The sequence below is a fragment of the Pseudomonas sp. FA-1 genome, assembly GCF_056856075.1.
Window position 1 is genome coordinate 74,262 of the sequence record NZ_JBWXTH010000005.1, and the last position, 115,343, is coordinate 189,604.

Annotated in this window: 103 protein-coding genes and 1 pseudogene (1 of these 104 only partly in view); 90 read left to right on the top strand and 14 right to left on the bottom strand. The window is 63.4% G+C overall.

Annotated elements, in window-relative coordinates; all coding sequences use genetic code 11:
* From AC1MHZ_RS11045 to AC1MHZ_RS11105, 13 genes and pseudogenes are all read left to right on the top strand, one after another.
* The coding region (locus AC1MHZ_RS11045) for an Ig-like domain-containing protein (RefSeq protein ID WP_482966346.1) at positions 1-7,807 on the top strand (7,807 nt) is incomplete at its 5' end.
* Positions 7,807-9,075, top strand: a pseudogene (locus AC1MHZ_RS11050) (TolC family protein); the annotation flags it as partial. The gene AC1MHZ_RS11045 and the pseudogene AC1MHZ_RS11050, both read left to right, overlap by 1 nt.
* Positions 9,071-11,239 (top strand): type I secretion system permease/ATPase, encoded by a 2,169-nt coding sequence (locus AC1MHZ_RS11055; protein WP_482966347.1) that lies wholly within the window; start codon positions 9,071-9,073, stop codon positions 11,237-11,239. The pseudogene AC1MHZ_RS11050 and the gene AC1MHZ_RS11055, both read left to right, overlap by 5 nt.
* A complete protein-coding gene (locus AC1MHZ_RS11060) occupies positions 11,229-12,416 on the top strand; it encodes a beta-barrel domain-containing protein (protein WP_084858277.1) in 1,188 nt (395 codons plus the stop codon). Before AC1MHZ_RS11055 ends, AC1MHZ_RS11060 begins: the two co-directional genes overlap by 11 nt.
* 120 nt (positions 12,417-12,536) lie before the next feature.
* Positions 12,537-13,559: a LacI family DNA-binding transcriptional regulator gene (locus tag AC1MHZ_RS11065; protein ID WP_482966348.1), complete on the top strand. Its 1,023-nt coding sequence runs from the start codon at positions 12,537-12,539 to the stop codon at positions 13,557-13,559.
* 81 nt (positions 13,560-13,640) lie between these two features.
* Entirely contained in the window at positions 13,641-14,411 is a 771-nt protein-coding gene (locus AC1MHZ_RS11070; RefSeq protein WP_465001298.1) for a sugar phosphate isomerase/epimerase family protein, read from the top strand.
* Entirely contained in the window at positions 14,404-15,357 is a 954-nt protein-coding gene (locus AC1MHZ_RS11075) for a sugar kinase (protein ID WP_084858274.1), read from the top strand. Before AC1MHZ_RS11070 ends, AC1MHZ_RS11075 begins: the two co-directional genes overlap by 8 nt.
* Before the next feature lie 64 nt (positions 15,358-15,421).
* Positions 15,422-16,699 carry an MFS transporter gene (locus AC1MHZ_RS11080; protein WP_084858273.1) on the top strand — a complete coding sequence of 426 codons (1,278 nt, stop codon included), beginning with the start codon at positions 15,422-15,424 and terminating at the stop codon, positions 16,697-16,699.
* A gap of 9 nt (positions 16,700-16,708) precedes the next feature.
* Positions 16,709-17,695 (top strand): 2-hydroxyacid dehydrogenase, encoded by a 987-nt coding sequence (locus AC1MHZ_RS11085; RefSeq protein ID WP_084858272.1) that lies wholly within the window; start codon positions 16,709-16,711, stop codon positions 17,693-17,695.
* Between the two features lie 190 nt (positions 17,696-17,885).
* Complete coding sequence (locus AC1MHZ_RS11090; protein WP_084858271.1) at positions 17,886-18,638, top strand: gluconate 2-dehydrogenase subunit 3 family protein; 753 nt, start codon at positions 17,886-17,888, stop codon at positions 18,636-18,638.
* A 3-nt stretch (positions 18,639-18,641) separates the two neighbouring features.
* Positions 18,642-20,429 carry a GMC family oxidoreductase gene (locus AC1MHZ_RS11095; protein WP_084858270.1) on the top strand — a complete coding sequence of 596 codons (1,788 nt, stop codon included), beginning with the start codon at positions 18,642-18,644 and terminating at the stop codon, positions 20,427-20,429.
* Between the two features lie 10 nt (positions 20,430-20,439).
* Positions 20,440-21,753 (top strand): cytochrome c, encoded by a 1,314-nt coding sequence (locus AC1MHZ_RS11100; RefSeq protein ID WP_465001296.1) that lies wholly within the window; start codon positions 20,440-20,442, stop codon positions 21,751-21,753.
* Positions 21,754-21,954: 201 nt separating this feature from the next.
* On the top strand, positions 21,955-22,953 hold the full coding sequence (locus tag AC1MHZ_RS11105) for a sensor domain-containing diguanylate cyclase (protein ID WP_084858268.1): 999 nt from the start codon (positions 21,955-21,957) through the stop codon (positions 22,951-22,953).
* Positions 22,954-23,083: 130 nt separating this feature from the next.
* On the opposite strand, the gene lpdA is transcribed toward AC1MHZ_RS11105, so the two are convergent.
* From lpdA to AC1MHZ_RS11125, 4 genes are read right to left on the bottom strand one after another with little or no spacing between them, the layout of a single operon-like run.
* Positions 23,084-24,463 (bottom strand): dihydrolipoyl dehydrogenase, encoded by a 1,380-nt coding sequence (gene lpdA, locus AC1MHZ_RS11110; protein WP_084858267.1) that lies wholly within the window; start codon positions 24,461-24,463, stop codon positions 23,084-23,086.
* Between the two features lie 2 nt (positions 24,464-24,465).
* Positions 24,466-25,743, bottom strand: a complete 1,278-nt coding sequence (locus tag AC1MHZ_RS11115; RefSeq protein WP_482966349.1) for a dihydrolipoamide acetyltransferase family protein — start codon at positions 25,741-25,743, stop codon at positions 24,466-24,468.
* Positions 25,744-26,802 (bottom strand): alpha-ketoacid dehydrogenase subunit beta, encoded by a 1,059-nt coding sequence (locus AC1MHZ_RS11120; RefSeq protein ID WP_084858265.1) that lies wholly within the window; start codon positions 26,800-26,802, stop codon positions 25,744-25,746.
* Between the two features lies 1 nt (position 26,803).
* Complete coding sequence (locus AC1MHZ_RS11125; RefSeq protein WP_084858264.1) at positions 26,804-28,036, bottom strand: 3-methyl-2-oxobutanoate dehydrogenase (2-methylpropanoyl-transferring) subunit alpha; 1,233 nt, start codon at positions 28,034-28,036, stop codon at positions 26,804-26,806.
* Between the two features lie 197 nt (positions 28,037-28,233).
* Here AC1MHZ_RS11125 and bkdR point away from each other — a divergent pair, with 197 nt between their 5' ends.
* Entirely contained in the window at positions 28,234-28,719 is a 486-nt protein-coding gene (gene bkdR / locus AC1MHZ_RS11130) for a Bkd operon transcriptional regulator BkdR (RefSeq protein WP_023381577.1), read from the top strand.
* A 24-nt stretch (positions 28,720-28,743) separates the two neighbouring features.
* Here bkdR and AC1MHZ_RS11135 read toward each other — a convergent pair whose 3' ends face one another.
* Positions 28,744-29,328, bottom strand: coding sequence for a hypothetical protein (locus AC1MHZ_RS11135; protein WP_324813521.1), 585 nt, complete (start codon positions 29,326-29,328; stop codon positions 28,744-28,746).
* Positions 29,329-29,575: 247 nt separating this feature from the next.
* On the opposite strand from AC1MHZ_RS11135, the gene AC1MHZ_RS11140 reads away from it, so the two are divergent.
* On the top strand, positions 29,576-30,919 hold the full coding sequence (locus tag AC1MHZ_RS11140) for an MFS transporter (RefSeq protein WP_084858262.1): 1,344 nt from the start codon (positions 29,576-29,578) through the stop codon (positions 30,917-30,919).
* 107 nt (positions 30,920-31,026) lie between these two features.
* On the opposite strand, the gene AC1MHZ_RS11145 is transcribed toward AC1MHZ_RS11140, so the two are convergent.
* The 4 genes from AC1MHZ_RS11145 to flgA all read right to left on the bottom strand — a co-directional run bounded on the left by AC1MHZ_RS11145 (position 31,027) and on the right by flgA (position 33,660).
* Entirely contained in the window at positions 31,027-31,770 is a 744-nt protein-coding gene (locus AC1MHZ_RS11145) for a flagellar brake protein (protein ID WP_084858261.1), read from the bottom strand.
* 80 nt (positions 31,771-31,850) lie between these two features.
* On the bottom strand, positions 31,851-32,318 hold the full coding sequence (locus AC1MHZ_RS11150) for a flagella synthesis protein FlgN (RefSeq protein ID WP_084858260.1): 468 nt from the start codon (positions 32,316-32,318) through the stop codon (positions 31,851-31,853).
* 48 nt (positions 32,319-32,366) lie between these two features.
* On the bottom strand, positions 32,367-32,678 hold the full coding sequence (gene flgM, locus AC1MHZ_RS11155; RefSeq protein ID WP_084858259.1) for a flagellar biosynthesis anti-sigma factor FlgM: 312 nt from the start codon (positions 32,676-32,678) through the stop codon (positions 32,367-32,369).
* Between the two features lie 229 nt (positions 32,679-32,907).
* A complete protein-coding gene (gene flgA, locus AC1MHZ_RS11160; protein WP_084858258.1) occupies positions 32,908-33,660 on the bottom strand; it encodes a flagellar basal body P-ring formation chaperone FlgA in 753 nt (250 codons plus the stop codon).
* Positions 33,661-33,723: 63 nt separating this feature from the next.
* On the opposite strand from flgA, the gene AC1MHZ_RS11165 reads away from it, so the two are divergent.
* Positions 33,724-34,653 (top strand): chemotaxis protein CheV, encoded by a 930-nt coding sequence (locus AC1MHZ_RS11165; protein WP_324813532.1) that lies wholly within the window; start codon positions 33,724-33,726, stop codon positions 34,651-34,653.
* 52 nt (positions 34,654-34,705) lie between these two features.
* Entirely contained in the window at positions 34,706-35,533 is an 828-nt protein-coding gene (gene cheR / locus AC1MHZ_RS11170; RefSeq protein ID WP_084858256.1) for a protein-glutamate O-methyltransferase CheR, read from the top strand.
* Between the two features lie 27 nt (positions 35,534-35,560).
* On the opposite strand, the gene AC1MHZ_RS11175 is transcribed toward cheR, so the two are convergent.
* The 3 genes from AC1MHZ_RS11175 to AC1MHZ_RS11185 are packed head-to-tail and all read right to left on the bottom strand — an operon-like array spanning position 35,561 to position 37,716.
* Positions 35,561-35,740, bottom strand: coding sequence for a T6SS immunity protein Tdi1 domain-containing protein (locus tag AC1MHZ_RS11175; protein ID WP_482966350.1), 180 nt, complete (start codon positions 35,738-35,740; stop codon positions 35,561-35,563).
* Complete coding sequence (locus AC1MHZ_RS11180) at positions 35,740-36,363, bottom strand: GAD-like domain-containing protein (protein WP_416767835.1); 624 nt, start codon at positions 36,361-36,363, stop codon at positions 35,740-35,742. The genes AC1MHZ_RS11175 and AC1MHZ_RS11180 overlap by 1 nt, the downstream gene beginning before the upstream one ends.
* A gap of 15 nt (positions 36,364-36,378) precedes the next feature.
* Positions 36,379-37,716, bottom strand: a complete 1,338-nt coding sequence (locus AC1MHZ_RS11185) for a DUF6861 domain-containing protein (protein WP_482966351.1) — start codon at positions 37,714-37,716, stop codon at positions 36,379-36,381.
* Between the two features lie 403 nt (positions 37,717-38,119).
* On the opposite strand from AC1MHZ_RS11185, the gene flgB reads away from it, so the two are divergent.
* From flgB to AC1MHZ_RS11490, 61 genes are all read left to right on the top strand, one after another.
* On the top strand, positions 38,120-38,527 hold the full coding sequence (gene flgB / locus AC1MHZ_RS11190; RefSeq protein ID WP_084858255.1) for a flagellar basal body rod protein FlgB: 408 nt from the start codon (positions 38,120-38,122) through the stop codon (positions 38,525-38,527).
* A gap of 2 nt (positions 38,528-38,529) precedes the next feature.
* The gene (gene flgC, locus AC1MHZ_RS11195) at positions 38,530-38,973 is read left to right on the top strand and encodes a flagellar basal body rod protein FlgC (protein ID WP_084858254.1); all 444 of its coding nucleotides are present in this window, start codon (positions 38,530-38,532) and stop codon (positions 38,971-38,973) included.
* A 15-nt stretch (positions 38,974-38,988) separates the two neighbouring features.
* Positions 38,989-39,693, top strand: coding sequence for a flagellar hook assembly protein FlgD (gene flgD, locus AC1MHZ_RS11200; protein ID WP_480460342.1), 705 nt, complete (start codon positions 38,989-38,991; stop codon positions 39,691-39,693).
* A 31-nt stretch (positions 39,694-39,724) separates the two neighbouring features.
* On the top strand, positions 39,725-41,086 hold the full coding sequence (gene flgE / locus AC1MHZ_RS11205; protein WP_482966352.1) for a flagellar hook protein FlgE: 1,362 nt from the start codon (positions 39,725-39,727) through the stop codon (positions 41,084-41,086).
* 73 nt (positions 41,087-41,159) lie between these two features.
* A complete protein-coding gene (locus AC1MHZ_RS11210; protein ID WP_482966353.1) occupies positions 41,160-41,345 on the top strand; it encodes a hypothetical protein in 186 nt (61 codons plus the stop codon).
* A 179-nt stretch (positions 41,346-41,524) separates the two neighbouring features.
* Positions 41,525-42,265: a flagellar basal-body rod protein FlgF gene (gene flgF / locus AC1MHZ_RS11215; RefSeq protein WP_084858250.1), complete on the top strand. Its 741-nt coding sequence runs from the start codon at positions 41,525-41,527 to the stop codon at positions 42,263-42,265.
* Positions 42,266-42,313: 48 nt separating this feature from the next.
* Entirely contained in the window at positions 42,314-43,099 is a 786-nt protein-coding gene (flgG, locus tag AC1MHZ_RS11220) for a flagellar basal-body rod protein FlgG (RefSeq protein WP_196144947.1), read from the top strand.
* A 33-nt stretch (positions 43,100-43,132) separates the two neighbouring features.
* Positions 43,133-43,828 carry a flagellar basal body L-ring protein FlgH gene (gene flgH, locus AC1MHZ_RS11225; protein ID WP_196144946.1) on the top strand — a complete coding sequence of 232 codons (696 nt, stop codon included), beginning with the start codon at positions 43,133-43,135 and terminating at the stop codon, positions 43,826-43,828.
* An 11-nt stretch (positions 43,829-43,839) separates the two neighbouring features.
* A complete protein-coding gene (locus AC1MHZ_RS11230; RefSeq protein WP_084858247.1) occupies positions 43,840-44,949 on the top strand; it encodes a flagellar basal body P-ring protein FlgI in 1,110 nt (369 codons plus the stop codon).
* A gap of 12 nt (positions 44,950-44,961) precedes the next feature.
* Entirely contained in the window at positions 44,962-46,116 is a 1,155-nt protein-coding gene (flgJ, locus tag AC1MHZ_RS11235; protein ID WP_482966354.1) for a flagellar assembly peptidoglycan hydrolase FlgJ, read from the top strand.
* A gap of 12 nt (positions 46,117-46,128) precedes the next feature.
* A complete protein-coding gene (gene flgK, locus AC1MHZ_RS11240) occupies positions 46,129-48,174 on the top strand; it encodes a flagellar hook-associated protein FlgK (RefSeq protein ID WP_480460336.1) in 2,046 nt (681 codons plus the stop codon).
* A 13-nt stretch (positions 48,175-48,187) separates the two neighbouring features.
* Positions 48,188-49,756: a flagellar hook-associated protein 3 gene (locus tag AC1MHZ_RS11245; protein WP_482966355.1), complete on the top strand. Its 1,569-nt coding sequence runs from the start codon at positions 48,188-48,190 to the stop codon at positions 49,754-49,756.
* Positions 49,757-49,891: 135 nt separating this feature from the next.
* Positions 49,892-53,440, top strand: coding sequence for a glycosyltransferase (locus tag AC1MHZ_RS11250; RefSeq protein ID WP_482966356.1), 3,549 nt, complete (start codon positions 49,892-49,894; stop codon positions 53,438-53,440).
* 53 nt (positions 53,441-53,493) lie between these two features.
* Complete coding sequence (locus AC1MHZ_RS11255) at positions 53,494-56,238, top strand: glycosyltransferase (RefSeq protein ID WP_482966357.1); 2,745 nt, start codon at positions 53,494-53,496, stop codon at positions 56,236-56,238.
* Between the two features lie 96 nt (positions 56,239-56,334).
* Entirely contained in the window at positions 56,335-57,030 is a 696-nt protein-coding gene (locus AC1MHZ_RS11260) for a WbqC family protein (RefSeq protein ID WP_482966358.1), read from the top strand.
* A complete protein-coding gene (locus AC1MHZ_RS11265; protein ID WP_482966359.1) occupies positions 57,030-57,665 on the top strand; it encodes a methyltransferase domain-containing protein in 636 nt (211 codons plus the stop codon). Before AC1MHZ_RS11260 ends, AC1MHZ_RS11265 begins: the two co-directional genes overlap by 1 nt.
* Before the next feature lie 35 nt (positions 57,666-57,700).
* Complete coding sequence (locus tag AC1MHZ_RS11270; RefSeq protein WP_480460330.1) at positions 57,701-58,468, top strand: class I SAM-dependent methyltransferase; 768 nt, start codon at positions 57,701-57,703, stop codon at positions 58,466-58,468.
* 11 nt (positions 58,469-58,479) lie between these two features.
* Positions 58,480-59,859, top strand: coding sequence for an NAD(P)/FAD-dependent oxidoreductase (locus tag AC1MHZ_RS11275; RefSeq protein WP_480460329.1), 1,380 nt, complete (start codon positions 58,480-58,482; stop codon positions 59,857-59,859).
* A gap of 24 nt (positions 59,860-59,883) precedes the next feature.
* Entirely contained in the window at positions 59,884-61,038 is a 1,155-nt protein-coding gene (gene rffA / locus AC1MHZ_RS11280; RefSeq protein ID WP_480460328.1) for a dTDP-4-amino-4,6-dideoxygalactose transaminase, read from the top strand.
* A 49-nt stretch (positions 61,039-61,087) separates the two neighbouring features.
* Positions 61,088-64,624, top strand: coding sequence for a glycosyltransferase (locus AC1MHZ_RS11285; RefSeq protein WP_482966360.1), 3,537 nt, complete (start codon positions 61,088-61,090; stop codon positions 64,622-64,624).
* A gap of 211 nt (positions 64,625-64,835) precedes the next feature.
* Positions 64,836-65,771 (top strand): ketoacyl-ACP synthase III, encoded by a 936-nt coding sequence (locus AC1MHZ_RS11290; protein ID WP_482966361.1) that lies wholly within the window; start codon positions 64,836-64,838, stop codon positions 65,769-65,771.
* Positions 65,772-66,017: 246 nt separating this feature from the next.
* Positions 66,018-66,869 carry a flagellin domain-containing protein gene (locus AC1MHZ_RS11295; protein ID WP_480460325.1) on the top strand — a complete coding sequence of 284 codons (852 nt, stop codon included), beginning with the start codon at positions 66,018-66,020 and terminating at the stop codon, positions 66,867-66,869.
* Between the two features lie 72 nt (positions 66,870-66,941).
* Positions 66,942-67,298, top strand: a complete 357-nt coding sequence (locus AC1MHZ_RS11300) for a flagellar protein FlaG (protein WP_480460324.1) — start codon at positions 66,942-66,944, stop codon at positions 67,296-67,298.
* A 79-nt stretch (positions 67,299-67,377) separates the two neighbouring features.
* Entirely contained in the window at positions 67,378-68,793 is a 1,416-nt protein-coding gene (fliD, locus tag AC1MHZ_RS11305; RefSeq protein ID WP_480460323.1) for a flagellar filament capping protein FliD, read from the top strand.
* A gap of 134 nt (positions 68,794-68,927) precedes the next feature.
* Positions 68,928-69,323, top strand: a complete 396-nt coding sequence (fliS, locus tag AC1MHZ_RS11310; protein ID WP_482966362.1) for a flagellar export chaperone FliS — start codon at positions 68,928-68,930, stop codon at positions 69,321-69,323.
* Between the two features lie 16 nt (positions 69,324-69,339).
* Positions 69,340-69,636 (top strand): flagellar protein FliT, encoded by a 297-nt coding sequence (gene fliT, locus AC1MHZ_RS11315; protein ID WP_482966363.1) that lies wholly within the window; start codon positions 69,340-69,342, stop codon positions 69,634-69,636.
* 168 nt (positions 69,637-69,804) lie between these two features.
* Complete coding sequence (gene fleQ / locus AC1MHZ_RS11320) at positions 69,805-71,280, top strand: transcriptional regulator FleQ (protein ID WP_084858237.1); 1,476 nt, start codon at positions 69,805-69,807, stop codon at positions 71,278-71,280.
* A gap of 213 nt (positions 71,281-71,493) precedes the next feature.
* On the top strand, positions 71,494-72,711 hold the full coding sequence (locus AC1MHZ_RS11325; protein ID WP_482966364.1) for a sensor histidine kinase: 1,218 nt from the start codon (positions 71,494-71,496) through the stop codon (positions 72,709-72,711).
* A complete protein-coding gene (locus AC1MHZ_RS11330; RefSeq protein WP_482966365.1) occupies positions 72,711-74,084 on the top strand; it encodes a sigma-54-dependent transcriptional regulator in 1,374 nt (457 codons plus the stop codon). Before AC1MHZ_RS11325 ends, AC1MHZ_RS11330 begins: the two co-directional genes overlap by 1 nt.
* A 105-nt stretch (positions 74,085-74,189) precedes the next feature.
* Complete coding sequence (gene fliE / locus AC1MHZ_RS11335) at positions 74,190-74,522, top strand: flagellar hook-basal body complex protein FliE (RefSeq protein ID WP_084858234.1); 333 nt, start codon at positions 74,190-74,192, stop codon at positions 74,520-74,522.
* A gap of 14 nt (positions 74,523-74,536) precedes the next feature.
* Positions 74,537-76,318, top strand: a complete 1,782-nt coding sequence (gene fliF, locus AC1MHZ_RS11340) for a flagellar basal-body MS-ring/collar protein FliF (protein WP_324817588.1) — start codon at positions 74,537-74,539, stop codon at positions 76,316-76,318.
* Positions 76,311-77,330, top strand: a complete 1,020-nt coding sequence (fliG, locus tag AC1MHZ_RS11345) for a flagellar motor switch protein FliG (protein WP_084858232.1) — start codon at positions 76,311-76,313, stop codon at positions 77,328-77,330. The genes fliF and fliG overlap by 8 nt, the downstream gene beginning before the upstream one ends.
* 173 nt (positions 77,331-77,503) lie before the next feature.
* Entirely contained in the window at positions 77,504-78,274 is a 771-nt protein-coding gene (gene fliH / locus AC1MHZ_RS11350) for a flagellar assembly protein FliH (RefSeq protein ID WP_482966366.1), read from the top strand.
* A complete protein-coding gene (gene fliI, locus AC1MHZ_RS11355) occupies positions 78,264-79,622 on the top strand; it encodes a flagellar protein export ATPase FliI (protein ID WP_084858231.1) in 1,359 nt (452 codons plus the stop codon). The genes fliH and fliI overlap by 11 nt, the downstream gene beginning before the upstream one ends.
* 6 nt (positions 79,623-79,628) lie before the next feature.
* The gene (gene fliJ, locus AC1MHZ_RS11360) at positions 79,629-80,081 is read left to right on the top strand and encodes a flagellar export protein FliJ (protein WP_084858230.1); all 453 of its coding nucleotides are present in this window, start codon (positions 79,629-79,631) and stop codon (positions 80,079-80,081) included.
* A gap of 224 nt (positions 80,082-80,305) precedes the next feature.
* A complete protein-coding gene (locus AC1MHZ_RS11365; RefSeq protein ID WP_084858229.1) occupies positions 80,306-80,611 on the top strand; it encodes an STAS domain-containing protein in 306 nt (101 codons plus the stop codon).
* Positions 80,612-80,618: 7 nt separating this feature from the next.
* Complete coding sequence (locus AC1MHZ_RS11370) at positions 80,619-82,310, top strand: ATP-binding SpoIIE family protein phosphatase (RefSeq protein ID WP_084858228.1); 1,692 nt, start codon at positions 80,619-80,621, stop codon at positions 82,308-82,310.
* Positions 82,311-82,370: 60 nt separating this feature from the next.
* Positions 82,371-82,718, top strand: coding sequence for an Hpt domain-containing protein (locus AC1MHZ_RS11375; protein ID WP_084858328.1), 348 nt, complete (start codon positions 82,371-82,373; stop codon positions 82,716-82,718).
* 70 nt (positions 82,719-82,788) lie between these two features.
* Positions 82,789-84,048 (top strand): flagellar hook-length control protein FliK, encoded by a 1,260-nt coding sequence (locus AC1MHZ_RS11380; RefSeq protein ID WP_482966367.1) that lies wholly within the window; start codon positions 82,789-82,791, stop codon positions 84,046-84,048.
* Positions 84,049-84,266: 218 nt separating this feature from the next.
* Positions 84,267-84,764 (top strand): flagellar basal body-associated protein FliL, encoded by a 498-nt coding sequence (fliL, locus tag AC1MHZ_RS11385; RefSeq protein ID WP_084858226.1) that lies wholly within the window; start codon positions 84,267-84,269, stop codon positions 84,762-84,764.
* A 9-nt stretch (positions 84,765-84,773) separates the two neighbouring features.
* On the top strand, positions 84,774-85,742 hold the full coding sequence (fliM, locus tag AC1MHZ_RS11390) for a flagellar motor switch protein FliM (RefSeq protein ID WP_084858225.1): 969 nt from the start codon (positions 84,774-84,776) through the stop codon (positions 85,740-85,742).
* A 47-nt stretch (positions 85,743-85,789) separates the two neighbouring features.
* Positions 85,790-86,254: a flagellar motor switch protein FliN gene (fliN, locus tag AC1MHZ_RS11395; RefSeq protein WP_084858327.1), complete on the top strand. Its 465-nt coding sequence runs from the start codon at positions 85,790-85,792 to the stop codon at positions 86,252-86,254.
* Positions 86,255-86,266: 12 nt separating this feature from the next.
* Positions 86,267-86,701 (top strand): flagellar biosynthetic protein FliO, encoded by a 435-nt coding sequence (gene fliO, locus AC1MHZ_RS11400; RefSeq protein ID WP_368830014.1) that lies wholly within the window; start codon positions 86,267-86,269, stop codon positions 86,699-86,701.
* Positions 86,701-87,468 (top strand): flagellar type III secretion system pore protein FliP, encoded by a 768-nt coding sequence (gene fliP, locus AC1MHZ_RS11405; RefSeq protein WP_084858224.1) that lies wholly within the window; start codon positions 86,701-86,703, stop codon positions 87,466-87,468. The genes fliO and fliP overlap by 1 nt, the downstream gene beginning before the upstream one ends.
* Positions 87,469-87,489: 21 nt before the next feature.
* On the top strand, positions 87,490-87,759 hold the full coding sequence (gene fliQ, locus AC1MHZ_RS11410) for a flagellar biosynthesis protein FliQ (RefSeq protein ID WP_224456386.1): 270 nt from the start codon (positions 87,490-87,492) through the stop codon (positions 87,757-87,759).
* A gap of 7 nt (positions 87,760-87,766) precedes the next feature.
* The gene (gene fliR / locus AC1MHZ_RS11415) at positions 87,767-88,543 is read left to right on the top strand and encodes a flagellar biosynthetic protein FliR (RefSeq protein WP_482966368.1); all 777 of its coding nucleotides are present in this window, start codon (positions 87,767-87,769) and stop codon (positions 88,541-88,543) included.
* 2 nt (positions 88,544-88,545) lie between these two features.
* A complete protein-coding gene (gene flhB / locus AC1MHZ_RS11420; protein WP_465001282.1) occupies positions 88,546-89,688 on the top strand; it encodes a flagellar biosynthesis protein FlhB in 1,143 nt (380 codons plus the stop codon).
* 184 nt (positions 89,689-89,872) lie between these two features.
* On the top strand, positions 89,873-92,002 hold the full coding sequence (flhA, locus tag AC1MHZ_RS11425; RefSeq protein ID WP_084858220.1) for a flagellar biosynthesis protein FlhA: 2,130 nt from the start codon (positions 89,873-89,875) through the stop codon (positions 92,000-92,002).
* 11 nt (positions 92,003-92,013) lie between these two features.
* Positions 92,014-93,324 (top strand): flagellar biosynthesis GTPase FlhF, encoded by a 1,311-nt coding sequence (gene flhF, locus AC1MHZ_RS11430; RefSeq protein WP_084858219.1) that lies wholly within the window; start codon positions 92,014-92,016, stop codon positions 93,322-93,324.
* An 88-nt stretch (positions 93,325-93,412) separates the two neighbouring features.
* A complete protein-coding gene (gene fleN / locus AC1MHZ_RS11435; protein WP_224456383.1) occupies positions 93,413-94,246 on the top strand; it encodes a flagellar synthesis regulator FleN in 834 nt (277 codons plus the stop codon).
* Entirely contained in the window at positions 94,243-94,983 is a 741-nt protein-coding gene (gene fliA, locus AC1MHZ_RS11440; protein WP_084858217.1) for an RNA polymerase sigma factor FliA, read from the top strand. Before fleN ends, fliA begins: the two co-directional genes overlap by 4 nt.
* Before the next feature lie 104 nt (positions 94,984-95,087).
* Entirely contained in the window at positions 95,088-95,462 is a 375-nt protein-coding gene (locus AC1MHZ_RS11445) for a chemotaxis response regulator CheY (protein WP_011534888.1), read from the top strand.
* An 18-nt stretch (positions 95,463-95,480) separates the two neighbouring features.
* The gene (locus AC1MHZ_RS11450) at positions 95,481-96,269 is read left to right on the top strand and encodes a protein phosphatase CheZ (RefSeq protein ID WP_084858216.1); all 789 of its coding nucleotides are present in this window, start codon (positions 95,481-95,483) and stop codon (positions 96,267-96,269) included.
* A gap of 12 nt (positions 96,270-96,281) precedes the next feature.
* Complete coding sequence (locus tag AC1MHZ_RS11455; RefSeq protein WP_324815529.1) at positions 96,282-98,510, top strand: chemotaxis protein CheA; 2,229 nt, start codon at positions 96,282-96,284, stop codon at positions 98,508-98,510.
* Between the two features lie 45 nt (positions 98,511-98,555).
* Complete coding sequence (locus tag AC1MHZ_RS11460) at positions 98,556-99,686, top strand: protein-glutamate methylesterase/protein-glutamine glutaminase (protein ID WP_084858214.1); 1,131 nt, start codon at positions 98,556-98,558, stop codon at positions 99,684-99,686.
* Positions 99,686-100,426: a flagellar motor protein gene (locus AC1MHZ_RS11465; protein ID WP_084858213.1), complete on the top strand. Its 741-nt coding sequence runs from the start codon at positions 99,686-99,688 to the stop codon at positions 100,424-100,426. Before AC1MHZ_RS11460 ends, AC1MHZ_RS11465 begins: the two co-directional genes overlap by 1 nt.
* A 3-nt stretch (positions 100,427-100,429) precedes the next feature.
* Positions 100,430-101,287 carry a flagellar motor protein MotD gene (gene motD, locus AC1MHZ_RS11470; protein ID WP_482966369.1) on the top strand — a complete coding sequence of 286 codons (858 nt, stop codon included), beginning with the start codon at positions 100,430-100,432 and terminating at the stop codon, positions 101,285-101,287.
* Positions 101,288-101,379: 92 nt separating this feature from the next.
* A complete protein-coding gene (locus AC1MHZ_RS11475; protein WP_084858211.1) occupies positions 101,380-102,168 on the top strand; it encodes a ParA family protein in 789 nt (262 codons plus the stop codon).
* Positions 102,168-103,031 carry a CheW domain-containing protein gene (locus AC1MHZ_RS11480; protein ID WP_324815535.1) on the top strand — a complete coding sequence of 288 codons (864 nt, stop codon included), beginning with the start codon at positions 102,168-102,170 and terminating at the stop codon, positions 103,029-103,031. The genes AC1MHZ_RS11475 and AC1MHZ_RS11480 overlap by 1 nt, the downstream gene beginning before the upstream one ends.
* Positions 103,032-103,071: 40 nt before the next feature.
* Positions 103,072-103,551 carry a chemotaxis protein CheW gene (locus tag AC1MHZ_RS11485; RefSeq protein ID WP_016393802.1) on the top strand — a complete coding sequence of 160 codons (480 nt, stop codon included), beginning with the start codon at positions 103,072-103,074 and terminating at the stop codon, positions 103,549-103,551.
* 1 nt (position 103,552) lies between these two features.
* Positions 103,553-103,948 (top strand): DUF2802 domain-containing protein, encoded by a 396-nt coding sequence (locus AC1MHZ_RS11490; protein ID WP_482966370.1) that lies wholly within the window; start codon positions 103,553-103,555, stop codon positions 103,946-103,948.
* A 179-nt stretch (positions 103,949-104,127) separates the two neighbouring features.
* On the opposite strand, the gene AC1MHZ_RS11495 is transcribed toward AC1MHZ_RS11490, so the two are convergent.
* Together AC1MHZ_RS11495 and fliK are read right to left on the bottom strand one after the other, a co-directional pair.
* Positions 104,128-104,457 carry an EscU/YscU/HrcU family type III secretion system export apparatus switch protein gene (locus AC1MHZ_RS11495; protein WP_084858208.1) on the bottom strand — a complete coding sequence of 110 codons (330 nt, stop codon included), beginning with the start codon at positions 104,455-104,457 and terminating at the stop codon, positions 104,128-104,130.
* A complete protein-coding gene (fliK, locus tag AC1MHZ_RS11500; protein ID WP_084858207.1) occupies positions 104,454-106,019 on the bottom strand; it encodes a flagellar hook-length control protein FliK in 1,566 nt (521 codons plus the stop codon). The genes AC1MHZ_RS11495 and fliK overlap by 4 nt, the downstream gene beginning before the upstream one ends.
* 178 nt (positions 106,020-106,197) lie before the next feature.
* Here fliK and ccmA point away from each other — a divergent pair, with 178 nt between their 5' ends.
* The 12 genes from ccmA to AC1MHZ_RS11560 form a co-directional block, all read left to right on the top strand.
* Positions 106,198-106,830 carry a cytochrome c biogenesis heme-transporting ATPase CcmA gene (gene ccmA, locus AC1MHZ_RS11505; protein WP_084858206.1) on the top strand — a complete coding sequence of 211 codons (633 nt, stop codon included), beginning with the start codon at positions 106,198-106,200 and terminating at the stop codon, positions 106,828-106,830.
* A complete protein-coding gene (gene ccmB, locus AC1MHZ_RS11510) occupies positions 106,818-107,495 on the top strand; it encodes a heme exporter protein CcmB (RefSeq protein ID WP_411969532.1) in 678 nt (225 codons plus the stop codon). Before ccmA ends, ccmB begins: the two co-directional genes overlap by 13 nt.
* Positions 107,496-107,541: 46 nt before the next feature.
* Entirely contained in the window at positions 107,542-108,306 is a 765-nt protein-coding gene (locus tag AC1MHZ_RS11515; protein ID WP_084858205.1) for a heme ABC transporter permease, read from the top strand.
* Positions 108,306-108,482 (top strand): heme exporter protein CcmD, encoded by a 177-nt coding sequence (gene ccmD, locus AC1MHZ_RS11520; protein ID WP_084858204.1) that lies wholly within the window; start codon positions 108,306-108,308, stop codon positions 108,480-108,482. Before AC1MHZ_RS11515 ends, ccmD begins: the two co-directional genes overlap by 1 nt.
* On the top strand, positions 108,479-108,934 hold the full coding sequence (gene ccmE / locus AC1MHZ_RS11525; RefSeq protein WP_084858203.1) for a cytochrome c maturation protein CcmE: 456 nt from the start codon (positions 108,479-108,481) through the stop codon (positions 108,932-108,934). The genes ccmD and ccmE overlap by 4 nt, the downstream gene beginning before the upstream one ends.
* 11 nt (positions 108,935-108,945) lie before the next feature.
* Positions 108,946-110,919 carry a heme lyase CcmF/NrfE family subunit gene (locus AC1MHZ_RS11530; protein ID WP_482966407.1) on the top strand — a complete coding sequence of 658 codons (1,974 nt, stop codon included), beginning with the start codon at positions 108,946-108,948 and terminating at the stop codon, positions 110,917-110,919.
* Positions 110,916-111,452 (top strand): DsbE family thiol:disulfide interchange protein, encoded by a 537-nt coding sequence (locus tag AC1MHZ_RS11535; RefSeq protein WP_084858201.1) that lies wholly within the window; start codon positions 110,916-110,918, stop codon positions 111,450-111,452. Before AC1MHZ_RS11530 ends, AC1MHZ_RS11535 begins: the two co-directional genes overlap by 4 nt.
* A complete protein-coding gene (locus AC1MHZ_RS11540; protein ID WP_368830008.1) occupies positions 111,449-111,925 on the top strand; it encodes a cytochrome c-type biogenesis protein in 477 nt (158 codons plus the stop codon). Before AC1MHZ_RS11535 ends, AC1MHZ_RS11540 begins: the two co-directional genes overlap by 4 nt.
* Positions 111,918-113,111: a c-type cytochrome biogenesis protein CcmI gene (ccmI, locus tag AC1MHZ_RS11545; protein ID WP_324818828.1), complete on the top strand. Its 1,194-nt coding sequence runs from the start codon at positions 111,918-111,920 to the stop codon at positions 113,109-113,111. The genes AC1MHZ_RS11540 and ccmI overlap by 8 nt, the downstream gene beginning before the upstream one ends.
* A 12-nt stretch (positions 113,112-113,123) precedes the next feature.
* Positions 113,124-113,543 carry a hypothetical protein gene (locus AC1MHZ_RS11550; protein WP_084858198.1) on the top strand — a complete coding sequence of 140 codons (420 nt, stop codon included), beginning with the start codon at positions 113,124-113,126 and terminating at the stop codon, positions 113,541-113,543.
* Positions 113,544-113,645: 102 nt separating this feature from the next.
* Entirely contained in the window at positions 113,646-114,584 is a 939-nt protein-coding gene (locus AC1MHZ_RS11555; RefSeq protein ID WP_482966371.1) for an NAD(P)-dependent oxidoreductase, read from the top strand.
* Positions 114,585-114,635: 51 nt separating this feature from the next.
* Positions 114,636-115,343, top strand: the 5' portion of a protein-coding gene (locus AC1MHZ_RS11560) for a PhzF family phenazine biosynthesis protein (protein WP_084858196.1). It continues 81 nt past the right edge of the window; only the first 708 of its 789 coding nucleotides appear in the window; the start codon lies at positions 114,636-114,638; its stop codon lies off the right edge, out of view.

Genomic DNA, 115,343 nt, shown 5'->3' on the forward strand with positions numbered 1-115,343 from the left:
AGGCAGCACCGTGATCATCACCGATGGCAATGGCAACCCCATCGGTGAAACCACCACCGACGGCAACGGCAACTGGACTTACACTCCGACCACACCGCTGCCGGACGGCACTGTGGTCAATGTGGTGACCAAAGACCCGGCTGGCAACACCAGCGGGCAGGGCAGCGTCACCGTCGATGCCGTTGCGCCTGACGCGCCGGTGGTCAACCCAACCAATGGCAGCACCATCAGCGGCACCGCTGAGCCAGGCAGCACCGTGATCATCACCGATGGCAATGGCAACCCCATCGGTGAAACCACCACCGACGGCAACGGCAACTGGACCTACACTCCGACCACACCGCTGCCGGACGGCACCGTGGTCAATGTGGTGACCAAAGACCCGGCTGGCAACACCAGCGGGCAGGGCAGTGTCACCGTCGACGCCGTTGCGCCTGACGCGCCGGTGGTCAACCCAACCAATGGCAGCACCATCAGCGGCACCGCTGAGCCAGGCAGCACCGTGATCATCACCGATGGCAACGGCAACCCCATCGGAGAAACCACCACCGACGGCAACGGCAACTGGACCTACACTCCGACCACACCGCTGCCGGACGGCACCGTGGTCAATGTGGTGACCAAAGACCCGGCTGGCAATACCAGCGGACAGGGCAGCGTCACCGTCGACGCCGTTGCGCCTGACGCGCCGGTGGTCAACCCAACCAATGGCAGCACCCTGAGCGGTACCGCCGAGCCGGGCAGCACGGTGACCCTGACCGATGGCAACGGCAACCCGATTGGCCAGGTCACCGCCGACGGCAGTGGCAATTGGTCGTTCACGCCGAGCACGCCATTGCCGAACGGCACCGTGGTCAACGCCACCGCCACCGACCCGTCGGGCAACTCCAGCGCGCCAGCCAGCACCACCGTGGATGGCGTCGCGCCAGCGACTCCGACCGTGAACCTGAGCAACGGCAGCAGCCTGAGCGGCACTGCGGAGCCGGGCAGCAAGGTGATCATCACCGACGGCAGCGGCAACCCTATCGGCGAAACCACGGCCGACGGCAGCGGCAACTGGACCTATACCCCGACCACGCCGCTGCCCAATGGAACGGCCGTCAATGTGGTGGCCCAGGACGCTGCAGGCAACACCAGCCCAGCAGCTACTGTCACCGTTGACTCCAGCGCACCGGCCGTGCCCGTAGTCAACCCAACCAATGGCACTACCTTGAGCGGTACCGCCGAGCCGGGCAGCACCGTGACCCTGACCGATGGCAATGGCAATCCGATTGGCCAAGCCACCGCCGACGGCAGCGGCAACTGGTCGTTCACGCCGAGCACGCCGTTGCCCAACGGCTCCGTAGTCAACGCCACCGCCACCGACCCGACGGGCAACACCAGCGGGCAGGGCAGCGTCACCGTCGATGCCGTGGCTCCAAGCGCACCAGTGCTCAATCCCAGCAACGGCACCACCTTGAGCGGCACCGCCGAGCCGGGCAGCACCGTGACCCTCACCGACGGCAACGGCAATCCGATTGGCCAAGCCACTGCCGATGGCAGCGGCAACTGGTCGTTCACACCAGGCACTGCGCTGCCTGACGGCACCGTGGTCAACGCCACCGCCACCGACCCGTCGGGCAACTCCAGCGCGCCGGCCAGCACCACCGTGGATGCCGTCGCGCCGGCAGCGCCGGTGGTCAACCCTACCAATGGCAACGTGATCAACGGGACCGCCGAGCCTGACAGCACCGTGACCCTGACCGATGGCAACGGCAACCCCATTGGCGAGGTGACTGCCGATGGCAGCGGTAATTGGACGTTCACCCCGGCCACGCAATTGCCGAACGGCACCGTGGTGAATGCCACGGCTACCGATGCGGCCGGCAACACCGGCCCGCAAGGCACGACTACCGTGGACAGTTCGCTGCCATCGATCCCGCAGGTCGACCCGAGCAATGGTTCGGTGATCAGTGGTACCGCCGATGCGGGCAACACCATCATCATCACCGACGGCAACGGCAACCCGGTCGGCCAAGTCACCGCCGATGGCAGTGGCAATTGGTCGTTCACGCCAGGCGCACCGCTGCCCGATGGCACTGTCATCAACGTGGTGGCGCGTAACCCCGCCAACATCGACAGCGCCCCGGCCGTCATCACCGTCGATGGCGTAGCGCCTGACGCACCGGTCGTCGAGCCGAGCAATGGCGTGGACATCACCGGTACTGCAGAAGCCGGTGCAACCATCCTGCTCACCGACGGCAACGGCAACCCGATCGGCCAGACCACGGCCGATGGCAGCGGTAACTGGTCGTTCACCCCAGGCACTCCGCTGGCCAACGGCACCGTGATCAATGCTGTGGCCCAGGACGCTGCTGGTAACAGCAGCGGCCCAAGCTCCATCACCGTGGACAGCGTTGCCCCGGCCGCACCCGTGGTCAACCCAACCAACGGTGCTACCTTGAGCGGTACCGCTGAACCAGGCAGCACCGTGACCCTGACCGATGGCAACGGCAACCCCATTGGTGAAACAACCGCTGATGGCAGTGGCAACTGGTCGTTCACTCCAGCCACCGCGCTGCCTAACGGCACCGTGGTCAATGCCACGGCCACCGACCCGACCGGCAACACCAGCCCGCAAGGTTCCACCACGGTGGACTCGGTCGCGCCTGCGGCGCCTGTGGTCAGCCCGACCAATGGCGTCCTGGTCAGCGGTACCGCGGAACCGAACAGCACCATCACCCTGACTGATGGCGCCGGCAACCCGATCGGCCAGGTTACCGCCGATGGCGCCGGCAACTGGAGCTTCACGCCGGCCACTGCGCTGCCCAATGGTACGGTGGTCAATGCGACGGCCACCGATGCTGCCGGCAATGTCAGTGTCCCGGGTACCACGACCGTGGATACCTCGGTACCCAACGTCCCACAGGTCGACGCCAGCAATGGCGTGATGATCAGCGGTACCGCCGATGCGGGTAGTGTGATCATCATCACCGACGGCAATGGCAACCCGATCGGCCAGACCACTGCCGACGGCAGCGGCAACTGGACGTTCACCCCGAGTACCGCACTGCCCGATGGCACGGTCGTCAATGTCGTGGCGCGCAATCCAGGGAACAATATCGATAGCGCCCCGGCCAGCATCACCGTGGACGCCGTGGCGCCCGCCGCGCCGGTCATCGAGCCGAGCAATGGCGCAGAGCTCAGCGGTACCGCCGAACCTGGCGCCACCGTGCTGCTTCTGGACACCAATGGCAACACGATTGGCCAGGCGACCGCCGATGGCAGCGGTAATTGGTCGTTTACCCCGGCTACGCCATTGCCTCATGGCACGGTGGTCGAAGCCGTGGCCCTGGACGAGGCGGGCAACACCAGCTCGCCAGCCGCCGTCACGGTCGATGCCGTGGCACCGGCTGCTCCAGTGGTCAATCCGAGCAATGGCAGCACCATCAGCGGTACCGCCGAGCCTGGCAGCACCGTGACCCTGACCGACGGCAGCGGTAACCCGATTGGCGAGGCCACTGCCGATGGCAGCGGCAATTGGACCTTCACGCCGGCCACCGCCTTGCCTGATGGCAGCGTGATCAACGCCACCGCAACGGACCCAGCCGGCAACACTGGCCCGCAGGGCTCGGCTACCGTGGATGCAATCGCGCCAGCCACGCCTACCGTCAACCTGTCCAAGGGCGACACCCTCACCGGTACTGCCGAACCGAACAGCAAGGTCATCCTCACCGACGGCAACGGTGACCCGATTGGTGAAGCCACGGCCGATGGCGCTGGCAACTGGAGCTTCACCCCGACGTCGCCGATCCCCAATGGCACTGTCGTCAATGTGGTGGCCCAGGACGCTGCCGGCAACGACAGCCCGCCGGCGACCGTGACCGTGGACGCCAGCGCGCCACCTGCGCCAGTGATCAATCCGAGCAATGGCACGACCATCAGCGGTACCGCTGAAGCTGGCGCCACCGTGACCTTGACCGATGGTGGCGGCAATCCGATCGGCCAGGTCACTGCCGATGGCAGTGGCAATTGGTCGTACACTCCTGGCAGCCCGTTGCCAAACGGCACCGTCATCGTGGCCACTGCGACCGACCCGACCGGTAACACTGGGCCGCAAGCAGCAACGACCGTGGACGCGGTAGCGCCGGCAGCCCCGGTAATCGCACCAAGCAATGGCACGACACTCAGCGGTACTGCTGAAGCCGGAGCCAAGGTCATTCTCACCGATGGCAATGGAAACCCTATCGGTGAAACCACGGCCGATGGCAGCGGCAACTGGTCGTTCACGCCGAGCACCCCGTTGCCCAACGGCACCGTAGTCAATGCCGTAGCCCAAGACCCGGCCGGCAACACCGGCCCACAAGGCAGCACCACGGTGGATGCTGTCGCACCGACAGCGCCAGTGGTCAATGCCAGCAACGGCAACGTGGTCAACGGCACCGCCGAACCGAACAGCAGCATCACCCTGACCGATGGCAACGGTAATCCGATTGGCCAAACCACCACCGACGGCAGCGGCAACTGGAGCTTCACGCCGGGTACGCAGCTGCCCAATGGCACCGTGGTCAACGTCACGGCTACCGATGCGGCAGGCAATGTAAGCGTTCCAAGTACCACCACGGTCGATACTTCGCTGCCGTCGATTCCGCAGGTCGATCCGAGCAATGGCTCGGTGATCAGCGGTACCGCCGATGCGGGCAACACCATCATCATCACCGACGGCAATGGCAACCCGATCGGCCAGGTCACCGCCGATGGCAGCGGTAACTGGTCGTTCACCCCCGGCACACCGCTGCCGGACGGCACGGTAGTCAACGTCGTAGCCCGCAACCCCGGCAACGTCGACAGTGCCCCGGCCGTGATTACCGTGGACGGTGTGGCGCCTAACGCGCCGGTCGTCGACCCGAGCAATGGCACGGAGATCAGCGGCACCGCCGAAGCCGGTGCCACTGTCATCCTCACTGACGGCGGCGGCAACCCGATCGGCCAGACCACCGCCGATGGCAACGGCGACTGGAGCTTCACACCCACCACGCCGCTGGCCAACGGCACCGTGATCAATGCCGTGGCCCAGGACCCGGCCGGCAACACCAGCGGCCCGACCAGCGTCACGGTCGATACCGTGGCGCCGCCTACGCCGATCATCAACCCGACCAATGGTGTGATCATCAGCGGTACCGCCGAGGTAGGGGCCCAGGTGACCCTCACCGACGGCAACGGCAACCCGATCGGCCAGGCCACGGCCGATGGTTCCGGCAATTGGAGCTTCACGCCAGGCACTCCGCTGCCCAACGGCACCGTAATCAATGCGGTGGCCCAGGACCCGGCCGGCAACGTCAGCGGCCCGGCCAGCGCCACAGTCGATTCGGTGGCACCTGCAGCGCCCGTGCTGGAACCTACCAACGGTACCGTAATCAGTGGTACCGCCGAGGTAGGGGCCCAGGTGACCCTCACCGACGGCAACGGCAACCCGATCGGCCAGGCCACTGCCGATGGTTCCGGCAACTGGAGCTTCACGCCAGGCACCCCGCTGCCCAACGGCACCGTAATCAATGCGGTGGCCCAGGATGCGGCAGGCAATAGCAGTGGCCCGGCGACCACCACGGTCGACTCCGTGGCACCGGCCACGCCGACGATCGAACCGACCAATGGGGTCGTCATCAATGGTACTGCCGAAGCGGGTGCAACGGTCATCCTGACTGACGGCAACGGAGCCCCGATTGGCGAGGCGACTGCAGACGGCAGCGGCAACTGGACATTCACCCCGGGTACGCCGTTGTCCGACGGCACCGTGGTCAACGCAGTGGCCCAGGACCCGGCCGGCAACACCAGTGGCCCGGTCAATACCACTGTCGACGCAGTGGCGCCGCCAACACCCGTGGTCAACCCGAGCAATGGCAGCGTCATCAGCGGTACCGCCGAAATCGGCGCCACGGTCGTCCTCACCGACGGCAATGGCAACCCGATCGGCGAGGCGACCGCCGATGGCAGCGGCAACTGGAGCTTCACCCCTGGCACGCCGCTGCCTGATGGCACCGTGGTCAACGCGGTGGCGCAGGATCCGGCCGGTAACACCAGCGGCCCGGCCAGCACCACGGTCGATGCGATTGCGCCTTCGGCACCGCTGCTGAGCATCAGCGCCGACGGGGCGCTGCTGACCGGCACCGCCGAGCCCAACAGCCAGGTGCGCATCGTGGTCGCTGGCGACACCGCCAACCCGATCACCGTGAACGTCGATGGCAACGGCAACTTCAGCCTGCCGTTCGCACCACCGCTGATCACCGGCGAGCTGTTGTCGGCGGTTACCGTGGACGCCGCGGGTAACCTCAGCGGCCCGACCACGATCAACGCGCCGGACCTGGCACCGCCGACCCTCACCGTGCCGGAGGCGGCCGATACCTGGATCAATGCAGCCGAAATTGGCGATGGCATCCAGGTGGATGTGGCCGTGCGCCCTACCATGCAGGTTGGCCAGGTGGTCACGGTCAAGTTCGCCGGCCAGAACGGCTACGAAGCCGAGGTCAGCCATACCCTTACCGCAGGTGATATCGCGGCGGGCAACGTCACCTTGACGCTGACGCCTCCCGGTGGCCAAGGGCCGTTCCCGGAAGGTGCCTCCACAGTCACGGCCGATATCAATGGCGGAACCGCATCGACACCGGTACCGTTCACCATCGATACGGTTCCGCCGGCTACCCCTGTGCTGTCGTTGGTGGGCAATATCCTTACGATTTCCGCGGAGCCGGGTACTGAGCTGACGGTCACCGTTAATGTAGGAGGGGTAACCGCAACGGCCACGGTCACTGCCGATAACAGCGGCTTGGCATCGCTGAACTTGCTGACCGATCTGGATATCGACTTCAGCTGGGACCAGTTGCTCAACGCCCAGGTTTCGGTGGTTGGTCGTGACCCTGCCGGCAACCCGAGCAACGTGGCCTCCATCGGCGTGGGTACCAGCATCGAACAGCCGGTGACCATCGGCAACTTCGGTGTGGATGTCAGCCTCAACCCGCTGAGCCCGCGCTTCGGTTTCAGCGGCACCACCGAGCCTGACTCCAGCGTGGTCATTCGCGTGATCACGCCGGCATTGAACGTGGAGCTGTTGCCGATCCAGGCGGATTCGAGCGGCAACTTCTCCTTGAACCTGCTCAGCCCGACCGTGCTTACCCAGCTTGGGCTGAATATCACCGACATCCTCAACCTCGGTTCGCAGATCTCGTTCAACCTGGTATCCACCGACTCCAACGGCAACGACAGCGCGGCCTACGGCATTACGCTCAGCCCTAACGGGTTGTCGCTGAACATCGGTCAGATCGATGTCAACGGTACCTCGGGTGACGATGTACTGTCCGGTGCCGATGGCAGTTCCGAACACATCAATGGTGGCGATGGCAGCGACCTGATCTTCAATGTCGGCACCGGTGACCAAGTGGTAGCGGGCAACGGTAACGACACCATGCAGATCACCGCGACCGACTTTGTCAGCATCGATGGTGGCGCTGGGTTCGACACACTCTTGCTCGCCAACGGCATCGACCTGGACTACAACGGCGCAGGCGTCGGCACGCTCAGCAACATCGAGCGCATCGACCTGGGCAAGGGCGACAGCGGCAGTGTGCTGACCCTGACGGCGGCGGAGGTCGATGTCATCACCGATGCCAATAACACGTTGCAGATCACCGGTGAAAACAACGACACCCTGAACGTGGTGGGAGCGGTCAATACCGGCACCACCCAGTTGATCGACGGTGTGACCTACGACGTCTACACGTTCGGTAGCACGACCCTGTTGATCGAGGACAACACCGTTCAGGTCGTGGTCTGATGAAACGAGCCGCGCAGTCCCGCAAGGGGCGGCAGATGGTGAAAGGAGTCGTCTGGCTCCTTTCACTCGGCCTGCCGGTGTTGACGTCGGCCATGTCCCTCGACCAGGCGGTACGGTCGGGGCTGGCCATTCACCCGGACGTGCGTTCGGCCATCGCCGAGGCCGAACGCGCCGGCACCGAGGTGAAGATTGCCAAGGGAGGCTATTACCCGGCCCTGTCGATGTCCGGCGGGCCACAGGAATTCGATTTCGGTGAGGTCGTGTACGACGTCACCGTGTCCCAGATGCTCTACGACTGGGGCCGCGTGGGCAGCAAAGTCGATGGTGCCAGTGCCACCGAGCGCAAGCAGTTGGAGGCGGTGCGGGTAGCCCAGGACGATGCGGCCCTGGACATCATCGAGACCTACCTGGACGTATTGGCCGCCACTCAACGGGTGGAAGCCGTGCGCCAGCATATCCAGCGCCTGGATGGCGTCCGCCAGATGACCCAGGACCGTGGCGGCGACGGCTATGCCGATCGCAGCGAACTGGATCGCGCCAACCTGGAGCTGGCCCGGGCCCAGGAGCAGTTGTCGCTGGAAAAGGGCACCCTGCAGGACGCCCGCAACCAGTACGACATCCTGGTCGGGCAACCCCCAGCGGACCTGGAGGAGCCGCAACCGATGTCCATGCAGCGGTACCTGGCTGCCAGCGACCTGAAGCAGGTCATCCGCGACTCGCCCTTGCAGCGCAAGGCCGTCGAGGACGCCAATGTGGCCGAGGCCCAAGTGCGTGAGGCCAAGGCCTCGCTTTTACCACAACTGAACCTGGAGGCATCGGCCTTGCGCCGTGAGGTGGGTGGGCATCTGGAAAACGACTCGGTGGTATCCCTGCGCTTGCGCATGGACACCTTCCAAGGGCTTTCCAACTTCCAGCGTCCGACCGCGGCCCAGCAGCGCCTGGAGTCGGCGCGCTGGACCGCCGATGCCATGCAACGCGATATCCGCAGGCAGTTGCAGACCTTGTTCGACACAGGCGAGACCCTGCGTTGGCGTGAGCAGTCGCTCAGCCAGCAGGTGACGGAAGCGGAGCAGGTCGCGGGGTTGTACCGCGAGCAGTTCGAGGTCGGTCGGCGCGACGTGATCGACTTGCTCAACGTGCAGCGCGAGCGCTTCGAGGCCGAGCGCCAGTTGATCAACCTGCATTTCGAACAGAAGCGAGTCGAGTATCGGGCCGCCGCCCAGGTCGGTTGGCTGGGCCCATTAGTGGAGGGGCGTTTGAATCATGGACATCGATACCAGCCAAGCGAAGGTCGTGACGTTGCCGGTGGACAACCATCAGGACCCGTTGCGTCAGGGATTGCTACTGCTGTGCCGGCAACTCGGTCGTCCACTCGGTGATGCCGAACTGGTCGACGGCATTGCCCTGGAACAGGGGCAGTTGCCCCTGAACAAAGTGGTACGGGCGCTGCGCCGTGCCGACATTGTCGCCCAGGTGGTCGAGCAGCCCCTGCGGCAGATGGACGACTACCTGCTCCCGGCGTTGCTGCTGCTGGGCAACGGCCAGACCGTGCTGCTGGTGGGGCTGGACGATGAGCATGCGCGGGTGCTGGTGCCGCAGAGCAATGGCGGCGCCGAGCGCATGGCCCTGGCCGAGCTCGAGGCGCTGTACAGCGGCACGGTGGTGTTCGCCAAGTGTCGGTTCCGCCCTGACGGTCGCATCGGCGACTACGCCAAGGCGCCGGGTGAGCACTGGTTCTTCGGCCCGCTGCGACGGCTGTGGCGCTCCTACACCGAGGTGGCGTTCGCCGCCTTTGCGGCCAACCTGCTGGCCATCGCCTCGGCGTTGTTCGCCATGCAGGTGTACGACCGGGTGGTCCCCAACGGCGCCTTCGACACCTTGTGGATCCTGGCCAGTGGCGTGATGGCGGCGATCGTCCTGGACGGCGTGTTGCGGATCCTGCGCGGGCACCTGTTGACGGTGCTGGGCAAGCGCCTGGACCTGCAATTGTCGACCCTGCTGTTCTCCCGCGTGCTGAGTACACGCCTGGCGGCCAAGCCGGCCTCGATGGGCGCGTTCAGTACCCAGGTGCGCGAGTTCGAATCGGTGCGTGAGTTCTTCACCTCCTCCAGCGCTGCGTTGATCAGCGACATTCCCTTCGTGGCGATCTTCCTGTTGATCATCGCCCTGGTGGGTGGGCATGTGGTCTGGGTGCCGCTGGTGGCCTGCGTGTTGATGGTGTTGCCGGGGCTGTTGACCCAACGCGTGCTCGGCTCGCTGTCGCGGCAGAACCTGCGTGAGGGGGCAATGAAAAACGGTGTGCTGCTGGAGGCTTTCGAGCACCTGGAAACCGTCAAGGCCACCCGTGCCGAAGGGCGTTGCCTGCACCAGTGGGAGACCCTGACCGGCGAGCTGTCGACCACAGCCCTGCGGACCCAGGCCCTGGTCAGCGTCTTGAGCTACACCTCGAGCATCATCCAGCAGCTGTGCTACGTGGGCGTGGTGGTGTTCGGTGTGTACCGGATCAACGACGGGGCGATGACGGTCGGTGCCTTGGTTGCCTGCTCGATCCTGGCCTCCCGGGCGATTGCGCCATTGTCCCAGGTGGCTGGCATCCTGGGCCGTTGGCAGCACACCAAGGTGGCCATGGAAGGCCTGGACCAGTTGATGTCAGCGGACCAGGAGCGCCCCAGCGGGCAACGCTTCGTGCACAAGGAACGCCTGGCCGGGCACTACCAGCTCGAAGGCGTGCGCCTGGCCCATGGCGACAGCCCTCCGGTGGTGAATGTACAGGCGCTGACCATCAAGGCCGGCGAGCGCGTGGCCTTGCTCGGTGGCAACGGCGCGGGCAAATCGTCGCTGTTGCGCCTGCTCAGCGGGTTGACCAGCCCGCAAGCGGGGCGCCTGTTGCTCGACGATGTGAGCTTCGGGCAGATCGACCCGGCCGACCGTCAACGCGGTATCGGCTACCTGCCCCAGGATGTGGCGCTGTTCCACGGTACATTGCGCGATAACCTCAACCTGGCCAATGCCGCACTGCCTGACGAAGACCTGCTGGAGGCCCTGGACGGCGTCGGGCTTGGCCCGTTCGTGCGGGGCCATGCCCTGGGGCTGGACATGCCGATCCACGGCAATGCCAGCCTTTCGGGTGGTCAGCGCCAGGCCGTAGGGTTGGCCCGGGTGCTGCTGCAGGACCCTTCGATCGTGTTGCTCGACGAGCCGACCGCGGCCTTCGACCAGGCCAGCGAACTGCAGGTGGTCAACTACCTGCAGCGCTGGCTGGGCGGCCGCACGCTGATCTTGACCACCCACAAGAAAAGCATGCTGGCCCTGGTGGACCGTGCCGTAGTGCTGCGCCAGGGGCAGGTCGTGATGGACGGCGCCGTGCAACAAGTGGTGCAAGGCAACCAGGTCCAGGTCTCACCGGTCGAGGAGCGTGCCCATGGGCGTTGAAACGAAGAGCCTGCCGTTGCGCAGGCAGCTGGAAGATCCCTTGCTGGCCACCACTCACCCGACCTATCGGCCGCTGCTATGGACGCTGCTGGGCACGTTGGTACTGTTCATCGCCTGGGCGGCCTGGGCAGAGTTGGACGAGGTGACCCGGGGCGATGGTCGTGTGGTGCCGTTCAGCCGCATCCAGAAGATCCAGAGCCTTGAAGGGGGCATTCTCGACCGCCTGCTGGTCAACGAGGGCGACCTCGTGGAAGTGGGGCAGCCGGTGGTGCAGCTGGATGAAACGCACTTCCTGACCAACTACCAGGAATCGGCCAACCAGTCCCAGGTCCTGCGTGCGGCGATCGCCCGTCTGGACGCCGAGGTGCTGGGCAAGGACCGCATCGAGTTTCCCAGCGACATCGACGGCAAGAGCCCGCTGGCACGTTCGGAGCAGGAGCTGTTCGCCTCGCGTCGGGCCAAGTTGCACGAAGGCACCCGTGCCGTGCAACAGCAGATCGGCCTGGCCCAGCGCCAGCTGAACCTGGTGCGGCCGTTGGTGGAAAAGCGCGCAGTCAGCCAGATGGAGGCGCTCAAGCTCAGCCAGGATATCGCTACCCTGAGCGGCAAGCTCACCGAGCTCAAGAACACCTACTTCCAGGAGGCTTACACCGAACGCGCCGACAAGAAGGCCCAGCTGGCCCAGGTGGAGCCGATCGTGCAGCAGCGGCATGACCAGTTGCGCCGCACACAGATCCTGTCGCCGGTGCGGGGGAGGGTGAACACGGTGCTAATCAATACCCGTGGCGGTGTGATCAAGCCGGGAGACCCGATCATGGAGATCATCCCGGTAGAGGACCGGTTGCTCGTCGAGGCCAAGATCAAACCCCGGGATGTCGCCTTCCTGGTGCCAGGCATGGAGGCCAAGGTGAAGATCACTGCCTATGACTACAGCATCTACGGCGACCTCAGCGGCACCTTGGAGCAGATCAGCGCCGACACCATCGAGGAGGACACGCCCCATGGCAAGGAGTCGTTCTACCAGGTGCTGATCCGCACCGATGGCAGCCAGTTGACCCGAGGTTCTCAGGTGTTGCCGATCATCCCGGGGATGGTCGCCGAAGTGGACATCCTCAGCGGCAAGCGGACCGTGCTCAACTACCTGCTGCGGCCATTGATCAAGGCGCGGTTGTACTGACCTGTGAGATCGAAGCTGTCTCGACGCACGCCGTCCCTCTTGACGAAGCCCCGGTTCCCTGTTTTATTGAAACCGTTTTCATAACCCTGCCCACATAAGCGAATACAAGAAGGTCATCGGGTGGACAAGACGCTTTCCCAAGCCCGCACGCGGGTCACGATCAGTGAAGTGGCCCATGCTGCCGGCGTTTCCAAGGCCACGGTCTCGCGCTATATCGGCGGCGACCGGCAACTGCTGGCCGATGCCACCGCCCAGCGCATCGAGGCGGTGATCGAGCAGCTCGGCTACCGCCCGAACCGCATGGCCAGCGCCCTCAAGCGCGGCCGTACGCGCCTGATCGGCATGCTCCTGGCCGATATCCGCAACCCCTATTCAGTGGCCGTGATGCACGGCGTCGAGACGGCCTGCCGCGAGCATGGCTACAGCCTGGTGGTGTGCAACACCGACTGCGACGATGCCCAGGAGCGCCAGCACTTGCAGGCGTTGCAGGCCTACAACGTCGACGGTCTGATCGTGAACACCCTCGGCCACCACGCCGGCGAGCTGGCTAGCCTGGCCCAGGAACTGCCCATGGTGCTGGTGGACCGCCAACTGGCCGAGCTGCAGACCGACCTGGTGGGCCTGGACAACGCCGATGCCGTCGAGCAGGCCCTGGACCATCTGCACGCCTGCGGCTACCGCGACATCCTCGCCGTCAGCGAACCCCTCGACGGCACCAGTTCGCGGCAGGAGCGGGTGGCCGCTTTCCAGGCCTCCATCGCCCGGCGGTCCGGGTTGCGCGGCCAGGTGCTGGAAGTGAGCGCCAATCTGCCTGGGCAACTGGCGGCGTTCCTGGCTAGCGCTGGCCATGGCCCCCAGGCCCTGTTCAGCTGCAACGGCGTGGCGACCCTGGAGGTCATGCGTCACCTGCATGGGCGTGGTGAACAGCTGTTCCAGCAGCTGGGCTTGGTGGCCCTCGACGACTTGGACTGGTACCCCTTGGTCGGTGGCGGTATCACTGCCTTGGCTCAGCCCACCGAACGCATCGCTGCCGCAGCGGTCCAGTGCCTGCTGGAGCGGCTGCAAGGCAGTCAATTGCCGGCGCGTCGGCTTGACCTGCGCGCCCAGCTCATCGTGCGAGGCTCCACCCCGATACGCAATTGAATGCAGCGCGGCCCGCGAGTCGCGCTGTTTTTTGCGCGGAAATGAAACCGGTTTCATCTGACAAGAACAAGGACAACGACGATGCATGCGAACCCTGTTTCCATCAGCCTGTCGAGCTTCGGCGCCGATACCGTGAAGCGCCGTGGCCAGGTCGCCTACCTGCCGCTGTTGGCGCAAGCCGGTGCGTGCCGTGTGGAGTGGCGCGAGGAGCTGTTCGAGGTCTGGCCCGAGGCCGACACCCTGGCCAAAGCCAGTGCTGAGCTGGGGCTGGAAAGCCTGTTCTCCACGCCCCTGGAGTTGTGGCGCGAAGACGGCAGCCTGGAGCCGGCGGTGGCCGAGCGGCTGGACCTGGCCGAGCGGATCGGTGCGGTGGCATTGAAGGTTTCCCTTGGCCATTACCGCGACACCTGCGACCTGCACGCCCTGCAGCCCTTGCTCGGGCGCAGGGCGGCGCTGTTCGTGGAGAACGACCAGACGCCTCAGGGTGGGCGCCTGGAACCCCTGCGGCGATTCTTCGAGCGTGCCGCCGACCTCGACCTGGCCCCGGGCATGACCTTCGACATCGGCAACTGGTACTGGCAGGGCGAGTCACCCCAGCAGGCTGCGCAGGCGCTGGGTCGCTGGGTGCAGTACGTGCACTGCAAGGCCGTCACCCGGCGTGACGACGGGCGTCTGGTGGCGGTGCCGCCGCAGGCATCGGACCTGGCGGCCTGGCGGCAGCTGATGGTCCACTTCATGCCCGGCGTGCCCCGTGCCATCGAGTATCCATTGGTCGACGACGATCTGTTGGCCTACACCCGCCAGCAGGTCCAGCACCTGGCTTTGCTCGAGGCGGAGGTCCACCATGGCTGAACATGATGTGCTCTGCTTCGGTGAAACCATGGCCATGTTCGTGGCCGAGCAGTGCGGCGACCTGGCCCAGGTGGCTGGCTTCGGCAAGCGCATTGCCGGCGCCGACAGCAACGTGGCCATCGGCCTGGCGCGTCTGGGCCTGCGGGTGAACTGGCTGAGCCGGGTGGGAGACGATTCGCTGGGCGCCTTCGTGCTCGCCAGCCTGCGTGGCGAAGGCCTGGACTGTGCCCGTGTCGAAATCGACCCCGCATACCCGACGGGCTTCCAGCTCAAGGCACGTTGCGACGATGGCAGCGACCCGCAAGTGGAATACTTCCGCCGAAGCTCGGCCGCCAGCCGCATGTCGCCGGCGCTGCTGTGCCCGGAGCTACTGGATGCCCGCCACCTGCATGCCACAGGCATCGTGCCGGCCTTGTCGGCGTCGTGCCGCGACCTGTCCCTGCAGTTGCTCGAGGCCATGCGCGCGAACGGTCGCAGCATCTCCTTCGACCCCAACCTGCGCCCATCGCTATGGCCCAACCGGCAAACCATGGTCCAGGAAATCAATGCCCTGGCGGTCAAGGCCGACTGGGTGCTGCCAGGGCTTGAGGAGGGGCGCCTGCTCACCGGCCGGCAAACCCCTGAAGCCATTGCCGGTTTCTACCTGGAGCACGGCGTGCAATGCGTGGCCATCAAACTGGGCGCCGAGGGGGCGTACCTGCGTGATGCGCGCGGTACCGAAGGGGTGGTCGCGCCCTGTCCCGTGGCGCAGGTGGTGGACACGGTAGGGGCGGGCGATGCCTTCGCCGTGGGCGTGGTCAGCGCCTTGCTCGAAGGCCACGACCTGCGCCGCGCCGTGGCTCGCGGCAACTGGTGCGGCAGCCGTGCGGTGCAATCACGCGGCGACATGGAAGGCCTGCCGCAGCGCCATGAATTGGATGCCTACGAAGACCGCTTCGGCGGTTGAACCGAACCTGCCGGCCTGGCCGGTACCTGTTGCAACAAGAACAACAAGCTCAGGAGATACAACCATGCAGATCGACCGACTTGCCCCAAGACGCTGGTGGTACATCATGCCCATCGTCTTCATCACCTACAGCCTGGCCTACCTCGACCGTGCCAACTACGGCTTTGCCGCCGCTTCGGGCATGGCCGATGACCTGCATATCACCCCGGCCCTGTCGTCCCTGCTCGGGGCGCTGTTCTTCCTGGGCTATTTCTTCTTCCAGGTGCCTGGTGCCATCTATGCCGAAAAACGCAGCGTCAAGAAGCTGATCTTCGTCAGCCTGATCCTCTGGGGCGGCCTGGCCACGCTCACCGGCATGGTGCAGAGCGTGTCGCTGCTGATCGCCATCCGCTTCCTGCTGGGGGTGGTGGAAGCTGCGGTGATGCCGGCCATGCTGATCTACCTCTGCCACTGGTTCACCCGCGCCGAGCGCTCGCGGGCCAACACCTTCCTGATCCTCGGCAACCCGGTGACCATCCTGTGGATGTCGGTGGTGTCCGGCTACTTGGTCAAGCATTTCGACTGGCGCTGGATGTTCATCATCGAGGGCCTGCCGGCGGTGCTATGGGCATTCATCTGGTGGCGCCTGGTGGACGATCGCCCGGAGCAGGCCAGCTGGCTGAAGGCACAGGAGAAAACCGCGCTGCGCGAGGCCCTGGCCGCCGAGCAACAGGGCATCAAACCGGTGAAGAACTACCGCGAGGCGTTCCGTTCGCCCAAGGTGATCATCCTGTCGTTGCAGTACTTCTGCTGGAGCATCGGTGTCTATGGCTTCGTGCTCTGGTTGCCATCGATTCTCAAGCAAGCTGCGGCGCTGGATATCGTCACGGCCGGCTGGCTGTCGGCGGTGCCGTACCTGGGCGCGGTGCTGGCCATGCTCGGGGTGTCCTGGGCATCCGACCGGATGCAAAAGCGCAAGCGTTTCGTCTGGCCGCCCCTGCTGATCGCTGCCCTGGCCTTCTACGGCTCCTACATCCTCGGCACCGAGCATTTCTGGTGGTCATACACCCTGCTGGTGATCGCCGGTGCCTGCATGTACGCCCCCTACGGCCCGTTCTTCGCCATCGTGCCGGAACTGCTGCCCAGCAACGTTGCCGGTGGCGCCATGGCCCTGATCAACAGCATGGGCGCGCTGGGCTCGTTCTCCGGCTCCTGGCTGGTGGGCTACCTCAACGGTGTCACCGGCGGCCCGGGGGCTTCCTATCTGTTCATGTGCGGCGCACTGCTGGTAGCGGTGGCCCTGACCGCCGTGCTCAACCCTTCGCAACAGGCACGGCGCCAACAGCTGGCGCCGAGCCAATAGGTATCGACCATGAAAAAACGCATCGTCCTGTACAAACGTTTGTCCGATGAACTCATGCAGCGCCTGCAGGCCCATGCCGAGGTGACCCTGGTCGAGGCGCCGGCGGCCGACGGCCTGGCGCGCCTGCGGGCGGCCTTGCCGGGTGCCCATGGCCTGCTCGGTGCCAGCCTGCGTCTGGACGGCGAGCTGCTGAGCCTGGCGCCGCAGCTGGAAGTGGTCTCCAGTGTCTCGGTGGGCGTGGACAACTACGATATCGGCGAGCTCGACCGCCGCGGCGTGCTGCTGACCAACACCCCCGACGTGCTCACCGAAACCACTGCCGACACCGGTTTCGCCCTGCTGATGGCTTGTGCCCGGCGGGTGGTGGAACTCGACGGCTGGATTCGCAACGGCCACTGGCAGGCCGGCATCGGCCCGGCCCAGTTCGGCTGCGATGTGCACGGCAAGACGCTGGGCATCGTCGGCCTGGGGCGCATCGGCGAAGCCCTGGCCCGTCGGGCCCACGCAGGGTTCGGCATGCAGGTGCTGTATCACACACGCCAGCCACGGCCCGAAGTGGAAGCGCGCTACGGGGCGCGTCACCGCAGCCTCGAGGCCTTGCTGGCCGAGTCCGATTTCGTCTGCCTGTGCGTGCCCCTGAACGCGCAGACGCAGAACCTCATCGGCGAACGTGAGCTCGCACTGATGAAGCCCTCGGCGATCCTGGTGAACATCGCCCGTGGTCGCGTGCTGGACGAGGCGGCCCTGCTGCAGGCCCTGCGCGAGCGGCGTATCCGTGGGGCGGGCCTGGACGTATTCGTCCGCGAACCGCTGCCGGCCAATTCACCCTTGCTGCAACTGGACAACCTGGTGGTGACCCCGCACATCGGCTCGGCCACGCACGAAACCCGTGAGGCCATGGCCCGTTGTGCGGTGGACAACCTGCTCGCCGCCCTGGCGGGTGAAAAACCGGCCAACCTGGTGAATCCCATTGCTTGGGAGCGCAGGGCCAGTTAATCCGCGCCAGCCTCCATCGCGGGGCAAGCCCGCTCCCACAAGTTTCGATGCGCCATCCTGTGGGAGCGGGCTTGTCCCGCGATGGAGGCAACACTGTCTAAGCTTTCCCGACAAAACAACAACAGCCCCGCACGAACGGAGCGAATGCCATGTATGACCTGATTGACCTGTCAAAGAAGAGGCCAAAGCCATGTCCAACGACGAACCTGCCTTCGCGCACCCGGCGCGCCGCGAGTTCCTGCGCAAGTCACTGACCCTCATTCCGGTGGCGACCCTCGCCAGCACCGGCATGGGCAGCGCGGTGCTTGCCGATACCGCGACCCCCGCATCCGCCAAGGACCCCGAACAGGGCAGGGCGCCAGCCCGCGCCTACCAACCGACCTTCTTCAATGCCGAAGAGTGGGCGTTCATCTCAGCTGCGGTCGCGGTGCTCATTCCCGCCGACGCGCTCGGCCCCGGTGCGGTAGAAGCCGGTGTACCGGAATTCATCGACCGCCAGCTCAATACCCGCTACGGCAGTGGTGGCCTGTGGTACATGCAGGGCCCCTTCCATCCGGACGCACCGGCCGAGTTGGGCTACCAGCTCAAGCTCAGCCCCCAGGAGATCTACCGGCTGGGTATCCAGGAAACCGACGCCTGGTGCAAGGCGCAGTGGAGCAAGCCGTTCGCCCAGCTGGACCCGGCCCAACAGCAGCAAGCCCTGGAGGCCCTGGACAGCGGCAAGGCGGCCCTGGCCTCGGTGCCTGCCGTCACCTTCTTCGCCATGCTCTGGCTCAATACCCGCGAAGGGTTCTTCAGCGACCCGCTGCACGGCGGCAACCAAGGCCTGGCTGGCTGGAAGCTGATTGGCTTCCCCGGCGCGCGCGCCGATTTCATGGATTGGGTGGAACGCGACGAGCGCTATCCCTTCCCTCCGGTATCCATCAGTGGCGAGCGAGGTTGAGCGATGGCCCAGGTGATGAAGAAAGTCGATGCGGTCATCGTCGGGTTCGGCTGGACCGGCGCGATCATGGCCAAGGAACTGACCGAGGCAGGCCTGCAGGTGGTCGCCCTGGAGCGGGGCCCAGCGCGTGACACCTACCCGGACGGTGTCTACCCGCAGACCATGGACGAGCTGACCTACAACTCGCGCAAGAAACTGTTCATGGACATTTCCCGCGAGACCGTGACCCTGCGTCACAGCCTGAACGATGTGGCCGTGCCGTACCGCCAGTTCGGCGCCTTCCTGCCTGGCACGGGCACCGGCGGGGCCGGGCTGCACTGGTCGGGCGTGCATTTTCGCGTCGACCCGATGGAGCTGCGCATGCGCAGCCACTATGAGGAACGCTATGGCAAGGCCTTCATCCCCGAAGGCATGACCATCCAGGATTTCGGCGTCAGCTACGAAGAGCTGGAACCGTACTTCGATTTCGCCGAAAAAGTCTTCGGCACCTCCGGCACCGCCTGGTCGATCAAGGGGCAGGTGGTGGGCCGCGACAAGGGCGGCAACCCGTTCTCCCCGGACCGCTCCGATGATTTCCCGCTGCCGGCGCAGAAGAACACCGTCTCGGCGCAGCTGTTCGAGAAGGCGGCCCGCGAGGTCGGCTACCACCCCTACAATTTGCCGTCGGCCAACACCTCCGGGCCCTACACCAACCCCTACGGGGCACAGATGGGCCCGTGCAATTTCTGCGGCTACTGCAGCGGCTATGCCTGCTACATGTATTCCAAGGCCTCGCCCAACGTGAACATCCTGCCGGCCCTGCGCCAAGTGCCGAACTTCGAGCTGCGCAACAATGCCCATGTGTTGCGGGTCAACCTCAATGCCGAGAAGAACCTGGCCACCGGCGTGACCTACGTCGATGCCCAGGGGCGCGAGGTGGAACAGCCGGCGGACCTGGTGATCCTCGGTGCCTTCCAGTTCAACAACGTGCGCCTGATGCTGCTTTCGGGCATCGGCAAACCCTACGACCCGGTCAGCAACCAGGGTGTGGTGGGGCGTAACTTCGCCTTCCAGAACCTGTCCACGGTGAGCGCTTTCTTCGACAAGAACAGCCACCACACCAACCCCTTCATCGGCGCTGGCGGCAATGGCGTGGCGGTGGACGATTTCAATGCCGACAACTTCGACCATGGCCCGCTCGGCTTCGTCGGCGGCTCGCCGTTCTGGGTCAACCAGGCGGGCACCAAGCCCATCTCCGGCACCAAGACCCCGCCAGGCACGCCCAAGTGGGGCAGTGCCTGGAAGGCCGCGGTGGCGGACAGCTACAGCCACATGCTGTCGATGGACGCCCATGGCGCGCACCAGTCCTACCGCGACAACTACCTGGACCTGGACCCGGTGTACAAGGACGCCTATGGCCTGCCGCTGCTGCGCATGACTTTCGACTGGAAGGACAACGACGTGAAGATGAACCGCTTCATGGTCGAGCAGATGCGCAAGATCGCCGAAGCCATGGGGCCCAAGGCGATCGCCGCGTCGATGAAGGCGTTCGGTCAGCACTTCGATGCCACCGTGTACCAGACCACCCACCTCAACGGCGGCGCGATCATGGGCACCGACCCCAAGACTAGTGCCATCAACCGCTACCTGCAGAGCTGGGACGTGCACAACGTCTTCGTGCCGGGCGCCTCGGCGTTTCCCCAGGGGCTGGGCTACAACCCCACCGGGTTGGTGGCGGCGCTGACTTACTGGTCGGCGCGGGCCATTCGCGAGCAGTACCTGAAGAACCCAGGTCCACTGGTGCAGGCATAGGAGGCCGACCATGAAACGACTGTTGACCGCCGCCCTCTGCCTGGGCGCCAGTACCCTGCTGCATGCCGCCGACGCGGCCGACCCGGCCCTGGTCAAGAAGGGCGAATACCTGGCCCGCGCCGGCGACTGCGTGGCCTGCCATACCGCCAAGGGCGGCAAGCCGTTCGCCGGCGGCCTGCCCATGGAGACCCCCATCGGCACGCTCTATTCCACCAACATCACCCCGGACCCGAGCGGCATCGGCGACTACAGCTACGAAGACTTCGAGCGCGCCGTACGCCAGGGCATCGGGCTCGATGGCAGCACTCTGTATCCGGCCATGCCATACCCGTCCTATGCGCGGGTCAGCGACGAGGACATGCAGGCGCTCTATGCCTACTTCATGCACGGCGTGCAGCCGGTGGAGCAGGCCAACAAGGACAGCGACATCCCTTGGCCGCTGAGCATGCGCTGGCCGCTGGCGTTCTGGCGCGGGCTGTTCGCGCCTGAGGTCAAGCCGTTCGAGGCCGGTGGGCGTGACCCGGTGGTGGCCCGCGGGGCCTATCTAGTCGAGGGCCTGGGCCATTGTGGCGCCTGCCACACGCCACGGGCGTTGACCATGCAGGAAAAAGCGCTGGATGCCGACGACGGCGATGCCTACCTGGCCGGCAGCGCGCCGCTGGAAGGCTGGGTCGCCAAGAGCCTGCGGGGCGATCACAAAGATGGCCTGGGCAGCTGGAGCGAGGCGCAGATCGTGGCCTTTCTCAAGACCGGGCGCAACGAGCGCACGGCGGTCTTCGGCGGCATGAGCGATGTGGTCGAGCACAGCATGCAGTACATGAGCGACGCCGACCTCAGCGCCATCGCCCGCTACCTGAAGACCTTGCCGCCGGTGAACCCGGACGACAAGCCGTTCCAGGAGGACCGCCAGGTCGCCGATGCGTTGTGGAAGGGCGACGATGCCAAACCCGGTGCCGCGCTCTACGTGGACAACTGCGCTGCTTGCCACCGCACCGATGGCAAGGGCTACGCGCGGGTGTTCCCGGCCCTTGCCGGCAACCCGGTGCTGCAGGGCAAGGATGCCACTTCGCTGATCCACATCGTGCTCGAAGGCGGCACCTTGCCTGCAACGCAGACGGCGCCGTCGACCTTCACCATGCCGGCCTTCGCCTGGCGGATGAACGACCAGCAAGTGGCCGATGTGGTCAACTTCATCCGCAGCAGCTGGGGCAACCAGGCCGGTGCGGTGACCGCAGCCCAGGTGGCGAGCCTGCGCAAGCAGCCGGCGCCTGTGCTCAAGGCCGAGTCGTTGATCGGTGATACCACGGGGATCGAGGAACCTTGAACCTTGAGGGCCGCCGGCGCGGCCCCTTCGCGGTACAAGGCCGCTCCTACACAGGGTGGGGAGTGGCCTGGGCCGCAGTTCCATGAACGTTACAGGTATACAGGCTTGGGCTCGCAAAGGCACGAAAGCGGCCTGCCGGGCTATCCGCAGGGCTGTGCGGTGCAGCTATGCTTGCCACCGAGGGGAGCCAGGGAGCGTGTCATGAGTCAGGAGCCAAAGCCGGTGCCCGCCGGTTTCAGCGAGCAGCAGCTGCATACCTTGTTCGAGCTGATCAGCGATGGTATCTGGGATTGGGATGCCAATTCCGGGTACGTCTACCGCAACCCCGGCTGGTACGCCATGCTCGGCTACGAAAGCCATTCCATGGCCAACACCGTGCTCACCTGGGAAAGCGTCATCCACCCGGAGGACTACCCTCGGGTAATGGCCCACTTCGAGGCCTACATCAACCAGCGCAACGAGCGCTACCGCATCGAATACCGTTGCCGTTGCCAGGACGGCAGTTACCTGTGGATCGAGGACAGCGGCCATATCATCGCCCGCAACGAGGATGGCTCGGTGGCGCGCATGCTCGGCGCGCACCGCAACATCGATGCCGGCAAGCGCCTGGTGATCGAGCTGCAGCAGAAGAACCAGTCCCTGGAAACCCTGGTAGCCGAGCGCACCCGGGAGCTGTCGTGGGTCAACCAGCAACTGCAACGCCAGCTCGATGAGAACCTGGAGCTTGCCGAGCGCGACGCGCTGACCCGCACTGCCAACCGCTATCGCCTGGAGAAGACCCTGCAGCAGGAATGCGAACGGGCCCGGCGTTTCCGCCAGCCGTTGTCGCTGATCGTCATGGACGTAGACGACTTCAAGCCGATCAACGACCGCCACGGTCATGCCCGCGGGGATGCGGCGCTGGTGGAGGTGGTCGAATGCATCCGGGGTTGTCTGCGCCCTCAGGACCTGCTGGCGCGCTGGGGGGGGGACGAGTTCGTCGCCGTGTTGCCGCAAACGCCGGTGGAGCAGGCATTGGAGATTTCAGGCGCGATCCGCCAGGCCATGGAAGCGGTGGAGCCGATCGGCGATTGCCGGTTGACCATGAGCTTCGGCGTGGTGCGCTGGCAGGAGGATGAAGACCAGCACGACCTGCTGGCGCGGGCCGACCGGGCGCTGTACCGGGCCAAGGCTGCGGGCAAGAACACCATTTTCGAATGAGCTGCAGCCGACCCCTGTAGGAGCGGGGCAAGCCCGCTCCTACAGGGGGGGCAAGCCTTGCAAAGCCGGACAAAAAAGACCCGCGGCGCCTGGGGCGCAGCGGGTCAAATCGGCCGTCGCCGCTTCAGTGTCAGATATGCAGGGCGTGGCCCAAGGCACGCAGGGCCGCCTCCTGGACCGTTTCGCCCAGGGTCGGGTGGGCATGGATGGTGCCGGCGACATCCTCCAGCCGTGCGCCCATCTCCAGGGATTGGGCGAAGGCAGTGGACAACTCCGAGACCGCCACCCCTACGGCCTGCCAGCCGAGGATCAGGTGGTTGTCACGGCGGGCCACCACACGCACGAAGCCGCTTTTCGCTTCCAGGGTCATGGCCCGGCCGTTGGCGGCGAAGGGGAACTGCGCGACGATGCAATCCAGGCCTTGCTGGCTGGCTTGCTCCGGGGTCTTGCCGACCACCACCACTTCCGGGTCGGTGAAGCACACCGCGGCAATTGCAGCCGGCTCGAAACGCCGTGCCTTGCCGGCGATGATTTCCGCCACCATTTCGCCCTGGGCCATGGCGCGGTGCGCCAACATCGGCTCGCCGGCCACATCGCCAATGGCCCAGACGTTGCGCATGCTGGTCTGGCAGCGTTCATCGATGGCCACTGCCGCACCGTTCATCTTCAGGTCCAGGCATTCAAGGTTGAAGCCCTGGGTGCGCGGACGACGACCGACCGCGACCAGCACCTGGTCGGCCTCCAGGCGCAGTTGCCCGCCCTGGCCGTCGTTGGCCAGCAGGCAACCGTTCTCGTAGCCTTCGACGCTGTGGCCCAGGTACAGGGCGATGCCCAGTTTCTTCACCGACTCGGCCACCGGCTGGGTCAGCTCGGCGTCGTAGGTCGGCAGGATGCGCTCGCGGGCTTCCACCACGCTGACCTGCACACCGAGCTTGCGGTAGGCAATGCCCAGCTCCAGGCCGATATAGCCGCCACCAACCACCACCAGATGCTGGGGCAGGGCCTTGGGCGCCAGGGCCTCGGTGGAAGAGATCACCGGGCCGCCCAGCGGCAGCATCGGCAGTTCCACGCTGGTGGAGCCGGTGGCCAGCAGCAGGTGTTCGCACTGGATACGCTGGCCATCGACCTCGACGTTCTTGCCGTCGAGAATCCTGGCCCAGCCGTGGATCACCTTCACACCGTTCTTCTTCAGCAGTGCGGCGACACCGCTGGTCAGGCGATCGACGATGCCGTCCTTCCAGGCCACGCTGCGGGTGATGTCCAGGCGCGGTGCGGACACGCTGATGCCCAGGGGGGAGGTGTCATCGAGGCGGCTGGCCTGATGGAACTGCTCGGCCACATGGATCAGCGCCTTGGACGGGATGCAGCCGATGTTCAGGCAGGTGCCGCCCAGCGCCTGGCCTTCGACCAGCACGGTGGGGATGCCCAGCTGGCCGGCGCGAATGGCGGCGATGTAGCCGCCAGGGCCGCCACCGATGATCAGCAGGGTGGTATTGAGGATCTGTTGCATGCTCACTCCACGAACAGGCAGGCGGGCTGTTCCAGCAGGCCACGTACGGCCTGGATGAACAGGGCGGCATCCATGCCATCGACCACACGGTGGTCGAAGGAACTGGACAGGTTCATCATCTTGCGCACGACGATCTGGCCGTCGATCACCACCGGTCGTTCGACCATGCGGTTGACCCCGACGATGGCCACTTCCGGCGTGTTGACCACTGGCGTGCTGGCGATACCGCCCAGTGCGCCGAGGCTGGTCAAGGTGATGGTCGAGCCCGACAGCTCGTCGCGGCTGGCCTTGTTGTTGCGGGCGGCGTTGGCCAGGCGGGCGATCTCGGCGGCGTTGCTCCACAGGCTGCCGGCTTCGGCATGGCGCAACACCGGCACCATCAGGCCATTGTCGCCCTGGGTGGCGATGCCTACATGCACCGCGCCATGGCGGGTGATGACCTGGGCTTCGTCGTCATAGGTGGCGTTGATCTGCGGGAAATCGCGCAGGGCCACGACCATGGCGCGCACGATGAACGGCAGCAGGGTCAGCTTGCCGCGGCTTTCGCCGTGCTTCTGGTTGAGCTGCTGGCGCAGGGCTTCCAGGGCGGTGACGTCGATTTCCTCGACGTAGCTGAAATGGGCGACGCGGCGCTTGGCATCCTGCATGCGCTGGGCGATCTTGCGGCGCAGGCCGATGACCGGCACCTGCTCGCTGTCGGTACGCTTGGCGTAGCCGCTCGGCGCTTGGCCGGCGCTGCTGTGGGGCTTGCTGATGAACGCATCGAGGTCTTCATGCAGGATGCGCCCGGCCGGGCCGCTGCCATGCACGTAGCGCAGCTCGATACCGGCATCCAGGGCGCGCTTGCGCACGGCCGGGGAGGCCAGAGGCTTGTCGCTGGCCTGGCGCGGCACGATAGGCGCGGCAGTGCTGGTGCTGGCAGGCTGGCTGGCCATCACTTGAGGTGCGCTGCGCGGTGGCTCGGCGACCGGCGCCGGAGCAGGGGCCGCGACGGCTTCGACCGGCTTGGCCTGCGGCGCATCCACGTGGTTGCCGCCGCCTTCGACTTCGATGCGGATCAGCTCGCTGCCGACCGCCATCACCTCACCTGGCTGGCCGCCCAGGGCCAACACCTTGCCGCTGACCGGCGAAGGGATTTCCACGGTGGCTTTGTCGGTCATGACATCGGCCACCACTTGGTCCTCGGCGATCACATCGCCGACCTTGACGAACCATTCCACCAACTCGACCTGTGCGATGCCTTCGCCGATGTCCGGCATCTTGATGACGTGCGTGCCCATTCAGACCTCCATGACCCGTTTCAATGCCGCACCTACCCGCGAAGGGCCGGGGAAGTAGGCCCATTCCTGTGCGTGAGGGTAGGGGGTGTCCCAGCCAGTGACGCGCTCGATCGGCGCCTCGAGGTGATGGAAGCAATGCTCCTGGACCAGCGACACCAGTTCGGCGCCGAAGCCGCAGGTACGGGTGGCCTCGTGGACCACCACGCAGCGGCCGGTCTTCTTGACCGACTCGACGATGGTGTCCAGGTCCAGCGGCCACAGGCTGCGCAGGTCGATGACCTCGGCGTCGACGCCGGTCTCCTCGGCGGCCACCTGGGACACGTACACCGTGGTGCCGTAGGTCAGCACGGTCACGTCGTTGCCTGGGCGAGCAATGGCAGCCTTGTCCAGCGGGACCTGGTAGTAGCCGTCGGGTACCGCGCTCTGCGGGTGCTTGGACCACGGCGTCACCGGGCGGTCGTGGTGGCCGTCGAACGGGCCGTTGTACAGGCGCTTGGGCTCCAGGAAGATCACCGGGTCGTCGCATTCGATGGCGGCGATCAGCAGGCCCTTGGCGTCATAGGGATTGGATGGCATCACCGTACGCAGGCCGCAGACCTGGGTGAACATCGCCTCCGGGCTCTGGCTGTGGGTCTGACCGCCGTAGATGCCGCCGCCACAGGGCATGCGCAAGGTCAGCGGGGCAGTGAACTGGCCGGCCGAACGGTAGCGCAGGCGGGCCATCTCCGAGACGATCTGGTCGGAGGCCGGGTAGAAGTAGTCGGCGAACTGGATCTCCACCACCGGGCGCAGGCCATAGGCGCCCATGCCCACGGCAGTGCCGACGATACCGCTCTCGGAAATCGGCGCGTCGAACACCCGCGACTTGCCGTACTTGGCCTGCAGGCCTTCGGTGCAACGGAACACGCCGCCGAAGTAGCCGACGTCCTGGCCGTAGATCACCACGTTGTCGTCGCGCTCGAGCATGATGTCCATGGCCGAGCGCAGGGCCTGGATCATGGTCATGGTGGTGGTGGACATGGCGGATTCCAGATGGATGCTGTTGTTGTGATCGTTCATCTCAGACCCCCAGTTCCTGGCGCTGGCGGCGCAGGTGTTCGGGCATTTCCTTGTACACGTCCTCGAACATCGAGGCGGCACTCGGGATGTGGCCATTGCCCAGGGTGCCGTACTGCTCGGCTTCCTTCTGGGCCTTGAGGATCTCGGCCTCGAGCTCGGCGGTGACCGCCTGGTGTTCTTCCTCGGACCAATGGCCGCTGGCGATCAGGTGCTGCTTCAGACGCGCGATCGGGTCGCCCAGTGGGAAGTGGCTCCAGTCGTCGGCCGGGCGGTACTTGGACGGGTCGTCGGAGGTCGAGTGCGGGCCTGCGCGGTAGGTGACCCATTCGATCAAGGTCGGGCCCAGGCCACGGCGGGCGCGTTCGGCGGCCCAGCGCGAGGCGGCGTAGACCGCGATGAAGTCGTTGCCGTCGACCCGCAGCGAAGCGATGCCGCAACCCACGCCACGGCCGGCGAAGGTGGTCGATTCACCCCCGGCGATGGCCTGGAAGGTGGAGATGGCCCATTGGTTGTTGACCACGTTGAGGATCACCGGGGCGCGGTAGACGTGGGCGAAGGTCAGGGCGGTGTGGAAGTCCGACTCGGCGGTGGCGCCGTCGCCGATCCAGGCCGAGGCGATCTTGGTGTCGCCCTTGATCGCCGAGGCCATGGCCCAGCCGACCGCCTGCACGAACTGGGTGGCCAGGTTGCCGCTGATGGTGAAGAAGCCGGCTTCGCGCACCGAGTACATGATCGGCAGCTGGCGGCCCTTGAGCGGGTCGCGCTCGTTGGACAGCAGCTGGCAGATCATCTCGACCAGGGAGACGTCCCGGGCCATCAGAATGCTCTGCTGGCGATAGGTTGGGAAGCACATGTCGGTGTATTGCAGCGCCAGGGCCTGGGCACTGCCGATGGCTTCCTCGCCCAGGCTCTGCATGTAGAAGGACATCTTCTTCTGGCGCTGGGCGACGACCATGCGGTTGTCGAAGATCCGCGTCTTGAGCATGGCGCGCATGCCTTGGCGCAGGACCTGCGGGTCGATGTCCTCGGCCCAGGGGCCGACGGCGTTGCCGTGCTCGTCCAGGACGCGAATCAGGCTATAGGAGAGATCCGCGGTGTCGGCGGGCTCCACATCGACAGGAGGTTTACGGACAAGACCGGCGTCGTTCAGACGCAGGTAGGAAAAATCGGTCTGGCAGCCTGGCCGGCCGGTAGGCTCGGGCACATGCAGCTGCAGGGGGGCGTACTCGTTCATGCCTTTTACGCTCGCTCGAATGTTGTTTTTGTGAGCTTTGAAGCGGTCGCCGCTGAGTACCGGCTTGTGACTGGTAAGTCAGCGCTAAATACATCATAGGGGGATGGCCAGAGAATTTTTCTCTCAAGTTGATTGCCTTTGCCTGACGGGCCAGATAAACATTCCGCATAAACACAAAAAACCGGTGAATTTGTCTCATGCGCAAACTCGATCGTACGGATATCGGCATTCTCAACAGCCTCCAGGAAAACGCCCGCATCACCAACGCAGAGCTGGCCCGCTCGGTGAACCTGTCGCCGACGCCTTGCTTCAACCGGGTCAAGGCCATGGAGGAGCTGGGGGTCATCCGTCAGCAAGTGACCCTGCTGGCGCCCGAGGTGCTGGGGCTGGACGTGAACGTGTTCATCCATGTGAGCCTGGAGAAGCAGGTGGAGCAGTCGCTGCACCGCTTCGAGGAAGAAATCGCCGAGCGGCCCGAGGTGATGGAGTGCTACCTGATGACGGGCGATCCGGACTATCTGTTGCGAGTACTGTTGCCCAGCATCCAGGCGCTGGAACGATTCCTGGATTACCTGACGCGGTTGCCAGGGGTGGCCAACATCCGTTCCAGTTTCGCCTTGAAGCAGGTGCGCTACAAGACGGCCTTGCCACTGCCGGCCAATGGCATGACATTGCGAGAGTAGCCGTCCGAGCACTATGCTTGCTGGTTAGGTCAGCTGAATATCGCTTAGGTAGAATTCTAGGACGTCACCGGTACGCTCACTGGCATTGAGGTAGTACTGGCGGGCCAGGTCAATTACCGGGACATGGTCCGAGAGCGACTCCGCAACGCGGTAGCCGTTCATGTCCCGCAGGTAGAAGGGAATATTGCTGGCGTTCTTCAGTGTGCCGTCCCATGGCTGGAGCGTTTCGATTTTCCAGTAGGGCCTGGTACGTAGCAGGTTGTACGGATGTGGGGCGTTGAGCACATCCCGGACCCGCCCGGCCACATGCGTACCATACAGGCCTAGCCAGCCATTGCCACTGCTTTCAAGCCGGGCGCCAATATAGGCCCAGTGTTCTGCGCAGGTAATGTAGTAGTGCGTGCGGTCTTCACGGTGCTCGATGAATTCAAAATGGAATGCGAGTCGTTGGAATTCATTCGCGCTGCGTGGCATGCTCCTGCGCGCGGCTGTCGTGCACAGCCAGCCGTCTTCATCCAGGCCAAGAACTGGGTGTACGTTGTTGTCTGCAACAACGATCTGACCACGGTGGCGGCTATACAGCGTAGCGGTGAAATTGGCCCTTATCATGTAAGTCTCCGATGATTGCTGAGGCGGTAGCCCAGGCTAAGGCACTGCCTGTCGACTTGGGACATGGATGCGTTTCAGCCAGCGGAAGGGGCCTTTCAGCCTGCTGTACAGGCCTGATCACGACATGACCTGCACCGGACGCGCCCCGGCAACAGCATTTTACCTGCCACTGCACTCATTCCCTGGCATTTGCCCTTATGCTTGTCTGCAACCCATCGCCACCTGACTCGGGAGCCGCTAGGGACTTATGCGAAATATCTGGAAGCCGTTTCAGTCGTTGTATTTCGCCGCGCTGATGATGTTGATCGGCTCGGGCCTGCTCAGTACCTACTTGGCCCTGCGCCTGGCCGCCGACCATGTGGACAGCCTCTGGGTCGGCGCCTTGATGGCCGCCAACTATTTCGGCCTGGCGGTGGGCGGCAAGATCGGCCACCGGCTGATCGGCCGGGTCGGGCACATACGCGCCTATGCCACGTGCGCCGGCATCGTGTGTGCCGCCGTGCTCGGGCATGGCATGACCAACTGGTTGCCGGTCTGGGTAGGGCTGCGGATGATCGTCGGCCTGGGGATGATGTGCCAGTACATGGTCATCGAGAGCTGGCTCAACGAGCAGGCCGATGTGAAGCACCGCGGGGCAGTGTTCAGCGGCTACATGATCGCCTCCTACCTGGGCCTGGTACTCGGCCAGCTGATCCTGGTGGTGCATCCGGAGCTTGGCCCTGAACTGCTGATGCTGGTGGCCATGTGTTTTGCCTTGTGCCTGGTGCCGGTGGCGATGACCCGGCGCATCCACCCGGCACCGTTGCGCCCGGCGCCGATGGAGCCGAAGTTCTTCCTCAAACGGGTACCCCAGTCCCTGTCCACGGTGCTGGGTTCGGGCCTGATCGTGGGTTCGTTCTACGGCCTGGCGCCGTTGTATGCGGCCAAACAGGGGCTGACCACCGAGCAGATCGGTCTGTTCATGGGTAGCTGCATCTTCGCGGGGTTGGTGGTGCAGTGGCCGCTCGGTTGGCTGTCGGACCGCTACGACCGAGCCGTGCTGATCCGTAGCGTCTCGATCGGCCTGGCGCTGGCGGCATTGCCGCTGGCGGTGCTGCCCAGCGTGCCGCTGGAGTTGCTGTTCGCCATCGGTTTCGTGATTTCGCTGCTGCAGTTCTGCCTGTATCCGCTGGCGGTCGCGTTTTCCAACGACCATGTCGAAAGCGAGCGGCGTGTCTCGTTGACGGCCATGTTGCTGGTGACCTACGGCGTGGGGGCCTGTATCGGGCCGCTGGCGGCGGGGGTGCTGATGAAAGCGTTGGGGCCGCAGATGCTGTACGCCTTCTTCCTGTTCTTCGCCTTGGTGCTGGTGTGGCGTATCCGGCCGAAGGCGGTCACCGGGTTGCACCAGGTGCAGGACGCGCCACTGGGCCACGTGGCCATGCCAGCGGCCGGTTCGCCGTTGTCGGCGGCGCTCGACCCGCGGGTGGATGAGGCGACCGTGCAGGAGGTGATGCAGGCGCCGGTGGCCGCGGAGGATACCGAGGCTGAGGAACAGAAGGCCAAAGCCGAAGAGGCCGAGCCGCAGGCCGAGGTCGATAAGTCGATCTAGGTGGCAGGGTCGGCCTCATCGCGGGCTTGTCCCGCAATTCTTCCCCTAGAGCTGTAAAAACGAAAACGCCACCCGATCGGGTGGCGTTTTTCATGGCCCAGCAAGGCTCAATAGTCGTCTTTGTCGAACCGCCGTGCCTCACGCTGCAATTGGTACACGAAGCTCTCGACCTTGCGCTGCAGTTGGCCATTGAGGTTATGAAAGCGTACCCCGGCGAACGTGGTATTGGCGCGCTCCTCGAAGTGCAGGTGGCGCAGTTCCACCATCGCTTGCGGGATACCCAGCGGGGCCGCAGCGGCAAAGCGCTCGTAGACCTGGCCCAGTTGCAGGCGCTCTTCCACATTGCCCTCGAAGCGCAGCTTGCAACCGGTGGCGGAGATATCCAGCAGCTTGCCGCGCAGGGCGCCCTTGCCCTTGAGCTTTTCGCCGTCGAGCACGATATCGACCAGCTGCGACAGCTTGAGCGCGGCGCGGAAGGCGTTGCGCCGTTGGTGGTAGGTCACTTCGCTGGGCAGGGCGCTGCGGTAGCAGCGGTGGCCGTTGATCTCGGTGATGGTCGGTGCGGTGTTGCAATCCCAGGCGATGCGCACCCCGTCATGGAAACCTTCGATGCGGAACGGTTCGCCGTTCTCGATGTATTTTTCCCCGTCGCGCGGAATCATCTCATCCAGCGCCAGGGTATTGCTGTCACGGTCCACGTGTACCACGTAGCTCTGGAACCGCTGGCTGCGCTCGTGGAAGGTGATGATCAAGGGATCATGGCTATCTTGCAGCTGGCGCAGGTTGGCCGCGATCTCCAAAGGCGTGGTCAGCACCTTCGGCGGTTGCGGGGCATCGGTTTCATTGAACACGGGTTTTCAATCTCCAGGCAAAAACGACACACGCAAGTAACGGCATTTTGCCAGTATGTTCCGTGCCTTGATAGCGGTAATCACACTTGACTGATAGCCCGTGCCTTGGCCATGGGCGAGGTGGTGCCACGGCTGTCGTAGAGCGAGGGAGAGTCGCCGCCGTTGAGGATGCGGATCTGGTTGGCGGTGGCGAGCTGTTGCACCTGGATGATCCGGCCGTTGGTCGCGTTGGCGGCTTGGCAGGCATCCATCAATTGGGAGAGCGCGTCCAAACGTTGCAGCAAGACCTCGCCTACCGTTGATTGTTCCGCCAAGGCCTTCACGCCTTCGCGGTCAGCGGAAAGGCCGAGCCCGGTGAGCAGCTGGTTGCGTCGCATGCCCTGCTGCTCGAGCAAGACGATCAACGACTGTTTGCGCGCCAGGATATGCTCCAGCAGCGCCATATCACGGCCATGCAGGGCGACGGCTTCCTTCTGAAGCAGTTCGAGCAGCTCCTGGGTGGGCGCGATGTCGTTTTCGATCAATTGCAGCAGGGTAGTGTCGTGCATGGCTGGCTCTTGGCTCGTTACGTCCTTTGAAGTCAGCGCCCCAAAGGGTTAGCGCTGGGCTTCGAAATCAAGCAGTTTGCTGGCGACCCGCTCGGCATCGACCTTGTAGCTACCCTCTGCGATGGCCTGCTTCAACTGGGCCACGCGGGCGCTGTTGACTTCAGGTTGATCACGCAGCTGGTCGCTGATCTTCTGCAACTGCTGGGCCTCCTGGCTGAGATGTACGGCTTCTCCGCTGGCGTCGGGCTTGGCCGCCTGGCTGGTTTCGCCGGCTTTCTCGGCGTTGCCGGTCGCGGTATTGCCGCGAACGCCACCGGTGATGGATGGCGCATTATTCAAACGACTGAAGTCGATGACCATGATTGTAGAAACCTCTGGGAATTTGGACGCTTGCCTTGTTTTCGGCCAACCCGAAAAAAACTTTAGGCGCGAATTTGTCGGCGCCTGTGCGCAAGTTCACATAACCCGTTTTCTGACACAGTCTAGGAAAAGCAGTTCCTTGTCGCTAGCCTTCATGGCGTTTCCCTGGCAGGGCCAATCGCGGGGCAAGCCCGCTCCTACAGGGACTAGAGCCTTGGCAGGCCCAATACTACATGGCCACCTCGACTTGGCCTGGCCCGGTCACTCGTGCCTTGACCACCCGCTTGGAGTTCAGGTTGCGCACGCGGATCTGCTCCGACAGGCCGCCTTTGCTCAAGGCTTCGCCCGGCATGCGCACGCTCAGGCTGCCGCTGCGGGCGATGATCACCACGTGATCGCCCTTGCGCACCACCTCGGCTTGTTCCAGATGCTGTGGCGTGAGCACCTGGTCCAGCACGGTCGGGCGCAGCAGCTTCATGCCCACGGCCTGGTCCAGATCGGTGAGAAAGCCTTGGTTGAGCGTGCCCACGTCCCGTTCCCGCAGGCTCACATCGCCTTCGCCGATGACGCTTTCGCGCTTGAGCGGGCGCGCCATCACCACCACGTCGCGGAACAAGCGCACCTGGGCCGGCACGAATACCGTCCACGGCGCGCTGCCGGCGCAGCGCACCCGTACCGTGACCCTGCCCAGCGGTTGTGCCGGGCTCTCCAGCGAAGCGTCCAGCTGTTGGCTGCATGTCGGCATGCGCAGGCGCGGGTCGAGGGTGTTGACCTGGATCTCGTAGCGGCCCGGCGTCTGGCTGGTGGCCAGGTAGTCCTCCACGGTGAATTCAAGAAACCCTTGGGTGACGCCGATAAGCTGTTCAGGCAAGGTAACCGCATCGGCCAGCGCTCGGTTGCCGGGGGCCAGCAGGCAGATCATGGCCAGCGAGCCGCCCAGCAGGCGCGTCAGACGTCGGAAAAATGTCGTTTTCATATACATGGCGCTCAAAAAAGCAAAGCCCGTGCCGATTCGGTACATAGGCGAGAACTAGAGGAGTCTGGCATGGCTGGAGTCATGGATTCGGTCAACCAGCGTACGCAACTGGTGGGGCAGAATCGCCTGGAGCTGTTGCTGTTCCGCCTCAATGGCGAACAGCTCTATGGCATCAACGTATTCAAGGTGCGGGAAGTGCTGCAGTGCCCGGAGCTGACCGTGATGCCCAAGTCCCACCCGGTGGTGCGTGGCGTGGCGAACATCCGCGGAGCAACCATTCCCATCCTCGACCTGTCGATGGCGACCGGCTTGCCCGGCCTGCGGGAAGAAACACGCAACAGCTTCGTGATCATCACCGAGTACAACACCAAGACCCAGGGTTTTCTGGTGCATTCGGTCGAACGCATCGTCAATATGAACTGGGAAGAGATCCACCCGCCACCCAAGGGTACCGGTCGCGACCACTACCTGACGGCGGTCACCCGCGTGGACAACCGCATGGTGGAGATCGTTGACGTGGAGAAGGTGCTGGCCGAGGTGTCGCCGGCCTCCGAGGCCATTTCTGCCGGGGTGATCGATGCCGAGGTGCAAGACAAGGCAGTGATGCTGCGGGTGCTCACGGTCGACGACTCGTCGGTTGCGCGCAAGCAGGTCAGCCGCTGCCTGCAGGCGGTGGGTGTCGAGGTGGTGGCGCTCAACGACGGCCGCCAGGCCCTGGACTACCTGCACAAGCTGGTGGAGGAGGGCAAGCACCCGGATGAAGAATTCCTGATGATGATCTCCGACATTGAAATGCCGGAGATGGACGGCTATACCCTGACCGCGGAGATTCGCAGCGATCCACGCATGCAAAAGTTGCACATCGTGCTGCATACTTCGCTGTCCGGCGTCTTCAACCAGGCGATGGTCAAGAAGGTCGGTGCCGACGACTTCCTGGCCAAGTTCAAGCCGGACGACCTGGCCCAGCGGGTGGTCGACCGGATCAAGGCGACGCATTGAAACCGCCGGGGGCCTGCCCCCCGGCACCAGCGATTGGAAAGAGGCGGCAGCATTGTCTACGGGTAATTTGGATTTCGAACAGTTCCGGGTCTTCCTGGAGAAAGCCTGTGGCATCTTGCTGGGCGAGAATAAGCAGTACCTGGTCTCCAGCCGTCTCAACAAGCTGATGGAGCAGCAGGGCATCAAGTCGTTGGGCGAGTTGGTGCAGCGTATCCAGAGCCAGCCACGGGGCGGTTTGCGCGAGCAGGTGGTCGACGCCATGACGACCAACGAGACCCTGTGGTTCCGCGACACCTACCCCTTCGAGGTGCTCAAGAACAAGGTCATCCCGGAGTTCATCAAGAACAACCCCGGCCAGCGCCTGCGTATCTGGTCGGCGGCCTGCTCCTCGGGTCAGGAGCCGTACTCGATCTCCATGGCCATCGATGAGTTCGAGCGCAGCAACCTGGGCCAGTTGAAGATGGGCGCGCAGATCGTCGCCACCGACCTGTCCGGGTCGATGCTGACCAACTGCAAGACCGGCGAATACGACAGCCTGGCCATCGGCCGTGGCCTGTCCCAGGAGCGCCTGCAGCGCTACTTCGACACCAAGGGCCCGGGCCGCTGGGCGGTCAAGGCGCCGATCCGCAGCCGGGTGGAGTTCCGCTCCTTCAACCTGCTCGATAGCTACGCGGCGTTGGGCAAGTTCGACATCGTGTTCTGCCGCAACGTGCTGATCTACTTCTCGGCCCAGGTCAAGAAGGACATCCTGCTGCGCATCCACAGCACCCTCAAGCCCGGTGGCTACCTGTTCCTCGGCGCGTCCGAGGCGCTCAACGGCTTGCCGGACCACTACCAGATGGTGCAGTGCAGCCCGGGGATCATCTACCAGGCCAAATGAGGTAGGTGGAGGCTGTGAGGTTCAGCTTCAGAAGTCAGAGAAGCTGTAAGGCTCGAGTTCAGTGAGTTGTGAAAGGAAAAGTAGGTGCTCTACGGCCTTGACCTTTTCGAGATGCTCCACCTGGCTAGGCCCGCCCATCATATAGGTGCCAGGCGCCTGACGGCGCTTGGGCCGTGATAGTGCTACTTCATTGAGTGGTTGCAGCATCAATCGGGTTGCTCGGAGAAGGGATAAGGCTGCAGGTCTGCCAGTTGCGCAAGAAAGACCAAGTGCTCAATGGCGCTGACTTTTTGAAGGTGCTGCAGGGAGTCGGAGCCACCCAGCATGAGTGCAGGGAAAAAGCCGTACATCTCATCATGTTTAAGTCTGCCAAGCTTTTCTCTGGCGGGATTGAAAAGGTCATTGAAATCATTTGAGTCGACTTTTCTTGATAGGATAAAGCCTTGAAGTTCGGAGTTGAGCTGTTCTTTTGTAAAATCAGTTTTATAGAAGACGTACTGAGAGCTAAGGCTTGCTATTTCCAGTGAGAATCCAGTTTTTTCGCCCCATAGATATAAGTCTCCAAAAGCGCTTCTTGCAATCAAGTGATAGTTGTCATGTGAGTCAAATGCGGTGCCTGCAATCCAGCAGGAAACTACGGCGTCATACTCTTGTGGGTTGACCAGCCAGAATATGCCCTCTCCATAGCCTCCCCATCCATGTTCGGACCAATATTCCAAGAGCTTGGAAGGAAGCTTGTCTCTGTATCTTTCGATTGTGGAGGTGGGTACTTCCCGGCGGTCAATCGGTAGGCCGAAGTTTTCAATGAACTTGGAAAAAATTTTGTCCATTTCAATCGCCTTGCGTTAGCATTTGTGTAGTTTTATATTCATGCGGGTTGAGCCTCTGAGCTCCAGTGGTACCGTTTCGGCCGCTTTCTTCAAGTTGGGTATCTTTGTTTTCCATTGGGGTCCTATTATTGAGTTTACTTGTCGGTCCCCAAAGTCCGATATGACGTCTCGACCTCCTGCGATGAGGTCTGGGTTGTGTAGTGCCGCTGTGATTGACATGCGGTTTCGGGCTTTTTCTACTGCGATCCGTTGCGCTTCAGATGGATCCATGGTTTTCCTGAGCTCTTTTGCAAATTTTTCCTGGATGACTTCCTGTTCCTTCCTTCTCGCTCTCTGGGCAAGCCCTTTGTTTCGCTGGTTCGGGCTTTCAACTTTTTCCAAAAATTCTTCAACAGTCATCCCGTTGAGCCCATCTTCCTGGCCATTCAACTGTCGTTTGAATTCTCCTATTTTGTATTCCGGCACTTTGTCAGCTTTGAAGCATTCAACATTATGCAATGCCATCGTGCCGGGGTGGGCCTTCATTGGCTCCTTCTTGGGCTGATTCGGGCGAACCGGTTGCGGGTCACCCACCGCCCCCTTGCGCCGCTCCGGCACCTGCAGATCCGGCCGTTTCTTCAACCCTTCTTCATGCTTGAGCATCCATTGCCCCAGCCGCGCACCTTTGCGGCTGGCCGCCATCTCCTGCGCCAGCACCCGGGCGTCGCCTCGCCCGCGCGTGAGGTAGGACACAATCGCGCCCAGTAGCAACACCACGACTTCTACATGGCCCAGGGCAATATGATGGGCGGCTCGGGATACCGCATGCGGGTCGTCCTGGCTGAATGGGCTCAGACCTTCGTCGCCACGCGTACCTTTCCAGGCTATGCAGATGCCATCGAGGTAGTACTCGCCGATGCGTGGCAGGCCGTCGATGAAAAACTCGGCGATGGACGCCAGCCCCAGTACGCCGAGGATCCAGCCACTGACCTTAAGACCCATCGCCGCGCCCGCGCCGGCAAAGGGAATGGCGCCCGCTCCTGCACCCAATACGCCTATTCCTGCACCAATGGCGCCGCCGGTGATGACGCCGCTGGCGACGATCATCGCCATCTGCCTCACGACGATGAGCAGTTCGTCGACGATGCTGGCGATTTCGAGGTCGGCGAAGCGTTGGCGCAGCATACGTGCAGCTTGCCATTCAGCCTGGTCGAAGGCCGACTGAACGGCTCTGACCCGGCGTAGGTTGAGCGCCAGCGAGGCGACCTGTTCGTTGAGGTGTGTGCGGAAATGGGCGCCTCCTTGATAGCCCATTTCATTGATGATGCGTGACTCGATTTCCTGCCACGAGGGTATGTAGTGGCCCAGAAACATGTGGTGTCTCCCTGACAGCGTGTGCAGGGGGAAATCACATCACGAAAAAATGGTGATCATTTCCGTGTGGCTTGTGGGAAAATTCGCAAACTTCACTGAAATCGCCGACAAAATCGTCGATGGTATAGCTCGAGAGCGATCTGGTTCGCCCAGACCCTGGGCCTCAAGCTGTGCGTGGTTCGACCATGGCTCAATTGGTGTCAATTTTTTGTTTTGCCGCTTTTGCCACCACGCGATTGCCGCTTTCCCTTCACCAGGCGGAAGCACTTTGCCGCTTTTCTGGCATCCCGCTTTGCCACCTGCGCCCCAAACCCCCGGTTTTACTGGGCCCCTGTCGCTTGGCACAAACCTTGCTCTAGCCTGCTCACGATTCTTCCGGTCAACCTTCGAAGGTTTCCCAGACATGAGCATCAGCTTCGACAAGGCGCTCGGCATCCATGAGCAGGCATTGAGCTTCCGCGCCCAGCGCGCCGAGGTCCTGGCCAACAACATCGCCAACGCCGACACGCCCAACTACAAGGCGCGCGACATGGATTTCTCGGCGGTGCTCGCCGCCGAGGCGGCCAAGCAGCAGGACGGCCGCATCGCCCTGGATCGTACCAACACCCGGCACATCGAGGCCCAGGGCCTGGCCATGGGCGATGACACCCTCAAGTACCGCACACCGATGCAGCCTTCGATCGACCAGAACACTGTCGATGCGCAGATCGAGCAGTCGAACTACGCAGAGAACGCCATTGGCTTCCAGGCCAGCTTCACCCTGCTCAACAGTAAATTCAAAGGGCTGATTTCGGCCCTGCGCGGAGAGTGACCATGTCCCTTGCCAGTGTCTTCAACATTGCCGGTAGCGGCATGAGTGCGCAGAACACCCGCCTCAACACCGTTGCCTCGAACATCGCCAACGCCGAGACCGTGTCCTCGAGCATCGACCAGACCTACCGCGCACGCCACCCGGTGTTCGCCACCACCTTCCAGCAGGCCCAGGATGGCGCCGGCCAGTCGCTGTTCCAGGACCAGGGCGAGGCGGGGCAGGGCGTACAGGTGATGGGCATCGTCGAGGACCAGAGCAACCTCGAGGCGCGCTACGAGCCCAACCACCCGGCGGCGAACAAAGACGGCTACGTCTACTACCCGAACGTCAATGTGGTGGAGGAGATGGCCGACATGATCTCCGCCAGCCGTGCGTTCCAGACCAACGCCGAACTGATGAACACCGCCAAGACCATGATGCAGAAGGTCCTGACCCTGGGTCAGTGATAAGGAATACGGACCATGGCTATCGATAGCACCAGTGGTGTGAACCTGAACGACGTCCTGTCGGCTTCGGGCGTGAGTACGGGCACCACCAAGAAAACCACGGCCGAGCCCGCCGACAAGAATGCGCTGGGCAAGGATGCGTTCCTGCAATTGCTGGTGACCCAGATGCAGCACCAGAATCCGCTCGACCCGCAGGACAACAGCGAGTTCGTGGCGCAGTTGGCGCAGTTCAGCAGCCTGGAGGGCATCACAACGCTCAACAGCACCGTCAACTCCATTGCCGGTGCGCTGGGTTCGTCCCAGGCGCTGCAGGCCTCATCGCTGGTCGGGCGCTCGGTGGTCGTGCAGAACGACAAGGCCGTGGTCGATACCGCCGAGAGCTTCAATGGCCAGATCGTCGTGCCGCAAAGTGTGGGCGAGGCGAAGGTCACCATCAAGGACAAGGACGGCAACGTCGTCAAGACCATCGAGTTGGGCGAACAGAAGGCCGGTTATGCCGACTTCATCTGGGACGGCACCAACGAGAAGGGCGAGAAAGTCGATCCTGGTACCTACAGCTTCGCCGCCACCACCACGGTGGATGGCAAGGCGGTGCAGTTGTCCACCCTGCTGCCGGCCAAGGTCACCAGCGTCAGCATCAACCCCAATGGCGAGATGATGCTCAACCTGGCCGGGCTCGGCAAAGTTTCCCTTTCCAGCGTGCAAACCATTGGTATCTAAGGCCGGCTAGCGCGGCACAAGGAGCTTCTACATGTCTTTCAATATCGGTCTTAGCGGTCTGTACGCAGCCAACAAGCAGTTGGACGTCACCGGTAACAACATCGCCAACGTCAACACCACCGGCTTCAAGTCCTCGCGTGCCGAGTTCGCCGACGTGTACGCCGGCGCCAACCGCCTGGGCGTAGGCAAGAACCAGGTCGGCAACGGCGTACGCCTGGCCGCGGTTTCCCAGCAGTTCAGCCAGGGTGACATCAACAACACCGGCAACGTGCTGGACATGGGCATCCAGGGCCAGGGCTTCTTCGTCCTGTCGGACAACGGCTCGATGGTCTACACCCGGGCTGGCGCGTTCCAGACCAACAAGGACAACTATGTGGTCACCTCGGACGGCCTGCGCCTGCAGGGCTACGCCGCCGATTCGACCGGCAAGATCCAGAAGGGTGTGCTGAGCGACCTGCGCATCGATACGTCCGCGCTGGCGCCGAAGGCCACCTCGTTGATCGACCAGGGCATCAACCTGAATTCCTCGGCCACCGACATTCCGCTGGAAGTCTACGATGACAGCACCCCGCCGGTGTTGGTGCCGAACAAGCCGTTCGACCCTGCTGATGAAACCACCTACACCAAGTCGTTCCCGACCAAGGTGTACGACAGCCAGGGCAACGAGCACACTATGGAGCAGTTCTATCGCAAGACTGGCACCAACGAATGGACCATGTACACCCTGGTGGACGGTCGCAATCCATTCGATCCGGCCTCCGAGGCGCCACTGACCGGCACCATCAGCTTCAACAGCGATGGCTCCGTCAAGAGCATGGCAGCTGACAACACCGGTCATCCGGCGGGCTCCTCGTTCACGGTCAGCAACAACACCTTCACCATGACCGGCTGGGTGCCGGCGGCGAAGAACGCTGCAGGCGACTGGGCTGCCAATGGTGCTGCAGGCAATGCAGACGGCATGCGCCTGTCGATGAACAGCACGACCTCCTACAACACCGAGACGGCGCGCATGTCGCAGTCCCAGGATGGCTATGCCACCGGCATCCTGTCGAGCCTGAGCATCGACTCCACCGGCGTGTTGTTCGCCAGCTTCAGCAACCAGCAGTCCCGCGCCATCGGTCAGGTCGCCATCGCCAGCTTTGCTAACGAGCAGGGCCTGCAGCAGATCGGTGGTACCCGCTGGACCGAGACATACTCCTCGGGCATTCCTGGCATCGATGCGCCGAAGACCGGCACGCTGGGGAGCGTCGAGTCCAACTCGCTGGAGGCGTCCAACGTCAACCTGACCCAGGAGCTCGTCGAGCTGATCAAGGCGCAGAGTAACTATCAGGCGAACGCCAAGACCATCTCCACCGAAAGCACCATCATGCAGACCATCATCCAGATGACCTGACGGTCACTGGTCGGTCGAGTGCGTGCGAACCCCTTTCCCGGTAAAGGGGTTCGTCGTTTTCGAGGTAAGGCTCATGAAGAAATGGATCGTCATGCTCGCCGCAGCGCTGTGTCTGCTCCAGGCGCAGGCGGCCGCGGCGCCCTGGTGGCGTTGGGAAAGCCAGGCCGACGGGCGCTTGGTGTGTTCGCAGTGGTCGCCTGGGGAGGGGTGGAAGCGCTTTGCCGGGCCCTACAACAATGCCGGTTGTCGCGAGCCGTAGCCGATTGCCGTCAGCGGCAAGATGGCGCCGGATATCCGGCGTCGTCCATTCCAAAGGCGTCCCTCAAAGCCCGTATTCACAGGCTTTTTCATGATTTCGAAAAGTTGGTTCGGAACTTGCTTTAGTGCCTGCAAAGCAACGCTGGCGGCAATCGGTCGTCGGTGCAGCGGAGGATGATTGTGGACAAGATGCTTTACGTGGCCATGACCGGCGCCAGCCAGAACGCGCTGGCCCAGCGGGCCCACGCCAACAACCTGGCGAACGTTTCCACCAACGGCTTCCAGCGCGACCTGGAGCAGGCGCGGTCGATGCCGGTGTTCGGCGACAGCTTTCCGGCGCGTGCGTTTGCCATGACCGAACGCCCGGCGACCGACTTTACCGCAGGTGCCCTGGTGGAAACCGGCCGCGAGCTGGACGTAGCCGTCAGCGGTGACGGTTTCATCGCCGTGCAGGCACCGGACGGCAGCGAAGCCTACGTGCGCACCGGCAGCCTGAACATCGATGCCCTGGGCGTGCTGCGTGCCGGCAACGGCATGCCGGTCATCGGCAATGGCGGCCCGATCGCCATTCCGCCGGAGCAGAAGGTGGAGATCGGCGAAGACGGCACCATCAGCATCCGCGCCATGGGTGAAGACCCGCGGGTGATGGCCGAGGTCGATCGCATCAAGCTGGTCAACCCCGATACCAAGGGCCTGACCAAGGGCCTGGACGGCATGATCCACACCACCAGCGGCCAGCCGGCCGATGCCGACGTCAACGTCAAGGTGGTGTCGGGTTTCCTGGAGTCGAGCAACGTCAACGCCGTCGAGGAAATGACCTCGGTACTGGCCCTGTCCCGCCAGTTCGAGCTGCACGTCAAGATGATGAACGCGGCCAAGGAAGGCGATGAAGCCATGGCTCGGGTTTTGCAAATCGGCTAATCACTTTTGAACGGGTGCCGTAAAACAGGCGCACGAGGAGAACACTAAATGCTTCCGGCTCTTTGGGTCGCTAAGACCGGCCTGTCCGCCCAGGACACCAACCTGACCGTCATCTCCAACAACCTGGCCAACGTTTCGACCACCGGCTTCAAGCGTGATCGTGCCGAATTCCAGGATCTGCTGTATCAGGTCAAGCGCCAGCCCGGTGCCCAGTCGACCCAGGACAGCGAGCTGCCCTCGGGACTGCAGGTCGGTACCGGTGTACGTATCGTCGGCACTCAGAAGAACTTCCAGACCGGCAGCCTGCAGACCACGGAGAACCCGCTGGACATGGCCGTCAATGGCCGCGGTTTCTTCCAGGTGCTGCAACCGGATGGCACCGTTTCCTACACCCGCGACGGCACCTTCCACCTGAACTCCGACGGCCAGATCGTCACCGCCAACGGTTTCGCCCTGGAGCCTGCGATCGTCGTGCCGCCAGATGCCCAGACCTTCACCGTCGGCCAGGACGGCACCGTGTCGATCACCACCGCCGGCAACCCGGCCGCACAGATCATCGGCAACATCCAGACCGCCGACTTCATCAACCCGGCCGGCCTGCAGGCCATCGGCAACAACCTGTTCCTGGAGACCGCCGCCAGCGGTGCGCCGCAGATCGGTACCCCGGGCCTGAACGGCTTCGGCACCACCTTGCAGCAGACCCTGGAGAACTCCAACGTCAGCACCGTGGAAGAGCTGGTGAACATGATCACCACCCAGCGCGCCTACGAGATGAACTCCAAGGTCATCTCCACCGCCGACCAGATGCTCTCGTTCGTCACCCAGCAGCTGTAAGCCCCAAGCCCGTTACACCGTGAGGTAAGCGTCATGAATCGTCTGTTGTCCGTCTTCGCCCTCGGGGGCGCGGTGTTGTTGGCCGGTTGCGTCGCGCCGACGCCAAAGCCCAACGACCCGTATTACGCGCCGGTGTTGCCGCGTACCCCGTTGCCCGCGGCGGCCAACAACGGTTCGATCTACCAGGCCGGTTTCGAGCAGAACCTGTACACCGACCGCAAGGCGTTCCGGGTGGGTGACATCATCACCATCACCCTCAACGAGCGCACTTCGGCGAGCAAGAACGCAGGTTCGCAGATCCAGAAGAACAGCAATGCCAACATCGGCCTGACCTCGCTGTTCGGCACCACCCCGAACACCAACAACCCGTTCGGGGGCGGTGACCTGTCGCTGGAGGCCGGCTATAGCGGCGAGCGTGCCACCAAGGGCGACAGCAAGGCGACCCAGGGCAATACCCTGACCGGTTCGATTACCGTCACCGTGGCCGAGGTGCTGCCCAACGGCATCATCGCCGTGCGTGGCGAGAAGTGGCTGACCCTGAACACCGGCGAGGAGCTGGTGCGCATCGCCGGCCTGATCCGCGCCGATGATATCGCCACCGACAACACCGTGCCGTCCACCCGTGTGGCCGATGCGCGTATCACCTATTCGGGTACCGGCTCCTTCGCCGATGCCAGCCAGCCCGGTTGGCTGGACCGCTTCTTCATCAGCCCGCTCTGGCCCTTCTGAGTCGAATGACCATGTTCAACGTAAGGCAGCTGATCGCCGCGACCCTGCTTCTGTCCTGTGCCTTCGGCGCCCAGGCCGAGCGCCTGAAGGACATCGCCAGCATTTCCGGCGTGCGTACCAACCAGTTGATCGGCTACGGCCTGGTGGTGGGCCTGAACGGCACGGGTGACCAGACCACCCAGACCCCATTCACCCTGCAGACCTTCAACAACATGCTCTCGCAGTTCGGCATCAAGGTGCCGCCAGGGTCGGGCAACGTGCAGCTCAAGAACGTGGCGGCAGTATCGGTGCACGCGGACCTGCCGGCCTTCGCCAAGCCCGGCCAAGTGGTCGACATCACCGTTTCTTCCATCGGTAACTCCAAGAGCCTGCGCGGCGGCAGCTTGCTGATGACCCCGCTCAAGGGTATCGACGGCAATGTCTATGCCGTGGCCCAGGGCAACCTGGTGGTGGGCGGCTTCGACGCCGAAGGGCGGGATGGTTCCAAGATCACCGTCAACGTGCCCTCGGCTGGCCGTATCCCGGGCGGTGCCACCGTCGAGCGTGCGGTGCCAAGCGGCTTCAACCAGGGCAACAGCCTGACGCTGAACCTCAACCGTCCGGACTTCACCACCGCCAAGCACATCGTCGACAAGATCAACGAACTGCTCGGCCCGGGTGTCGCCCAGGCCGTGGATGGCGGCTCGGTGCGCGTCACCGCGCCCATGGACCCCAGCCAGCGGGTGGACTACCTGTCGATCCTCGAGAACCTGGAGATCGACCCGGGCCAGGCCGTGGCCAAGGTCATCATCAATTCGCGTACCGGCACCATCGTCATCGGCCAGAACGTCAAGGTCTCGCCGGCGGCGGTGACCCACGGCAGCCTCACCGTGACCATCACCGAAGACCCGATCGTCAGCCAGCCGGGGCCGTTCTCCAATGGCCAGACCGCCGTGGTACCGCGCTCTCGCGTCAATGCCCAGCAGGAGGCCAAGCCGATGTTCAAGTTCGGCCCGGGTACCACCCTGGACGAGATCGTCCGTGCGGTGAACCAGGTCGGGGCGGCGCCCAGCGACCTGATGGCGATCCTCGAAGCCCTGAAGCAGGCCGGCGCCTTGCAGGCCGACCTGATCGTGATCTGAGGAGGCCTGCCCATGACGCCCAAGAGCCTGGTCTCCGGGCACGCCGACAGCGGCGCCTATACCGACCTCAACCGCCTGAGTTCGCTCAAGCACGGTGATCGCGACAGCGACGCCAACGTGCGCAAGGTGGCCCAGGAGTTCGAATCGCTGTTCATCAGCGAGATGCTCAAGGCCTCGCGCAAGGCCAGCGACGTGCTGGCCGACGACAACCCGATGAACAGCGAGACGGTCAAGCAGTACCGCGACATGTATGACCAGCAGCTGGCCGTGAGCATGTCGCGCGAGGGCGGCGGCATCGGCCTGCAGGATGTGCTGGTACGCCAGTTGTCGAAGAACAAGGGCCCATCCGTCAATACCAGCCCGTTCCCACGCATCGAGGGGCATGCCCCTGCATTGTGGGGCAGCAAGGTGGCCGAGCCGGTGCGTATCAGCGAATCAGCCGCGACCCGTAACGACGTCGCGGCCCTCAATGCACGGCGCCTGGCGCTGCCGGGCAAGCTCACCGACCGTCTGCTGGCCGGCATCGTGCCGTCGGCGGCCACCAGCAACACCGCCGCCGTGCCGGCCCGCGAAGGGCAGCAGGTCGCGCGCAGCTTCGCCGTGCCGGATGACGGCCTGCGCATTCTTGGCCGTGCCGTGGCGCAGCCACCGCTGGCACCGAAGAAGGCCTTCAGCGACAGCGACCAGTTCGTCGCCACCATGCTGCCGATGGCCGAGCAGGCGGCCAAGCGCATCGGCATCGACCCCCGCTACCTGGTGGCCCAGGCCGCCTTGGAAACCGGTTGGGGCAAGTCGGTGATGCGCAACGCCGACGGCACCAGCAGCCACAACCTGTTCGGCATCAAGGCCACCGGTAATTGGCAGGGCGGGCATGCGCGGGCGATCACCAGTGAGTTCCGTGGTGGGCAGTTCGTCAAGGAGACCGCGGCGTTCCGTTCCTACGACTCCTACCAGGACAGCTTCCACGACCTGGTCAGCCTGTTGCAGAACAACACGCGCTATCAAGATGCGGTGAAGGCGGCCGATAACCCGGAACAATTCGTGCGGGAGCTGCAAAAGGCCGGGTATGCCACCGACCCGAACTACGCCAGCAAGATCTCGCAGATCGCAAGACAGATGAAGTCGTACGAGAGCTACGCAATGCTCGGTACCACAACGCAACTTTAAGGGTTTGGAACCATGGCGAGTTTGATCAATATTGGCATGTCGGGCCTGGGTGCCGCGCAATCGGGGATGTATACCCTGGGCAACAACATCGCCAACGCCGATGTGGACAGTTATTCTCGCCAGCAGATCGTGCAGAAGACCAAGGGCTCGCAGCAATACGGCCAGGTGTTCATCGGCAGTGGCACCACCCTGGCCGACGTGCGCCGGGTGTACAACGCCTTCCTGGAAAACCAACTGCGTACCACCACGTCGCTGTCCAGTGACGCCACCTCCTACCTGAACCAGATCACTCCGCTGGATACCGCCCTGTCGAGCGCCGACACCGGTATCACGGCTGCGCTCAAGAGCTTCTTCGGTGCCCTGCAGGATGCCGCGGCCAAGCCTAACGAGGACGCCTCGCGCCAGTTGCTGCTGGGTAGCTCCCAGGCACTGGCCAAGCGTTTCAACACGCTGTCGGCTCAACTGAACCAGCAGAACAGCAACATCAACGCCAACATGGCGTCGATCACCGACAAGGTGAACAAGCTCACCGCGACCATCGCCGAGTACAACGACCAGATCTCCCGGATCTCGGCCGTGCAGGGCAGCCCCAACGACCTGCTCGACCAGCGTGACGGCGCCGTACGCGAGCTGACCGCGCTGATCGGTGCCGATGTGGTGGAGCGCGAAGGCAACTACGACATCTACCTGAAGAACGGCCAGGCCCTGGTGCTGGGCAAGACTACTCAGACCCTGGGCGTAGAGCCAAGCCAGACCGACCCGACCCGCATGAGCCTGGTGCTCAACCGCGGTTCCACCAAGATGGATATCACCAACAGTGTCAGCGGTGGCGAGCTTGGTGGGCTGCTGCGCTACCGGCGCGACACCCTGGACCCGGCCCTCAATGAATTGGGCCGCGTCGCTCTGGTGGTGGCCGATGCCATCAACCGCCAGCTGGCGCAAGGCATCGACAAGAACGGCGAGTTCGGCGCCACCTTGTTCGGCGACATCAACAGTGCCAAGGCCATCAGCGAGCGCAGTGTGGCGTCGCAGCGCAACAGTGCAGGTTCCGGCAACCTCGACGTCACCATCAAGGACACCGGCAAGCTGAGCACCAGCGATTACCAGGTGACCTTCACCAGCGCCACCGAGTACAGTGTACGCAAGCTGCCCGAGGGAACCGACATGGGCTCCTTCGACCTCAATGACGACCCGGCTCCGGTCATCGACGGTTTCACCCTGTCGCTCAAGGGTGGCGCGGTGAGTGCCGGGGACAGCTTCAAGATCACCCCGACCCGCAACGCGGCCGCGTCCATCGAATCGGTGCTCACCGACCCGGACCGCCTGGCCATGGCCGCCCCCCTGACGGGCGTCAACGGCGCAGGCAACAAGGGCACCGGTTCGATCACCCAGCCGACCCTGACCTCGTCGCTCGACATCTACGATGCGGCCCAGCGCAGCGAACTGCAGACGGGCCTGAAGTACTCGACGCCGGTCAAGCTGGTGTTTGGCGATGACAGCGCCTCGCCCCAGGGCTACACGATGTATGACGCCAAGGGCAATGCCATCGGCACCGGCACCATCATCCCCGGCCAGGAAAACAAGCTGCAGCTGTCCGTGCCGATGGTCGACGCCAACGGCGACCCGATCATGGACGGCAGCACCCAGAAGACCTTCACCTTCGAGATGAATGTCTCCGGTGCGCCGAAGAACGGCGACAGTTTCACCGTATCGCTGACCGGCGCGGGCTCGGCGGACAACCGCAACGCCCAATCGGTGCTCGACCTGCAGACCAAGGGCACCGTCGAAGTCGGTGCCGACGGCAAGGGCATCAGCTTCACCGATGCCTACGCCAAGCTGGTCTCCAATGTAGGGGGCAAAACCTCCCAGGCCAGCATGGACGGCAATGCCACCAATGCCTTGCAGCAGTCCGCCCTGGACAGCCGCAACTCGGTATCGGGCGTGTCCGTCGACGAAGAAGTCGGCAACCTGGTCAAGTTCCAGCAGTACTACACCGCGTCGTCGCAGATCATCAAGGCGGCCCAGGAAACCTTCGCCACCTTGATCAACAGCCTTTAAGGAGCCGTAGACCGTGCGCATCTCCACTTCGCAGTTCTACAACACCAGCAGCGCGAACTACCAGCGTACCTTCTCCAACGTCAACAAGACGTCTCAGGAAGCCAGCGACTTCCTGCGCGTACGCACCGCCGCCGACGACCCGGTGGGCGCAGCGCGCCTGCTGCAACTGGAACAGCAGCAGAACCTGCTGGAGCAGTACAGCGGCAATATCGTCAATGTGCGCAACGCGTTGGGGACTGCGGAAAGTACGCTCAATGCCATTGGTACGATCCTGCAGCGGGTCAATGAGCTGGCGGTGAGCTCGGGCAATGGTGGTTTTACCGACTCCGATCGCAAGGCCAACGCCGACGAACTCGCATCGCTGGAAGAGCAGTTGTTCTCTTTGATGAACAGCAAGGATGAGAACGGCAAGTACCTGTTCTCCGGTTCCAAAGGCGACACGCCACCGTATGTGCGCAACGCCGACGGCACCTACAGCTATCAGGGCGACCAGGGGCAGTTGATGCTCCAGGTCGGAGACATGCTCACCCTGGCGGCCAACGAGACGGGCTACAGTGCCTTCGAGCAGGCCCTAAACACCAGCCGCAGCGAGACCCACCTGACCGCGCCAGGCATTGATGATGGCCGAGTCAGCCTGTCCAACGGTCAGGTCTCTGGCAGTGCGACCTACAATGACCGCTTCCGTAGCGGCGAGCCGTACAGTATCGAATTCACCAGCAGCACCCAGTACAAGATCCTCGATGCAAACGGCAACGATGTGACGCTTGAAGCCAGCCAGGGGGGAACGTTCGATCCGAAGGATGAAAACACCACCATCAGCTTCCGTGGCATCGACTTGCGCTTGGATATCTCCCTCAAGGCCGGGGACGAGAATGACCCGGATGCGGCCATTGCCGGACATACCTTCAGCCTGAGCTCCAAGGCCGATTCGATTGCCGGTACCCGAAGCCCGGGCAATAGCTCGTCGAGCCAGGTGACCAGTGCCGCGATCAGCGATGATTCGGTATACAAGGCGGCCTTTCCAGGCGGCGGCGCGGTGCTCAAGTTCACCAGCGCGACCGAGTTCGAGCTGTATGCTGCCCCCATGACCGACGACAGCCGACCGGTGTCGACGGGGACGCTGAATGGCACCACGGCTACTGCTGCAGGCGTCAGTTTCGAATTGTCGGGCGCACCCGAGGCGGGTGATTCGTTTGCGGTCAAGGTGGACAACCACCAGACCCAGAACGTGCTCGATACCATCGGCCAACTGCGCTCTGCGTTGATGACGCCCCAGGACAACGACCCTGTCGCGCGGCAGCATTTCCTGGCCTCGCTGGATTCGGCCATTGGCAACATCGGCAGTGCGATCAACCAGGTCTCCTCGTCGGTCTCTTCCATCGGGGGGCGCGGACAGGCGCTGGATGTGCAGGCCGAAACCAACGAGGCGCTGAGCACCGAGAACAAGAAGACCCAGAGTTCGATTCGTGAGAGCGACCCGGCGGAGGTCATGCTGCGCCTGGAGATGCAGAAGAACATGCTGCAGGCTTCGATGCAGTCGTATGCAAAGATCGTTGGGTTGTCGTTGGTCAACTACATCTGATTTGCAGCCAAGCCTGAATGAGAGGGGCTCGCCGGTCATGCATGGCGAGCCCCGTATCCCGGTGTTCGAGAGCAGGCCCTCCATTCAAAGCGAGGTTCCATTCCTCCAGGCAGACCATTTTTCAGGTGAGCATTCGTGAAGGCATATCCTCTCGTCACCATCGCAATTCCAGCGTTCAATCCACACTTCTTCCGACGCGCCTTGGCCAGCGCGCTTGCCCAGGACTATCCCAATATCGAGATCATCGTCTGCGACGATAGCGCTGACGGGGAAATCGAGACGGCCTGCGCAGCATTGGGCGAGGGCGCTCAGATGCCCCTGCGCTATGTACGCAATCCTGGATGCCTGGGATTCGCTCGCAACCTCCTGGCCTGTTTGACGCACGCCAATGGGGAGTTCATCAAGTTCCTGTGCGATGACGATACCCTGCTCGCACCTTGCATTTCCCAGCAGGCGCAGGCCCTGGTCGAGTGGACCTCGGCAAGTATGGTGATCAATCAGCGCCTGCTCTGTGACGCAGATGACGTGCTGTTGCCATCACGAGCCCTCAACTGGGTTATTTCCTCCACGAGCGCCTTGATCAACGGCACCGATTTGCTCGCATGCGTTGCCGATAACGCGATCAACCTCTTCGGCGGTATCAGTCACGCGTTGTTCCGTCGCGCTCAAGTCCAAGAATATTTGCCCACCCTGGTGCAGGACGGTCATGGCTTCGCGGCCCGTCTGGACATGGCGTTGTACATTTGCCTCTTGCGCCGTGGCCATCTATGCAGCCTGGACCAAGTGCTGAGTCTTGAGCGTGTGCATGCTGGCAGGCTGAGTCACAACGTGACGACGACTGAGGCGGCAAGGACCGAGACCCAATGGTTACTGCAAATGCTGGCATCACGTACCGGCGAGCTGCCGCCGGCTTCCGGTTGGGTGCGATATCACAACCTGACGTCACCTGGCAGCGGCGAGCGCCGGTGGGAAGAGTTGAACCTGCGCAGTGCATTCTCCGAACAAATGGATGACTTCAGGTTGCAAGTTGGGACCGACAGCCTCAGCTTCGCCGAGTTGTATTCGCAATGGCTGGAATGCCGCAGCTTGTCGCAAGGTCAATTGAGTCTGCTGTCCAGGCGGATCGAGCAGTGGCCTGGACGACCGCGCATCGTTCCGGTGATCTTCTGTGAAGAAGGTGACGAGGCTGCCCTTCGGGCCACCTTGGACACCCTGGCGACTCAATCCTATTCTGCCTGCCGTCCGTTGGTACTGGGCCCTGCCTCGATGGACGAGCGCACCGAGGTGCACTATCGGATGCTGCAGGGCGAGGGGGTAGGTGCGCTCAACGGTTGGCTCGAGCACGCCGATGCCGACTGGCTTTTCCTTCTGCGCGCCGGAGATCGTTTGCACCCGCATGCAATGGTGCTGATGGCGGAACGCATGGCGCTCCGTGGAGACAGTCTTTGCCTGTACATCGATGAAGGTGCTCACGACGGGCGCATGCCATCGGACCCTGTCTTCAAGCCCGACTTCAACTTGGATTTGATGCGTAGCTTGCCTTACGTAGGGCGGCTTTTGGCGTTTCGATGCGAAGCGGTGCGTACGCTGGGCGGGTTCGATGAGCAATTTGCGAGCCTGGCACCGCATGACCTTCTATGGAGGATGGTCGAGAATCACGGGCTGCACGTTGTCGAACATATCCCCGAAGTGTTGGTGCACAGTTCGTATGGCTATGCCGATTGGTTGCGCGACCCGGTCGGACAGTCACGGGCATCCGAGGTAGTCCGGGCGCACCTGCAACGCCTGGGTGTGCCTGCGCAGATCGACGGGGTGCCGGGCAGCATGGTGACGCGTGTGCGGTATCTGCACGAGCAAGCCGCAGGGGTATCCATTCTTGTCCATGCCGGGCACGACCTGCTGCGCTTGAGGCGGTGTGTCGAGTCGCTGTTCGAACATACAGAGTATGACGCCTACGAAGTGCTGTTGGTCGCCAACGGCCAAGAGCCAGCCGATGTTCGTGATTGGTTGGATGCGATGCGTGGTCTGGGTGGCCAGCTGCGAGTGATCGACGTTCCTGGCGCGGAGCCTGCGCAAGGCGTGAACCTGGCCAGCCAGTATGCCCGTGGCGACTACCTGCTGGTGCTCGATACCGGTTGTGCCTTTTTCGACGATACGTGGCTGCGGGAAATGATGAACCATGCCCAGCGCCCGGAAGTGGGCGTTGTTGGTCCGGGCCTGGTCAATCACGATGGTCTGATCGCTGCCGGGGCATTGGTGCTCGGACTCAGGGGGCCTGCTGGAAATCCGTTCCTGATGTCGGCCATGCATTCGCATGGCGGCGTGAACCGTTTGGGCTTGGTTCAGAACTGGAGTGCTCTGAGCTTGGACTGTTTGTTGGTTCGGCGGGAACTGTTCGACGAACTGCAAGGCATTGAAATGCACGCGTCTCCACCAGATTGGTGTGGCGCCGATCTTTGTCTGCGTGCTCGCGAGAAAGGTTACCTCGTCGTCTGGACGCCTGAGGCCAGGGTCGCTCAATTGACCCAGGCGCACAGCCCTGTCGTGCAGGAAGCCGACCAGGAGATTTTTCTCCAACGATGGCTGGGCAAGGTCGCAAAGGATCCGGCCTACAACCCGAACCTGAGCCTCACATTGATGAGTTTCAACCTCGAGCCCGGGTTGCGCGAAGGCTGGGATCCGTTTATCGAAAAGGCTGCGCCTTCTGTGCTGGCTGTGCCACGCAATACTTCGGGCGTAGGTCATTATCGAGTCATCCAACCCTTCACCGAGCTCGAACGCGCCGGTTATATCCAAGGCCGGATGAATTTCAGGGCACCGCACCTGATCGAACTGGAGCGGGAAAAGCCCGATGCAATCATCCTGCAGTATCGGTACTCGCCGGAAGACATCAGGACGCTGGGCCGTATCAAGCGCTTTTCCCAAGCGCGGCGGGTCTTCGAACTGGACGACTACGTCATCGATCCACCAAAGAAGAATGATCATGCGCGCAACCAGGCGAGCAATATACGGGAATTGCTTGGCCAGGCCATTGGCCTGTGCGACAGGCTGGTAGTCTCTACCGAGCCGTTGGCCGATGCATTGGCGGATTATCATCACGATATTCAGGTAGTGCCCAATATGCTCGCGGCCTCGTTGTGGACGGGGCTGTCGAGCTTGCGTCAGACCAGCGCACGTCCACGAGTGGGATGGGCGGGCGGGACCAGTCACCGTGGCGATCTGGAGATGATGAAAGAAGTGCTCCAAAGCCTGGCACATGAAGTCGACTGGGTATTCTTCGGCATGTGTCCGGACATGTTGCGGCCGTACGTAAAGGAATTCCACGACAGTGTTCCACTGGTGGCGTATCCGCAGAAACTGGCCAGTCTCAACCTGGACCTAGCGCTCGCACCGCTTGAGCAGAACCTGTTCAACGACTGCAAGAGCAACTTGCGTTTGCTGGAGTACGGTGTGTGTGGCTACCCAGTCATCTGTACCGATACCAAGGCCTATTCAGGCTATTTGCCTTGCACCCGGGTACGAGAGAACACCACCGAGCAATGGCTCGATGCTATCCGCATGCACCTGGCCGATCCTCAGGCCAGTTACCGCCAAGGCGATGCCCTGCGTGAGGCGGTATTGCGTGACTATGTATTGACGCCGCACCACCTGCAGCATTGGGCCAATGCCTGGCTGGCTGACTGACTTTCGGCGCTCGGCAAGCCCCGGGCGCTTCCATCCATCGACATAGGTGCACTATGAACGCAATCGCAACCGATTCACGCAATGACGTGACGGTCGTTCTACTGGGACATGAACAGGTCGACCATCGTGCGCGTGCGTTGCACTACTACGATCAGCAAGGCGTACCATGCCTGCCTCTGGCCCCCTTGGAAGGCGATGAGACGCTTGGCCCATGGCAAGAGCAATTGGCCGGCGCGCTGCAGCATGTCTCCACACCGTTCGTGATGTTGGCCCAAGATGCCGATTTCGTACTCGCTTGCGCTTTGGACAAGGCCTCCGTCTGCCTGCAGACTCTGCCACAGGCCAGCGGCGCCCAGGGATACGCGCTCGCCTATGTACCCGGCCGCAGCAAGCTGTCCTACTACAAGGTCGGTTCGGTGCTGCCTGATGTTGGCTCGGACCCTGTCGTCGGCCTGCGCCAGTATGCCGAGGCTGGCCAGCAGGCCTGGCGAGCGGTATTGCGCGTCGAAGCCCTGCAGCAGGCCTTGGCATGTATGCCTGGGTGTCTGGATGCTGCCAGTTGGCGTGTTGCGCTTTCCTGGGTGCTATTGACTCAACAGATGATCGTGCCCTTGCAGCAGACGGATGTAATCTGTGGCTACCGCCCGACATCCGTACCGGCTGCCGTACGCCAGGAGCGTCGGGACCAGTTGGTCCGTACCTTGCGCGCTACAGACGCGGCAGCTCAGGGCCTGCATCAGGATGAGTCTGGTGTCGCGACACTGAACGCGTTCGTTCATTGCACCTATGAACCAGACCACAGCGCGTTGCTGTTTACCTCTACATGGAGCAGCGTGACCCCCAAGCCTGAGCGTGTCTTCGAGCCGAAGCAGTTCGTTGAGTTGCCTTATTACAATGGCGCCCTGTTCAATCGCCTGGCCGAGGTGGAGTTCCTCTGTCATGCCTGGCCGGTCGGTCAGCAGCAGATCCATGCGCTGGAGGGCGTCTGGGTCCAACAGGACCGGTTGCTGCAACGGCACCCGAACGACACGGCCGAAAGCTTGCAAGAGCGATATTGGCAAGCATTGGCGCTGAATGTTTTCAATCGCACGGTTTGCCAGTGCCTGCTTGCGTCTTTCGACAAGGAGGATGACGAGGCTAAATCCGTCGAACTGAACGCCTGGCTCGAACGCCTGGCCCAGGTGCCGGATTACCTGCTGCAGGTATTCAAATCCACGCCTTCGGGTCGGCTGCTTCACGCTCTGGAAGCGGTCACGCCCGATGACATCGATCGCAAGCGGGTACATACGCACCTGAGCAGGAAAGCCGTGTCGGTAGCCTTCGTGGTGGTGGATCTGCAAAACGACGACACCGCGCTGCAAGCCACTTTCGACAGCATACTGGCCACCGGTGTGCGCGATTTCAAGTTGGTCGTGTTCAAGGCCGGGAAACCGCCGGTTATCACGACTGCTCGTGACACCCTGCACTTCATCCAGGTGTCGGAGGGCAATTGGGTAGGGCATTTGAACCAGGTGGTGCGGCAATTGCCCACTGACTGGCTGCTGTTGTTGCAAGCAGGGGACCAGTTGCTCTGTACAGGATTGCTGCACCTGCTGGTTGAGCTGGGAGACGCTCCACAGTGCCAGGCAATCTGCGCAAACGAAGTGCAACGGGATGAGGAGGGGCGTTTACATGCGGTGGTACGTCCTGGCGCGGACCTGAACCTGTTGCGCGCTCAACCAGGGCTGATGGCTCGTCATTGGGTGATGCGCCGCCAGGCTATCGTCGAGTTGGGGGGATACAGCGAAAGTCATGCCCAGGTGCTGGAATTGGACGTGTTGCTACGTCTGGCCGAAACGCAGGGGGTCGGCTGCATGGCGCATCTGAACGAGTACCTGGTCATCACCCAGCAAGCTGCGCCAAGCCTGGCAGCCGAAGCGCTTCCAGTCGTTGCTCGCCACCTCAAGCAACTCGGTTATGGCGCACAGGTGCAGGATCAGGGCGCAGCGGGGCTCTCGATCGACTACCGCCATGGCAACACGCCCCTGGTCAGCATCCTGGTAGCCAGCGAAGGCGATTTGGGCCAGTTGCAGGCATGCTTGACCAGCGTGCTCCAGCGCACCCGCTACCCTCGTTACGAACTGTTGGTCGCTTGTGGCAATGACGAAGTAGGAGCCCTCCAGGCATTTGCAAGCCGTGCTCGTCTGATAACAGCAGCAGCGGGCGCGTCTCGCGAACAGAGCCTGGAGATGTTGGCCGGCCAGGCGAATGGCCAATTCCTGTTGCTGCTATCGGAGCGTTGCCAAGTCATCAGCCCCGCCTGGATCGAGGCATTGGTCAATGAGGCCCAGCGTCCTGAGGTTGGCGTGGTCGGGGCTTGTCTGCATGCCGAGGATGGAACATTGGCTCATGCAGGCTATGAGTTGCTGGCCGGTCCGCAGGTACACACGCCCTGGCGAGGGTTGTCGTTCGAACAGAGTTCCGCAGCCCGTTGGCCCCAGTCGGTCCGTGGTTGTTCGGCAGTGGCCGGCGAGTGCGTGATGGTGCGTCGTGCGTTGTTCGATGAGTGCGGTGGGATCGCATCAATGCCTGATGTCGGTATCGGGCTCGGCGTGGTTGCGGCGGATCACGGCATGATGGTCGTCTGGACCCCCCGCGCACGGCTGCTGGTCAGTGCCATGCGGATTTGGGATCTGGCATCGAGTCAATCATTGGCCGCCCGGTGGCCGGCAGCCTTCAATGGTCAGGTCCGCTCCGGTTGCGAAGACCTCGCAGCAACAGCCTGTGTCGACCAGCAATGGCTGACAAGCATTGCGTAGTGGCTCGGGATTTGCAAAGCCGGGTACATGCCCGGCTTTTTCTTGCCTGATGGCAATTTATTGACAGCGCGAAGCAGGTTTCAACACGAGGTCCGGATGCAAAAAAAGGTGGCTGTGGTGCAGTCGAACTATATCCCTTGGAAAGGGTATTTCGATCTGATTCGCAAGGTCGATGCATTCATCCTGTATGACGATGTCCAATACACCCGTCGTGACTGGCGCAATCGCAACAAAATCAAGACAGCACAAGGCGAGCACTGGTTGACCGTTCCGGTAAAAAACAAAGGCCGGTACGAGCAGTGCATCAACGAAGTCGAGATCAGTGAGCCTGGCTGGGCGGCCCAGCATTGGAAGACGATCGAGATGAACTACCGGCGCGCGCCCTGCTTTTCCTCGATGGAAGGCCCTGTCCGCGCACTGTATGAGCACGCCGCCACCTGTACTCATCTTTCTCGTATCAATCAGGTCTTCATCGCTGGCCTGTGCCAACTGCTCAACATCCGAACGCCCCTTTATCGTTCCGAAGATCTTGGGCGAGCCGATGGCAAGAACGAACGCCTGATCCACCTGTGTCATGCCGTTGGCGGCACTGACTATCTCTCAGGACCCGCTGCCAGTTGTTATCTCGACGAACAAGCATTCGCCGCCGCCGGCTTGGGCCTTTCCTACATGAGCTATACGGGTTACCCGGAATATCCGCAACTGTTCGGTGAGTTCCAGCATGCCGTCAGCGTGATTGACCTGCTGTTCAATACCGGTGCCGATGCACCTACTTTCCTGGAGCGGTGCTGATGACCACGCCCATCCTGCAAGATGTCGAGCGTTATTACGCCTCGCGTATCCGTATGCACGGCGCCACGCCTGAGGGTGTCGACTGGAACGGAAGCCAATCCCAGCAGCTGCGGTTCGAACAATTGCTCAAGCTCGTGCCGGAACAGGACCAGCGACAAGGCTTCAGCCTGATCGACGTCGGGTGTGGTTATGGCGCACTGCTTGGCTGGCTGCGCGAGCGTGACATGGCGGTCGATTATCTTGGCTACGATCTTTGTCCTGAGATGATCGCCGCTGCAAAGCAACAGCACACTGTGGATGACGTGACCTGTTTCGAAGTCGGCAGTGCACCTTCGCGCCAGGCGGACTATGCCGTGGCCAGTGGCATCTTCAACGTACGTCAGGACGTCGCAGTCCAAGCGTGGGAAACCTATATCTCCACGGTGTTGAAGGACATGGATGCCTGTAGTCGCAAAGGGTTCGCCTTCAATTGCCTCACTTCTTATTCCGACGCTCCCTATATGCGTGACTACCTGTATTACGGCGATCCCTGCTTTTATTTTGATCTGTGTAAAAGCACCTACTCCAGGCAGGTGGCACTGTTGCATGACTATGGTTTGTACGAATTTACCCTGCTTGTGCGTAAGTCACTGTGACTGTTCGACGACGCCCCTTGTTTCCGGAGATTCCCATGCTCAAAAGCGGTTCCACTTCCGTCACCCAATCCAGTGAAAGCCAACTCGAAGCGCGCGAGCAACTTTGGCAGTCGTTTTCCAATGCGCCTTTGGAGGATGCCGAAAAGGAACGCAACCTAGGCCTGTTCATCCGCTCGGCGTCTCTGGCTCGTATGCTGGCGATCTCCGACCTGTACCGGGAAATCGTCCACTTGCCTGGGTCCGTACTCGACTTCGGAACATGGCGTGGCCAGAACGCCGTGCTGTGCGAAAACCTCAGGGCGATATTCGAGCCGTTCAACAAGCAGCGTCGGATCGCTGCGTTTGACACATTTGCCGGATACAAGTCCCATGCCGATGACGGCAAGATCAACAATGAACACTTCCAGGACGGCTGCTACGACACAGGGAACGGATATGCCGATTACCTGCGTCACCTGCTGGCCCTGCACGAAAGCATCAACGCCTTGCCGCAGGTATCGAGCGGTCATCAAGTCGTAGAGGGCGACATCAAGGATACCTTGCCGCAGTTCATCGAGCGGAATCGCAACCTGCTGGTTGCTCTGGCGTTCTTCGACATGAACCTGGAGGGGCCAACGCGTTTTGCTCTGGAGCAGGTCCTGCCACGTTGCCTACCCGGCTCCATGTTGGTGTTCTTCCAGCTACAGCGTGACTTCCTCCCAGGTGAAGGCTATGCCTACGTCACCGAGGTGCTGGGCAAGGTGCGCCACGAGATCAAGCGGTCGCAAACCTACCCATCGTTGTGCATCGTCAAGCTTCTGTAAGGAGAGCCACCATGTTCCTGATCGTTGGCAATGGCATGGTCGGCCTGGCTATCGCAGCGGGGTTGTCCCGCCACCTTCCGGGTGAGCAAATCCAGGTGGTTGGCCCTGCTGCGCGCCCTTTCAGCGCGTCGATGGCTGCAGCGGCCATGCTCAACTCTTTCGCCGAACTCGAACCGGGGGCCCTCGACCAGCCGCGGGATCGTTTGAAATTCGAGTTGAGCCAGGCATCTGCGCGTATGTGGGGGGCGTTTGTCGAAGAGTTCGAAATTCCTTCCCAGTACTACCGTTTGGGAACGGTACTGGTCAACAACAACGCGTCCAACAATTATGAGGATGCTGCGTTCGATGCCATTGCCGGCTACCTCGATGAGTTCGCCGAGCCCTACGAGCGTATAGAGCCGGCCAAGGAGCCTGCCTATGCCCCAGGGCCACGGTATCGCAGCCGGCAGGCTCTGTTCCTGCCGCGTGAAGGCGTGGTCAACCCTGACGGGGTGATCCGGGCGTTGCAGGCCACGCTGGAAAAGCGTGGCGTGCGTTTCATCGATGGTGTGGTGCAAACGCTGGAGAAACGCGGCGATCGAACCTGCGGCGTCAAGCTGGCCGATGGCCGTACCTTGTCAGGTGAGCGTATCGTGCTGGCCAACGGCAGCATGGCCACACGATTGTGGGACGAGGAAAGCTGCATCCGAGTGGTCAATGGCGTAGGCGCAACTGTGGTTCTGAAGAACCCGGGAATCAAAGGGCGCTACGTATTGCGTACGCCCAATCGTGGCGGTGCGTGCGGTATCTATCATGCGCCCTACGAGAACGATCTGTTCGTGGTTGGGGCCACCAACCTGGTGACGACGGCCGATGAGCAGTTCCCCCGCGCCGAGTCGGTAGCAGCGTTGGTCAATGGTGCGATCAACCAGGTCAACCAGATGCACCGCACCAGTGGGTTCATTCGCTACAACTTCGGATACCGTCCGGTGAGCCTCGATGGCTACCCGGTACTTGGGCAGCTCAACGGCAATACCTTCATCGCTACCGGTACGCGTCGGGACGGTTATCACTTCGCGCCATGGCTTGCGCAGAACCTGTCCTCTTTGTTGCTCGATCATTCGATTTCGGCCGAAGCCAGAGCCTACTTCGACCATGCCCGGCCATTGCGCAGTGCCATGCTTGACCAACCCGTCGAGGCTTGCTGTCGCAAATACGCAGCCGTCAAGGTGTCGGCGTTGTCGCAGCATGGCTACGAGGCGGGTCATACCGATGCCGACCAGGCGTTGGAGGAGCATTACTACCGTCGTGCCCGCGCGTTCTTCGACAAGCATGAACTCGACCAGGCGGTTCAGGTGGATTTTCTGGACGCTCTATTGGGTGGCTACCTGTCGCTGGCCGATTTCGCCTGAAGCATGTGGGCCGGAGAAACGAACATGAGCAAAGAAGTCATTCCTTTCAACAAGCCGTTCGTGGTCGGCAAGGAGCTGTTCTATATCGCCCAGGCGGTCATGAACGGTGGGATCGCGGGTGACGGGCAGTTTACCCAGATGTGCCAGCAATGGTTGGAAAGCAACCTTGGCTGTCCCAAGGCCCTGCTGACCCATTCCTGTACCGCTGCTCTGGAAATGGCGGCCATTCTGGCCGAAGTAGGCCCGGGGGACGAGGTCATCATGCCTTCGTTCACCTTCGTTTCGACGGCCAACGCGTTCGTGCTGCGTGGTGCCGTGCCGGTTTTCGTGGACGTTCGCAGTGATACCCTTAACCTGGACGAAAGGCTGGTCGAGGCGGCCATTACCGACAAAACCAAGGCCATCGTGGCTGTGCACTATGCTGGCCAGCCATGTGACCTGGATGCGCTATTGAGTATTTGCGACAAACATGGCCTGGTCCTGATAGAAGATGCAGCCCAAGCCATCCTGGCGCGTGAGAAGACCCGGGCGCTGGGCACCATCGGCCATTTGGGCTGCCTGAGTTTTCACGAAACGAAGAATGTCATCAGCGGTGAGGGCGGGGCGTTGTTGATCAACGATCCAAGGCTGATCGAGCGTGCCGAGATCATTTGGCAAAAAGGCACCAACCGTAAAGCATTCTCCCGAGGCGAGGTTAGCAAGTACACCTGGGTCGATGTTGGCTCGTCCTTCCTGCCGAGCGAGTTGACAGCTGCATTCCTGTACGCCCAGCTGGAGCAGGGCGAAAACATCAACGCTCATCGCCGTGCACTCTATGAATCGTATTTCCACCAGCTGGAACCACTCGAGGCGGATGGCTGCTTCATGCTGCCGCGTACTCAAGGGGGCAAGCCTGCCAATGCGCATATTTTTTATCTGTTGATGCGCGATAACGAAGAGCGCGGTGCATTGATCCGCTTCCTGCGTGAGCGCGATATCCATGCCGTGTTCCATTACGTACCGCTTCATGATTCGCCGGCCGGCCTGCGCTATGCCCGCAGTGCTGGCGAGTTGCCGGTGACCCGGCAGATCGCTGATTGCCTGCTGCGCCTGCCTCTGTATTCAGACATGAACATTCGCCAGGTCGCGCAAGTATGCGCAGCGATATTCCAGTTCTTCTCGGAACGCCGGGGCAAATGACCTCGCGCCCCCTCGACCGTATCCTTACCTGATCCTGGAGTTTCACCCGATGTCCCATCGTGCGCAGGTTGACTTGGTCTCTTCCGAGCAGGCCATGAAGCGCCTTCGGCAGATGTATGCCAAGCCAGAGCATCCGTATTACATCATGGCGCCCGACTATCGGGAGACCTCCTCGGGTATTGCCTCGCTGCACTACCTTTGCCATCTGCTCAACCTCAATGGTCGCGAAGCGTACATCTGTGGCGCCAGGGAGGTGAATCCGGACCTCAAGACCCCGTTGCTGAATGATCAGGCGAGCCAGCGTCATGTACAGGAGGGCAAGGTCCCGATCGCGGTATATCCGGAGGTCGCCGCCGGCAACCCATTCAATTGTTCGGTGGTGGCGCGCTTTCTGTTGAACTTCGAAGGTTTTATCAACGGCAAGAGCATGGACGCCGCGCCGAGTGACCTGTTGTTCTACTCTGGGCAGCTGATCGCCACTCATCATGGTCACCCAGAGGGTGACCTGCTGTGCCTGCCGACCATCGATATCGATCTTTTCTCGGCGCCGCCTGCTGGTAGCCAGCGCCAAGGCTGCTATCTCTACCAGAACCGTTTCCCCCTGGAACAGATCGACTATGCCCTTCTGCCGGCGGATATCCGTCTGTTGAGCATGGCCAATGCCTTGACATTGCCGGAGCTGGCCGATGTGCTTCGGCAGGCGCAGGTCCTGTATACGCACGAGTGGTCCATGACGTGTGTGATCGCGATTCTGTGTGGATGTCCGGTCATTTTCATTCCAGGGCACGGCATCGACCAGGCGTTCCTCGACGCCAGTTTTGTCGGTAGCGCCGGATTCGCCATGCTTGATCAGCCTGATGCGATCGAGCGTGCTCGTGCCGGCGTCGAGGGCGCGCTGCAGCGTTATGTCGAACGTACCGCCCCCTTCTGGAATCAACTGGATGTGTTCATCGCCAAGACTCAGGATGCTGCCTGTCGTGAGGCGATAGGCAACCGCTTTGGTGTTCTCGGTTGGTTGCGCCAACGCTATCCCCAGCCCCGACAATTGCAGCTGATCAATGAGGAACTGGCCAGGGCGAGCGTACCGCTATTCGCCATTTTGATACGCGATGATGGTGACCGGGCAGCGTTGGCACGAACGCTCGATAGCCTTGCGCGAAATGCATATTCGCATGTGCAGGTCCATGTGCTTGGGTGCGAGGAGCCGGGTTTGGCCGGCGTAAGCTGGGTCGCGTGCGATCCGGAGGCCGTGGGTGCGACGGTCAATTCAGTGCTTCAGAGCAGTTCCTGTGACTGGATGATGCTGGTGAATGCGGGGGAGGAGTTTACGGCCAGTGGCTTGCTGATGGCTGCGCTGGAACTGCAACAGACCCCTACCGAGTGTCTGGCGCTGTATGGCGATGAAACCATCCGCCTGCCCCAGGGGGGTATCGATACCGCGTTGCGCCCAGACCTGAACCTTGATTTGCTGCTGGCGTTTCCTGGTGCACTATCCCGTCATTGGTTGTACCGACGTGAGTCAGTACTGGCTGATAACGGTTTCGACGGGAGTTGTGGGGCGGCTTTCGAACTGCAATACCAGCTGCGCTTGGTCACGGCACGAGGCCTGCACTGCGTCGGGCACCTGAGCGAGCCTCTGTTGATCGCCAATGAATTGCCGATGCGGCCGTGCATCCAAGAAAAGTCGGTCATCGAGGCGCATCTGCGCTCCAGGGGATATATGCAGGCGCAGGCGATTGCGCTGGACAGGGCGCCGGGCTGCTACCGCATCGACTATGCGCATGAGCGGCAGGCTTCGGCCAGCGTCCTCATTTATCTGCAAGGGCCGTTGCTCCAGCTTCAACGCTGCCTTGAAAGCGTGCTCGCACAAACGACCCATGGCGATTATGAGATCGTCCTGATCGACCCAGGCAACGACGACCCGGCGCACATGCAGTGGCTGGACATGATCGAGGTATCTGGTGGTGACCGCTTCGAGGTGATGCGCTTCATGCCAGGCCAGCCCAGAGCTGCTATGTGCAATGCCGCTGCGCTGGAAGCTCGAGGCGAGTTCCTGGCCTGGCTGGATGCCGATAGCGCTGTGCTGGATGGCGACTGGCTGCAGGTCTTGCTCAATCATGCACAACGACCGGAAGTCGGTGCCGTGGGGTGCATGTTGCTGAACGGGGATGGCCTTGTGCGGCAAGCGGGGCTGGTGCTTGGCTTGGGCGGTACGGTTGGGCGGGCGTTCGAAGGCCGGCGGCCCCAGGATGGAGGGTACATGGGGCGCCTCGGGCTTGAGCAGAACTGTTCTGCGGTCGGCAGAGAGTGCCTCGTGGTGCGGCGGTCATCGTTCCTGGAGGTAGGCGGCTTCGAGGCCGATACACTGCTGGCCGAATGGGTCGATGCGGATTTGTGCCTGAAGCTGCAGCGGTCAGGTTACTTGAATGTCTGGACGCCCCATGCGCGAGTCCTTGTCGATCGTCCCGCCACGCGGCCAGCCACCTCTGAGGAGGAGGACGCGTTGTATGCACGCTGGCTGCCACAGCTGGCGCATGACCCTGCCTACAACAGTAATTTCTCATTGCGTCCGGCAGAAGGTTTTGTCATTCAGGCCAATGAGTTGAGCTGGCGTCCCTTGCAAGGAAGAGTACCTACGGTGCTGGCCTGCACAAGTGACGCGGTCAATGCCCAGGTGCGCCTGCTCGAGCCTCTCCAGGCCTTGCGCAAGGCCGGGAAGTTAGATGGTGCGATTGTCACCAGCCTGCTGTCGCCCGTCGAAGTCGAGCGCTTCGCCCCTTCGAGCGTGATCCTGCATCGCCCGGTGGACGAGCCAGGAATGCTGGCCCTACGTCGTTTGCGCGCGTTCTCGCAAGCATTCAAGGTCTACGACCTGCAGCAACCTTTCCTACCAGCGATCACGGGCGACCAAAGCGCTCGGGAGCTGCTTCAGCGTGTCGCTGGAGGGATCATGCAGGCCGACAGGGTTCTGGTTGCTGGTGCGCACCTGGCTGAACTTCTGCAAGGCGCGCATGACGATGTGCGTGTGCTTGAGCCCTTGCTGCCTGCGAGCTGGGGGCGTGTGCAAGGGGCACGTCGGGCCGGTGCCAGGCCGCGACTGGGTTGGCTGGAGAACAAGGATGTGCGGTTGTTGGCCGAGGTGGTGCCGCTGCTGGCCGGTGAGGTCGATTGGATCGTGATGGGGGATTGTCCTCCGGCATTGCTGCCGCTGGTCAAGGAGGTGCATCCGAGGGTCGGCTATGAACACTTTGCCGATGGCCTGGCTGCATTGAACCTGGATATCGCCCTGGTTCCGATGATGGATACGTTGGCCAATGCCTGTTCCGGCGACATACGCGTTCTGCAACATGCGGCCTGTGGGCATGCGGTGATCTGCAGTCGGGTGCCGGGCTTTGCCGGAGGTGAAGTATTGCCTTTGTCGCGTGTCGAAAACTCGACTCAGGATTGGATTAGGGCTATTCGTTTGCATCTGAGTGACCTAGACGCTTCGGCGGCGCTGGGGGATGCCTTGCAGGCGGCGGTGCGGGCTGACTGGTTGCTCGAAGGCCAGAGTCTTGAGCGATGGCGCCAAGCTTGGCTGGCGTAAGCTGGGGCGCAACGAAGCTGGTCGCGGTCTCGGTGCTCGGACGGCGGCCGGCCTCGCGATGGAGACGCTTGGTCTTCGCGTGACTTGGCAGTCGAAACGTGCATCTCTAATCTATTGAGTCAGCGGGCAGCTCCGTCGGCGCGGAACGCGAATAACTTGTGTTTACGGCCCGGTGCCCGAGAATTTTCGCCATTTCCATCAGGAAGCCACAATGATTGGCATCAAAAGCATCGCCAGTTACGTACCTGTCGAAGGTGTCGACAACTACGCCCAAGGTGCGAAATTCGGTAAGGATCAAGACTTTATCTTCGGCAAGATCGGTGCAACGTTCTTGCCGCGCAAGGCGCCTGTCCAGGAGACTTCCGACCTGTGTGTCGAAGCAGCCAATGCATTGTTTGCGGCCAATCCCTCCCTTGACCCGGCCTCTATCGATGCGGTGATCGTCGTGACTCAGAACGGTGACGCCGAAGGGTTGCCGCACACAGCGGCTATCGTCCAGCAGAAGCTCGGGCTGCCGACGCACATTGCAGCATTCGACATTTCCTTGGGCTGTTCCGGTTACGTTTACGGCATCTACGCCCTTAAGGGCTTCATGGAGGCGGCAGGTCTGAAGAATGGCCTACTCATCACCGCCGACCCATACTCCAAGATCGTCGACCCCGAAGATCGCAACACCACCATGCTTTTCGGTGATGCTGCCACGGCGACCTGGATGGCCGATGGTGCGGCCTGGCAGCTGGGCAAGTCGTTGTTCGGCAGCGATGGGGCAGGGGCGGAGCACCTTCGCACCACCGATGGCAAGTTCTTCATGAACGGTCGCCAAGTCTACAACTTTGCCTTGGTCAAGGTGCCGGCTCACCTGCAGCAACTGCTTCAGGCGAGCGAGCTGCAGGCCGACGATATCGATCTGTATTGCCTGCATCAAGGCAGTGCGGCGATCGTCGACGCTGTATCCGTGCGTTTCAACGAAGGCCAGCAGCGGGAAAAGTTCGTCAAGGACATGGTCGAGACCGGTAATACGGTTTCCTCCAGCATTCCGCTGCTACTGGAAAAGCACGTAATCGGTTCGCAACACAAGCGCGTTGCCCTTAGTGGTTTTGGTGTCGGCTTGTCATGGGGGTCGGCCATCATCGAGCGTGTCGACTGACGAACGGTATGCTGGAAAGAAGCGCTCGCCCGTTAGGCCAGCGCTTTTTTGTTTTTTATTTGGCGATTTTTTGGCGTCAACTCCTTGATTTGCTTGGGGTGGCAGGATGCCAGTAAAAAAAATCGAAAATGCCCCTAAAGCAAACTGCCCTTTCGACGATAACCATTACGAAGGTTCTCTAGGCCACACCCCCGGCGAATTGCCAAGGCCGGAAGCCGTAGTACCCAATCCAACGAGGAATTCGTCATGGCTTTGACCGTTAACACCAACACTACCTCTCTGGGCGTTCAGAAGAACCTGAACCGTGCTTCCGACGCACTGAGCACTTCGATGACCCGTCTGTCCTCCGGCCTGAAGATCAACAGTGCCAAGGACGACGCTGCCGGCCTGCAGATCGCTACCCGCATGACCTCGCAGATCCGCGGCCAGACCATGGCAATCAAGAACGCCAACGACGGTATCTCCATCGCCCAGACCGCTGAAGGTGCGATGCAAGAGCAGACCAACATTCTGCAGCGTATGCGTGAACTGGCCGTCCAGTCCCGAAACGACTCCAACAGCGCCAACGACCGTGACGCGCTGAACAAAGAATTCCAGTCGATGCTGCAGGAAATCGACCGTATCGCCAACAGCACCCAGCTCAACGGCAAAAACCTGCTGGATGGTTCCGCTGGCGTGATGACTTTCCAGGTCGGTTCCAACGACGGTACCAACAACCAGATCACCATCAGCCTGAGCTCGGCCATGAGCACCACTGGTGGCCTGTCGGGCCTGGCTGGCAAGACCATCGCCGGTGCTGATACCACTGCTGCCCAGAACAACTTCAGCGCGGCCATCTCGGCCATCGATGACGCCCTGCAGGCGATCAACACCACCCGTGCCGACCTGGGTGCCTCGCAGAACCGTCTGACCAGCACCATCAACAACCTGCAGAACATCAACGAAAACGCCGAAGCCGCTCGTGGCCGTGTACAGGACACCGACTTCGCCGCTGAAACTGCCCAGCTGACCAAGCAGCAGACCCTGCAGCAAGCTTCGACGTCGGTTCTGGCCCAGGCCAACCAGCTGCCATCGGCAGTCCTGAAGCTGCTGGGCTAATCTGCCTGACAGGTGTCGGCGGGGGAGTGCATCTGGTGCACTTCCCCGCCTTTTCATTGTGAGGTAGTAGACATGGACATGAGCGTCAAGCTGAACCTGTCCTATCACCCTGCACGTTCGGCCGAGCAGGTTGTCGACAAGCCGATGGTGCGGTCGACTGAAATCAAGGATGAAAGCGGCAAGCGCGATCCGATCGAGGCTCAGAGCGTCGATGAGGTCAAGAGCGCTGTTGCCGAAATCGAAAAGTTTTTGAAAGAGACCCGACGTAACCTGGAATTCTCGACTGACGAAGAGTCCGGCAAGATCGTGGTCAAGGTCATCGCCAGCGAAAGCGGTGAGCTGATTCGACAGATTCCCTCGGAAGAGGCCTTGCGGATCGCGCACAGCCTGAGCGATGTCAAAAGTGTTCTGTTCGAAGCCAAGGCATGATCCGCGGCCGGCAGTTACCATAGTTTCATGTCAGGCTTGCAGGAGCAGGATCTGACGCGTCAGCGAGAGGGATAACAGCATGGCAAGCCCGATTACTTCCAGTGTGGGTCTGGGTTCTGGTCTGGACATCGGTTCGATGGTCAAAGCTTTGGTCGGGGCCGATACCGCCGCCAAGCAAGCTCAGATCACCCGGCAGACCAGCAACAACAGTGCGATGATCTCGGGTATCGGTGCGCTACGCAGTGCCCTTACGGCGTTTCAGGACGCCATGAAGAAACTCAATGATCGCAATGCGCCCTCGTTCAATGCCTATGCGGCCAAGTCTGCCAATGAGGCGGTGGTCAAGGTTACCTCGAGCAATACTGCGGTTGCCGGTAGCTATGACATCGTCGTGAAGCAAATGGCCACCAGTTCCAAGGTGGCGAGCCAGCAATTTGCCGGTGGCGCCACAAGCGCTATTTCCGAAGGCACGCTTACCATCAGTCAGGGCGGCAAGACGTACGATCTCAATGTAGCGGCCGGTGCGACGCTGCAAAGCGTGCGTGACCAGATCAACAAGGAAATGGGCATCAATGGCATTTCTGCGAACATCATCAACGAGGAGGGCGGTTCCCGTCTCGTGCTGAGTTCGACTACCACAGGTGCCAATACCGATATCAGTCTGAGCGGTATCCCGGAGCTGCAGATCGATGGCACAACCCAGCTTTCCGGAAGCGGAGCTGGCTACATCACTGCCAAGGCGCAAGACGCCGAATTGACCATCGATGGGCTGACCATCAAAAGTGCGAGCAACACGGTAAGCAATGCCATCAGTGGCATGACGCTGGAGCTCACCGGTGTCAGTGCCAAGGCTAGCGATGGCACTGCCACACCAACAGCATTGACGGTGTCGGCGGATAACGAAGGGCTGAAGAAATCCGTCCAAGGGTTTGTCGACGCCTACAATACCTTGCAGAAAGCCATCACTTCATTGACCTCTACCAGCCGTGATGAAAATGACAAGCTGGTGCTGGGACCGCTCACCAACGACCCGACTACGCGTTCGCTGCTTGGGGATATTCGCAAGGTATTGAGCGAGGTGGGGGCCGGAGACAGGCTCACCACGTTGAGCCAGCTGGGTATCAATACGCAAAAAGACGGCACGCTCGAGTTCAACAGCGTCAAGTTCACTGCTGCCATGGATGAGAAGAAGCTGGGGCCTGAGGTGCAGGAGCTGTTCACTGGTACCAATGGCATCTTCGAGCGCATGAACAAGGCCATCGATCCCTACAACGCGACTGATGGCAGCCTGGCGACGCGCAAGGCCAACCTCGACAAGGCCGCCAAGAACCTCGCCGATCAGCAAGCTGCCCTGGATCGACGCACCGAGTCCCTGACCGAGTCGCTGACCAAGAAATACGTGGCCCTGGATGCCGCTCTTGGCAAGATGAAAGCCCAAGCCGAGCAAATCACCTCCATCTTCGAAGCGATCAACGCCCAGGCCAAGAAGTCTTGATTCGGCCTGATCGCATGAAAAGCCCGGCAGCGTCCCCCTGATGCGCCGGGCTTTTCTGCTTCTGCGCTAAAGTTTTTTGACGAGCCGACGATACCCAGGTATACGCAACCTTTTCGCTGCAACGAGGTAGATCCATGAACCCGATGTTGGCCCTTCGGCAGTACCAGAAAGTCAATAGTGTGGCGCAGACCTCCGAGGCCAGCCCGCACCGTCTGGTGCAGATGCTCATGCAAGGCGGCCTCGACCGTCTGGCCCAGGCCAAGGGCGCCATGGTGCGTAACGACATTGCCCAGCGCGGCATCCTGATCGGCAAGGCCATCGACATCATCGGTGGCCTGCGCGAAGGCTTGGACCTGGAAAACCACGGCGACAGCCTGGCTGATCTGGATAGCCTGTATACCTACATGAGCCGCCGGTTGGTCGAGGCCAACGTGCAGAACGATCCGGCGATCATCGACGAAGTGGCGCGCCTGCTGATCACCGTCAAGGAAGGGTGGGATGCGATCGGCGAAGAGGTTGCGCCCGTTTGATTTTTGGGAGGTTGCGATGAGCCAGGTGATCGAGCGTATCGAGCAGACCCGTGAGGCCTTGCTGGCGGCATTGGCGTGTCGGGATTGGGACGCAATCGGGGCGCTCGACCTCGAATGCCGGGTATGTGTCGACGATGTGCTGGCCGAGGCGCGGGTCGATGAGGCCGCTGTGAAGGGTAGTCTGGAGCAGCTGCTCGGGGTCTATCGGCAACTCATTGATATTGCAAGTGGCGAACGTCAATCGCTGGTCGATGAAATGACACAGATTCGTCAGGCACAAAACGCCGCAAAGGTATACCATCTGTTCAGCTGACGCTGGGCAATGCAGAAAACACGCGCCATTAATTTGACTGTGCGCGGTTTTTTGACTTAACTAGTGACTGTTTTCGCAAATTCAGACGTCCGAGCACTGAATCATTTCAGTCGGAATGATGTCGAGCACGCCCTCGGGCGTCGAAATGACTAGGGAAGTTGCTAACGCATGTGGCGTGAAACCAAGATCCTCCTGATCGATGACGACAGCGAACGCCGCCGCGATCTGGCGGTGGTCCTGAATTTTCTAGGCGAAGAAAACCTCTCCTGCTCCAGCCAAGATTGGCAGCAGGCGGTAGAGTCTTTGTCTTCGAGTCGTGACGTACTATGCGTGTTGATCGGGACCGTGAATGCTCCAGGCGGTGTACTGGGGCTCCTTAAGACAGTGGCAACCTGGGATGAGTTCCTTCCGGTTCTGCTTTTAGGTGAAATTTCTTCTGCGGAGTTCCCGGAAGACCTGCGCCGTCGCGTGCTGTTCAACCTCGAGATGCCGCCGAGCTATAGCCAGTTGCTCGATTCGCTGCACCGTGCCCAGGTCTACCGCGAGATGTACGACCAGGCCCGCGAGCGCGGCCGCCAGCGCGAACCGAACTTGTTCCGCAGCCTGGTGGGGACCAGCCGGGCCATCCAGCATGTGCGGCAGATGATGCAGCAGGTGGCGGACACCGATGCCAGCGTGCTGATCCTCGGCGAGTCCGGCACCGGCAAGGAAGTGGTCGCGCGCAACCTGCACTACCATTCCAAGCGCCGCGAGGCGCCGTTCGTGCCGGTCAACTGTGGGGCGATCCCGGCCGAGTTGCTCGAGAGCGAGCTGTTCGGCCACGAGAAGGGCGCCTTCACCGGGGCGATCACCAGCCGGGCCGGGCGTTTCGAGCTGGCCAACGGCGGTACCCTGTTCCTCGACGAGATCGGCGACATGCCGTTGCCGATGCAGGTCAAGCTGCTGCGCGTACTGCAGGAGCGCACCTTCGAGCGGGTGGGCAGCAACAAGACCCAGAGCATCGATGTGCGCATCATCGCGGCGACCCACAAGAACCTCGAGACCATGATCGAGGAAGGGACCTTCCGCGAAGACCTGTACTACCGCCTGAATGTCTTCCCCATCGAGATGGCGCCGCTGCGTGAGCGGGTCGAGGACATCCCGCTGCTGATGAACGAGTTGATCTCGCGCATGGAGCACGAGAAGCGCGGCTCGATCCGCTTCAACTCGGCCTCGATCATGTCCCTGTGCCGCCATGGCTGGCCGGGTAACGTGCGTGAGCTGGCCAACCTGGTCGAGCGCATGGCGATCATGCACCCGTACGGGGTGATCGGGGTTTCCGAGCTGCCGAAGAAATTCCGCTACGTCGACGACGAGGACGAGCAGCTGGTCGACAGCCTGCGCAGCGACCTTGAGGAGCGTGCGGCGATCAATGGCCATGCACCGAACTTCACTGGCCACGCGATGCTGCCGCCTGAAGGGCTGGACCTCAAGGACTACCTGGGCAATCTCGAGCAGGGCTTGATCCAGCAGGCATTGGACGACGCCAACGGCATCGTCGCGCGGGCCGCCGAGCGCCTGCGTATCCGCCGCACCACGCTGGTGGAGAAGATGCGCAAGTACGGCATGAGCCGTCGAGAAGGGGACGATCAGGCGGAAGGTTGACGCCTGTTGCTTTTGCACAATCGGGGCTGCTTTGCAGCCCATCGCCGGCAAGCCGGCTCCCACAGAGGCCGAACACGCCGAACCTTGTGGGAGCCGGCTTGCCGGCGATAGGGGCAGAGCAGAGCGTCCCGGGAGATGCATACCCGGCACGCCTATTGCTACACCGCTGGCAACATACCGGTTTTATGACGGTCAGCCACGCGAGAGAGCACGATGCCCCAGGCCGCCCACATCTCCCGAACCTCCGAATCGCACGGGCGCAGCCCGGTCGAGCAGGCCAGCCGCCAGGGCCTGGAGCAGGCGTTCGCCCTGTTCAGCCAGGTGTCCAGCCAGCTCAACGAGTCCTACAGCCTGCTCGAAGCGCGGGTCAGCGAACTCAAGGGCGAGCTGGCAGTGGTCAGTGCCCAGCGCATGGCCGAGCTGGACGAGAAGGAGCGCCTGGCCAACCGGCTGCAGAACCTGCTCGACCTACTGCCCGGCGGGGTGATCGTGATCGATGCCCAGGGCTATGTGTGCGAGGCCAACCCCGCCGCCTGCGAACTGCTGGGCGAGCCCCTGGTGGGCCAGCTGTGGCGCCAGGTGATCGCGCGCAGCTTCGCGCCGCGTAAGGACGACGGTCACGAAGTCTCCCTGCGCGACGGTCGACGCCTGTCCATCGCCACCCGTTCCCTGGACGCCGAGCCCGGGCAGCTGGTGCTGCTCAACGACCTGACTGAAACCCGTCGCCTGCAGGACCAATTGGCACGTCACGAGCGTTTGTCGTCCTTGGGGCGCATGGTCGCTTCCCTGGCCCATCAGATTCGCACGCCATTGTCGGCGGCAATGCTCTATGCCAGCCACTTGGCTGATGAAGAGAAAGACCTGCCACGGGAAACCCGCCAGCGTTTTGCCGGCAACCTCAAGGAACGCTTGCACGAGCTGGAGCACCAGGTCCGTGACATGCTGGTGTTTGCCCGTGGCGAGTTGCCGCTAAGCGATCGCATCAGCCCCAAGGCGTTGTTCCAGGCTTTGCAGCAGGCCGCCCAACCCCATGTCCAGGGGCATGCAGTACGCTGGCAGTGCGACAGCCACCTGGGTGAATTGTTGTGCAACCGCGACACCTTGGTCGGTGCCTTGCTCAACCTGATCGAGAATGCGCTACAGGCCAGCCAGGGCCCGGCGCGCCTCAAGGCCCACCTGTATCGCCGCGAGCAGGCCTTGCACCTGTGCATCAGCGATGCCGGCTGCGGCATCGATGCTGACTTGCTGGCTCGCCTGGGTGAACCCTTCCTCACCACAAAGGCCACCGGCACTGGCTTGGGCCTGGCAGTGGTCAAGGCTGTGGTGCGTGCGCACCAGGGCAACCTGGGCATTCGCTCCAAGGTCGGGCGCGGCACTTGCGTGCAAGTAGTGTTGCCGTTGATCGATGGTCGGCCACGGGAGGTCGTGTAATGACGGTGAAGGTCCTGCTGGTGGAGGACGACCGCGTCCTGCGCCAGGCGCTGGGCGATACCCTGGAAATCGGCGGTTTCGCCTACCGTGCCGTGGGCAGTGGCGAAGAGGCACTCGAGGCCGTTGCCGGCGAGGCATTCAGCCTGGTGGTCAGCGATGTGAACATGCCGGGCATGGACGGGCACCAGTTGCTGGCGCAACTGCGCTGCCTGCATCCGCAGTTGCCGGTGCTGCTGATGACGGCCCATGCGGCCGTGGAGCGGGCCGTCGAGGCGATGCGTCAAGGTGCCGTCGACTACCTGGTCAAACCGTTCGAGCCCAAGGCCTTGATCAGCCTGGTGGAGCGCCACGCCGCCGGCCGCGTGGGCGGTGCGGGCGAAGAGGGTCCGGTGGCCTGCGAGCCGGCCAGCCGGCAGTTGCTGGAGCTGGCGGCGCGGGTGGCACGCAGCGATTCCACCGTGCTGATCTCCGGCGAGTCCGGCACCGGCAAGGAAGTCCTGGCGCGTTACATCCATCAGCAATCGACCCGTGCGGCGCAACCCTTCGTGGCGATCAACTGCGCGGCGATCCCCGACAACATGCTCGAGGCGACCCTGTTCGGCCACGAGAAGGGCGCCTTCACCGGTGCCATCGCCGCCCAGGCGGGCAAGTTCGAGCAGGCCGACGGCGGTACCTTGCTGCTCGACGAGATTTCCGAAATGCCCCTTGGCCTGCAGGCCAAGCTCCTGCGTGTGCTGCAGGAGCGGGAGGTCGAGCGGGTGGGTGGGCGCAAACCGATCGCCCTGGATATCCGCGTGCTGGCCACCACCAACCGCGACCTCGAAGGCGAGGTGGCTGCCGGGCGCTTCCGTGAAGACCTCTACTATCGTTTGTCAGTCTTCCCGCTGGCCTGGCGACCGTTGCGCGAGCGCAGCGCCGATATCCTGCCGTTGGCCGAACGCCTGCTGGCACGCCATGTGGCGAAGATGAAACATGCCCCGGTGCGCTTGTCGGCCGAGGCGCGCGCGTGCCTGCAGGGGTATGCCTGGCCGGGCAACGTGCGCGAGCTGGACAACGCCTTGCAGCGGGCCTTGATCCTGCAGCAGGGCGGCTTGATCGAGGCGGCGGATTTCTGTCTGGCGGGTGTCATCCCCCTGTCGGCGCCTCTGCACGCTGCCACGCAGGCCGTGAACGAGGCGCCTGCCGAGCCGGGCGGGCTGGGCGATGATATGCGTCGCCACGAATTCCAGATGATCATCGACACCCTGCGCGCCGAGCGAGGCCGACGCAAGGAAGCCGCCGAACGGCTGGGAATCAGCCCGCGTACCCTGCGCTACAAGCTGGCGCAAATGCGTGATGCCGGGTTCGACGTCGAGGCCAGCCTGTACGGCTGACGAGTGTTTCATGGGCTGCGTGCAGGGCTGGCACTCTTGTTGCTAGTTCCAGCCCATTCGCTGCATGAGCGTCAAAAAAATGCGGCCGCCGGAGAGAAGAGATCCATGACCCAAGGTGTTGAATTCAATCGTCTGATGCTGGACATGCGGGCCATGCAGGCCGAAGCCATGTCCCAGCCCAAGGTCGCGGCTGCGCCTGAGCTGGCCCCGGGCCAGAGCAGCTTCGCCGACATGCTCGGCCAGGCCATCGGCAAGGTGCACGAGACCCAACAGGCCTCCACCCAGCTGGCCAACGCCTTCGAGATCGGCAAGAGCGGTGTCGACCTGACCGACGTGATGATCGCTTCGCAGAAAGCCTCCGTATCGTTCCAGGCCCTGACCCAGGTGCGTAACAAACTGGTCCAGGCGTACCAGGACATCATGCAGATGCCGGTTTGAGGGCAGGGTAGGTCATGGCCGAAGCAGTCGTCGATAACGCCCCCGCCAAGAGCGGTCCGCCAGCGGCCAAGCCGCCGCTGTTCGGCATGGCGTTCCTGGAAAACATCTCGCAGATGCCCATGCTGCGTCAGGTCGGCCTGTTGGTCGGGTTGGCCGCCAGCGTGGCGATCGGCTTTGCCGTGGTGCTCTGGTCGCAGCAGCCGGACTACCGGCCGCTGTACGGCAGCCTGGCAGGCATGGATGCCAAGCAGGTCATGGACACCCTGGCCTCGGCCGACATCGGCTACCGCGTGGAGCCCAACTCCGGCGCTTTGCTGGTCAAGGCCGACGACCTGTCCCGCGCACGCTTGAAGCTCGCGGCTGCAGGCGTAGCGCCCAGCGATGGCAACATCGGCTTCGAGATCCTCGACAAGGAGCAGGGCCTTGGCACCAGCCAGTTCATGGAGGCCACCCGTTACCGCCGGGGGCTGGAAGGCGAACTGGCGCGTACCGTCTCCAGCCTGAACAACGTCAAGGCCGCCCGGGTGCACCTGGCGATCCCCAAGAGCTCGGTGTTCGTACGCGACGAGCGCAAGCCCAGTGCATCGGTACTGGTCGAGTTGTACCCGGGCCGAGCCCTGGAAGCCGGGCAGGTGATGGCCATCGTCAACCTGGTCGCCACCAGCGTGCCGGAGCTGGACAAGTCCCAGGTCACCGTGGTCGACCAGAAGGGCAACCTGCTGTCCGACCAATTGCAGGACAACGCCCTGACCATGGCCGGCAAGCAGTTCGACTACAGCCGCCGCATGGAAGGCCTGCTGACCCAGCGCGTGCACAACATCCTGCAGCCGGTGCTGGGCAACGACCGCTACAAGGCCGAGGTGTCCGCCGACGTCGACTTCAGCGCGGTGGAGTCCACCTCCGAGCAGTTCAACCCTGACCAGCCGGCCCTGCGCAGCGAGCAGTCGGTGAACGAGCAGCGCACCAGCAGCCAGCCGCCGCAAGGCGTACCGGGTGCCTTGAGCAACCAGCCGCCGGCCGGTGCCGCAGCCCCTGAAAACGCCACGGCCGCTGCACCGCCCGCAGGGGCGATCCAGCCCGGGCAACCGCTGGTCGATGCCAACGGCCAGCAGATCATGGACCCGGCCACCGGCCAGCCGATGCTCGCGCCGTACCCGGCCGATAAGCGTCAGCAGACCACCAAGAACTTCGAGCTGGACCGCTCCATCAGCCATACCCGCCAGCAGCAGGGTCGCCTGACCCGCCTGTCGGTGGCGGTGGTGGTGGACGACCAGGTCAAGGTCGATGCCGCCACCGGCGAGACCACCCGGGCGCCCTGGGGCGCCGAAGACCTGGCACGCTTCACCCGCCTGGTACAGGACGCGGTGGGCTTCGATGCCAGCCGCGGCGACAGCGTGACCGTGGTCAACGTGCCGTTCTCCGCCGACCGTGGCGTGGAGCTGGCCGACATTCCGTTCTATTCGCAGCCGTGGTTCTGGGACATCGTCAAGCAAGTGCTGGGCGTGGTGTTCATTCTGGTGCTGGTGTTCGGCGTGCTGCGCCCGGTGCTCAACAACATCACCGGCGGTGGCAAGCAGGCCGCCGCTACCGACAGCGACATGGAGCTGGGCGGGATGATCGGTCTGGATGGCGAACTGGCCAACGACCGCGTCACCCTCGGTGGCCCGCAAAGCATTCTGTTGCCTAGCCCCAGCGAGGGCTACGAAGCACAGCTCAACGCAATCAAGGGCCTGGTGGCCGAAGACCCGGGCCGCGTAGCCCAGGTCGTGAAAGAGTGGATCAACGCCGATGAGTGACAACCGAGCCGTTACCGCCAAGCTGAGCCGCGTCGACAAGGCGGCGATCCTCCTGCTGTCCCTGGGCGAGACCGACGCCGCCCAGGTGCTGCGCCACATGGGGCCCAAGGAAGTGCAGCGGGTCGGCGTGGCCATGGCGCAGATGGGCAACGTGCACCGCGAGCAGGTCGAGCAGGTGATGAGCGAGTTCGTCGAGATCGTTGGCGACCAGACCAGCCTGGGCGTGGGCTCGGACGGCTATATCCGCAAGATGCTCAACCAGGCCTTGGGCGAAGACAAGGCCAATGGCCTGATCGACCGCATCCTGCTCGGCGGCAACACCAGCGGCCTGGACAGCCTCAAGTGGATGGAGCCGCGTGCCGTGGCCGATGTCATCCGCTACGAGCACCCGCAGATCCAGGCGATCGTGGTCGCCTACCTGGACCCCGACCAGGCCGGCGAGGTGCTGAGCAACTTCGACCACAAGGTGCGCCTGGACATCATCCTGCGCGTGTCGTCGCTCAACACTGTGCAGCCGGCGGCGCTCAAGGAGCTCAACCAGATCCTCGAGAAGCAGTTCTCCGGCAACTCCAACGCCGCGCGTACCACCTTGGGCGGCATCAAGCGTGCAGCCGACATCATGAACTTCCTGGACAGTTCGGTGGAAGGCCAGCTGATGGACTCGATCCGCGAGATCGACGGCGACCTGTCCGAGCAGATCGAAGACTTGATGTTCGTCTTCAACAATCTGGCCGACGTGGACGACCGTGGTATCCAGGCGCTGTTGCGCGAGGTGTCCTCCGATGTGCTGGTGGTTTCGCTCAAGGGGGCCGACGAGAAGGTCAAGGACAAGATCTTCCGCAACATGTCCAAGCGGGCCTCGGAGCTGCTGCGCGACGACCTGGAGGCCAAAGGCCCGGTGCGGGTCAGCGATGTCGAGGCGGCGCAGAAGGAAATCCTCACCATCGCACGGCGCATGGCCGAGGCGGGCGAAATCGTGCTCGGCGGCAAGGGCGCCGAGGAAATGATCTGATCCAATCTGCGCCAGCTCCTGTAGGAGCGGCCTTGTGCCGCGAAAGGGCTGCGAAGCAGCCCCTGGATTTCAGCGTTTTTGCATAGATTGCCGGGGCTACTTCGCAGCCCTTTCGCGGCACAAGGCCGTTCCTACACCAAATGGCGTTGCTCATTGATGAGTACCTGAAGAACATGCCCACCAAAGAATCCCACCCCAGCGACCTGATCCGCGCCCGCGACCTCGAGGGTGTCGACGTCTGGCCGCTGCCCAGCTTCGACCCGGAGCCGGAACCTGAGCCAGAGCCTGAACCTGAGCCGGAGGTCGTCGAGGAGGAAGTCGAGGAAGTGCCGCTGGAAGACGTCCAGCCGCTGACCCTCGAGGAGCTCGAGGCCATTCGCCAGGAGGCCTACAACGAAGGCTTCGCCACCGGCGAGCGCGAGGGCTTTCACAGCACCCAGCTGAAGGTTCGGCAGGAGGCCGAAGCGGCCCTGGCAGCCAAGCTGGGTAGCCTGGAGCGCTTGATGGGCCACCTGCTCGAGCCAATCGCCGAGCAGGACGAAGAGATCGAAAAAGGTCTGGTGCACCTGGTGGCGCACATGGTGCGCCAGGTGATCGGCCGCGAGCTGCACAGCGACTCGAGCCAGATCACCCACGTGCTGCGCGAGGCGCTGAAGCTGTTGCCGATGGGCGCCGAGAACATCCGTATCCACCTCAACCCCCAGGACTTCGAGCAAATCAAGGCCCTGCGCGAGCGCCACGAGGAGCGTTGGAAGCTGCTCGAGGACGAGGCCCTGCTGCCAGGGGGCTGCCGCATCGAAACGCTGCACAGCCGTATCGACGCTACCATGGAGACGCGTACCGAGAAAGCCCTGGCGCAATTGTTCGACCAGTTGCACGAGCAAGGCCTGCACCCGGCGGCGCCGGACCTCTCGGTGGACCTGGAGCACGGCGATGCGTCTTGAGCGCACCAGCTTCGCCAAGCGCCTTGGCAGCTACGCCGGGGCGGTGAAGCTGCCGGACCAGCCGATCGTGGAGGGCCGCCTGCTGCGCATGGTCGGCCTGACCCTGGAGGCCGAGGGCCTGCGCACTGCCGTGGGCGGGCGTTGCCTGGTGATCAACGACGACAGCCACCACCCGGTCCAGGTCGAGGCCGAGGTGATGGGCTTTGCCGGTTCGAAGATCTTCCTCATGCCGGTCGGCAGCGTCGCCGGCATCGCCCCTGGGGCCCGGGTGGTGCCGCTGGACGAGGGCGGCCGCCTGCCCATGGGCATGAGCATGCTCGGGCGTGTGCTCGACGGTGCCGGTCGTGCCCTGGATGGCAAGGGTGGGATGAAGGCCGAGGACTGGGTGCCGATGGACGGCCCGATCATCAACCCGCTCAACCGTGACCCGATCAGCCAGCCGCTGGACGTGGGCATTCGCAGCATCAACGGCCTGCTCACGGTTGGCCGGGGGCAGCGCTTGGGCCTGTTCGCCGGCACCGGCGTAGGTAAATCGGTCTTGCTGGGCATGATGACCCGCTTCACCGAGGCCGAGATCATCGTGGTCGGGCTGATCGGCGAACGGGGCCGCGAGGTGAAGGAATTCATCGAGCATATCCTCGGCGAAGAAGGGCTCAAGCGCTCGGTGGTGGTGGCATCGCCTGCCGATGATGCGCCCTTGATGCGCTTGCGTGCGGCCATGTACTGCACACGTATCGCCGAGTATTTCCGCGACAAGGGCAAGAACGTGCTGCTGCTGATGGACTCGCTGACCCGTTTCGCCCAGGCCCAGCGGGAAATCGCCCTGGCCATCGGCGAGCCGCCGGCGACCCGTGGCTACCCGCCGTCGGTGTTCGCCAAGCTGCCCAAGCTGGTTGAGCGGGCCGGCAACGGTGAGCCCGGCGGTGGTTCGATCACCGCGTTCTATACCGTGTTGTCCGAAGGTGACGACCAGCAGGACCCCATCGCCGACTCGGCGCGGGGCGTGCTCGATGGCCATTTCGTGCTGTCCCGGCGGCTGGCGGAGGAGGGGCATTATCCGGCCATCGATATCGAAGCGTCGATCAGCCGGGTCATGCCCCAGGTGGTCGATGCCGAGCACCTGCGCGAGGCGCAGAAGTTCAAGCAGCTGTGGTCGCGCCTGTCGCAAAGCCGCGACCTGATCAGCGTGGGTGCCTATGTCGCTGGCGGCGACCCGGAAACCGACCAGGCCATCGCCTTGCAGTCGCGCTTGGTGGGCTTCCTGCGCCAGGGGTTGCAGGAGAATGTCGGCATGACACAGAGTCGCGAGCAGCTTCACGGAATCTTCGCAGCGCCGGTGGGAGGCTGATAGGTCATGGGGCTGCCCAGTCGAGCCGCGCGCCTGGCGCCGGTGGTGGACATGGCCGAGGAGGCCGAGCGCAAGGCCGCCCAGCGCCTGGGGCATTTCCAGCAGCAGGTGGCCCTGGCCCAGGCCAAGCTGACCGAGCTCGAGCGTTTTCGCGAGGACTACCAGCTGCAGTGGATCGACCGTGGTGGGCAAGGGGTGAACGGCAACTGGCTGGTCAACTACCAGCGCTTCCTGGGGCAGCTGGAGACCGCCATGACCCAGCAGCGCCAGAGCCTGACCTGGCACCAGAACAACCTCAACAATGCCCGAGATACTTGGCAGCAGGCTCACGCCCGCGTAGAGGGGCTGCGCAAGCTGGTGCAGCGCTACCAGGACGAGGCCCGGCGTGCCGAGGACAAGCGCGAGCAGAAGTTGCTGGATGAATTGTCCCAGCGCCTGCCGCGCGAGCGGCATCTGTAACGCGTTTCGGCCCAATCGCGGGACAAGCCCGCTCCCACAGGCAAGGTGAAGCGCCGAGCCTGGATGAAGGCACCCAACTTTTTGCGGACAGTACAACCTGTGGGGGCGGGCTTGTCCCGCGATGGGGTCTGCAAGGCCCCCGCAAACCCAACTTGCAGGCTCCGGGCCGGGCTGCTAAACCTTTTAGGATCGTATTCGCCATCTTCATCGAAGGAATCGCTGGCATGGCTGTGGAGTCCGATTTTTCAAAGGACGAGAAAAAACTGACGATCAAGGTCAAGGGCCGTTTCGATTTCGGCAGGCACCAAGAATTTCGCAATGCCTACGAACGCCAGCCTGTGCGTCCGGACTCAGTGGTCGTCGACCTCAAGGATGCCACCTACCTCGATAGCTCCGCCCTGGGCATGCTGCTGTTGTTGCGTGACCACGAAGGCGGCGAAGATGCCTGCATCAGCGTGATCAACACCAGCCCTGACGTGCGCAAGATCCTCGCCATCTCCAACTTCGAAAAACTGTTCGATATCAGCTGAGCCCATCATGCCGGCCGAACGGGCGCTGAGCGTGCTGATTGCCGAGGATGGCGCGGCGGACCGGCTACTGCTGGCGCAGATCGTCCGGCGTCAGGGGCATGAAGTCTTCACCGCGCAGAACGGCGAGCAGGCCGTGGCGATGTTCGCCGAACAGCGCCCCCACCTGGTGTTGCTCGACGCGCTGATGCCGGTCATGGACGGCTTCGAAGCGGCGCGGCGGATAAAGGCGCTGGCCGGCGAGGCCTTCGTGCCGATCATCTTCCTGACCTCGTTGAACGAAGAAGACGCCCTGGTGCGCTGCCTGGAGGCCGGCGGCGATGATTTCATGGCCAAGCCCTACAGCGCCGTGATCCTGGGCGCCAAGATCCGCGCCATGGACCGCTTGCGTCGCCTGCATGCCACGGTACTGGAGCAACGCGACCAGATCACCCGGCATCACCATCACCTGCTCAACGAACAGCGCGTAGCCAAGGCTGTGTTCGACAAGGTGGCGCACTCCGGTTGCCTGCGTGCGCCCAACATTCGTTACCGACAATCGCCCTACGCCTTGTTCAACGGCGACCTGCTGCTGGCTGCCTATACCCCTTGCGGTGATATGCAGGTGCTGCTCGGCGATTTCACCGGCCATGGCCTTCCTGCGGCGATCGGCGCGATGCCGCTGGCTGAAGTGTTCTATGGCATGAGCGCCAAGGGCTATGGTGTGGCGCACACGCTGCGCGAGATGAACGCCAAGCTCAAGAGCATCCTGCCAGTGGACATGTTCTGTTGCGCAGTGATGCTCAACCTGAGCTTCGAGCGCGGCAGGGTGGAGGTGTGGAGCGGTGGCATGCCGGACGCCTATCACCTGTCGGCCACCGGTGAGGTGATGGCCTCCCTGGTATCCCGCCACCTGCCGCTGGGGATCCTGGCGCCGGAGCGGTTCGACGACAGTACCGAGGTGTTGCCGTTGGCAGTCGGCGAGCGGCTGCTGTTGCTGTCTGACGGCGTGGTCGACACCTGTGACGATCAGGACCGGTTGTTCGGTGTATCGGGCTTGCAGGCGGTTCTGGCAGGAAATCATGATCCTGCGTGCTTGCTCGACGATGTCATGCGCGCCCTGGAACGTTTCGGTGGGCGCCGGCGAGACGATATCAGCCTGTGCGACATCGCCATGATCGAGCCGCAACGGCAGGTGCCGGTGCCGACGGGCTACGCTGACAACGGCCATGGCAGCCCCTTGAACTGGTCGCTGCATTTCGAGCTGCAGGCCGAGAGCTTGAAACGTTTCAATCCCGTGCCATACCTAGTACAACTGTTGCAGGAAATCCACGGCCTGCGGCCAAGCAGTGGGCTCTTGCATACCGTCCTCAGCGAGCTGTATACCAACGCACTCGAACATGGGGTGCTGGGCCTGGATTCACGGCTCAAGCACGATGCCCAGGGGTTCGCCGAGTACTACCGCCAGCGCAACCTGCGCCTGGGGCAAGCGCTGGACGGCTTCGTACGCATCGACCTGGAAGTTGAACCCTTGCCTGCAGGCGGCCGTCTGACAGTAGCAGTACGCGACAGTGGCGCAGGTTTCGACGTGACACGGGTGTTGTCCCGCCACCCAGCGGAACATGGGTTGAGCGGGCGGGGCGTACAATTGGTCCGCAGCCTCTGCCAGGGCGCCGAATGGCTGGAGGGCGGTCGTTGCGCACGAGTGGTATTCTGCTGGTAGGTGTTCGGCGCGGGCCCTGCCCAGGCAGGTACGATCGAGCTTGATCAAGGGAGTGAACAAGTGACTGACATGCATATCGACCAGAAGGTCCTCGCGGATCTTCAAGAGGTCATGGAGGATGGTTACCTGCAATTGCTGGAAACCTTCCTCGAAGACTCCGAGCGACGCCTGAACCAGCTGCATGGGGCCAAGAGCACCGAGGAGCTGGGCCAGGCCGCGCACAGCTTCAAAGGTAGCAGCAGCAACATGGGGGCGGTCGGGCTCGCCGAGTTGTGCCGCCAGCTCGAGGAGCGGGTGCGGCAGCGACCTTTGTATGGAATCGAGGATCTGATCAACCGCATCGACCAGGAATACCTGGAGGTGCAGCGCTTCTATCGCAGTGAGCGACAACGTATTTCCGCCGGCTGAGCAAACCTGGCGCGAGTCTTGCGTGTCTTTGCCTGGACGATTTCACGATTTCCGGCGCGGAGACCTTTCAATGCCTGTCGCACCCAACCCACTGCTGCAAGCCAATGCCCTGGCCAAGCCGTCACGCGCCAGCGCCGCGGCGGCCGACAAGCCGCAATCGGCGGGCAATCAGGGAGGGGATGGCTTTGACCAGGTGATGGCGCGCCAGGGAGGCGATGAAAAGGCGGCCCAGGCCAAGTCGAAGGACAAGCGCGACGAGGCCACCGGCGGCAAGGTGCCGCCGAAGGAAGCACAACCGGTTGCCGAAGCCGGCAATACCTTGCCAGCTTCCGAACAGACGCAAGGCGCTGGCGATAGCAGCCCCCTCGATGCCAACCTGGTGGCCGGCCAGGTCACCGACGCGCAACCCGGTGCGCAGTTGATCCAGGCCCAGGCCGAAGCGGTGGCGCCTGTGTTGCAGGCGGCTGTCCAGTCACCTGCCGAGCCTTTGCCCGAAGAAGAGGCAAGCGCTGAGCCGTTCGATCCCGAGGCCGACCCGTTGGCCAACCTGCCGACCTTGCGCCTGGCCTTGGAGCACAGCGCCCAGGCCAAGGGTACGACGTCCACCCATGCCGCCTCTCCAGGCGATGCCGCCCAGGTCGAAGATGGCCGGACCTCCGTCAATACCTTGGCGAACCTGGTCGACCCGGTGGACGCCGAGCGTGGCCAGTCGCAGCCGGGCGACAAGGCGTTCGGCGAACTGCTCGAAGATGGCCTGAAGGACATCAAGGGAGCCGGCAGCGACACCCGCGTCGATGACTTCGCCGACCGGCTGGCCAGCCTGACCCAGGCCGCCACGCCGAAAGCCGCCAACGCCGTACCCGCCAGCCCACTGCACCAGCCGTTGCCGATGAACCAGAACGCTTGGGCCGAAGGGCTGGTGAACCGGGTGATGTACCTGTCCAGCCAGAACCTGAAATCCGCCGATATCCAGCTCGAACCCGCCGAGCTCGGCCGCCTGGACATCCGCGTCAATGTGGCGACGGACCAATCCACCCAGGTCACCTTCATCAGCGGCCATGCCGGTGTGCGCGATGCGCTGGACAGCCAGGTGCATCGCCTGCGCGAGCTGTTCGCCCAGCAAGGCCTGGCGCAGCCGGACGTGAATGTCGCCGACCAGTCCCGTGGGCAACAGCAACAGCCGGGGCAGCAGGACGGTTCGAACCTCTCGGGCGTCGCGGCACGGCGTGCCATGGCCGGGGGCGGCGAGGAGAGTGAAGTGGCCGAGGCGTCATGGCCGATCGAGCCGCAGGTGGTCATCGGCGACAGTGCGGTGGACTACTACGCCTGACATTTCTTCCTGGCCCTAACCGGCCCCATCGCCGGCAAGCCGCCTCCCACCTGTCCAGCGCTGTTTTCGGAGGCGCTACCGTACCTGTCGGAGCCGGCTTGCCGGCGATAGGGCCGGATCTGCCATCTGCCGGATAAGCGCCGCATCAAATCTGGCATAACACTTGCTCAACCCCCGTCATCCTCCCTTGAAACCCCGATGGACGACGGATTATTGGCATGGCGAAAAGCGAAGCAGTCAAAGACCCCGCCACAAAAGGCAAACTCAAGCTGATCCTGTTGTTGGTGTTGGCCCTGCTCCTGGCGGTCGGTCTCTCCGTGGGCGCCACCTGGTTCGTCATGCACAAGAGCGAGTCGGCCCCGGCGGCCGACCCTGCCCAGGCCAACGCCAAGCCCGCGGCGATCTACGAACCCCTGGCCCCGGCCTTCGTGGTCAACTTCAACCAGAACGGGCGCCAGCGCTACATGCAGGTGAGCATCACCCTGCAGGGTCGCAACCAGGCCGACCTGGATGCGCTCAAAGTGCACATGCCGGTCATTCGCAACAACCTGGTGATGATGTTCTCCGGTCAAGGCTTCGACACCCTGGCTGCCAGTTCGGTGGGCCAGGAGATGCTGCGCCAGAAGGCTACCGCGGTGGTCCAGGAAGTGGCGCAGAAGGAAGTCGGCAAGCCGGTCATCGACCAGCTGCTGTTCACCAATTTCGTATTGCAGTAGGAGCCCCAGATGGCCGTGCAGGACCTGCTGTCCCAGGATGAAATCGACGCCCTCTTGCATGGCGTCGACGATGGGCTGGTACAAACCGAAAGCGCCAGCGAACCCGGCGGCGTCAAGAGCTATGACCTGACCAGCCAGGACCGGATCGTCCGCGGACGCATGCCGACCCTGGAAATGATCAACGAGCGCTTCGCCCGCTACACCCGCATCAGCATGTTCAACCTGTTGCGTCGTTCCGCCGACGTGGCGGTCGGTGGCGTGCAGGTGATGAAGTTCGGCGAATACGTGCATTCGCTGTATGTCCCGACCAGTCTGAACCTGGTCAAGATCAAGCCGCTGCGTGGTACCGCGCTGTTCATCCTCGACGCCAAGCTGGTGTTCAAGCTGGTGGACAATTTCTTCGGCGGCGACGGGCGGCACGCCAAGATCGAGGGGCGTGAGTTCACCCCGACCGAGTTGCGGGTGGTGCGCATGGTCCTGGACCAGTGCTTCGTCGACCTCAAGGAAGCCTGGCAGGCGATCATGCCGGTCAACTTCGAGTACATGAACTCCGAGGTCAACCCGGCCATGGCCAACATCGTCGGCCCCAGCGAGGCGGTGGTGGTGTCGACGTTCCACATCGAGCTGGACGGCGGTGGCGGCGACCTGCACGTGACCATGCCGTACTCGATGATCGAGCCGGTGCGCGAGATGCTCGATGCGGGCTTCCAGTCCGACCTGGACGACCAGGACGAACGCTGGGTCAAGGCCCTGCGCGAGGACGTGCTGGACGTCAGCGTGCCGCTGTCGGCCACCGTGGCCCGTCGCCAGCTGAAGCTGCGCGACATCCTGCACATGCAGCCGGGCGATGTGATCCCGGTCGAGCTGCCCGAGCACCTGGTGCTGCGGGCCAACGGCGTGCCGTCGTTCAAGGCGCGCCTGGGCTCGCACAAGGGCACCTTGTCGCTGCAGATCATCGACCCGATCGAACGCCGCTGACGGCGTGCCGGTCGCTATTTCCGAATTGAATGCCTGTCGAGGACATCATGGCTAACGAAAACGAGATCACCTCCCCGGAGGAACAGGCCCTGGCCGATGAGTGGGCGGCTGCCCTGCAGGAAACCGGCAACGCCGGCCAAGCCGACATCGACGCGCTGCTGGCGGCCGACAGCGGCAAGCCGGGCGCGGGTCGCCTGCCCATGGAAGAGTTCGCCAGCTCCCCGCGGCCCAGCGACAACGTCAGCCTCGAAGGGCCGAACCTGGACGTGATCCTGGATATCCCGGTGAACATCTCCATGGAAGTGGGCAGCACCGAGATCAGCATCCGCAACCTGCTGCAGCTCAACCAGGGGTCGGTGATCGAGCTCGACCGCCTGGCCGGCGAGCCGCTGGACGTATTGGTCAACGGCACCCTGATCGCCCATGGCGAAGTGGTGGTGGTCAACGAGAAGTTCGGCATCCGCCTGACCGACGTGATCAGCCCCAGCGAACGCATCAAGAAGCTGCGCTGAGTGAAGGGCGCGATGCGGGGCCTGACGGCCCTCGGTACGTTGCTGGCCAGCGAGGCGGTGATCGCGGCGGCCCAGACGGGCGCGCCGGCGCCGGCCAGCCCTGGCAGCCTGGGAGGGCAGCTGGCGCAGATGGTCTTCGGCCTGTTGCTGGTGGTTGGCCTGATCTTCTTCCTCGCCTGGCTGCTGCGCCGCATGCAGGGGGCAGCGCCCCGCGGCACCCAGGTCATCGAGATCGTCGGCAGCCGCGCCATCGGCCCGCGTGACCGCCTGCTGTTGGTGCAGGTGGGCAAGGAGCAGATCCTCATCGGCCATACCCCCGGCAGCATCGAGGCGTTGCATGTGCTGGCAGAACCCGTGGAGGTGCCCGCCGGTGCCCGCCCGGCTACGCCGGAGTTCGCCCAGCGGTTGCTCGAGCTGATGGGCAAGGACCAGAAGGACAAGACGTGATGAGTGGCGCCCTGCGCATCCTGTTGAGCACCTTGTTGCCGCTCGCGCTGCTGCTGGCTGCGCCGTTGGCGGTGGCCGCCGACCCGTTGTCGGTGCCGGCCATCACCCTGTCCAGCGGGCCGGACGGGCAGCAGGAATATTCGGTCAGCCTGCAGATCCTGCTGATCATGACGGCGCTGAGCTTCATCCCGGCGTTCGTCATCCTGATGACCAGCTTCACCCGCATCATCATCGTCTTCTCCATCCTGCGCCAGGCCCTGGGCCTGCAGCAGACGCCTTCGAACCAGGTGCTCACCGGCATGGCGTTGTTCCTGACGCTGTTCATCATGGCGCCGGTGTTCGACCGGGTGAACCAGGATGCCCTGCAGCCCTACCTGAACGAACAGCTGACCGCCCAGCAGGCGATCGACAAGGCCCAGGGGCCGTTGAAGGACTTCATGCTGGCGCAGACCCGGCAGAGCGACCTGGACCTGTTCGTGCGCCTGTCCAAGCGCACCGACATCGCCAGCCCCGAGCAGGCGCCGCTGACCATCCTGGTGCCGGCGTTCGTCACTTCGGAGCTCAAGACCGCATTCCAGATCGGCTTCATGATCTTCATCCCGTTCCTGATCATCGACATGGTGGTGGCCAGCGTGCTGATGGCCATGGGCATGATGATGCTGTCGCCGCTGATCATCTCGCTGCCGTTCAAGATCATGCTGTTCGTGCTGGTCGATGGCTGGGCGCTGATCATGGGTACCCTGGCCGGCAGTTTCGGTGGCGTGTGACGCCGCCAAGGAGAGCCTTGCATGACACCTGAAGTGGCCGTAGACCTGTTTCGCGATGCCCTTTGGCTGACCACCCTGATGGTCGCGGTGTTGGTGGTGCCAAGTCTGTTGGTCGGCCTGGTGGTGGCGATGTTCCAGGCCGCCACGCAGATCAACGAACAGACCCTGAGCTTCCTGCCGCGCCTGCTGGTGATGCTGGTGACGCTGATCGTCGTCGGGCCCTGGCTGGTGCAGAAGTTCATGGAGTACTTCATTGGCCTGTACACCAGCATCCCGCAGCTGATCGGTTGAGGCCCCCATGCTGGAGCTGACCGACACGCAGATCGGCACCTGGGTCGCCACCTTCATCCTGCCGCTGTTCAGGGTGGCCGCGGTGTTGATGACCATGCCGATCTTCGGCACGCGCATGATGCCGATGCGCATTCGCCTGTACGTGGCCCTGGCGATCACGGTGGTGATCGTCCCAGGCCTGCCGCCGTTGCCCGAGATCGACCCGCTGAGCCTGCGTGGCGTGCTGTTGTGCGGGGAACAGATCATCGTCGGTGCGTTGTTCGGCTTTGCGCTGCAGTTGCTGTTCCAGGCCTTCGTGGTGGCCGGGCAGATCGTCGCGGTGCAGATGGGCATGGCCTTCGCGTCCATGGTCGACCCGGCCAACGGCGTCAACGTGGCGGTGATCAGCCAGTTCATGACCATGCTGGTGAGCATCCTGTTCCTGGTGATGAATGGCCACTTGGTGGTGTTCGAGGTGCTGACCGAAAGCTTCACCACCCTGCCAGTGGGCAATGCCCTGGTGGCCAATCATTTCTGGGAGATGGCCGGGCGCCTGGGCTGGGTATTCGGCGCAGGGCTGTTGCTGATCCTGCCCGCGATCACGGCGCTGCTGGTGGTCAACATCGCCTTCGGCGTGATGACCCGGGCGGCGCCGCAACTGAACATCTTCTCCATCGGTTTCCCGCTGACCCTGGTGCTGGGCATGGGCATCTTCTGGGTCGGCCTCGCCGATGTCCTTTCCCATTACCAGGCATTGGCCAGCGAAGCGCTGCAATGGCTGCGTGAACTGGCACGGGCGCGCTGAACATGGCAGAGAGCGAAAGCGGTCAGGACAAGACAGAAGAACCCACGGACAAGCGCAAGCGCGATGCGCGCGAGAAGGGCGAGATCGCCCGCTCCAAGGAGCTCAACACCGTGGCGGTGACCCTGGGCGGCGCCGGCGGGCTGTTGGCGTTCGGCGGCTACCTGGGGGAGACACTGCTGGACCTGATGCGCCTGAACTTCAGCCTGCCCCGCGAAGTGCTGGTGGATGAAAGCGCCATGGGCGTGTTCCTGCTCACCTCGGGCAAGATGGCGATCTGGGCCGTTCAGCCGGTCCTGATCCTGTTGTTCGTGATCGCCCTCATCGCGCCGGTCGCCCTGGGCGGGTTCCTGTTCTCCGGCAGCCTGTTGCAGCCGAAGTTCAGCCGCATGAACCCGCTTTCGGGAATCAAGCGCATGTTTTCGATGAACTCGCTGACCGAGCTGCTCAAGGCCCTGGCCAAGTTTTTCGTGATCCTCGTGGTGGCACTGCTGGTGCTGGCCAACGACCGCCAGGCGTTGCTGGCGATCGCCAAGGAGCCGATGGAACAGGCGATCATCCACAGTGCCCAGGTGGTGGGTTGGAGTGCATTGTGGATGGCGGCGGGTTTGCTGCTGATCGCGGCGGTGGACGTGCCGTTCCAGCTGTGGCAGACGCACAAGAAGCTGAAGATGACCAAGCAGGAGGTGCGCGACGAGTACAAGGACTCGGAGGGCAAGCCGGAGGTCAAGCAGCGCATCCGCCAGTTGCAGCGGGAGGTGTCGCAGCGGCGGATGATGGCGGCGGTGCCGGATGCCGATGTGATCATCACCAACCCCACGCACTATGCCGTAGCGCTCAAGTACGACCCGGAGAAGGGTGGGGCGGCGCCGTTGTTGCTGGCCAAGGGGACCGACTTCATCGCCTTGAAGATCCGCGAGATCGGGGTCGAGCACAAGGTGCAGATTCTCGAGTCGCCGGCGCTGGCGCGGGCGATCTACTACTCGACGGAGCTCGAGCAGGAGATCCCGGCGGGGTTGTACCTGGCGGTGGCGCAGGTGCTGGCCTACGTGTTCCAGATTCGTCAGTACCGGGCGGGTAAGGGCAAGGCGCCGGAGCCGCTCAAGCCTGACCTGCCGATTCCGCCTGATCTGCGGCGGGATGAATGAGGTGTAGGGCGATAGGGCATCAGCGCCTGTGATATCCAGCGCCGCCCGCGCGGCGCATCGCGAGCTGGCGCCGCCTACCTCAAGACAAACCCTGCCGTCTTAAACCCAAAGTTGGAAGGCTTCTTGCAAAGCCACCGCCAAACCGCCCAATTGCGTCAAAGTTTTGCTTCATAGAGGATTCCCGGTGGATCGCACCCAGCTCATCAACAGCGCCCGAAACAACCTGGCCGGCCTCGGCCGGGGCAACATCGGCGTGCCGCTGTTGCTGCTGGTGATGATGGCAATGATGATGTTGCCCATCCCACCTTTCCTGCTCGACGTCTTCTTCACCTTCAACATCGCCCTGTCGATCGTGGTCCTGCTGGTGTGCGTCTACGCCTTGCGCCCGCTGGACTTCGCCGCGTTTCCCACGATCCTGCTGGTGGCCACGCTGCTGCGCCTGGCGCTGAACGTCGCCTCCACCCGGGTGGTCATGCTCCACGGCCACGAAGGCCATCAGGCCGCGGGCAAGGTGATCCAGGCCTTCGGTGAGGTGGTGATCGGCGGCAACTACGTTGTCGGTGCCGTGGTCTTCGCCATCCTCATGATCATCAACTTCGTCGTGGTGACCAAGGGTGCCGGCCGTATCTCCGAGGTCAGCGCGCGCTTCACCCTCGACGCCATGCCCGGCAAGCAGATGGCCATCGATGCTGACCTCAACGCCGGCCTCATCGACCAGGGGCAGGCCAAGGCACGACGTGCCGAGGTCGCCCAGGAAGCCGAGTTCTACGGCTCCATGGACGGTGCCAGCAAGTTCGTGCGCGGTGACGCCATCGCCGGCCTGCTGATCCTGTTCATCAACCTCATCGGCGGCATGCTCATCGGCATGCTGCAGCATGGCATGCCCGCCGGCGAGGCTGGCAAGGTGTACGCCCTGCTGACCATCGGTGACGGTTTGGTGGCGCAGCTGCCGTCGCTGCTGCTGTCCACCGCCGCCGCGATCATGGTCACCCGTGCCTCCAGCTCCGAGGACATGGGTAAGCTGATCAACCGGCAGATGTTCGATTCGCCCAAGGCCCTGGCTGTATCGGCGGCGTTGATGATTGTCATGGGTTTGGTCCCGGGCATGCCGCACATCGCCTTCCTCGGCCTTGGCGGGTTGGCCGCTGGCGGCGCCTACCTGGTCTGGCGCAAGCAGCAGCAGGCCAAGCTCAAGGCCCAGGAAGAAGCGCAGCGCCAGCAGGACCTGCTGCCCTCGCCGCAACGTGCCCTGGAAACCAAGGAGCTGGGCTGGGATGACGTGACTCCCATCGACATGATCGGCCTGGAAGTGGGCTACCGCCTGATCCCGCTGGTCGATCGCAACCAGGGCGGGCAGTTGCTGGCGCGGATCAAGGGGGTGCGCAAGAAGCTGTCCCAGGACCTGGGCTTCCTCATGCCCACCGTGCACATCCGCGACAACCTCGACCTGCAGCCTAGTGCCTATCGTCTGACACTGATGGGGGTGATTCTCGCCGAAGCCGAGATCTACCCCGACCGTGAGCTGGCCATCAACCCAGGGCAGGTGTTCGGGACGCTCAACGGCATCGCCGCGCGCGACCCAGCGTTCGGCCTGGAGGCGGTATGGATCGACGTCGGCCAGCGTGCCCAGGCGCAGTCGCTGGGTTACACCGTGGTCGATGCCAGTACCGTGGTGGCCACCCACCTCAACCAGATCCTGCAGAAGCATTGCCATGAACTGATCGGCCATGAAGAGGTCCAGCAATTGTTGCAGGTGCTGGCCAAGGGTTCGCCTAAACTTGCTGAAGAACTGGTGCCGGGTGTCATTTCCTTGTCGGGCTTGCTCAAGGTCCTGCAGGCGTTGCTGTCCGAGCAGGTTCCGGTACGTGACATCCGCAGTATCGCCGAGGCGATCGCCAACAATGCGGGCAAGAGTCAAGATACCGCCGCGCTGGTCGCGGCAGTGCGCGTCGGATTGTGCCGTGCCATCGTGCAAAGCATTGTCGGCGTTGAGTCGGAGCTTCCTGTGATTACCTTGGAGCCAAGGTTGGAACAGATCTTGCTCAATAGTCTGCAAAGGGCCGGGCAAGGCCAGGAAGACGGTGTTCTCCTGGAACCTAGCATGGCCGAGAAGCTGCAGCGCTCGTTGATCGAGGCGGCCCAGCGCCAGGAGATGCAGGGCCTGCCGGCCATCCTCCTGGTCGCCGGCCCGATCCGCGCCATGCTGTCGCGATTCGGCCGCCTGGCTGTACCGAATTTGCATGTTCTGGCGTATCAGGAAATACCTGACAACAAGCAAGTCACCATCGTTGCCACCGTGGGCCCCAATGGCTGAGGTAGTGGGTTATGCAAGTTAAGCGTTTTTTCGCCGCCGATATGCGTCAGGCCATGAAGCTGGTCCGGGATGAGCTGGGCGCCGACGCCGCCATCATCGGCAACCGGCGCATCGCCGGCGGTGTCGAGTTGACGGCCGCGCTGGACTACAAGCTGTCTGCCCTGGCTCCGCGGGTGCCGAACATCGAGCTCGAGGACGAGCTGCGCAAGACCCAGTCGCGCATTGCCACCGCACAGGCCGAACTGAGCAGCCGCCACGAAGGTGACGAAGGCAACCGACAATTGTTCGCCGGCCTCTCGCTGACCGCGTCCGAACCGCTGGTAGAACCCCATGTCGATGCGCCGGCCCCGGCTGCCGTGCCTGCCTCGGCACCGGTCGACCCGCGCCTGTTCGACGCCATGCGCTCGGAGCTCTCGGGCCTGCGCGAGCTGCTCGAAGTGCAGCTCGGCTCCCTGGCCTGGGGCCAGCTGCAGGGCAACAAGCCGCAGCAGGCCAACCTCTGGCGCCGCCTGCAGCGCATCGGTCTGTCGGGCCCCATCGCCCGCGAAGTGCTCGAGCTGACCGGCGAGATCGAAGAACCTCGCCAGGCCTGGCGCATGGTTCTGGCGCACCTGGCGCGGCTGATCCAGGTGCCCGAGGTGGAACCGATCGAGGAGGGCGGGGTGATCGCCATGGTCGGCCCGGCCGGCATGGGCAAGACCACCACCCTGGCCAAGCTCGCCGCACGCTACGTGCTCAAGTATGGCGCCCAGCAGCTGGCGTTGGTGAGCATGGACAGCTTCCGCATCGGTGCCCAGGAGCAGCTCAAGACCCTGGGCAGGATCCTCAATGTACCGGTGACCTACGTCGACCCCGGCCAGTCCCTGGCCCAGGCCCTGGAGCCACTGCTGCGCAAGCGCGTGGTGCTGATCGATACCGCTGGCCTGCAGGCCAGCGACCCGGCCCTGCGCATGCAGTTGGAGACCCTCGCCGGGCGCGGCATTGCCGCCAAGAACTACCTGGTGCTGGCGACCACCAGCCAGAAGCAGGTGCTCACCGCCGCCTACCACAGCTACAAGCGTTGTGGCCTGGCCGGGTGCATCCTGACCAAGCTTGATGAAACGGCCAGCCTCGGTGAAGTACTGAGCCTTGCCATCAGTCATGAATTGCCGGTGGCCTATCTGACCGATGGGCCGCGCATTCCTGACGACCTGCACTTGCCGCGCAAGCACCAGTTGGTTAGTCGTGCGGTCAGTGTGCAGCTGCAGGACGAGCCCAGCGAAGAGGCAATGGCCGACATGTTCGCTGATCTCTACCACAACCCTGGCAAGCGTGTGGGTTGACGAATGGACATCGCAAAGTACCTACACGAAAGGGGCGCTTTCCAACCCCTTGTGTGGCCTGGGCCCCGAGACAAGGTAAAGAACAAATATGGGTAGCATGCATCCCGTACAGGTGATCGCCGTGACCGGCGGTAAAGGCGGCGTCGGCAAGACCAACGTTTCAGTGAACCTGTCCCTGGCCCTGGCTGACCTGGGGCGGCGGGTCATGTTGCTGGACGCCGACCTCGGTCTTGCGAACGTCGACGTCCTGCTGGGCCTTTCGCCCAAGCGCACCCTGGCCGATGTCATCGAGGGGCGCTGCGAACTGCGCGATGTGTTGCTGCAGGGGCCTGGCGGAGTCCGGATCGTGCCGGCGGCCTCCGGGACCCAGAGCATGGTGCACCTGGCGCCAGCGCAGCATGCCGGCCTGATCCAGGCGTTCAGCGAAATCGGTGACAACCTCGATGTGCTGGTGATCGACACCGCCGCAGGGATCGGCGATTCGGTGGTCAGTTTCGTCCGTGCCGCCCAGGAAGTGTTGTTGGTGGTGTGCGACGAGCCGACTTCGATCACCGATGCCTATGCGCTGATCAAACTGCTCAACCGCGACTACGGCATGAATCGCTTCCGCGTCCTGGCCAACATGGCGCAGAGCCCGCAGGAGGGGCGCAACCTGTTTGCCAAGTTGACCAAGGTCACGGATCGGTTCCTGGACGTCGCCCTACAATACGTCGGTGCCGTGCCTTACGACGAATGCGTGCGCAAGGCGGTGCAGAAGCAGCGGGCGGTCTACGAGGCCTTCCCTCGGTCCAAGTGTGCGCTGGCCTTCAAGGCCATCGCGCAGAAGGTCGACAGCTGGCCGCTGCCTGCCAATCCGCGTGGGCACCTTGAGTTCTTCGTCGAGCGCCTGGTGCAACCCACCAGTGCAGGGCCGGTACTATGAATGCGAGTGGTTACAAGATGTACAGCAGGGCGGCGCGCGATGCCCAGTATGAACTGGTCGAGCGTTATGCCCCGCTGGTCAAGCGCATCGCCTATCACCTGCTGGCACGCCTGCCGGCCAACGTGCAGGTCGAGGACCTGATCCAGGCGGGCATGATCGGCCTGCTGGAAGTGGCCAACAAGTACGACGCCAGCAAGGGCGCCAGCTTCGAGACCTACGCCGGTATCCGCATCCGTGGCGCCATGCTCGACGAAGTGCGCAAGGGCGATTGGGCGCCGCGTTCGGTACACCGCAATACCCGTATGGTCAGCGATGCGATCCGTGCCGTTGAAGCCAGAACCGGTCGTGACGCTAAAGATCATGAAGTTGCTGCCGAACTCCAATTGAGTCTCGATGATTATTACGGGATCTTGAACGACACCCTGGGCAGCCGCCTGTTCAGCTTCGACGACCTGCTGCAGGACGGCGAGCACGAAGGGCTGCACGAGGATGGCGCCAGCGGCCAGCTGGAGCCGGCGCGGGACCTGGAGGACGAGCGCTTCCAGGCCGCCTTGGCCGAAGCGATCGCCAACCTGCCGGAACGCGAACGCCTGGTCCTGGCGCTGTACTACGACGAGGAGCTGAACCTCAAGGAAATCGGTGAGGTGCTTGGGGTCAGCGAGTCGCGCGTCAGCCAGTTGCATAGCCAATGCGCGGCGCGCCTGCGCAGCCGCCTGGGAGAATGGCGGGCGCGTTGAGCCAGGGTTCGCCGCAGTCGTTGCACGTTGTACCGAATTGATTGAACGCGCGCCCGGGGGCCGGGCGCGTTAAAGACTGCTTGGAGGTCTAATTGAACAAAGACATGAAAATCCTCATCGTTGACGACTTCTCGACGATGCGGCGGATCATCAAGAACCTGTTGCGTGATCTTGGCTTCACCAACACCGAAGAAGCCGACGACGGCACCACGGCGCTGCCGATGCTGGAAAACGGCCATTACGACTTCCTTGTGACCGACTGGAACATGCCTGGCATGTCCGGCATCGACCTGCTGCGCAAGGTACGCGCCCATGACCGTCTCAAGGGCATGCCGGTGCTGATGGTCACCGCTGAAGCCAAGCGTGACCAGATCATCGAAGCCGCCCAGGCTGGGGTCAACGGCTACGTGGTCAAGCCTTTCACGGCCCAGGTGCTCAAGGAAAAGATCGAAAAGATCTTCGAACGCGTCAACGGCTGAGTCACGTCAGGGGGCGCCATGGAGCAAATGAATACATCGCTCGGGGAGTTCGAGACGACCCTGAAGAAACATGCCCAGGAACTGGTCGAGAGCCTCGAGCGCGGCCGGTTCGGCGAGGCGGTGCAGCTGATCCACCAGCTGAACCAGACCCGTGACCGTGGCCTGTACCAGGAAGTCGGCAAGCTCACCCGCGAGCTGCACAGTGCAATCGTCAGCTTCCAGATCGACCCGCGCATGCCGCAGGCCGAGGAAGTCTCGCAGATCACCGATGCCACCGAGCGCCTGTCCTACGTGGTCAAGCTGACCGAGGGCGCGGCCAACCGGACCATGGACCTGGTCGAGGCCGGCACGCCGGTGCTCAACGACCTGGCGGCCGAGGCCCAGAGCCTGAGCGCCGACTGGCAGCGCTTCATGCGCCGGGAAGTCGCAGCGCCTGAGTTTCGCGAGCTGGTCAAGCGCGTCGACAGTTTCCTGACGCACAGCGTGGAGGGTAACCGCAAGGTTGCCGGTCACCTCAACGACATTCTCCTGGCCCAGGACTATCAGGACCTGACCGGCCAAGTGATCAAGCGCGTGACCGCGCTGGTCACCGAGGTGGAGAGCAACCTGCTCAAGTTGGTGCTGATGGCCAGCCAGGTGGACCGTTTTGCCGGTATCGAACACGACCACCAGCAACTGCGCGCTGAAAAAGATCAAGAAAAACATCCGACTCGGGGTGAAGGTCCGCAGATTCATGCCGATAAGCGTGAAGATGTCGTGTCCGGTCAGGACGACGTCGACGATTTGCTGTCCAGCCTGGGTTTTTAAGGAGCACGTTCAATGAGCTTCGGCGCCGATGAAGAAATCCTCCAGGATTTCCTGGTAGAGGCCGGCGAAATCCTCGAGCAATTGTCCGAGCAACTGGTCGAGCTGGAAAGCCGACCCGAAGATGCCGACTTGCTCAACGCGATCTTCCGCGGTTTTCACACTGTAAAAGGGGGCGCCGGTTTCCTTCAGCTCAACGAGCTGGTGGAGTGCTGCCATATCGCCGAGAACGTGTTCGACATCCTGCGCAAAGGTGAGCGCCGGGTCGATGCGGAACTGATGGACGTGGTCCTCGAAGCGCTGGATACCGTCAACAGCATGTTCGGCCAGGTGCGCGAGCGCAGCGACATCACCCCGGCCACGCCGGAACTGCTGGCGGCGCTGTCGCGCCTGGCCGAGCCTGCCGGTGCCGACAGCGCTGCGCCCGCCGTCGAGGCGCCGGTGGCGGCCGAGGCCGAAGTGCCAGCGGTCGAGCCGGACATCACCGACAGTGAATTCGAACAGCTGCTCGACTCCCTCGATGCAGTCAAGGCCCAGGCCGCCGAGCAGATGCAGGGCGAGGTCGTGGGCGGCGAGGGTGACGAGATCACCGATGCCGAATTCGAATCGCTGCTCGACCAGTTGCACGGCAAGGGCCAGTTCTCCCCTGAAGTCGTGGCTGCCACACCAGCGGCCAGCACCTCGGCGCCTGCGGCATCCGACGAAATCACCGACGACGAATTCGAAGCGCTGCTCGATCAACTGCATGGCAAGGGCACCTTCGCCGCCGATGCGCTGGCGGGTGCGGCCGCACCTGCCGCCCCGGCAGCCCCTGCCGAGGCGGGCGGCGAGCACATCACCGACAACGAGTTCGAAGCCCTGTTGGACCAGTTGCACGGCAAAGGCAAGTTCTCCAGCGATGCGCTGGCCACCCAGGCGCCTGTCGCACCCGCTGCCGCCAGCGCCGCACCGAAGGCCGATAGCAAGCCGGTCGCCAAACCCGAGCCTGCCCCAGCCGCCAAGCCTGCCGCTGCCAAGCCCGTGGCCCCGGCACGCGCTGTGGCACCGGCTGGCGATAAGCCTGTGGCCAGCGAGGCGGAAACCACCGTGCGGGTCGATACCGCGCGCCTGGACGAGATCATGAACATGGTCGGCGAGCTGGTGCTGGTGCGTAACCGCCTGGTGCGCCTGGGCCTGAACAGCGGCGACGAGGCCATGTCCAAGGCCGTCTCCAACCTCGACGTGGTCACCGCCGATCTGCAGACCGCGGTCATGAAGACCCGCATGCAGCCGATCAAGAAAGTCTTCGGCCGCTTCCCTCGCCTGGTCCGCGACCTGGCCCGCCAGCTCAAGAAGGAAATCAACCTGGAGCTGGTCGGTGAAGAGACCGACCTGGACAAGAACCTCGTCGAAGCCTTGGCCGACCCGCTGGTGCACCTGGTGCGCAATGCCGTCGACCATGGCATCGAGATGCCCGACGAACGCGAAGCCTCCGGCAAGGCGCGTACCGGCCATGTGGTGTTGTCCGCCGAGCAGGAGGGCGACCATATCCTGTTGTCGATCTCCGACGACGGCAAGGGCATGGACCCGAACGTACTGCGCGCCAAGGCCGTGGAAAAGGGCCTGATGGATAAGGACGCCGCCGAGCGCCTGAGCGAGTCGGACTGCTACAACCTGATCTTCGCCCCCGGCTTCTCCACCAAGACCGAGATCTCCGACGTGTCCGGCCGTGGCGTGGGCATGGATGTGGTCAAGACCAAGATCGCCCAGCTCAATGGCTCGATCAATATCTTCTCGGCCAAGGGCCAGGGCTCGAAGATCGTCATCAAGGTGCCGCTGACCCTGGCGATCATGCCGACCCTGATGGTGATGCTGGGCAACCAGGCGTTCGCCTTCCCGCTGGTCAACGTCAACGAGATCTTCCACCTGGACCTGTCGCGCACCAACGTGGTCGACGGCCAGGAGGTGGTGATCGTGCGCGACAAGGCGCTGCCGCTGTTCTACCTCAAGCGCTGGCTGGTCCAGGACCAGGTGCACGAGGAGCAACGGGAGGGCCATGTGGTGATCCTCTCGGTCGGTACCCAGCGCATCGGCTTCGTCGTCGACCAACTGGTGGGGCAGGAGGAAGTGGTGATCAAGCCGCTGGGCAAGATGCTCCAAGGCACCCCGGGCATGTCTGGTGCGACCATCACCGGCGACGGTCGTATTGCGTTGATCCTCGACGTACCGAGCATGCTCAAGCGTTACGCCGCGCGGCGTTATTGATTTCGGTGGCGCACCCTGGCGGTGGCGCCGCCTAATGGAGTGTTTATGGCAGTCAAGGTCCTGGTGGTGGATGATTCCGGTTTCTTCCGCCGCCGCGTCTCGGAAATTCTCTCGGCCGACCCGACGATCCAGGTCGTCGGTACTGCGACCAACGGCAAGGAAGCGATCGACCAGGCGCTGGCGCTGCGACCGGATGTCATCACCATGGACTACGAAATGCCCATGATGGATGGCATCACCGCGGTACGCCACATCATGCAGCGCTGCCCGACGCCGGTGTTGATGTTCTCCTCGCTGACCCATGAAGGCGCCCGTGTCACCCTCGACGCGCTGGATGCCGGCGCAGTGGACTACCTGCCGAAGAACTTCGAGGATATCTCGCGCAACCCGGACAAGGTCAGGCAGTTGCTGTGCGAGAAGGTCCACACCCTGTCGCGCAGCAACCGTCGTTTCGGCGGCTATGCCACGGCCATCGCGACGCCAACGCCTGCACCCGCCAGCCATGCCCCGGCCAGCAGCCTGGGCAGCGCATCGCCGGCCCGCAGCGCCGTTCCGGCTGCCCCGGTGACGCGCAGCGCGGCGGGCAGCAGCCACGCGCCCGCGCCCAAGCGCAAGCCCTACAAGCTGGTGGCCATCGGGACGTCCACCGGCGGCCCGGTGGCGCTGCAACGGGTGCTCACCCAGCTGCCGGCCAGCTTCCCGGCGCCGATCGTACTCATCCAGCACATGCCGGCAGCCTTCACCAAGGCCTTCGCCGAGCGCCTGGACAAATTGTGCAGGATCAGCGTCAAGGAAGCCGAGGACGGCGATGTGTTGCGCCCGGGCCTGGCCTTGCTGGCCCCAGGCGGCAAACAGATGATGGTCGACGGCCGAGGCACGGTGAAGATCCTGCCGGGCGACGAGCGCCTGAACTACAAGCCATGCGTGGACATCACTTTCGGTTCTGCGGCCAAGTCCTATGGCGACAAGGTGCTGTCGGTGGTGCTCACCGGCATGGGGGCCGACGGCCGTGAAGGTGCACGTCTGCTCAAGCAGGGCGGCAGCACCGTATGGGCCCAGGATGAGGCCAGCTGCGTGATCTATGGCATGCCCATGGCCATCGTCAAGGCCAACCTGGCCGACGCGGTGTACAGCCTGGACGAAATCGGCAAGCACCTGGTCGAGGCGTGCATCTGATGGACGTGCTGAGCCTGATCGGCCTGATCCTCGCCTTTGTCGCCATCGTCGGCGGCAACTTCCTCGAGGGCGGTCATGTCGGCGCCTTGATCAACGGCCCGGCGGCCCTGATCGTGCTGGGCGGTACCCTGGCGGCGGCGCTGCTGCAGTCGCCGTTGCCGGCCTTCAAGCGGGCCTTGCAGATCCTGCGCTGGATCTTCTTTCCGCCCCGGGTGGACCTGCCCGGTGGTATCGACCGGGTCGTCAACTGGAGCCTGACCGCACGCAAGGAAGGTCTGCTGGGCTTGGAAGGGGTGGCCGATGCCGAGCCCGACCCCTATGCGCGCAAGGGCTTGCAACTGCTGGTCGACGGCGCCGAGCCGGAGGCCATCCGCAGCATTCTCGAGGTCGACTTCCTGACCCAGGAAAGCCGTGATATCCAGGCGGCCAAGGTATTCGAAAGCATGGGCGGCTACGCGCCGACCATCGGCATCATCGGCGCGGTCATGGGCCTGATCCATGTGATGGGCAACCTGGCCGACCCCTCGCAGTTGGGCAATGGCATCGCCGTGGCGTTCGTCGCCACCATCTATGGCGTGGCCAGCGCCAACCTGATCCTGCTGCCGGTCGCCAACAAGCTCAAGGCCATCGCCCTGCGCCAGTCGCGCTATCGCGAGATGCTCCTGGAAGGCCTGCTGTCGATCGCCGAAGGGGAGAACCCACGCTCGATCGAGCTGAAGCTGCAAGGCTTCATGGAGTAGACCATGGCCCGTCGTCGCCATACCGAGGAACACGAGAATCACGAGCGCTGGCTGGTGTCGTACGCCGACTTCATCACCTTGCTGTTCGCCTTCTTCGTGGTCATGTACTCGATTTCCTCGATCAACGAGGGCAAGTACAAGGTCATTTCCCAGGCGCTGATCGGCGTGTTCAACGACCCCGAGCGCAGCATGAACCCGATCCCCATCGGCGACGAACGCCCGCTGACCATCAAGCCGGCCGAGCCACTGGTCAAGGACAGCGAACAGACCGATGCGGGCCTGGCGCAGAGCAGTGTGGACCCGTTGCAAAGCATTGCCGACGACGTGCGCGAGGCATTCGGCGATTTGATCAAGTCCGACCAGATGACGGTGCGCGGCAACGAACTGTGGGTGGAGATCGAGCTCAACTCGTCGCTGTTGTTCGGCAGTGGCGATGCCATGCCAAGCGACGTGGCCTTCAACCTCATCGAGAAGGTGGCGAACATCCTCAAGCCGTTCGCCAATCCGGTGCACGTGGAGGGTTTCACCGACAACCTGCCGATTCGCACGGCCCAGTATCCGACCAACTGGGAACTGTCGTCGGCGCGCGCGGCGAGCATCGTCCGCTTGCTGGCCATGAATGGTGTGAACCCGGCACGCATGGCCTCGGTGGGCTATGGCGAGTACCAGCCGGTGGCGAGCAACGACACCGCCGAAGGCCGGGCCCGCAACCGTCGGGTGGTCCTGGTGATTTCCCGTAACCTCGAGGTGCGTCGCAGCCTGACCGGTTCCGGTAGCGCCAATGCCACGCCAGATGCGGCTTTGCGCCGTGCTGGCACACAAAGTGCACCGGCAACGCCAGCAGCGGTGGCGGGGCCATAACTCGTCAATTCTCTGGCACCGTGTCCCTGCGGGGAGGCGGCGAAGCCGGTTCCCACAGCGGGCAGCGTCATCAACGAGTCATGAGTCGTCCTATGAGAGTCTGGGCAGTAGCCAATCAAAAAGGTGGCGTCGGCAAGACCACCACTACCATCGCCTTGGCCGGCTTGCTGGCCGAGGCGGGCAAGCGCGTGGTCGTGGTCGACCTCGACCCCCACGGCTCGATGACCAGCTACTTCGGGCACAACCCCGACGCCCTGGAGCACAGCTGCTACGACCTATTCCTGCACAAGGGCTCGGTACCCGAGGGCCTGCCCGGGCAACTGCTGCTGCCGACCAGCGACGAGCGTATTTCGTTGCTGCCCTCGAGCACCGCGCTGGCAGTGCTCGAGCGCCAGTCGCCGGGGCAGAGTGGCCTGGGCCTGGTAATCGCCAAGAGTCTGGCGCAGCTGTGGCAGGACTTCGACTTCGCCTTGATCGACAGCCCGCCACTGCTCGGTGTGCTGATGGTCAACGCCCTGGCGGCCAGCCAGCAGTTGGTGATCCCGGTGCAGACCGAGTTTCTCGCCGTCAAGGGGCTCGAGCGCATGGTTGGAACCCTGGCCATGGTCAACCGCTCGCGGCGTCAGGCCTTGCCCTACCAGATCGTGCCGACCCTGTTCGACCGGCGGACCCAGGCCTCGCTGGGCACCCTCAAGGTGCTGCGCGACAACTACGGCGAACAGGTCTGGCCGGGTTATATCCCGGTTGATACACGCCTGCGCGACGCGAGCCGGGCGGGGGTTACGCCTTCGCAGTTCGATGGCAAGAGCCGTGGCCTGATCGCTTACCGGGCGCTGCTCAAGCACCTGCTCACCCAACAATCGGCACTGCAGGTGGCCTGATGAATTCCGCACGGCAAACCACCACCAAGCCGCAACTGGCCCTGCAGTCCTACCTCGATGGTCTGCTCCAGGAGGCCACGCAGGAACTCGACCCGCTCCCGGGGCCGGCCGAGGCGGCTCCCAGCGACGAATTTGCCGAGGCGGTTCGCCAGGAGCAGGCACAGGACGCCCTGCGTGAAGCCCATGCCCCTGTAATGCTGCGGCCATTCGCTGAGCCCGAGGCCAAGGTCCTGCCCTCGGTGCTGGCACCCGTCGAGCTTGAGCCGGTGTCCGCCGAGGTCGTGGGCGAGGCCGAAAAAGCAGCTGAGGTGATCACGCCTGTGGCGCCCCTGGTCGATGTGCACTTGCCATCAGCCGGCGCGGTGCTGCCGCCCAAGACTGTCGACGGGCGCCCGGCCTGGGCGGCCGAGCCGTTCGAATGCCTGTTGTTCGATGTCGCCGGCCTGACCCTGGCCGTGCCGCTGGTCTGCCTGGGTTCGATCTACAGCCTGGCTGGCCAGGAACTGACTCCGTTGTTCGGCCAGCCAGACTGGTTCCTCGGCATCCTGACCTGCCAGGCGGGTAACCTCAAGGTACTGGACACCGCGCGCTGGGTCATGCCCGACCGCTACCGCGAGGACTTCCGCCAGGGCCTGCAATACGTGATTTCCGTCCAGGGCTATGAATGGGGGCTGGCCGTGCACCAGGTCAGCCGTTCCCTGCGCCTGGACCCGGCCGAGATCAAGTGGCGCAGCCAGCGTGGGCAGCGCCCATGGCTGGCCGGCACGGTGATCGAACACATGTGTGCCTTGCTCGATGTCGCCGAACTGGCTGAGTTGATCGCCAGCGGCGCCGTCAAGCAGATGCACGCCAAACACCAATGACCGAACACACCGCCGAGCGCGGATTTCAAGGGGTAGGGGAATGAAAAAGTCGTCTGCACAAGGTTCCGAAGATCCGATCCTGCAGTGGGTAACCTTCCGTCTGGACAACGAGTCCTACGGCATCAATGTCATGCAGGTGCAGGAAGTCCTGCGCTATACCGAGATCGCGCCGGTACCGGGTGCGCCGAGCTATGTGCTGGGCATCATCAACCTGCGCGGCAACGTGGTCACGGTGATTGACACCCGCCAGCGTTTTGGCCTGATGCCCAGCGACGTCACCGACAACACCCGTATCGTCATCATCGAGGCGGACAAGCAGGTGGTCGGTATCCTGGTCGACAGCGTCGCCGAGGTGGTCTATCTGCGCCAATCGGAGATCGAAACCGCGCCGAATGTCGGTAACGAGGAGTCGGCCAAGTTCATCCAGGGCGTGTGCAACAAGAATGGCGAGCTGCTGATCCTGGTCGAGCTGGACAAGATGATGACCGAGGAAGAGTGGTCCGAGCTGGAGAACATCTGAGTTGATCTTCGAGGCTGCTGTCCTTCTCCTGGTGCTGCTATGGGCGCTGAGCCTGTGGTTGTTCCTCAACTACAGCAAGCGCCAGCGCGAGCTGGCCGCCCAGCAGGCCCAGGGCGATGCGCTGCGTGACCAGCGCATCAAGGACCTGGCCAAGCGCCTGGACGACTACCAGAACGGTACCGTGCGCATGGGCGAGGCGATCCACGAATTGCGCGCGGTGGTCGCCCCGTTGCCCGACAAGCTCCAGCAACTGGAGCAGCGCGACCCCAACAGCGTGACCTTCACCCAGGCGGCCAAGCTGGTGGGCATGGGTGCCAGCGTCGAGGAGCTGACCCGCACCTGCGGCCTGACCCAGGCCGAAGCGGAGCTGATGAGCAAGCTGCATCGCAGCGAGTGAAGCGATCCATCGACCTCTTTGTAGGAGTGGCCTTGCACCGCGATGGGGCGCGAAGCGGCCCTGAGTTCATGTGCACGGTTTGCCCGAGAAACTGGTATGGCCGATATTAGGGCCGCTTTGCGCCCCATCGCGGCACAAGGCCGCTCCTACAGGTTTCTGTCAGATCAATGAGTTTCGCGCTATGAGGGCAGGCGCAGCTGCGTGGGCGTGACGTCGCGCTCGGGCGGCGGTGCGTCATCGAAGCCCGCAGGCACCTTGCCACGTAACTGCCAGGCGAAGGCAATGATCTCGGCGATGGTCAGGTACAGCGCCTCGGGGATCTGTTCCCCCAGCTCCAGGCGCGCCAGCAACCGCACCAGCTCGGCATTCTCATAGATCGGCACCTCGTGTTCGCGGGCGATGGCAAGAATGGCCTCGGCCAGTTCGTCGTCGCCCTTGGCGCTTAAGGTCGGGGCTTGCTGGCCGTCGTAGCTCAGGGCGATGGCCTGGCGCGGTTGCTTGCTGCTCATGCGTTTTCATCCACCCAACGTTGTTCCAGGCGTGTGCGTGCCCCTTGCGGCGGGGTGCCGGGGTGGCACTCCAGGTCGCCAACCTCCAGGCCGCGAGCCACCAGCCGTTCGCGCAGCTCACCCAACTGACGCTCGATCAGCTGCGCGGTCTGGGGCAACTGCGCCCACAGCTGGCCCGAGAGCCGACCCTGGTTCAACTGTGCCTGGACCTGCAAGGGGCCGAGCGGTGGCAGGTCGAATGCCAGTTCGATACGCCACAACGACGCCAGCGGATCGCGTTGTTCTCGTTGCGGGTCGGCCTGTTGCTCCGGCGTTTCCTCGCGTTGCAGCTTGACCTGCAAGGGTATGAATTCCTGGCCATGGCGGATCGGTATTTCAGACTGCCAGGTGGTCAGCAGGTTGCCGTTTTCGTTGATGCCGGTTTGCTGCAGGCTGGACAGCTGATGGGCCTGCAGGCGTGCGATGGCGGCGGCGGCCAGGCGCAGCAACTGCTGCAGGTCGCCTTCCTCTTCCAGGTTCTTCACCAACCGCGAGGGTAGAGGGAATGCGCCGGGGTGAGGCTTGGGCGTATTGCGCTCGAGCATGCCCAAGGCGCCTCGGGCCATACCGGGAAAGACCTGCGCCAGCGTATTGGCCACCGCTGGGTTGAAGGGCGTCCCGGTAGGGAGGGAAGGCATGGCCTGGGCCACCAGGCGAATCAATTGCGCCTTCAAGTCCGTTGCCACGCCGCTTGCCAGCCCTGCCAGCAGCTTCGATTCGAGGAAGGCGCCACTGCTTTGCAGCGCCTGGGCCACGGCCTTGGCGTCGCCCAGTTGCCGTGCCTCAGGAAGGCTTGCCAGCAGGCGTTCGGCACTGACCCGCAGATCGCCGTTGCCGTTCGGGGTGCGTGCCAGTTGTTGCAAGGCATCGAGCAACCCCGGCAGCGAGGCCTGGCGGCTCTGCTGCGCACCAAGCATTTGAGTAATGGCCAGATGATCCTGGCGACCGCCCAGAGGCACGAAGCGCAGCGACTGGTCACCCTGTACCAGGGCGCTGAGCAGGCTGCCCACCGCCAACGGCCTCGGGCTGTCGATGGTCAGGGTGGCGCCGGCCTGGGGGCTGTTGAGCAGACTCACCAGCGAACGGAAGCTGGCCGCTTCGCCGGGATTCATCGGCAGGGCCTGGCTGGTCAGCACCTTGCCTTGCAACAGGGTGCCGACCGGCACCTGGGCTGTATCGAGGCGGGTGAGGGCCGCACTGTTGCCGGCATTGACTTGCTGCACGAGGATTGCAAGGCGGTTGCCTTCGGTCTGGGTGACGGTTACCTGGCTACCTTGGGGCAGGGGCTGGCTGGCGCTGGCCTGCAGCTGGGTCTGGTTGCCGTTGGCCAGGGTCAGGCGCAGCAACAACTGGAAGTCCTGGCCGACCTGGCGCAACGACAATACATCGGCCCGGGCGGTCTCGCCGGGTGCCATCAAGCCCGGCTGAGGCTGTAGCAGACGCAGCAATTCGCCGGTCATCGCGGCCTTGCCGGCTTGCAGGCCCAGCACGGTTTGTGCGCCGAGACTATTGATTTCAGTCATGATTGTATACAACCTGTCGGACCAGCCCTCTTGGCAGCGGGACGTTGCATGTAATAATGCCCGCCCGTCCGCCATTGCCACTATAACGGCAGTGGCTGGGGCGACTTGAGACACTGGGTCGAGGTTCGCTGCCGCCTTCATGCAGCGAGCCTGGGCCCAACCTGTATAAGGCGAAACCGTGACCCTTCACCTACAAGCCACAGGCCTGGCCTGCGAGCGCGACTGGCGATTGCTCTTCGAGCACCTGGAATTCCAGTTGCGGCCCGGTGACATGCTACAGATCAGCGGCCCCAACGGCAGCGGCAAGACCAGCCTGCTGCGCCTGTTGGCCGGGCTGATGCAGCCGACGGCCGGGCAGATCCTGCTGGGCGGCCAGCCGCTGGCCGAGCAGCGCCATGCCCTGGCCAGTATCCTGCTGTGGATCGGCCATGCCGCCGGCATCAAGGACCTGCTCACCGCCGAGGAAAACCTCGCCTGGCTGTGCGCCCTGCACCAGCCGGCCAGTGCCGAGGCCATCTGGCAGGCCTTGGCTGCGGTAGGCCTGCGGGGTTTCGAGGATGTGCCGTGCCATACCTTGTCGGCCGGCCAGCAGCGCCGCGTGGCCCTGGCCCGGTTGTACCTGGACAGCCCACCGTTGTGGATCCTGGACGAACCCTTCACGGCCCTGGACAAGCAGGGCGTGGCCCAGCTCGAGGCACACCTGGCGGCCCACTGCGAGCAGGGGGGGACGGTAGTACTGACCACCCACCACAACCTCGAGCGCAAGCCCTCCGGCTACCGCGAACTGAACCTGGGGCAATGGGCGGCATGAGCGTATTCATCCTGTTGCTGCGCCGCGAGGCGCGCCTGTTATGTCGTCGTCCGGCGGAGCTGGCCAACCCGCTGGTGTTCTTCGCGATCGTCGTCGCCTTGTTCCCACTGGCGGTCGGGCCTGAGACACAATTGTTGCAAACCTTGTCGCCAGGCCTGGTCTGGGTGGCCGCGTTACTGGCCGTGCTGCTGTCGCTGGACGGCCTGTTTCGCAGCGACTTCGAGGACGGCTCGCTGGAACAGTGGGTGCTGTCGCCGCACCCCTTGGCAATGCTGGTGCTGGCCAAGGTGTTGGCGCACTGGATCTTTTCCGGGCTGGCGCTGGTATTGTTGGCACCGCTGCTGGCGCTGATGCTGGGCCTGCCCGCCAATTGCCTGCCGGTACTGCTGGGCTCGCTGCTGCTGGGTACACCGGTGCTGAGCCTGCTGGGCGCAGTGGGCGCGGCGCTGACCGTCGGTCTCAAACGCGGTGGCCTGTTGCTGGCGTTGCTGATCCTGCCGCTGTATATCCCGGTATTGATCCTGGGCAGTGGCGCCTTGCAAGCGGCATTGCAGAATATGCCCGCCACCGGCCATTTGCTCTGGTTGGCCAGCCTGACGGCCCTGGCGGTGACACTGGCACCTTTTGCGATCGCGGCCGGCCTGAAGATCAGCGTCGGCGAATAACGAGTCTCGGGCTTCCAAGCCCGGCAAATACCCTGGATGTACCCTGATGAAAATGAGCTGGACGTGGTTCCACAAGCTGGGCTCCCCCAAATGGTTCTATGCGATCAGTGGGCGCATGCTGCCCTGGCTGACCGTTTCCGCCGTCCTTCTGCTGTTGGTCGGCATCACCTGGGGGCTGGCCTTCGCGCCCCAGGACTACCAACAGGGCAACAGCTTCCGGATCATCTACATCCATGTGCCGGCCGCCATGCTGGCGCAGTCGTGCTATGTGCTGCTGGCGGTGGCTGGAGTGGTGGGGCTGGTATGGAAGATGAAACTGGCCGATGTCGCCCTGCAATGCGCCGCCCCCATCGGTGCCTGGATGACTGCGGTGGCGCTGGTGACCGGGGCGATCTGGGGCAAGCCGACCTGGGGTAGCTGGTGGGTCTGGGATGCACGCCTTACCTCCATGCTCATCCTCTTGTTCCTGTACTTCGGCATCATTGCCCTGGGTCAGGCGATCAGCAACCGCGACAGCGCGGCCAAGGCCTGCGCGGTGCTGGCCATCGTCGGCGTGGTGAACATCCCGATCATCAAGTATTCGGTGGAGTGGTGGAACACCCTGCACCAGGGCGCCACTTTCACCCTGACCGAAAAGCCTGCCATGCCGGCTGAGATGTGGTTGCCATTGCTGCTGACGGCGCTCGGTTTCTACTGCTTCTTCGGCGCAGTGCTGTTGGTGCGCATGCGCCTCGAGGTGCTCAAGCGCGAAGCCCGTGCCAGCTGGGTGCGGGAGGAAGTACTGAACAGCCTGGGTCGGAGGGCCGCCTGATGAGTTTCGCATCCTTCGGTGATTTCCTCGCCATGGGGCACCATGGCTTGTACGTCTGGTCGGCCTATGGCATCTGCCTGGCAGTGCTGGCGCTCAATGTCGCAGCGCCCCTGCTGGCCCGCCGCCGCTACCTGCAAGAAGAGGCGCGTCGTCTGCGCCGGGAGAACAACCAGTGAATCCGCAGCGCAAGAAACGCCTGTTCCTCATCCTCGGCCTGCTGGTCGGCGTGGCCATCGCCGTCGGCTTCGCCCTGAGCGCCCTGCAGCAGAACATCAACCTGTTCTATACCCCGACCCAGATCGCCAATGGCGAGGCGCCCCTCGATACCCGCATCCGCGCAGGCGGCATGGTCGAGAAGGGCTCGGTGCAGCGCTCGTCCGACTCGCTGGACGTGCGCTTCGTGGTCACCGACTTCAACAAGTCGGTGCCGATCACCTACCGTGGCATCCTGCCTGACCTGTTCCGCGAAGGGCAGGGCATCGTGGCCTTGGGCAAGCTCAACGCCGAAGGCGTGGTGGTGGCCGACGAGGTACTGGCCAAGCACGACGAGAAATACATGCCGCCCGAGGTCACCAAGGCCCTGAAGGAGAGCGGCCAGGCGGCCACCGGCGCGGAGCCCAAGCCATGAATGCGGCCCTGGTGATCCCCGAACTCGGGCAGTTGTCGATGATCCTGGCGATCTGCTTTGCCGTGGTGCAGGCCAGTGTGCCGTTGCTCGGCGCCTGGCGCGGCGACAGCCTGTGGATGAGCCTGGCACGACCGGCGGCGTGGGGGCAGTTCGCCTTCCTGGCGTTCGCCTTCGCCTGCCTTACCCATGCCTTCATGACCGACAACTTCTCGGTAGCCTATGTGGCCAGCAACTCCAACAGCGCCTTGCCCTGGTATTACAAGTTCAGCGCCGTATGGGGCGCGCATGAAGGCTCGCTGTTGCTCTGGGCGCTGATTCTGGGGGGGTGGACCTTCGCCGTGTCGGTGTTCTCGCGCCAGTTGCCGCAGGTGATGCTGGCCCGGGTACTGGCGGTGATGGGCATGATCAGCGTGGGCTTCCTGTCGTTCCTGATCATCACCTCCAACCCGTTCGAACGCCTGTTGCCCCAGGTACCGACTGACGGGCGCGACCTCAACCCGCTGTTGCAGGACTTCGGCCTGATCGTCCATCCGCCGATGCTGTACATGGGCTACGTCGGCTTCTCGGTGGCCTTCGCCTTCGCTATCGCCGCCCTGCTGGGCGGGCGCCTGGATGCCGCCTGGGCGCGCTGGTCGCGGCCCTGGACCATCGTCGCCTGGGCCTTCCTCGGCGTCGGCATCACCCTGGGCTCCTGGTGGGCCTACTACGAGCTGGGCTGGGGCGGCTGGTGGTTCTGGGACCCGGTGGAAAACGCTTCCTTCATGCCATGGCTGGTAGGTACGGCGTTGATCCACTCGCTGGCGGTCACCGAGAAGCGTGGGGTATTCAAGAGCTGGACCGTGCTGCTGGCGATCGCTGCCTTCTCCCTGAGCCTGCTGGGGACCTTCCTGGTCCGTTCCGGCGTGCTGACCTCGGTGCATGCCTTCGCATCCGACCCATCCCGTGGCGTGTTCATCCTGGTCTTCCTGCTGTTCGTGGTCGGCGGCTCGCTGACCTTGTTCGCCCTGCGCGCCCCTGTGGTCAAGAGCCAGGTGGGCTTTGCCCTGTGGTCGCGCGAGACCCTGCTGCTGGCCAATAACCTGGTGCTGGTGGTGGCGGCGTCCATGATTCTGCTCGGTACCCTCTACCCGCTGGTGCTCGATGCCCTGACCGGGGCGAAGCTTTCGGTCGGCCCGCCTTACTTCGATGCATTGTTCCTGCCGTTGATGGCATTGCTGATGGTGGTATTGGGGATCGGCGTGGTTGTGCGCTGGAAGGACACCCCGGGCAAATGGCTAGTGGGCATGTTGACCCCGGTGCTGCTGGGCAGCGCGGTGCTGGCGCCGGTCGCTGGCCTGCTGGTCGACGACTTCGACTGGCCGGCCCTGAGCGCGTTCGCCCTGGCCGCCTGGGTGGTACTGGCGGGCGTGCGCGACATCCTCGACAAGACCCGTCACAAGGGCATGGCCAAGGGCTTGCGCGGCTTGTCGCGCAGCTATTGGGGCATGCACCTGGCGCACCTGGGCCTGGCGGTGTGTGCCCTGGGCGTGGTGCTGTCGAGCAACAACAGTGCCGAGCGCGACCTGCGCATGGCGCCGGGCGAGACCGTGGAACTGGGGGGGTATCACTTCCTGTTCGAGGGCGCCCGGCACTTCGAGGGGCCGAACTTCATCTCCGACAAGGGCACCGTGCGCATCAGCCGCGACGGCCGCGAGGTGACCGTGCTGCACCCTGAGAAGCGCCTGTACACCGTGCAACAGTCGATGATGACCGAGGCCGGTATCGACGCCGGCTTCACCCGCGACCTGTACGTCGCCCTCGGCGAGCCCCTGGACAACGGTGCATGGGCGGTACGGGTGCATATCAAGCCATATGTCCGCTGGATCTGGCTGGGCGGTCTGCTGACCGCGCTGGGTGGCTTCCTGGCGGCGTTCGACCGACGCTACCGCGTCAAGGTCAAGGCCCGGGTGCGTGATGTCCTGGGCATGTCTGGAGCAACTGCATGAAGCGTTGGATCATGGTGTTGCCGTTGGCGGTGTTCCTGCTGATGGCGGTCTTCCTCTACAAGGGCCTGTTCCTCAAGCCCGACGAACTGCCCTCGGCGATGATCGGCAAGCCGTTCCCGGCCTTCTCGCTGGCCTCGGTCCAGGGCGACCGCACGCTCACCCCGGCCGACCTGCAGGGCCGCCCGGCACTGGTCAATGTCTGGGCCACCTGGTGCCCATCGTGCAAGGTCGAACACCCTTACCTGAACCAGCTCGCCGAGCAGGGCGTGGTCATCCACGGGGTCAACTACAAGGACGACAACGCCGCGGCGCTGAAATGGCTGGCCGACTTCCATAACCCCTACCAGCTGAACATCCGTGACGAGCAGGGCAGCCTTGGGCTGGACCTGGGCGTGTATGGGGCACCGGAAACCTTCCTGATCGATGCCAAGGGCATCATCCGCTACAAGCACGTGGGCGTGGTCGATGCCACGGTCTGGCGTGAACAACTGGCGCCGCTGTACCAGGGCCTGCTCGACGAGGCCAAGCCATGAGGCGCTGGTTGGCAGTGGCGGTGTTGGTCCTGGGCGTGGCCGGTGTGGCCCGGGCCGCCATCGATACCTACCAGTTCCGCGATGACGCCGAGCGCGAGCGCTACCAGCAACTGACCAAGGAGCTGCGTTGCCCCAAGTGCCAGAACCAGGACATCGCCGATTCCAATGCGCCGATCGCAGCCGACTTGCGTCGGGAGATCTTCCGCATGCTCGGCGAAGGCAAGAGCAACCAGCAGATCGTCGATTTCATGGTCGATCGCTATGGCGACTTCGTGCGCTACAAGCCGGCGCTCACCGGCCGCACCTGGCTGCTCTGGTTCGGCCCGGGCATCCTCCTGGCCTCGGGCTTCGTGGTGCTGGCGCTGATCGTGCGCCGTCGTCGCGGGCCGGTAGCGGCCTCGACCGAGCAATTGTCGCCTGAAGAACGCGAGCGCCTCGCCAAACTGCTGGATAAAGAACAGACCCATGACTGAATTCTGGCTTAGCGCGGGCCTGCTGTTGCTCGCCGCCCTGGCTTTCCTGCTGATCCCGACCCTGCGCGGCCGCCGCCAGCAGCAGGAAGAAGACCGTACTGCCCTCAATGTCGCCCTGTACCAGGAGCGGGTCGCCGAGCTGGCGGCCCAGCAGGAAGCCGGCGTGCTCGATGCCGACCAGCTGGCCAAGGGGCGTGACGAGGCAGCCCGTGAACTGTTGGCCGATACCGAGGGCGCCGAGGCGTCGCGCCAGGGCCATCTGGGCAAGGCGCTGCCGCTGCTGGCGGCGGTCCTGGTGCCGGCGATGGGCCTTGGGCTGTACCTGCATTTCGGCGCCGCCGACAAGGTCGAGCTGACCCGCGAGTTCGCCCAGGCGCCGCAATCGATGGAAGAAATGACCACGCGCCTGGAGCGTGCCGTGCAGGCCCAGCCGGACTCGGCAGAGGGTCTGTACTTCCTTGGCCGCGCCTACATGGCCGAGCAGCGCCCGGCCGACGCCGCACGTATTTTCGAGCGCGCCGTCGCCTTGGCCGGTCGCCAGCCCGAGTTGCTTGGCCAGTGGGCCCAGGCCTTGTATTTTGCCGCGAACAAGCAGTTCAGCGAGCAGGTGCAGGCCCTGACCGACGAAGCGCTCAAGGCCGACCCCAAGGAGGTGACCAGCCTTGGTCTGCGCGGGATCGCCGCGTTCGAGGGCGAGCGCTACCAGGAGGCGATCGACTATTGGCAGCGCCTGCTGGCGCAATTGCCTGAGGGCGACGCTTCACGCGCCGCGCTTCAGGGCGGCATCGACCGTGCCGCCGAAAGGCTGCAGGCGGTGGGCGGTAAACCGGCGGCAGCGCCCGAGGCTGCTCGCCTGAAGGTGCGGGTGACACTGGCCGACAAGCTCAAGGACAAGGTCAAGCCCGGCGACACGGTGTTCATCTTCGCCCGTGCCAGCAATGGCCCGCCCATGCCCGTTGCGGCCAAGCGCGTGACGGTGGCTCAGTTGCCGCTGGAGGTGGAGCTGTCCGACGCCGATGCGATGATGCCGCAGATGAAACTGTCGGACTTCAGTGAGGTCCAACTGGTTGCCCGTGTGTCCCGTGCCGGCCAACCGACCCGGGGCGAGTGGATCGGCCAGAGCGCGCCGCTGTCCACCCATACCGAGGCAGCCCAGCACCTGACTATCGACAGCCCAGATCAATAAGAGAGCATTTGCATGAACAGCGCCGTCCGTCTGACCCTGATCACCCTGGCACTGGGTCTTTCCGCCTGTACGGTGCAACAACCAAGCGACGAGCCGTGGCCGCCGGTCGAAACCGCGCCGCCGCGCCAGGGGCCGGTGATCAAGCCGGCGCCGAGCGGGCAGCCGAGCACCCGGCCGAGTAAACCGGCCAGCGCGCCCAAGGCCATGCCGCGCACCTCCGCCAGCTTCGCACCGCCGCCGGGCGGCGCCAGCCACTGGGACCCGCGCATGGGCGTCTATGTGCTTGAAAACAAGCCCAACACCTTCTATCGCCAGCGCACCTACTACCGCTGGAACAATGGCTGGAGCTGGTCGCTGAGCCCCGAGGGCCCTTGGCAGGAAACCGACAGCAGCGGCGTTCCGGGCGGCCTGGGTCGGGCGTTCGCTCAGTAAACGTCGACTACCGATACAGTACAGTTATGGCCCAATATTCTCATTGACTGTACTGGCCGGTCCCCACGCATAATCCCTTCTCGCACACGAGCCGGAGGGCGCATGAGCAAGACCGTTCTGGTGCTGGTGGAAACCGTCGATGACTATTTGCCGCTACTCGAGCAGGCCGGTTTTCGGCTGATCCGCGCGCCGTCGCCGCAATTGCGCGCCGAGGCCATCGTGCGCTTCGGTGCCCAGGTCGATGCGGTACTGACCAGCGGCCCGCTGGGCCTGACGGCCAACGAGATCGAAGCCTTGCCGGCGCTTAGGATCATCTGTGTGATCGGCGCCGGCTACGAACAGGTCGACCTGGCTGCCGCCTCGGCTCGCGGCATTACCGTGACCAATGGTGCCGGCGCCAATGCCGCGGCGGTCGCCGACCATGCCCTGGCGCTTCTGCTGGCCTTGCTGCGCGATGTGCCACGGGCCGATGCCAGCACGCGCCGGGGGGAATGGAACCGGGTCATCAGCCCTTCGGTGAGCGGCAAGCGCCTGGGGATCCTTGGCCTGGGCGCGGTCGGTCGGGCGATCGCCAAGCGGGCGAACCTGGGCTTCGACATGAGTATCAGCTACCACAGCCGCACGCCGCGTCGCGACGTGCCCTACACCTGGCATGACAGCGTGCCGAGCCTGGCCGAGGCCGTGGATATCCTGGTGGTGGCGACGCCCGGGGGGCATGCCACCCGCCACCTGGTCGATGCCCAGGTGCTGCAAGCGTTGGGGCCGGACGGCTATCTGGTCAACATCGCCCGGGCCAGCGTGGTCGATACCCAGGCCCTGGTCGATGCCCTGAGCCGAGGTGCGATCGCAGGCGCCGCACTGGATGTCTTCGATGACGAGCCTGCCGTGCCCGATGCGCTCAAGGTGCTCGGCAATACCGTGCTCACACCTCATGTGGCCGGCCAATCACCGGATGCGGCACGGGATACGGTGAACCTGGTGCTCCTTAACCTGCAGGCGTTCTTTGCCGGTGAGCCGGTGCTGACCCCGGTCCGTTCCTGACCCTTTCCCCTGAACCTGCCGGGCCTGAGGCCGGGCATGAGGAGCTTTTGCATGCAACTCGAGATCTTCCAGGTCGATGCGTTTTCTGCCACACCGTTCGGTGGCAACCCGGCGGCAGTGGTGCCGTTGGAGTGTTGGCTGCCGGATGAAACGCTGCAGCGTGTGGCTGAGGAGAACAACCTTTCCGAGACGGCGTATTTCGTACGCAATGGCGAGGCGTTCGACTTGCGCTGGTTCACGCCCAGCGTCGAGGTGGATTTGTGCGGGCACGCGACGTTGGCGGCGGCCTGGGTGCTGTTCGAGCAGTTGGGCGAGCAGGCCGCGGTGCTGCGGTTCAATACGCGCAGCGGGGAATTGCGGGTCAGCCGTGGCAGCGATGGGTTGCTGGCGATGGACTTTCCGGCCAAGCAGCCGGTGGCGGTCGACGTGCCCGAAGGGTTACTCGAGGCGCTGGGGCTGAACAGTGTCCGGGCGGTTTATCGTACCGATGATTATGTGGTGGTGATCGACGATGCGGCGTTGCTGGAGCCCTTGGCACCGGACTTCGTGGCATTGGGCGCGTTCGATGTGCGTGGTATCGCGGTGACCGCGCCGGGGCGAGGGTTCGATTTCGTGACGCGGTGGTTTGGACCGCGGGTAGGGGTCAACGAAGACCCGGTGACAGGGTCGGCGCATACCTCGCTGGCGCCCTATTGGGCTGAGCGGCTAGGCAAGCGCAGCCTGATATGCGAGCAGGGCGGCCGGCGCAAGGGGCAGTTG

What these genes read in the sequence shown, in the direction of transcription:
- AC1MHZ_RS11290 (WP_482966361.1), top strand. Translation starts at nt 64,836, where the DNA reads ATGATTGGCATCAAAAGCATCGCCAGTTACGTACCTGTCGAAGGTGTC.
- fliS (WP_482966362.1), top strand. Translation starts at nt 68,928, where the DNA reads ATGAACCCGATGTTGGCCCTTCGGCAGTACCAGAAAGTCAATAGTGTG.
- motD (WP_482966369.1), top strand. Translation starts at nt 100,430, where the DNA reads ATGGCCCGTCGTCGCCATACCGAGGAACACGAGAATCACGAGCGCTGG.
- AC1MHZ_RS11230 (WP_084858247.1), top strand. Translation starts at nt 43,840, where the DNA reads ATGTTCAACGTAAGGCAGCTGATCGCCGCGACCCTGCTTCTGTCCTGT.
- AC1MHZ_RS11185 (WP_482966351.1), bottom strand. Translation starts at nt 37,716, where the DNA reads ATGTTTCTGGGCCACTACATACCCTCGTGGCAGGAAATCGAGTCACGC.
- AC1MHZ_RS11275 (WP_480460329.1), top strand. Translation starts at nt 58,480, where the DNA reads ATGTTCCTGATCGTTGGCAATGGCATGGTCGGCCTGGCTATCGCAGCG.
- flgB (WP_084858255.1), top strand. Translation starts at nt 38,120, where the DNA reads ATGAGCATCAGCTTCGACAAGGCGCTCGGCATCCATGAGCAGGCATTG.
- AC1MHZ_RS11150 (WP_084858260.1), bottom strand. Translation starts at nt 32,318, where the DNA reads ATGCACGACACTACCCTGCTGCAATTGATCGAAAACGACATCGCGCCC.
- AC1MHZ_RS11370 (WP_084858228.1), top strand. Translation starts at nt 80,619, where the DNA reads ATGCCGGCCGAACGGGCGCTGAGCGTGCTGATTGCCGAGGATGGCGCG.
- fliD (WP_480460323.1), top strand. Translation starts at nt 67,378, where the DNA reads ATGGCAAGCCCGATTACTTCCAGTGTGGGTCTGGGTTCTGGTCTGGAC.
- AC1MHZ_RS11125 (WP_084858264.1), bottom strand. Translation starts at nt 28,036, where the DNA reads ATGAACGAGTACGCCCCCCTGCAGCTGCATGTGCCCGAGCCTACCGGC.
- flgM (WP_084858259.1), bottom strand. Translation starts at nt 32,678, where the DNA reads ATGGTCATCGACTTCAGTCGTTTGAATAATGCGCCATCCATCACCGGT.
- AC1MHZ_RS11555 (WP_482966371.1), top strand. Translation starts at nt 113,646, where the DNA reads ATGAGCAAGACCGTTCTGGTGCTGGTGGAAACCGTCGATGACTATTTG.
- bkdR (WP_023381577.1), top strand. Translation starts at nt 28,234, where the DNA reads ATGCGCAAACTCGATCGTACGGATATCGGCATTCTCAACAGCCTCCAG.
- flgE (WP_482966352.1), top strand. Translation starts at nt 39,725, where the DNA reads ATGTCTTTCAATATCGGTCTTAGCGGTCTGTACGCAGCCAACAAGCAG.
- AC1MHZ_RS11075 (WP_084858274.1), top strand. Translation starts at nt 14,404, where the DNA reads ATGGCTGAACATGATGTGCTCTGCTTCGGTGAAACCATGGCCATGTTC.
- ccmD (WP_084858204.1), top strand. Translation starts at nt 108,306, where the DNA reads ATGAGTTTCGCATCCTTCGGTGATTTCCTCGCCATGGGGCACCATGGC.
- AC1MHZ_RS11135 (WP_324813521.1), bottom strand. Translation starts at nt 29,328, where the DNA reads ATGATAAGGGCCAATTTCACCGCTACGCTGTATAGCCGCCACCGTGGT.
- AC1MHZ_RS11055 (WP_482966347.1), top strand. Translation starts at nt 9,071, where the DNA reads ATGGACATCGATACCAGCCAAGCGAAGGTCGTGACGTTGCCGGTGGAC.
- flgC (WP_084858254.1), top strand. Translation starts at nt 38,530, where the DNA reads ATGTCCCTTGCCAGTGTCTTCAACATTGCCGGTAGCGGCATGAGTGCG.
- flgK (WP_480460336.1), top strand. Translation starts at nt 46,129, where the DNA reads ATGGCGAGTTTGATCAATATTGGCATGTCGGGCCTGGGTGCCGCGCAA.
- fliT (WP_482966363.1), top strand. Translation starts at nt 69,340, where the DNA reads ATGAGCCAGGTGATCGAGCGTATCGAGCAGACCCGTGAGGCCTTGCTG.
- fliR (WP_482966368.1), top strand. Translation starts at nt 87,767, where the DNA reads ATGCTGGAGCTGACCGACACGCAGATCGGCACCTGGGTCGCCACCTTC.
- AC1MHZ_RS11080 (WP_084858273.1), top strand. Translation starts at nt 15,422, where the DNA reads ATGCAGATCGACCGACTTGCCCCAAGACGCTGGTGGTACATCATGCCC.
- AC1MHZ_RS11460 (WP_084858214.1), top strand. Translation starts at nt 98,556, where the DNA reads ATGGCAGTCAAGGTCCTGGTGGTGGATGATTCCGGTTTCTTCCGCCGC.
- fliI (WP_084858231.1), top strand. Translation starts at nt 78,264, where the DNA reads ATGCGTCTTGAGCGCACCAGCTTCGCCAAGCGCCTTGGCAGCTACGCC.
- AC1MHZ_RS11265 (WP_482966359.1), top strand. Translation starts at nt 57,030, where the DNA reads ATGACCACGCCCATCCTGCAAGATGTCGAGCGTTATTACGCCTCGCGT.
- fleN (WP_224456383.1), top strand. Translation starts at nt 93,413, where the DNA reads ATGGGTAGCATGCATCCCGTACAGGTGATCGCCGTGACCGGCGGTAAA.
- AC1MHZ_RS11465 (WP_084858213.1), top strand. Translation starts at nt 99,686, where the DNA reads ATGGACGTGCTGAGCCTGATCGGCCTGATCCTCGCCTTTGTCGCCATC.
- fliF (WP_324817588.1), top strand. Translation starts at nt 74,537, where the DNA reads ATGGCCGAAGCAGTCGTCGATAACGCCCCCGCCAAGAGCGGTCCGCCA.
- AC1MHZ_RS11495 (WP_084858208.1), bottom strand. Translation starts at nt 104,457, where the DNA reads ATGAGCAGCAAGCAACCGCGCCAGGCCATCGCCCTGAGCTACGACGGC.
- fliM (WP_084858225.1), top strand. Translation starts at nt 84,774, where the DNA reads ATGGCCGTGCAGGACCTGCTGTCCCAGGATGAAATCGACGCCCTCTTG.
- flgJ (WP_482966354.1), top strand. Translation starts at nt 44,962, where the DNA reads ATGACGCCCAAGAGCCTGGTCTCCGGGCACGCCGACAGCGGCGCCTAT.
- flgG (WP_196144947.1), top strand. Translation starts at nt 42,314, where the DNA reads ATGCTTCCGGCTCTTTGGGTCGCTAAGACCGGCCTGTCCGCCCAGGAC.
- AC1MHZ_RS11450 (WP_084858216.1), top strand. Translation starts at nt 95,481, where the DNA reads ATGGAGCAAATGAATACATCGCTCGGGGAGTTCGAGACGACCCTGAAG.
- AC1MHZ_RS11515 (WP_084858205.1), top strand. Translation starts at nt 107,542, where the DNA reads ATGAAAATGAGCTGGACGTGGTTCCACAAGCTGGGCTCCCCCAAATGG.
- AC1MHZ_RS11100 (WP_465001296.1), top strand. Translation starts at nt 20,440, where the DNA reads ATGAAACGACTGTTGACCGCCGCCCTCTGCCTGGGCGCCAGTACCCTG.
- AC1MHZ_RS11285 (WP_482966360.1), top strand. Translation starts at nt 61,088, where the DNA reads ATGTCCCATCGTGCGCAGGTTGACTTGGTCTCTTCCGAGCAGGCCATG.
- AC1MHZ_RS11330 (WP_482966365.1), top strand. Translation starts at nt 72,711, where the DNA reads ATGACGGTGAAGGTCCTGCTGGTGGAGGACGACCGCGTCCTGCGCCAG.
- AC1MHZ_RS11380 (WP_482966367.1), top strand. Translation starts at nt 82,789, where the DNA reads ATGCCTGTCGCACCCAACCCACTGCTGCAAGCCAATGCCCTGGCCAAG.
- AC1MHZ_RS11540 (WP_368830008.1), top strand. Translation starts at nt 111,449, where the DNA reads ATGAGGCGCTGGTTGGCAGTGGCGGTGTTGGTCCTGGGCGTGGCCGGT.
- AC1MHZ_RS11485 (WP_016393802.1), top strand. Translation starts at nt 103,072, where the DNA reads ATGAAAAAGTCGTCTGCACAAGGTTCCGAAGATCCGATCCTGCAGTGG.
- fliG (WP_084858232.1), top strand. Translation starts at nt 76,311, where the DNA reads ATGAGTGACAACCGAGCCGTTACCGCCAAGCTGAGCCGCGTCGACAAG.
- AC1MHZ_RS11455 (WP_324815529.1), top strand. Translation starts at nt 96,282, where the DNA reads ATGAGCTTCGGCGCCGATGAAGAAATCCTCCAGGATTTCCTGGTAGAG.
- flhF (WP_084858219.1), top strand. Translation starts at nt 92,014, where the DNA reads ATGCAAGTTAAGCGTTTTTTCGCCGCCGATATGCGTCAGGCCATGAAG.
- ccmI (WP_324818828.1), top strand. Translation starts at nt 111,918, where the DNA reads ATGACTGAATTCTGGCTTAGCGCGGGCCTGCTGTTGCTCGCCGCCCTG.
- AC1MHZ_RS11480 (WP_324815535.1), top strand. Translation starts at nt 102,168, where the DNA reads ATGAATTCCGCACGGCAAACCACCACCAAGCCGCAACTGGCCCTGCAG.
- fliJ (WP_084858230.1), top strand. Translation starts at nt 79,629, where the DNA reads ATGGGGCTGCCCAGTCGAGCCGCGCGCCTGGCGCCGGTGGTGGACATG.
- AC1MHZ_RS11120 (WP_084858265.1), bottom strand. Translation starts at nt 26,802, where the DNA reads ATGAACGATCACAACAACAGCATCCATCTGGAATCCGCCATGTCCACC.
- AC1MHZ_RS11270 (WP_480460330.1), top strand. Translation starts at nt 57,701, where the DNA reads ATGCTCAAAAGCGGTTCCACTTCCGTCACCCAATCCAGTGAAAGCCAA.
- flgH (WP_196144946.1), top strand. Translation starts at nt 43,133, where the DNA reads ATGAATCGTCTGTTGTCCGTCTTCGCCCTCGGGGGCGCGGTGTTGTTG.
- fleQ (WP_084858237.1), top strand. Translation starts at nt 69,805, where the DNA reads ATGTGGCGTGAAACCAAGATCCTCCTGATCGATGACGACAGCGAACGC.
- AC1MHZ_RS11085 (WP_084858272.1), top strand. Translation starts at nt 16,709, where the DNA reads ATGAAAAAACGCATCGTCCTGTACAAACGTTTGTCCGATGAACTCATG.
- AC1MHZ_RS11165 (WP_324813532.1), top strand. Translation starts at nt 33,724, where the DNA reads ATGGCTGGAGTCATGGATTCGGTCAACCAGCGTACGCAACTGGTGGGG.
- ccmB (WP_411969532.1), top strand. Translation starts at nt 106,818, where the DNA reads ATGGGCGGCATGAGCGTATTCATCCTGTTGCTGCGCCGCGAGGCGCGC.
- fliH (WP_482966366.1), top strand. Translation starts at nt 77,504, where the DNA reads ATGCCCACCAAAGAATCCCACCCCAGCGACCTGATCCGCGCCCGCGAC.
- AC1MHZ_RS11180 (WP_416767835.1), bottom strand. Translation starts at nt 36,363, where the DNA reads ATGGACAAAATTTTTTCCAAGTTCATTGAAAACTTCGGCCTACCGATT.
- AC1MHZ_RS11365 (WP_084858229.1), top strand. Translation starts at nt 80,306, where the DNA reads ATGGCTGTGGAGTCCGATTTTTCAAAGGACGAGAAAAAACTGACGATC.
- fliL (WP_084858226.1), top strand. Translation starts at nt 84,267, where the DNA reads ATGGCGAAAAGCGAAGCAGTCAAAGACCCCGCCACAAAAGGCAAACTC.
- AC1MHZ_RS11115 (WP_482966349.1), bottom strand. Translation starts at nt 25,743, where the DNA reads ATGGGCACGCACGTCATCAAGATGCCGGACATCGGCGAAGGCATCGCA.
- AC1MHZ_RS11255 (WP_482966357.1), top strand. Translation starts at nt 53,494, where the DNA reads ATGAACGCAATCGCAACCGATTCACGCAATGACGTGACGGTCGTTCTA.
- AC1MHZ_RS11060 (WP_084858277.1), top strand. Translation starts at nt 11,229, where the DNA reads ATGGGCGTTGAAACGAAGAGCCTGCCGTTGCGCAGGCAGCTGGAAGAT.
- fliQ (WP_224456386.1), top strand. Translation starts at nt 87,490, where the DNA reads ATGACACCTGAAGTGGCCGTAGACCTGTTTCGCGATGCCCTTTGGCTG.
- AC1MHZ_RS11475 (WP_084858211.1), top strand. Translation starts at nt 101,380, where the DNA reads ATGAGAGTCTGGGCAGTAGCCAATCAAAAAGGTGGCGTCGGCAAGACC.
- lpdA (WP_084858267.1), bottom strand. Translation starts at nt 24,463, where the DNA reads ATGCAACAGATCCTCAATACCACCCTGCTGATCATCGGTGGCGGCCCT.
- AC1MHZ_RS11140 (WP_084858262.1), top strand. Translation starts at nt 29,576, where the DNA reads ATGCGAAATATCTGGAAGCCGTTTCAGTCGTTGTATTTCGCCGCGCTG.
- flgD (WP_480460342.1), top strand. Translation starts at nt 38,989, where the DNA reads ATGGCTATCGATAGCACCAGTGGTGTGAACCTGAACGACGTCCTGTCG.
- fliA (WP_084858217.1), top strand. Translation starts at nt 94,243, where the DNA reads ATGAATGCGAGTGGTTACAAGATGTACAGCAGGGCGGCGCGCGATGCC.
- fliK (WP_084858207.1), bottom strand. Translation starts at nt 106,019, where the DNA reads ATGACTGAAATCAATAGTCTCGGCGCACAAACCGTGCTGGGCCTGCAA.
- fliP (WP_084858224.1), top strand. Translation starts at nt 86,701, where the DNA reads ATGAGTGGCGCCCTGCGCATCCTGTTGAGCACCTTGTTGCCGCTCGCG.
- rffA (WP_480460328.1), top strand. Translation starts at nt 59,884, where the DNA reads ATGAGCAAAGAAGTCATTCCTTTCAACAAGCCGTTCGTGGTCGGCAAG.
- AC1MHZ_RS11550 (WP_084858198.1), top strand. Translation starts at nt 113,124, where the DNA reads ATGAACAGCGCCGTCCGTCTGACCCTGATCACCCTGGCACTGGGTCTT.
- AC1MHZ_RS11070 (WP_465001298.1), top strand. Translation starts at nt 13,641, where the DNA reads ATGCATGCGAACCCTGTTTCCATCAGCCTGTCGAGCTTCGGCGCCGAT.
- AC1MHZ_RS11295 (WP_480460325.1), top strand. Translation starts at nt 66,018, where the DNA reads ATGGCTTTGACCGTTAACACCAACACTACCTCTCTGGGCGTTCAGAAG.
- AC1MHZ_RS11210 (WP_482966353.1), top strand. Translation starts at nt 41,160, where the DNA reads ATGAAGAAATGGATCGTCATGCTCGCCGCAGCGCTGTGTCTGCTCCAG.
- fliE (WP_084858234.1), top strand. Translation starts at nt 74,190, where the DNA reads ATGACCCAAGGTGTTGAATTCAATCGTCTGATGCTGGACATGCGGGCC.
- flhB (WP_465001282.1), top strand. Translation starts at nt 88,546, where the DNA reads ATGGCAGAGAGCGAAAGCGGTCAGGACAAGACAGAAGAACCCACGGAC.
- flgA (WP_084858258.1), bottom strand. Translation starts at nt 33,660, where the DNA reads ATGTATATGAAAACGACATTTTTCCGACGTCTGACGCGCCTGCTGGGC.
- AC1MHZ_RS11095 (WP_084858270.1), top strand. Translation starts at nt 18,642, where the DNA reads ATGGCCCAGGTGATGAAGAAAGTCGATGCGGTCATCGTCGGGTTCGGC.
- fliN (WP_084858327.1), top strand. Translation starts at nt 85,790, where the DNA reads ATGGCTAACGAAAACGAGATCACCTCCCCGGAGGAACAGGCCCTGGCC.
- fliO (WP_368830014.1), top strand. Translation starts at nt 86,267, where the DNA reads ATGCGGGGCCTGACGGCCCTCGGTACGTTGCTGGCCAGCGAGGCGGTG.
- AC1MHZ_RS11535 (WP_084858201.1), top strand. Translation starts at nt 110,916, where the DNA reads ATGAAGCGTTGGATCATGGTGTTGCCGTTGGCGGTGTTCCTGCTGATG.
- AC1MHZ_RS11325 (WP_482966364.1), top strand. Translation starts at nt 71,494, where the DNA reads ATGCCCCAGGCCGCCCACATCTCCCGAACCTCCGAATCGCACGGGCGC.
- AC1MHZ_RS11260 (WP_482966358.1), top strand. Translation starts at nt 56,335, where the DNA reads ATGCAAAAAAAGGTGGCTGTGGTGCAGTCGAACTATATCCCTTGGAAA.
- AC1MHZ_RS11445 (WP_011534888.1), top strand. Translation starts at nt 95,088, where the DNA reads ATGAAAATCCTCATCGTTGACGACTTCTCGACGATGCGGCGGATCATC.
- AC1MHZ_RS11175 (WP_482966350.1), bottom strand. Translation starts at nt 35,740, where the DNA reads ATGCTGCAACCACTCAATGAAGTAGCACTATCACGGCCCAAGCGCCGT.
- AC1MHZ_RS11300 (WP_480460324.1), top strand. Translation starts at nt 66,942, where the DNA reads ATGGACATGAGCGTCAAGCTGAACCTGTCCTATCACCCTGCACGTTCG.
- AC1MHZ_RS11105 (WP_084858268.1), top strand. Translation starts at nt 21,955, where the DNA reads ATGAGTCAGGAGCCAAAGCCGGTGCCCGCCGGTTTCAGCGAGCAGCAG.
- AC1MHZ_RS11090 (WP_084858271.1), top strand. Translation starts at nt 17,886, where the DNA reads ATGTCCAACGACGAACCTGCCTTCGCGCACCCGGCGCGCCGCGAGTTC.